Origin of the sequence: Idiomarina sp. UBA4520, assembly GCF_002388365.1 — a bacterium.
Taxonomy (GTDB): Bacteria; Pseudomonadota; Gammaproteobacteria; order Enterobacterales; family Alteromonadaceae; genus Idiomarina; species Idiomarina zobellii.
This window is the reverse complement of sequence record NZ_DGMK01000004.1, coordinates 115,343-202,946: the sequence shown is the minus strand read 5'-3', so window position 1 is coordinate 202,946 and position 87,604 is coordinate 115,343. Positions and strand designations below refer to the sequence as shown.

Genomic DNA, 87,604 nt, shown 5'->3' with positions numbered 1-87,604 from the left:
GACGCCTCACCCTACTCGATATGGGGACGGCTCGCCTATCTACCCCTTTACAGTTCTTGACATTTAAACCGCAAAAGTGAAAGATGAAATGTCGTGATCTTCATCAATAACAACTAAGTGTAGGGCTTTTGAGTCGTTTTTTACTGCTTTTCGCAGCATTACTCTGTAGTTTTCCTATAGCAGCACAGACAAAGGTCTATGTTGCCGCTTACGACTACCCGCCTTATTTTTCTGATGTTCTGGAAACCGACTTAACCCGCGAGCTAATTAACCGCCTTAACTATCACCAGAGCAATTACGAATTTGTGATTGAAGTGATACCACCTTCTGCGCGTTATGAAGCGCTAAGTAAGGGCGGTTGTTGCGATGTTATGTTTTTCGAGTCACCGAGTTGGGGCTGGCAAGGCCGAGAAATAGAAGTTGACGCAACTTTCCCTTTAGTGAGAGGGAAAGAGCGGCTAGTTACAGCGCAAAAAGAGGGGCGTTCACAAGAATTTTTTAATAACTTTAAGGGTAAAAGCCTTGCCGGGGTAAAAGGTTATCACTATCTTATAGCCGGAGAACTCAAAGCCTCTAATGAGCTAAAAGATGATTATACTGTTTATCTAGCGGACTCAAGAATAACAAATATTCGAATGGTTCTAGGTGGACGGGTTGACTTAACAACGGTCAATGATGAGTTGCTTGCTGCTTTGGAAGGTTCACGTCAAATCAATATTGATAACTTATTACTTTCGGAAAAATCAGACTTCACGTATGAACTGCATTTATTGGTCGGTAACACCGGGAAAATTGAAGCCTCAACCTTACAGAGGCTTTTAAGTGAGTTAGGCAGAAAAGGGGAAATTGACCGGCTTTTTCGACGTTTCAATATGGAACGCTTTCAATTATATCGACCGTCCACAATTCGCTAAAGCTTAATAAACGCTTAAACCCAGTTTATTCGCAACTTCTCGCACCATAAACATACCGCGAGCGCTGTTGCCAAACTCGTTTAAGCGCGGACTCCAGGCTGAAATAACCCCAAAGTCAGGCACAATAGCGACTATACCACCGCCAACACCACTTTTCGCTGGCACGCCAACAGTAAATGCAAACTCACCACTTTGATCGTACATACCGCTGGTGGAAAGTAAGGCATTAATGCGTTGAGAATCACGCTTGGACATAATTTCTTTTTTAGAAAACGGGCAAACGCCGTCATTTGCTAAAAAAGTAAATGATCGCGCCAAATTTTCACACGACATTGACAGCGCACATTGCCAGAAGTAGTGATCGAGCAGCTCGTCGACATCTGAGTCGATATTGCCAAAGCTTTTCATCAGATGGGCTAAAGCGGCATTCCGGTGCCCGTGGTCTTTCTCTGATTCATGTACTTCATGGTCAGCATAGACTTCTTCGTTACCACAAAGACTGCGTACAAAGCTTAGAACCGCATTTTTACTGGCCGAGTAATGGCTAACAAGGACATCGCTGACCAAAATAGCACCGGCATTAATCATTGGGTTACGAGGTATGCCTTTTTCCCACTCAAGCTGAACAATCGAATTAAATGCCTGACCTGATGGTTCCATCTTGACTCGTTCCCATAACTCATCGCCAAGCCTTTCCATAGCCAGAATAAGCCCGAAGATTTTTGAAATGGATTGAATAGAAAACTGTGTCTGAGTGTCACCAAAGGTAAATGTCTCACCATCTAAGGTTGCGACGGTTAAAGCGCACTGCTCAGGGTCAACCGCGGCAAGGGCGGGTATGTAATCCGCCACCTTGCCGGTATTTATAGTCATTGCTTGCTCATGAATGTCTCGCAGCAGGCGGGTTAAGTCGTCAGGCGCATGTATGTGCTGCCCGCCGCTGACTATATCACGCGTCAAGAGGGTGCTCCGGATGCGTTATTGTAGCCAGTCTGTCCCTTATATCCTGAGGTAGCTTCACTGAACACTCCTTCTGATAATCGAAATAAACCAACACAGACTTACCTTTAGCGCACAGTTTGTCTTTTTGCCAAACTTCGGTGGTAATATCAAACGAACTGCCGCCCATTCTGGTGACATAAGTATTTACTGTAACTGGGCTACCAAAGTAAATTGGCAACAAATAATCCACTTCCAATCGCGCTACAATTAAACTTTGAGTTTCTGGCGACATTTCCCCGAAAAACTCGAATATCGGCAGCCGGCCGGTTTCAATCCAGCCGGGTATGACCGTGTTATTCACATGGCCTAGCGCATCGGTTTCATAAAATCGAACTTTAAAGTCTTCCGTTAACATACTGCTTCCTTTTAGTTTAGCATCGGCTTTAGAAAACGTGCCGTATGCGATTGTTTATTCTCACAAATAGCTTCTGGCGTGCCTTCGCAGAGTATTTCACCACCACCTGAGCCACCTTCGGGACCAAGATCAATAATCCAGTCGGCGGTCTTAATAACATCTAAGTTATGCTCAATAACAACAACGGTATTGCCATGGTCGCGTAAGCGATGAATCACGGCTAATAACTGTTTAATATCGTGGAAATGCAGACCGGTCGTTGGCTCATCCAGAATATACAATGTTTTACCAGTGTCTCGCTTGGACAGCTCACGCGACAGTTTGACGCGTTGCGCTTCACCGCCGGAGAGCGTCGTTGCCGACTGGCCTAAGCGTACGTAAGACAAACCAACATCCATGAGTGTTTGTAGTTTACGTGCTATTGCCGGAATTGGGTCGAAGAACTCACGAGCGTCTTCTATGGTCATTTCCAGCACTTCATGAATGTTTTTGCCTTTGTACTGAATTTCCAGCGTTTCACGGTTGTAGCGTTTGCCTTTACAAATATCGCAAGGTACGTAGACATCCGGCAAGAAGTGCATTTCAACTTTAATGACACCATCGCCTTGGCATGCCTCACAACGACCACCGCGGACGTTAAAGCTAAAACGGCCTGGTTTGTAGCCACGAGCCCGCGCTTCAGGAACACCAGCGAAAAGCTCGCGAATAGGCGTGAATATGCCGGTATAAGTTGCCGGGTTAGAGCGTGGTGTCCGACCAATCGGGCTTTGATCGATATCGACAACCTTATCTAAATACTGGAAGCCATCGACACTTTCATAAGGTGATGGAACATCGGCTGTTGCGCCGTTAAGCTCTCTGTGGGCTATTTTAAACAGCGTGTCATTAACCAGAGTCGACTTACCCGAGCCTGATACCCCAGTAACGCAGGTCATGATGCCCAGCGGCAGCTTCATGGTGACATCTTTGAGGTTATTACCACTGGCACCCTTTATAACGAGCTGGCGTTTGTCTGGTTTATGACGTTCAGAAGGCACATCTATAACCTTCCGGCCTGATAGGTAATCGCCTGTTAGTGAATCCTTACTAGAAAGGATATCATCAACAGTACCTTGAGCGATAATCTCACCACCATGAACGCCGGCGCCCGGACCTATATCAATGACATGATCAGATTGACGAATTGCATCTTCATCGTGTTCTACGACAATAACCGTGTTACCTAAGTCCCGCAGGTGCGTCAGGGTGTTTAACAAGCGCTCATTGTCGCGCTGATGCAAACCAATACTGGGCTCATCAAGAACATACATAACACCGACTAAGCCGGCACCAATTTGGCTGGCCAGACGAATACGCTGAGCTTCGCCACCAGATAAGGTTTCCGCACTGCGTGACAAGCTCAGGTAATTAAGGCCTACGTTCACCAAAAAGCGCAGTCGGTCGTTAATTTCTTTAAGGATTTTCTCGGCTATTTGAGCACGCTGACCTTCCAAGTCTAACTGCTGGAAGAAGGTCATAGCGTCACCAATGGACTGCTCGACAACTTCTGGTAAAGTTACATTGTTAATAAATACGTGGCGGGCCTCGGTGCGCAGGCGTGTGCCATGACAACTTTTACAAGGCTGTGTCGCAACGTACTTCGACAACTCTTCGCGAACCGCTTGAGACTCAGTTTCGCGATAGCGGCGCTGCATGTTTGGAATAATACCTTCGAAGGCGTGCTCGCGGACGACTTTATCGCCGCGGTCATTCATATAGGTAAATTTTATCTCTTCTTTACCGCTGCCGAATAGAATGATATTCCGAATATCTTCCGGTAAGTCTTTAAATGGCTCAGACAGCTTAAATCCATAATGCTTAGCCAGTGACTGCAGCATTTGGTAGTAATAAAAGTTACGTTTGTCCCAGCCACGAATAGCACCACCGGTTAAGGAAATCTCGTCGTTAACAATGACCTTTTTCGGGTCAAAAAACTGCTCAACGCCTAAACCGTCACAAGTGGAACAAGCCCCCGCTGGGTTATTGAATGAGAACAGGCGAGGTTCCAGCTCCTGCATACTGTATCCGCAATGCGGACAGGCGAAGTTTGCTGAGAACACTAAGGTGTCTCCGTCGCCTTCCATAGGGGCAACCAGCGCAGTACCACCACTTAACTCTAAAGCGGTTTCAAAAGATTCGGCTAAGCGTTGCTCTAAACCTTCGCGAACTTTAAAACGGTCTACAACCACTTCAATGGTGTGCTTTTTCTGCAGCTCTAACGGCGGCGGATCACTTAAGTCGCAAATTTCACCGTCAATACGTGCGCGAATAAAGCCCTGTAACGCAAGGTTTTCTAAGACCTTTAAATGCTCGCCCTTGCGGTTTTGAATAATGGGCGCTAATAACATGCGCTTCTCGCCTTCTGGCGCATCAAGCACTTTGTCGACCATTTGCGAGACCGTTTGTGCAGCCAGTGCCACGTCATGCGTTGGACAGCGAGGCTCACCTACGCGTGCGTACATTAAGCGCAAATAGTCATAAATTTCAGTAATAGTACCCACAGTTGAACGGGGGTTATGCGACGTCGACTTTTGCTCGATGGAAATAGCAGGAGACAGACCTTCAATGCTGTCTACATCGGGTTTTTCCATTAGCGATAAGAACTGACGAGCGTAAGCTGATAGTGACTCAACGTAACGGCGCTGACCTTCTGCATAGAGTGTATCAAACGCTAACGACGACTTACCGGAGCCCGATAAGCCGGTGATGACAATAAGCTTGTCACGGGGTATCGTCAGATTGAAATTTTTCAGGTTGTGCGTTCGCGCACCGCGTACTTCAATGTTTTCCATAATTCCCGTCTGTTTTTCAGCAAATCTTCAACTTGTAGGAAGTCGACGACAAAACGCTATTATCGCACAGTGTGTGCCTTCTGGTACAATATACGCATGATTCATTCTGATACTAGCGCAAACGCAGTAACATGACGCAACACTCGTTAAATAAGACCGAACGTAAAGCCGCATTCTCACTGGCGTCCGTATTTGGTATACGGATGTTAGGGCTGTTTTTGATCATGCCGGTATTGGCGGTTTACGCACAAGCCTATCCGGATTATTCACCATTGCTGGTTGGTATTGCATTAGGTGCTTATGGTCTGACCCAAGCGCTGCTGCAAATTCCATTAGGTATGGCGTCCGACCGTATCGGCCGAAAGCCCATTATTATTGGCGGTTTAGTGGTGTTCGTGCTGGGTAGTATTGTTGCAGCATTAGCCGATAGCCTGGTAATGGTGAGTGTCGGTCGAGCGCTGCAGGGTGTTGGTGCGATAGCCGCTGCTATTTTGGCATTAGCGGCAGACTTATCGCGTGACGAACAACGACCGAAAGTCATGGCCATTATTGGTATGTGTATTGGTTTGGCGTTTGCCGTCTCGTTGGTTGTCGGACCGCTACTCGGCGGTGTTATTGGTTTGTCAGGGCTTTTCTGGTTTACCGCTGCAACCGGAGTGTTGGGTATTGTTGTGCTGGTTATGAGTGTGCCTAAAGTGGTAACAACCTCAGCGAGACGGGAGTCTCTGCCGGTGGCTTCCGAGCTGAAAAAGCTCTTAAAGCATAAACAGCTTTGGTGTCTGAACACGGGTATTTTTGTTCTGCACGCTATTTTAACAGCTTGGTTTGTGACTATTCCCACACAACTGCAAAGCGCAGGGTTTGAGAGTCAAACACACGCTTGGTTTTATTTACCAACGCTTGCTGCATCGGTTGTATTAATGGTGCCTATGATTATTCGAAGCGCCCGAAATAATAGCTCAGTACAGTGGTTACGAGCATCTATCGCTATACTCATTATTTCGCTGGCGACGGTTTTTTACGCCGGTGAGTCAGCCGTTTGGTTGGTCGCAGCGCTAGTCGTATTTTTTACAGGCTTTAATTTTATTGAAGCCAGCTTACCGTCATTGTTAACCCGCATAGCTCCCGCTGGTAGCAAGGGTAGCGCCAGTGGCATTTATTCAACCAGCCAGTTTTTAGGGGCGTTTGTTGGTGGTGTTGCAGGCGGTTGGGTCTTACAAAACTATCAGACATCGGGCATTGTGGTATTCTGTTTGATCTTGCTACTATGTTGGTTTGTTATCAGCTTCCTGATGAAGAACCCGGAAAGCGTCACCAGCTTGTCGGTAGCAACCCCAAACTTGACGAAAGACAAAGCGATACGTTTAAGTGAGCAGTTACTAACCATTACTGGTGTAAAAGAAGCACGCTGGGTCGAAGACGATCAGGCAACTTATTTAAAAGTCGATAAAAAAGCGTACGATGAAAAAGCAGTGAATGAACTGCTTAGTGCATTAAGAACAGGAGAGTGAAATGGCCAGCCGCGGTGTGAATAAAGTGATTTTGATTGGTAATCTGGGTGCAGATCCCGAAGTGCGTTATACCCAGAACAGCACGGCGATAGCCAATTTATCGATTGCGACCAGTGAAACCTGGAAAGACAAGCAAACCGGGGAGCCACGCGAGCAAACTGAATGGCACCGTTGTGTGGCGTATCGCCGTTTGGCAGAAATTGCTGGTGAGTACCTTAAGAAAGGTTCTAAAGTTTATGTTGAAGGGCGCTTGCAGACACGCAAGTGGACTGGACAGGACAATGTAGAGCGTTACACGACTGAAATCGTTATAAACGAAATGCAGATGCTTGACTCACGCGGAGGTCCTCAAGGTGGCCCTCAGGGCGGACCTGCTCAAGGTCAGGGTTATGGCGGTGGTCAACAAGGTAACTATGGCGGCCAACAGCAACAACAACGTCCGGTACCACAGCCGTCTCAACAGAGTCAGCAGCCGCAACAGAAACCGGCTGAGCCGGCACCGTTCTCACCGGACACCGACTTTGACGATGACATTCCCTTTTAACGGGAAACAAAAATTAATAGGTAGACATCTAATAAAGAAAGGCTCCTTGTGGAGCCCTTTTTGTTAAGGGGTTATCACGCTTTCCTTGTCAGCGCGTTGTTTTCCCTCTAAATTTGTCAGTATGAAACTGACAATACAACTTCTGCTTACCTTAGTTATATCACTCGCATTGACGACTGTCGTCATTGCTGAAGATGATGCCATTTCTATAGAAGAGCTGGAAAAACTGCCGCCATTTCCTCCAAAGTTCGACACGCTGAGTTACCTAGAAAGGGTCAACTGGCTGAACGAGCGAATTAATGAAGATATTAGTGATGCAGAAGAATATCGACTGCAACGAGAACTCGCCTATCAGTACTATTTTAATGGTGAGTCTAAGCTAACCAATGCAATTTGTGGAGTGCACTCACCTCAGAGTTTCGATCTTTACTATCGTCATTTGTGTGTATCTGCGGATGACTTGAATTACGAGCAAAGGGTTGAAGCCTATTTAACTTTACATGAGAACGCGATGGAACAGGGCGCTGTTCAATTTGCGGTCGAAATACTCTCTGAGTTGGGTTGGCTTCAATCAAGTAAGGGGAATATTAGACAAGCATTTCAAACCTTTGAGCGGGCGTTAGAGTTGGGAGAAGACCAACGAGTTACCTGGCCTGTTTTAAACATGGTGATGCAAAATACGGCGACGCTCTACGTTATGTATGGTGATGCAGAATACCGACAAAAAGGACTGAAGTTATATAAAGAGGTTTTAGAGCGTACGAAAGAATTAAGAGATGACAACCAGCTTTCGCCAGAGCAAGCACAATACGCCATTGACTTAATTCACTTTAACCTGGGCGTTGCTAATACATTACATGAGCGAGACTATGAAACGGCTCTCGATTGGTTTGGAAAAGTAAACCTGCAGCAAGCGGAACAAGCTAAGTCGACTCTTGTTTTTTCAGCGTTGGCGGCCGTTGAATTAGGAAAGTTGGAGCTTGCAGAAAATTACCTCGATCAGTCGTCTCAATTAGCAGACCCGAATCCAGTGGTTGGGCGTTACCTTGCTTGCTATCAGCAGCTGGTCAGCCTCCAGTTGAATAATCAAGACGATATACCCGCTTGTCTGAACTTGCACCCCGATACTCAGTTAGAGGTAAAACTCGACGTTTATAAGCGCATGTCTGAACTGGAACAGGCAGACTTGCGCGCCAAGGGACAAGAGTACTTCTATGAATTGTACAAAAGCACACTGCAAAATCAGTTAAAGCAAAGCAATAGCGCTATGGCGTCGAGTGCAGAGCTCAGTCGCTTGCAGCTCGAGTCGAAACTACAAAAGGAGCTATTGGAAAAAGAAGAGCTCTTAAAAGATGCAGAGCGCGAACGACGTGAGACCCAGTCGAATCTTATGTATGCCATTATCGCTATTTTTATACTAGTGGTGGTTTTCGGTTTATTGCAGATACGGCAGAAGCTGCGCCAGGCCAAACGGTTTAAAGCGCTCAGCCAGAGGGACTCTCTTACTGGACTACATAATCGGCTTTATTTCGAAGGTCGTATACAGCGCGAGCTAGACGCTGTTAACTTAGCGAATCGCGAAGAAGACAATAAGCTTCTGGCCGTGTATCTGTTCGATATTGATTACTTCAAAAAGCTGAATGACTCTTATGGTCATGACATTGGCGATGAGGTGTTAAAAGAATTTGCCCGCCGCGTCACGTACGCACTAAGAGAGCAGGATATGCTTGTACGCTGGGGTGGAGAAGAGTTCCTTGTGGTTGCAAAAGTCAATGACGAGGATGACTTTCACAATATTGCTCAGCGCATTCACAAGGCAGTTACGCAAAAGCCGTTTATTCTGCCAAATGGTTTAGAGTTACCTGTTACTTGTACGGTCGGTGGGGTCATTTGTCCGTACTTGACCGATATTGACCAGGTACCGCATTGGCGAACTCTAGTGCAATTGGCAGATACAGCTATGTACTATGGCAAATCACAAGGTCGTAATCGGTGGGTTTGCATAAATGAAATACCCACGAAAGAGGTGGAAGAAAAGGTGCTTAACGAAGGCTTCAAAAGCCTTGATAAGCACCAGGGTGTGAAACTGAAAACATCAAACGACCAGTAACTCGTTAATCGTTTAAACCAAACTGCTCGACCACTTTGTCAAAATACGCCAGGTTCTGCTTGGCGTATTCACGCTTCTCAACATAACGGCCTGGGAAAAAGTTCTTTTTAAAGCCGTAAGCGACAATATCCTTTAAGCGTTTCAACGAAATATCAAAGTTATCCAGCGCCAGTTGATACTCGTTAGTCACTGTTGTGCGTGAGACCAGCCGATTGTCTGTACAAATAATGGTGGCTAAGCGATTATCCAGCATGTGCTTGAAGTTGTGGTTTTTAATATCGCCAATCGCTGGGTTTGTCTGCAGGTTACTGGTCAGGCAAACCTCAACTGCAATGCGTCGGTCAGCAATATAAGAAGCCAGACTCTCGCCATAGGCTTTTGGGTCTTCAATGGATGGGTCTTCCGTCATTTCTGGCGAGAACAACGAATACCCGTGACCTAATCGGTCAGCATGACACTTGGTTAAGGCTTCAAAAATACTCTCGGCGCCGTAAGCTTCACCCGCGTGCACAGTTTTCAGTAGAAAGTTTTCGTGAGCGTATTCGTACACTTCTTTAAATTCGCCCGCCGGATAGCCAATTTCCTGACCGGCAATGTCCAGTCCGACTATCGGCATACCTTCTTCGTCACGCATACGAACGCTGGCGCGCACTAAATCCATAGCCGCCGTCTTAATGACCTGCATTGGTTCGAAGTCGCGCATTAACTGGAAGATTTGTGTGTAATAGGGTGAAAACCCTTTTTTGCCGAACATGCGCATCGCACAGTTAATAATGCCGTAATCGAACGGAGGTTTATCACCATTTTTGACGTCCGGGCGGTTGTTGTATTCCTTCTTTGCCCGCGATAAACCGTCATTAACCACATGCATAATAGTGTCGAAGGTAACGCCCTTACTGGGATCCATCAGCAACTGCGGCGCAAACCGAACCTCTATGTAATTAACGCCTTCTTCTTGGTTATCAACCGCTAACTCGTAAGAGGCTAGCTCCAAATTTTCAAGGTCGCGTAGTACGGCACAGGTGTACTGAAAGCCATTGAGGTATTCGCCCAAATTGTTGTAGTGCGACTTAAAGACTTTTTCGAACAGACCTTCTTCGGTGTAGCTAGGGAGTTCAATGTCGGCACGTTTGGCCATATCTATCAGGCTATTGGCGCGTAAGCTACCGTCTAAATGCAAGTGTAAGTCGGCCTTTGGAATCGCTTTAATAAATTCGGGGGAATAGTGCATTGCGAGAACTCCTGAATTGCGTTGCTTTGTCCCATTTTGGCATAAAATCGTGGTAATCTCTGCATCAATTGCTACTGCTTTAAAAATAACAAGAACAGAAATGGCTTCACTTTATTTCACCTATTCCGCTATGAATGCGGGCAAAAGCACATCCTTACTGCAGGTTGCGCATAATTACGAAGAGCGTGAGCAGCATGTGTTGCTAATGACGCCGGCAGTCGATGATCGCGCGGGGCATGGCAAAATCGCATCGCGCTTAGGTATCGACCGCAAAGCACTGTCTTTTACGCACAAGTGCGATTTAACCGAACTTGTTCGTCAGGAGCATAAGCGTAAAGCTATCGATTGCGTCTTGATTGACGAAGCCCAGTTTTTAACCGAGCAACAAGTTTGGCAATTGACGACTCTGACTGATACCGACGACATCCCAGTTATGTGTTATGGCATCCGTACCGATGCCTTTGGCAGCGCATTTCCGGGCAGTGCTGTGTTGTTGGCCGTTGCCGACAAGCTTGTGGAGATGAAAACCATTTGCCATTGTGGGCGCAAAGCCACGATGTCGTTGCGCGTCGACGAACAGGGAAATGCAGTGCGCATGGGGCAGCAAATAGCCATAGGCGGTAACGACCGCTATGTGTCTTGTTGCCGAAAACATTGGAAAGAGGCTATGCAGCTGCGCTAACAAGCGACTGAATAATACGCTACAATAGGACATCATTTTTCAGTGGCGTATGACTATGCAAACTTTCACAATTCCAACCCCCGATGACTGGCACTTGCACCTACGTGACGAGGCGATGTTAGCAACGACCGTACCGGCTTCTGCGGCGGTATTTAACCGCGCGGTTATTATGCCGAACTTGGTTCCGCCGGTTACTACCGTCGAAGCGGCTATGGCGTACCGGCAGCGCATTTTAGAGCAGCTACCTGAAACCTACCGCTTTCAGCCGATGATGGCGCTATACCTTACCGCCGACACTACACCTGAACTGGTTGCCGAAGCAGCTGCCAACGAGCATATCATTGGCTTTAAACTGTATCCGTCCGGGGCAACAACAAACTCCGCGGCCGGGGTTAAGTCGGTTGACGCGCTGGCGCCAGTGTTAGAAGCCATGCAGCAACACGAGGTGCCGCTGTTGGTGCACGGAGAGGTAACAGACGCTGACGTGGATATTTTCGATCGCGAGAAAGTCTTTATTGACCGCCATTTACGTCCTATTACGGAAAAGTTCCCGACCTTGCGCTTAGTACTCGAGCACATAACAACGGCAGACGCTGTTGCCTTTGTTGAAGAGTCTTCTGAGTATGTGGCTGCGACAATGACACCACAGCACTTGCTGATGAACCGCAACGACTTATTGGTTGGAGGTGTGCGCCCTCACAATTATTGCCTGCCCATTTTAAAACGTCGCTCTCATCAAATGGAGCTGCAAAGAGCCGCCCTGTCGGGTAACCCGAAGTTCTTTTTAGGAACCGACTCTGCGCCACATACTCAAGACAAAAAAGAAACAGCATGTGGCTGCGCTGGCTGTTATTCGGCCCCGGCGGCTATTGAACTCTACGCTGAGTTTTTCGATGCACATGGTGCGCTGGATAAACTGGCCGATTTCGCCAGTGCTTTTGGTGCAGACTTTTATCGTATGCCAAGAAATACCAGCGAATTGACTCTTGTGAAAGAGCCTTGGCAGGTGCCAGCAACGGTAGATACTGCAAACGGACCTATGGTGCCGTATTGGTCGGGTGAATCACTTAACTGGAAGGTTCAGCGCTAAGAGTGAAAGAGCCCATAGAAATATGGGTTATGATATTAGTTATATTTGAGTGTTTAAAGTGCATTTTATAATGTGCTTTGCAAAGATTCTGATAAGATGCTTGCAAAATAATAAAAAGGTGTTGCCGGGTGTTTGGATTTAAGCAACAGAAAAAAAATGTTCATCACATTTGCTTCCAAATTACGCAAAAAAGTGTGCGCTTATTAGTCGCAAAGAGTTACGCTGGAAAGTGTGAACTCATTGTGAACGATCAAGAAGACGCGCAGCCCGGCAACCTCATTGAAAAAGCCGCTCATATTCTAAAAAAATACAAACGGCTGTCATTGAAAGATGCCTCCGTGACACTGGTATTGGGAACTGACTGTTATGAATCTGTGCTAGTTGACCGCCCCATGGTCGACCAGGAAGAAATTGCAGAGAGCCTGAAATATAGTTTAGATGATCTCGTGTCTTTATCAGCAGACGATATTATCGCGGACTACTACGAGTTTCCGGAACAACCAACGGGACAGGATAAAGTCGTGGCGGTGGCGGCGAGTAAGCAGTTGCTCAAACCATGGGTCGACTTTTTGGAAGACAACGACTTGTCATTGGCGGCTATTACTGTATCTGAGCTGACATTACCGAGCCTGATTAAGCCGACCTCTTATCCTGAAATGGTTATTTACCAAACTCAGGAAAAGCAGTATTTGGCTCAAATTTACACCTCGAAAGGACTGCTGTTTACCCGTATTTTGCGCGGCGTTGCCGCAATAGATAGGTACACCGAAGAAGAAATAGAAGCAGGCGCGCTGGAGCCATTAGCGACGGAGTTACAGCGGTCAGTCGACTACTTTGAAAGTCATTTACGACAAGCGCCAATAAAACATATCCATATTGCTATTGAGCACGTAAAACAAGATGTCGTAGCAAAGAGTTTGGCGCAAATGCTGGCCGTAGAGTGCAGTGTTTATCATTACCCGCAGTGGTCACAAGAATTAATAGAGGGTGACTTTACTGACTTGCCCGGTTTAGCTGTGTTTGAGGAGTTACCGCAATGAAGCAAAGCGTTAACTTATATCGTGGTGACTTAGTCCCCGTTAATCAACGCCTAACTTTGGGTAAGTTAGCTCTAGGTCTAGTGGTTATTGCTGCAGTAACTCTTGTCTTAGCAACTATTGCGGGATGGCAACAAAGCCAGGCTCAAGCAAAGAATGAAGAGCTGACAGAGCAATTAAACGCCGCGAATAACCAATTAACGTCGTTGCGTGACCGTTTAAGTAACCGTAAACAAAGCCCCGATTTGGTTGCTAAGAAAACGGAATTACAAACCTATATTCAAGATGCAAGAACGTTTCGACAAAGTATTAGTGACTTTGAAACGTCGGCTTCGTCTGCGGTAGCTTCTTTATTGAAAGAGTTGGCCGACATCACACCACAGGGGATTTGGCTGGAAAACTTCGGGCTTAATGGCGAAAAGATTTACTTGCAAGGTTACGCAACGGATACAGAAAAGCTAGTGTTGTGGATGGATAAATTTGAACAGTCTGAGCTATTGGCCAGTAAACGTTTTGCGGTTGTTGAACTGTCACGTAGTGAAGAAGGCTATCAGTCTTTTCAGTTACGCACAGAAAGGCTTGAGGAAACTTCAGAAGAATGAGTCGTTGGCAGCAGTTTGAAGATAATTTCGGAGCGCTTCCGGCGCGACAACGGGTGATGATAGCTATTGCGGCGGTCCTGATTATTGTGCTGCCAATGCTAAGCTATGTGGTTATGCCTGACTTAGAGAATGCGTCGACACTAAACTCTGATAATCAGCGTTTAACTCGACAAATTGAGCAGGTCAATGCTGCTGTAGAAGAGCTGAAAGCGGAGTTCGATAAAGATATCAACGAACCGCTGCGCCAGGAAATAAAACAGCTCCGTGTGTCCGCTAATGACGCACAACAGTCCATTGAGCGTAGCGAAGCATTGCAAGAAGTTGCACAGAGAAAGGCGTTTTTAAATACAGTTTTAAATACGTCAAAATCTCTGAAAATGCAGAGTTTAACAGCCAAAGAGCCACGTAAAATATTTGAAACGGGCAGTATTGCTTTATATGAACATGCTGTTGAAGCGACTTTCGCAGGTACGTACTTTGAAACTCTGGCGTTTGTCAGAGAGCTGCAAAATAAGCACCCCAATGTTATTTGGGCGCACTTTGATTATCAGGTGCAAAGCTATCCGCAGGGACAAGTGACTCTGGAGTGGCATTTGCTCAGTACTGATAAGGAGTTTATCAGTGGTTAGGTGGTTATGCGTTATTTTAACATTGACTGTGGGCGCCGTTGCTAGTGCGTTTGCTCAGCAGAACGATCCAACACGACCTCCCGTGGATGCGGTAACGCCTGTGTCATCGGCTGAAGCTGCGGATATTCAGTTGTCGCAGATAATTTACTCGGACTTGAAGAAGCTGGCGTTAATAAATGATAAACGCGTAAAAGAAGGCGATAGAGTGGGTGGTTTTACGGTGTCAGAAATTTTGCCGAATAAAGTTTATTTAGACCGAAGTGGTGAGCGTATTACTTTAAGTGTTTTTCAGCCGCTAACGGAATTGAAGTCGGGAGCTGAACAATGAGAATACTATTACTGGTGCTTAGTGTTGCCTTCACTGGGTGCGCGTATCAACCAGGTTATACTCCGAATAAAGAAAAAGAAGCAATGACCCCCGACAGTCAAGCTGATGCAGGGGCGCCGGCGCGTCAGGAAGGCATGCCAGCGGCGGTCAGTGAGTACTTACGTCAAGACGTTAGTGCGCAGGAGCAGCAGGGTATTGAGCTTCTTGAAGAAGACCGTTTCGTTCTGCAGGCGGAGGACATTGATGCGAAACAATTCTTCTATGGCTTGGCCGCTGATACGCCGTATAACATGCTGGTGCATCCGGACGTTTCAGGCTCTATTTCACTGAGTCTTAAAGACGTGACACTCAATGAAACCTTGAGTGCGGTTCAGGACATTTATGGTTTTGAGATTCGCCGTCAGGGCAGAACCATTCAGATTTACCCGGCGGGTGTTCGCACTAAAACATTCTCGCTCGATTACTTGTCGTTAAAACGCTTTGGCATGTCGCAAACGGAAATATCCGGCGGTGGCGTGAGCGAAGAGCGCGATAATAACCGCTTTGGGGGAAACAACCGCAATAACTCAAGTGCCGTAAACTCTAATGGAACGCCACTATTCGGTGACGAGAACGGTAATTACAATCGTACAAGTCAGCAGCTTCAAGGCAACGGCTCCAGCATCAACACTCAGTCTGAAACAGACTTGTGGGGCGATCTAAAAGAAGTGATTGAGGGCATTATTGGTGGCGGCAATGTCGTTTTGTCACCGCAGGCGGGTATTGTCAGTGTTACGGCTTCACCAGATAAGTTACGAGCGGTGGGTGATTTTATTGACACTCTTGAAAGTCGTTTGCAACGTCAGGTGATACTGGAAGCCCGGATCATAGAGGTGACCCTAAATGACGGTTACCAACAGGGCATTAATTGGAGTGACTTGGCATCGGGTAATGCCGGTTTTGATGTCGAGTTTAACGGCGTTACGCCAAGTAATGCGACCTCCGCAGCTATCGGTGGTTTGTTTGGTCTTAGCTATAATGATGAAGCGAATGGCTTTAACGGCATGATAGAAATGCTGCAAACCCAAGGCACCGTGCAGGTTCTGTCTAACCCTCGTGTTAGTGCCTCAAATAACCAAAAAGCCGTTATCAAAATTGGCGAAGATGAATACTACGTAACGAACGTCGACTCTACGACAAATCTTGCCGGTGGCAGTGGCGCCGCTGTATCCAACTCCAATGTCGACTTAACGCCGTTCTTCTCCGGTATATCGTTAGATGTTACCCCGCAAATTAGCGACGACGGTGAGGTCATCCTTCACGTACACCCGTCAGTTGTTGAAACAGAAGAGCAACAAAAAGTCATTACCTTAACCGATGGTGAGCTCGTATTGCCGCTGGCGCGCAGCAATATCCGAGAATCAGACACTATTGTTAAAGCGCGCAATGGTGAAATTGTTGTACTGGGCGGCCTAATGCAAACCGTGAATTCGGAAGAAGTGGGTAAAGTGCCACTTCTGGGTGATATTCCACTTCTAGGTGAGCTTTTTACGAACCGTCGTAATCGTCAGGAGAAAAAGGAGTTGGTGATCCTGTTGAAGCCAACCGTGGTTGGAGTTGATACCTGGCGCGATGAGCTTAAACGCTCTCGTGAGCTGTTGAATGAATGGTTCCCGGATATTGAGCAATAGCGAGTATGTACCTGTACCACTACGGCTTACGCGAACTGCCTTTTACCATAACGCCGAACACGCAGTTCTACTACGACCTTAAAAGCCATCATGAGGCTTTTGAGGTGGTGTTGACTGCGCTGAAAACGGGTGAGGGTTTTATCAAAATCACCGGCGAAGTGGGTACCGGAAAGACCTTATTATGTCGGCGCTTGCTCAATGAAATGCCCGACTTTTTCAAAGCGGCCTATGTACCAGACTCCTACCTGGACCCGGCCGAACTCAGACTGGCGATTGCACAAGAGCTTGATGTTGACACCGAGAAACTCGGCAATCAGCAACAACTTGCCAGAGCCCTTCAGCAACGACTTTTAGACATCAGCAAAAGTGATCAGTCGGTCGTTATTATTATCGATGAAGCGCAAGCGTTGCCTGAAGAGAGTCTTGAAGCGTTGCGGCTGCTCTCTAATTTAGAAACAGAACGCCGCAAGTTAGTGCATATCGTGTTGCTTGGTCAACCAGAGCTTGACGAGCGGCTGTCACAAAAAGCGTTTCGGCAGCTACGCCAACGCATCAGTTTTTCTCACAAATTAACGGCAATGAACGCAGAAGAAACGGCGGATTATATAGCGCATCGAATGCAGGTTGCCGGCTACAAAGGTACGCCTATTTTTAATTGGAAATTAATTAAACACATTCATCGGTGCAGTCGCGGCGTACCACGGTTAGTGAATATGTTGTGCCATAAAATGATGTTGCTTGCTTACGGTGAAGGGCGTCATAAATTGACAAGTCGCGACCTTAGGTTCGCGGTGAAAGATACCGAAGATACTCGGCTGGAGTCAGGGCGTTGGCTGCCGTTAACCATTGGTATCGCCGCAATGTGTTTGTTAATAGCGGCTATGGGCTATTGGCAAATAGCGGAGGGCGGACTATGAGCTTGATTAATAAAGTCCTGAAAGACCTCGACAAGCGCGGTCAGGAGCCCTTTGACCGAGAAGCCGGCGGTAGCGCTGTCGAGCGCTCAGAGCCTCGCATGAAACTTCCTTGGGTAGTACTGGCTCTGGCGGTGGTTGGTATCTCTGCAGGTATTGTACTTTGGCCGGCAAACGACAGCCAAACGATGACGGTGTATGAAGCGGAACAATCACCGCAGCCTGAGAAAGTTCAACAGAAGCCGGCGCAGACAGAAAGTTCGCGGGCTGAAGTCAGGTCTAATGATGGCGAGCTTAATAGTAATCTTGATGAGCCTGAAATCGCTAGTACCGATAAGCGAGCGACAGTCAGGCAATTAGAAGCACGCACAGACAATAAGCTCAGCGAGTCTCAGGAACCAGAGCTTAAGCAAACTGAACAATTAGCCGAAGCGCAATCAGAAAAGCCGCCGGAACAGGTACCGGAAAGAACACAGGAAAGAGCAGAAGAAAAGAGTACAGAGAATGACTCGGTCTTTGTAAAAAAATCAGTTGAGCTGACGCCTGAACAAATTGCACAACAGAACATTGAAAAAGCGGAGAAGGCTCAGCAACAGGGGCGCTTAACTCAGGCCGAAGAATACTGGCGACAGGCGTTAGCCGTCACCCCTGATAATAAACGAGTGCGTAAGCAGTTGGCTGCCTTGCAATATGGTCGCAACAAAGTAACGGATGCGTTGGCGACATTAGAGGTGGGCTTTCAGAGAGACCGGACGGACACCGACTTTCGGATGTTGAGTGCGCGTATTCTAGAGCGAGAAGCAAGACCCGGTGCGGCATTAAATGTGTTGTTAAAAAACTGGCCCAGCGCCCAGGATAAGCCTGGATACTCACACAAAGTGGCGCTGCTGGCGCAAGACACTGGTCACTATGAAGTGGCGGAAACCGCCTATACACGACTGGCTCAGGCGCAACCTAATGAGGGACGCTGGTTTGTGGGTAAGGCGATCGCTCAGGAAAATCAAGGAAGTGCGGCAGCCTTAACCAGCTATCAACAGGCGCTAGAGCGAGTCACGCACGAGCCAACCCGGCAATTTATCGAACAAAAAATCGCTACTTTGTCAGTACAAGCAAATTCAGCAGGTAAGCCATGAAACGTCCTCGCCTCAAAATGCGGTTGGGTGATTTGTTGGTTCATGAGCAAATCATCAGCGAAAAAGAGCTGGATACAGCGCTAGAGAAACAACGCGAAACCGGGCGTAAGCTTGGTGCGACGCTTATTGACCTTGGCTATATTACTGAGCATCAACTGCTGGAGTTTTTATCACAGCAACTCAAGTTACCGCTGTTAAGCATCTCCGAGCGGCGAATACCGCCTGAAGTTTTTAAACTGTTGCCGGAAGTCCAGGCCCGGCGTCATCGCGCATTAGTCATTGAAGCGGATGACAACGAAGCGTTAGTCGGCATGAGTGACCCTGCCGATTTGTCTTCTATTGATGCAATAAACCAACTACTGGCGCCGCGACAGGTCGAGTTAGCGGTGGTTCCAGAGGGCGAGTTGTTAAGTGCGTTTGATAATCTCTACCGCCGCACGAAAGAAATAGAAACCTTCGCCAGCCAGCTGCAGAACGAGTACGAAGAAACCTCAGAGTTTGAACTCGGTCAACTGAGTCTGGACGAAGAGGGCGATGAAGCCACCGTTGCCAAGTTGCTGCAGTCGGTTTTTGAAGACGCGGTTCAGGTTCGTGCATCGGATATTCATATAGAACCCGATGAAAACAAACTGCGTATCCGCCAGCGTATTGACGGCGTGCTGCAGGAAAACGTACTGGATGAAACGAATATAGCCAATGCGTTGGTGTTACGCTTGAAGCTAATGGCGGGGCTGGATATTTCTGAACGTCGCTTGCCTCAGGACGGTCGCTTCAACATGAAAATTCGCAAGCACAATATTGATGTGCGTGTGTCGACCATGCCGACTCAATATGGCGAGTCATGCGTCATGCGTTTGTTGGATCAGTCCGCGGGATTGTTGTCGTTGGCGCAAACGGGTATGCCCGACAATATTCTGAAGCGGGTCCGCTCCCTTATCAAGCGACCACACGGCATGCTGTTGGTAACCGGTCCAACGGGCTCCGGTAAGACCACAACGCTTTATGGCGCGCTGAGTGAATTGAATACCGAAGCCAAGAAAGTCATTACCGTGGAAGACCCGGTCGAATATCGCTTACCACGCATTTCTCAGGTTCAGGTCAATAATAAAATAGGCCTCGATTTTGCCCGAGTGCTACGAACCACTTTGCGTCAGGATCCCGACATCATCATGGTGGGTGAGATGCGTGACCATGAAACCGTAGAAATAGGGCTGAGAGGCTCTATTACCGGTCACTTGGTGTTGTCGACACTGCACACCAATGACGCGATAACCAGTGCAATGCGCTTAATTGATATGGGCGCCCCTTCTTATTTGGTAGCGGCGGCACTGCGCGGAATACTAGCGCAACGTTTGGTTCGCAGGGTGTGCGAAAAGTGCACCCAAAACTATCAGCCGGATGAAGCCGAGCAGCAGTGGCTGGAGCATTTACTAGAAGGCAGCAGCGAGTTTGAGTTTAAACATGGCATTGGCTGTCAGAACTGTAACCACACCGGATATCACGGACGTATCGGTGTGTTTGAACTTCTGGAAATGAACGGCGAAATGATGGATGCCCTTCGAGACAACGACACCCGAGCTTTTGCACATGCCGCAAAAAGACACCCGGGGTATCAGTCGATGGCGTCTGTTGCCCTGGAATATGCGCGTCAGGGCGTGACCACTGTCGAAGAAGTTTTATTCCTGGCGGAAAGTGTTGAGGACAATATCTGATGCAATTTCGTTACCGCGCCCGTGACAAGCAAGGTCAGTTACAGACTGGCGCCGTGGAAGCTGGTGATGAACGCAGTGCGGCTGATGCTTTATTGAAGCGTGGCTTAACACCAGTTGCACTAGAGAGAGGAGCGGCGACGAGTGCAGCGCTTCCGGGCTGGGATGCGCTAAAAGCGAAGGTTGCTGATGGTTTACAGCCCAAAGTTTCTCTAGACGAGTTGATTATATTCTGCCGACAAATGTATTCGCTGACGCAGGCGGGTATTCCCATGCTTCGCGCTATCGAAGGGCTGGGCGATACAACGCAGAACAAGCGTTTGCGAAAAGCGTTAAAAGATATTCACGAGCAGCTCGAGCGTGGCCGGAATTTGTCAGCGGCCATGGCTAAGCATAAAGGCATTTTTCCCCGACTGATTATTGCCATTGTTCATGTGGGTGAAAATACCGGGCAACTGGAAGAATCGTTTCAGCAGTTAGCGGTTTATTTGGAAAATGAGCAAGATACCCGTAAGCGTATAAAAGCAGCGACACGATACCCGAGCTTCGTCATGATAGCCTTAGTCGTTGCGATGTTTGTACTGAATATATTTGTGATTCCCACGTTCGCTTCCATGTTTGAGCGTTTTAACGTGGAGCTGCCATGGGCGACAAGAGCATTGTTGGGTTCATCACAGTTTTTTGTTGCTTACTGGCCGCTGTTATTGGCGCTTATGATGGGCGCTTTCTTTGGTATTAGATACTACAAAGAGACTCCACCGGGGCGACTGATGTGGGACACCTTGAAGCTGAAAGTTCCCGTTATTGGCTCTATATTACGTCGCGCAATGTTGGGGCGTTTTGCGCGAAGCTTTTCTGTAATGCTGGGAGCCGGCGTTCCGCTAACACAGGCGTTGTCGCTGGTGGCGGAAGCCGTGGATAATGCCTGGATGGAAAACCGAGTCATTGAAATGCGTCGTGGTATTGAGCGAGGTGAGAACTTATCTCGTGTAGCAAAGCAGTCAAACTTGTTCACACCGTTGATTCTTCAGATGATTTCGGTCGGTGAAGAAACCGGGCGTGTGGATACCTTGCTACTGGAAGTAGCCGAGTATTATGAGCGCGAAACAGACTATGATCTGAAGACCTTAACAGCGCGTATTGAGCCGCTGATGATTGCTGTTGTGGCGGTTATGGTGCTCATACTGGCATTAGGTATTTTCACGCCAATGTGGGACATGATGAGTGCCTACCAGGGGCGTTAGTAATGACGGAAAACGACATTCAAGAACGCAAAGGCATTCGGCGATTGCAAAATGTGCTCGTCGTAGCGGTATTTTTGCTGTTGTCAGCAGTAGCCGTAAGAATGTTGCTTATTGATGAGCCGCAGCACTGGCGGGAAACAGAGAAAGACGTTGCATTGTCGACGTTTTCAGAAGCGGTGAGCTTAGTTCGGGTAGAGTGGTTGAGGCAGGGAAAACCCGGCGTTGTTGCGTTATTTGAGCGTGCTGATTCACCGGCAGGTTTTATTAAGGTGAATGAAAAAGGATGGCCGTCGGCTGATAATGACTGTTTGGTTTTGTGGCGTAAGTTAGGTGGCGAAATACCGACTAGCGCGCTGAGTGCACGAAAAGACGAAAATCGCTGTTACTTTGCCATTAATGAGAAACCATGGTTTTGGTTTGATACAGATCAAGGTCGGATACAGCGGGAAAAACGCCGGTAGGCATTGTTGATAACTTGTTATAAAATGGATTTGTAGAGGCTAATTATGAGTGGGAACATGGGCAACAGACAAAAGAAACAACAGGGCTTCACCATTATTGAACTGATAATCGTGGTGGTGATTCTCGGCCTATTGGCTGCAGCGGCTATTCCGCGATTCACTGACGTTTCTTCTGACGCCGAAGATGCGGCGCTTGAAGGCGTTGCCGGTGGTTTTGCTAGCGCTGTTGGTATTGTTCGTGGCGAGTGGGAGCTGAGCGGACGTCCTAAAGGGGCGGCGTCTACCGGCGCTGGCGCTGAAGTGTCTATGGACCAGGTATTGCTTTATGTCGATGGCAACACCGGCTATCCAGTGAGTGGCGATAATAACGCTGCTCATGATGAAAATATTCAGGCAGCTGACTGTGCAAGCATCATGCAATCGATATTGCAGGGCGCACCGACAGTGTCAGAAGACTTTGCTAACCTGGAAGAAACACGTTACTTCACCTATGTAACGCAAGACTCCACAACGGGCAATGATATGTGTGTTTACTACTTGGCGAACACCATAAAAAATGAAACGAATGCGCCATCTGGTGATGATTATCTGACACTGGGCAACGCTTTCGTTTATAATCCACGTAATGGCGGCGTGAGTATTCACAGCAATAACCAATAATTTTTTAAATCACAACTGAGAGTTTCAATTATGCGTAATCAAAAAGGTTTTACTCTGATCGAACTGATCATTGTCATTGTAGTTTTGGGGATTTTGGCAGTAACCGCCGCACCTCAGTTTATTAATTTTTCGAGTGACGCTCGTGCTTCTACGGTTAAAGGGTTGAAAGGTGCACTTCAAGGCGCTTCGCAAACTATTTATGCCCGTGCAGCTATTGATAATGAATTAGGTAGTACAGGAAGTGTTAACGGTGTAGATACGGTCTATGGATATCCGGCAGCGAGTGGTAACGGTATTGTAGAAGCGGCACAACTCGAAGCTTATGATATGACTGGCTCAGCTACTGATGGTGCGGATTGGGCATATATTGTTGGCAGCACTAACAGCGTTCCTAGAGTTTTTATAGCTCCTGCAGACTTTGTAGCTGGCCTGGACAGCACTCTGACCAATGGTGGAGATTTAGTGGCTGAGGGATGCTACGTATCATATTTGGAAGCTGCTGAGGAAGATGGCAAGCCAGAATATGAGAGCGCAACTTCAGGTTGTTAATTTGCTAAGTACTTAACTCTCAGGGGCAAGCAACTTTTTGCCCCTGGGTCTACAGCTTCCTTTACAAATTTTTTCTTGTATCTGCTTAGTGCGAAATATTAATTACAAAGGCCAACTATGAAGTCCCAAGGCTTCACCCTCATTGAACTCATTATCATACTGGTTATTATCGGTATCCTAGCCGTATCTGCCAGCCCCATTTTTATTAGTGATTCCGGTGCGAAAAGCCAAACCACACGTCTACAGGCGATGAGTATTTTGCGGGCCGTTCAACAGCAGGCGATGCAAGATACAGCAAATACATATGAAGTTATGGTAGCTGAGAGTATCTTTGGGGTGCCTCCTTACAATGAAGATAACAATCGGCAAATAAGCGGTGTCGAAGATATTCGTTTTTTACTGTTTCACACGGATAATGAAGGCGTAACTAGAAATATTTTAGTTGAACAAGGTGTGTTTTCAGCGTCCATAGAGATAGATGCTTTAGGTCGACCGGTGGTGTTTGCTGTTAAAGAAGAGGAAAGGTCTAGGGTTGGTGATTGTGATCGTGGTTGTATATTAACTATTACTCACAGCTCAGGCGTTAGCCGCACCATCAGCATTAATAAAGAGGGCTTTATTGATGCGCAATAAGCAAGAGCAAGGCTTCACCCTCATTGAGCTTATTGCCGGTATAGTGGTTATTGCTATTGTGACCTTGGTTGTTACAACGGGGCTCGGTCAATTGTTTCGGCAAAGTGTTGACCCCTGGCAACAGGTGAGAGCGACTGAAGTTGGTCAAAGTTTGATGAATGAAATAATGGCGCGCCGTTTCGACGAAAACTCCAATGTTGGAAACCAGTATGTCCGTTGCTCTGAAGGCTCGGGTAGTTGCACAACACCAGCGCCATGTCCCAGTGATGGAAGCACACCTAACGCGGAGGAAGGTCAACGAAAACAGTTCGATGATGTCGACGACTACAATGGTTTGAAGCTTAACGGAGCCCAGCTCAGTGGCTCATCACCTAACCGTTATAACGGTTTTGAGGCCCTGGTTTGTGTTGCTGAAAAAGAAGCGAATAAATTGAAAAGAATTACCGTCACCGTAACGACACCGCAAGACGAAAGTATTGAATTCAGCTCCGTTAAGGGGAACTGGTGATGAATCCGCAACGAGGCTTCACTTTAATAGAGCTCGTCATCGTCATTGTTTTGCTGGCGATAGTTGCTGGTTTTAGCTTTCAATTTGTGGGTATTGGCGCACAAATGTTCAGTACGGGTTCGGAACGTTTACAAACTATCGAGAAAAGCCGCTTTGCTATAGAGAGACTGACCCGGGAAATTAGAGGTGCCGTTCCCAATAGTGTGCGTGTAAGTAGCAGTGGGCAGTGTGTCGAGCTCGTTCCTACTTTAGCAGCCGGAACCTATTATAGCGCACCTATTAAGCCGACTAATCAGGATAGTAAAATGAGTTTTGTAACATTTGGCGATTGGGAGCTTGATGGCGAGAAGCAAGAAAGAGTTTTCATTTATGCAACCTTATCTCAATTTATCTATTCTACTCCTGGACGCTATGCTGATCTCCAGGCAAAAGAAGCAGTAACAAACATTGAATATGAGCTAACGTTTAATACGGATTTTCAATTTAAAAAAGAGTCACCTTTAAAGCGAGCTTATATTGCCAGTGAACCGGTAAGGTTTTGCTTAGTAGGTGGTGAATTAATTCGCGAAGAACTCAAGTGGAATGGGGACACAATAAATTCCGCTTTGATAGCGACAGGGGTGAGCTCTGACAACCCCTTTGACGTAGCCGCTAATAATCAGCAAAGTAATAATATAGTTACCATACAGCTTCAGTTCGGTGAAAACGCTGAAGAGCAAGTTTTCTACTATCGCGAGGTGCACATTCCCAATGCGCCATAACAACCCTTTCAACCCTATAAATAGACAACGAGGCAACACCCTGGTTATAGCGGTGTTTGTGATTGTTGTGCTCGGAGGTCTGGTTGCAGCACTGGCCAGTTTGCTGAGAACCTCTTCTGAGAGCGTAGTCATCGAAGTGCTCGGTGCGCGCAGTTATTTAGCTGCGCAGTCCGGTTTGGAACAAGCGATGATGACGGTTTATCCTTTAGATACTGCTCCAGATACTAGCTGCGATGTTGATGGCACAGAATATAGCTTTGCAGGGAATCAGGGCCTGGAACAGTGTAGCGCCACTATTAGTTGTGACAATGAGAATTATACTGACCAATCTAATACTATATACACCCATCTTGTTGTCACCGCAGATGGTATTTGCACAGCAGGTTCACAACAAGCGTCACGTCAATTGCAAATTGAGACGAGGATTGAGAATTAAATTATGTTGAAGCGGATGCTCCTCTCTATTGCCTGTGTCTTGGCGTTATTCTCTACCGACGTGAATGCTAAGACCTATCAGTTACCAGGTGATGACCTACCAAACTGTGATAAAAACGGTAATAACTATACCTGCTCTGGCAACCTTTCTTTTGATGAGGACGATAAGCTTGTTATATCTGGCGGAGCTCAGGTTGTTATAAATGTCACCGGAAATGTATCAGCAGATAAAGGCGTCGAAATTAATAAGGGGGGGAACCCATTAAATTTAATATTTGACCTGACAGGAAACTTCAAAGCGTCTAAGAGTATCACTTTTAACGGCAATATTGACAGTGATGGACATATTACTTTTAAAAAAAGTAGCAAGATAACAGGCAACTTAACGGCAGTTGGGAAGGTCACCATAGAGAAAGATTCAGAACTCACTGGAAATATAGTGGCTGGTGACAAAGTAAGCATCAATAAAAACGTGACAATAGACGGAAACATTAATGCTGAAGCGAAAGTTAAGATTGATAAAGACAGTGTTGTCACAGGGTATGTGAACGCACCAGATGTTTCCGGTGATGGAAATGTTCAAGGAGACATCTGCGATATTAACGACAATATAGGCCCCTGCTCAGGTTCTCCTGGAACTCCCGAAATACAACCTATAGGTTACTGGTATTTTGATGAGCTGAATTGGAATGGTAATGCTGGCGAAGTCGTCGACCAATCAGGTAATAACTATAATGGTCAGGCGCTGCGTAATGCGTCAACCTCTGGGTTCTCACCCGCTATCGATGCTGACCTTGGCACCTGCCGGTATGGCAGGTTTAGTGGTGACAATGTTGTTCAAGTGCCAAACGCGACAGAAATAAGTCAAGCCGACTCCATATCTATAGCTTTTTGGTTTAAAGGTGATGCGAGTTTACAGAACCAAAGCGAGAGTTATCAGACACTGCTAATGGTTGGCAACGGACCGACGGAATCCTCTGCTGGGCGCTTTGAAGTTTATCGACAAGACACGTCAGATGGCGGTGGTATCTACTTCGAAATTCGCCGAAGTAATGGCACTATTGTGAATGTCGAAGCCGGCAACCAGTCAGAGGGCGGTTCGCAATTACTGGATGATACATGGCATCACTTCGCTGCGACGTACAGTAGAGATAACAGACAACTTCAACTTTTTATCGATGGGAACCGGATAGATCAACGCTCATTTAATGAGGAACTTGACTTAAATAGCGTTAGTAACAATTTGTTTATAGGTGGACAATCAACCGCGTCTAATAGTTTTTATGGTGAGTTAGATGAGGTGTTTATCAGTGATGAGGTCATGTCGACCGACGATGTCTTGAACTTAATGTTGACGACGCGTCCTTGTGCCGACAATAGACCACAATGTTCCGCTGTTTGGCCACAAGGCTTTAGCCCATTCAATGCTACGCCGTCACCTTTCGACTTACCTGACCGGGCCAGAAGCTCGCAGCTACCGAATGCGTTACAGCCAACAGATTATTTACGGGTTGGCGATTTTGGTGATGTTGGCGCTAATTACTCGACGAACGGACAAACCTCCAGAGTTTATATTGATGGTGATTTAACCATTCAGTCCGGACGTCGAATTAATATGGCGGGTGAGGCGAATGAGCTCATTTTGATAGTTACTGGGGACTTATATTTAGAACGAAATGTTGAGATTAACGGGTTCATATACGTAAGCGGAAATCTGTTTTTTGAGCGAAGCTTTTGGTGGTGGAATAGAAGTCGTATCGAGGGTGGTCTGAGTCTTGATGGGCAAGCATCCGCTTATGGTTTCTTTGGTTTTTTTGCGCCTAGCATTGAGTATCGTTCACCAGCCGAGCCACTCGACGGCGGCAGCTTTTGTAATGCGGGAGATGTTGACCCACCGGTAACGGCGCCTCATCACTATCGTTTATCGTACGCGAGTCCAGTACTGACCTGCGAAGCGGCAGACGTAACCGTTGAAGCGTGCGCTGACGCGTCTTGCTCAAGTTACTCTTCAGTTTCCAGCTCCGTGTTTTTGTCAGACAGCGCAGGGAATTGGAGTCAAAACCCAGTCGCTGCGTCCCCAGTTTCAACTACGCAGTTAAGCCAAACCGAAGCGGACACTTACACGCTTGCCATAGACGACATACAAACCACACCGGGAGCGCTGAATCCGACTCAGTGCTATGCGAATGGAAACTTCAATTCCGACTGTTCCATTACCTTTAATGATACCGGCCTCAAATTTGATTCTATCGGTACGCAAACATCAGGTGATAGCTTTCTCACTAACTTATCGGTTGTACGGACGAACGACAACACGCGAGCGTGTGAGGTGATTGCAGAACAAATTAGCCAGGTAGACATGGGAATGCATTGCGTTAACCCAGGCAGTTGCAGTGATTTTAGTGAGTTTCCCTATGCGCGAATGTCTATTGATCAGGCGCTTATTAATGAGCTTCAGGAGGATGGTTCAGGTAGCTTTACCGGTTGGGCTCCAGTAACCTCCAATTTTCAGGCAGGCCAGCAAGCGTTAGAAGTTCAGTACGGTGACACGGGTAAAGTGAGCTTACGGGCAAAAGCGCAGCTACCGAACGGCAAAGTGATTGAAGGCGTGTCCAATGAGTTTGTTTACAAGCCGGCAAGCATCGGCATGGAAACGGTGAGTACGTATAGCGGGGATATTCTAGCGAAAGCCGGAGAGCCATTCTTCGTGGCATTGCAGGCATTAAATTCTGGTGAGCAGGTTACGCCAAACTTTGGGCGTGAAACACCGCAGGAGTCACTGGATCTGGCGGTGGTGGTTGACGCTGTCGCTCCTGCTGAAGTGAATGGCGAACTCGATAACAGCGCTAGTTTCAGTGCTCAGAGTGTTGGAAACGTACGTTTTGAAAATGATTCCATTTCATACTCTGAAGTGGGCAGTGCGAAAGTCACCGCGAAGGTAGCGGACGCCAACTATTTAGGCGCTGGTTCTGTTACAACCGAGCATATTCTCGGGCGATTTATTCCCTACGAGTTTGAGCCTTTAACGGCTGAATTCGATGGAGCCTGCACTGATTTTTACTACATGGGGCAGGCTCAACCTATCGTTCTGTCAGCGCAAGCGGTTAATGCCTCCGGAGAGCTGACTCTAAATTACACCGGATCATTAGCAAAAGCGACGCCGCTATTTTACGCCTATGATTCGTCTGGGAATCAACTTGTTGATCACACAGTCAGTTATGACGGGGTTTGGGAGTGGGGTGACGGTGTAGGCCAGTTTACAGGGAACGCTTCAGTATCGGTTTCTCGTTTAAGTTCGGGGCAACCCGATGGCCCGTTCAGAGACTATATTCTGGGATGGCAGTTAGATGACCAGGAAGACGGGAACTTTTACTCAACGCTTCAAAATAGTGATTTGTCGGCTTCTTACGGTGCTGCGGAGTTAGACTCAGCAAACCTTTACTATGGTCGTTTGAATCTTCAGGACACATACGCCGCAATGGATGATGTCATGCCAATTGCTGGCGCAGTGGAATATTGGGAGAGCGGGGAATTTTATGCAAACGACGCCGATAACTGTACGACTGTTGATAGAAGCGCTGTAAGCTTGCTCGATGAATCAATGGCAAGTCTGGAGCCAGCACCGACTAACGTAAAACTCACTAACGGTTTGTTAAGCTCGCCGAATAAAGAGATTAACCAGTTATTCAGATGGGTGTCGTCAGGTGCAGAAGATCCTTATTCGTTTATTTTCGAACTCGATGTACCTGATTATCTTAAATATGATTGGCCATACAATGATGGCGAGGTTGAAGACGGTAGTGATTATACTGACAACCCCACAGCCGAAGGTACCTTTGGTATTTACCGAGGACGAGATCGCCAGATTTACTGGCGTGAGTTAGGATGGTAGTATTCTTTTAACGAATAATCGACAATTCGGTGACAATGCCTCTTGCTCTTTTGTTAACAAGCAAATAGCATAAAGCAGAGTTTAAACAAAAAATGCGCGACGTTGACGAACGTTCATTATTATTACAATAACGATAGCGCGATGACGGCTTTGGCTTTTACGCCGCTTTGTTATTTTTTCAAGCTTGGAATGGAAACATGATGCGATTGGCTCGACTGGCCTTAATTATGGCCTCTACATTGACTCTCGCCTCGACGGCTCTTGCTCAGCAAGAGATGACTGTCGAAGAAATTACAAATCAAATTTCGACGCTAGAGAGCGACTTTGAAAACTTTTCCGGTACCGTGAATCAACTTCAGCAAGAAGAGCGGGAGCTAAGGGATAAGTTGCAGAATCTGCGCGAGCGTAATAACGAACTTGAGCAGAAAAGAGAGTCTACCCTGGCGGAAATGAATGACCGCTACCAACGCTTAGTAGAAGACCCCACAATTGATATTGCTGGCGCTCAGGAAGCTTATAAGCAAGCGGTTATGGCTCATCAGCAAAATAAAGAAGACATAAAACAACAAGTCAGCTTGGTGAACCAAAAATCGAAAGAAGTAGAAGAAGCACGGGTTAGCAAACATAGCCTAATTAACGAAATTGAAACGTTAAAAGAGCAAAGAAACATTGCCCGAATCGATCGATTAGAAGACGAGTTCAATCGCACTGGCGATCTTGAAGTGAGTCAGTCGATTAGCTGTGACAGAAATGAGACTCTGGGGCAGTGTGAAAATCGCGGTAAGCTAATGGCAAAGCAAAAAGCGTCCAAGCAATACCTTGATGAAATTCTTGCAAGTTTAAGTGAGTCTTCTCTAGCGCGCGAGAATTTAGAGAAAGCCAGCCCGAATGTCCAAATTTTAGGTTCAAAAACTATTAGTAACGGCTTTAGCGGTGCTGGTAATTACGGTGTTAAGTTAGCGGTAGAGCTTCGTGGTCAGTTACCTCAAAGCCAGGCATGTACACTACTTGGCGTAGACATGCGTTATTGTGCAACGGAGCAACGGCCGGGGGAGTTGCAGGCGGGTGATGAAGAAACGGTTGATAGCTCCGTCATGCACCCGTTAACAATACGCTCAAACGTATATGATGACGAAGTTATCATTGATGGTGTTAGTTATGGTTCGACACCTATCGAAGTTATGTTACCTGGTGGCGAGCACGAAGTTGAAGTCTTGAAGTACGGCTATTCAGCTTATGCGGAAAAAATTCGCCTTAAAGACGCTATGTCTATTCGAGCGGAACTGGAAAAGTCTGAGTACTCATTTACTCGTGGTGAAAAAATTCAGGATATTTTATATCGTGACGTTCGAGGCCCAGAGCTTGTTGTAGTGCCTGCCGGTAAGTTCAAGATGGGTGATTTAATTGGCAATGGCTTACCTAATGAACGCCCAGCGGAAACTCGTGAAATTCCCAATGCATTAGGTATTTCAGATACAGAAATTACCGTTAAGCACTTTAGAGACTTCGTTGAAGACACCGCCTACGTAACCGATGCTGAGAAACGCGGAACTTGTGCAACGCTTAAAAACGGGCGTCCTGAGTTTAATGAAAAACTAAGCTGGAAGAATCCGGGCTACAAACAGTCTGATAACTCACCCGTTGTATGCGTAAGTTACAACGATGCGAAAGCTTATGCTGACTGGCTGACAACGAAAAGCGGTTTTAAATACAGCGTACCAACCGAAGCTGAGTGGGAATATGCCGCTCGTGCTGGAACTGAAACGGACTTTTGGTGGGGTAACGATGTTGGTTTTGGTAAGGCAAACTGCCGCAACTGTGGCTCTGACTGGTCTAATCAACGTCCTGCACCAGTAGCCAGTTTCCACCGTAATCCTTGGGGATTATTTGATACCGTTGGTAATGTCTGGGAGTGGGCGCAAACTGACAACGGTGTCGTTGTGAAAGGCGGTGCGTGGAACTTTACGCCAAGTCTTGCCCGAGTTTCGACAAAAATGGAACTTCCGGCAGATTTCAACTCTAACTACATTGGATTTCGTGTTGTAAGAGCGCAGTAAGTACTTACTGCGCTCTTTGCTGTCACTCTGTTAGCTTTATAAGTAGGGATATACCGCTTCATGTTTAAAAAAATTCGCGGCCTTTTTTCAAACGATTTATCAATTGACCTTGGTACCGCCAACACTCTTATTTACGTTAAAGACGAAGGTATTGTCTTAAATGAGCCTTCGGTTGTTGCTATTCGACAGGAGCGCTCAGGCGGCCCCAAATCGATTGCTGCAGTTGGTTCGGCCGCTAAGCAAATGCTGGGGCGTACACCGGGAAATATTCGTGCTATTCGCCCCATGAAAGACGGCGTTATTGCTGACTTTTATGTGTGTGAAAAAATGCTCCAGTTTTTCATCAAACAAGTGCATGACAGCCATTATTTCCGCCCAAGTCCTCGGGTTTTAGTGTGTGTTCCTTGCGGGTCAACTCAGGTAGAGCGCCGAGCGATTCGTGAGTCGGCTTTAGGCGCCGGAGCTCGTGAAGTCTACTTAATAGATGAGCCTATGGCCGCAGCAATTGGCGCCGGCTTACCTGTGTCAGAAGCTACTGGCTCTATGGTTGTAGACATTGGTGGTGGTACAACAGAAGTTGCGATTATTTCATTGAATGGTGTTGTTTATTCCTCGTCAGTCCGTATTGGTGGCGACAAATTCGATGAAGCTATTATTAGCTATGTGCGCCGTAACTTTGGTGCGCTTATTGGTGACGCGACAGCGGAGCGTATTAAGCATGAAATTGGTTCTGCGTACCCGGGCGAAGAATTGAAAGAAATTGAAGTTCGCGGCCGTAACTTAGCGGAAGGTGTTCCACGTTCATTTACACTGAATAGCAACGAAATTCTAGAAGCTCTGCAAGAGCCTTTGATGGGTATCGTGAGTGCAGTCATGGTTGCGCTAGAACAGTCACCACCAGAGCTGGCATCGGATATCTCAGAGCGCGGCATGGTCCTAACCGGTGGTGGTGCGCTATTGAAAGACTTAGATCGCCTGCTTGTCGAGGAAACAGGTATTCCGGTAATTATTGCTGATGACCCGCTTACGTGTGTAGCTCGCGGTGGGGGTAAAGCATTAGAAATGATAGACATGCACGGTGGTGATTTATTCAGTTATGAGTAAGTCATGAAAACGCTGTTTGTCCGCGGCCCGTCTTTACTCTCCAGGCTAGTGCTCGCACTAGCCTGTTCGTTTCTGCTCATATTTATTGATCATCGGCTGCAAGCTATGCAGCCCGTTCGAGTGTTTTTGAATTCATTAGTTGCTCCGGTTCAGTATTTAGCAATACTGCCTGAACAGCTATTAGATAATTTTTCAGAGTCAGTCAAAACTACTGATCAATTAAGCGCAGAGAACAAAGCGTTAAGGCAACGAATATTAAAGCTTCAGGGTCAACAGCAGCAACTGCAGTTTCTACAAAATGAAAATCGCCGGCTTAGAGAGTTATTAGGCTCAGATGCGCGGGAGTCTGCTCGCCGCATGGTCGCTGAGGTCATTGCAGTGGCGTCCGAACCATTTTCTCAGCAGTTGGTCATTAATAAAGGCACCTTAAGCGGTGTCTATGAGGGCCAGCCAGTGCTCGACAGCAGTGGTATTATTGGGCAAGTGCAGGATGTTGGTGGAAATACTGCTAGGGTGTTACTTATCTCCGACCAAAGCCATGCCATTTCTTTACGCTCGGAAAGAAACGACATTCGCGTGCTCGCTCAGGGTACCGGCGACATAGGTCGGTTAGAACTCATGTTTATACCTCATAGTACAGAGCTGCGAGAAGGCGACTTACTCATGTCTTCAGGGTTGGGCGGAGTATTTCCAGAAGGTTATCCTGTCGCGCGTATTGCCAATATCGTGCGAGACGAGTCACTGCCTTTCGCTACTGTTTTTGCTGATCCGGTGAGCGCTTTGGACAGAGTCAGAAATGTCTTACTGTTATGGCCAAGTGAAAGCGAGCTGCAACCGATTTACGAGGACGATGAATGAAGGTTGTGAAGCCAGGAATAGTGACTTTACTTGTCACCTATGTCATTGCGCTAACATTAATGGTCATGCCCATGCCGGCGACTTTTGACGTGTTCCGTCCGGACTGGGTGACCTTGGTCATGCTTTACTGGATTATTGCTTTGCCACACCGCGTCAGCATAGGAACCGCGCTTATTCTTGGTGTATTAAGCGATGTATTACTTGGCTCTATTGTTGGTGTTCACGCACTTGGCATGGTCGTTGTTGCCTATCTTGCGGCCAGAAACTTTCAACGCCTTAGAAATTTTGCATTGATTCAGCAAGCTGTTGTTATTGCCGTTCTTATACTGTTAAAGCGGTTTATCGTTTTTGAAGCCAATGTATTCCTACATGACGCTGAGTTTACTTTCTCCTATTTTTGGCCGGTACTTACCTCGGCGGTTTTTTGGCTCTGGGTATTTCCGTTATTACGAAAAGTACGCCGTCAGTTTGGAGTGTCATAATGCGCATTGTCCTGGCGTCTTCGTCCCCCCGCCGACGTGAACTCTTACACTATCTGCATCGACCATTCGACTGCGATGTGCCCGATATAGAAGAAAGTCGCGCTAATGGTGAAGACCCCGAAGACTACGTATTACGGCTAGCAAACGACAAAGCCTTAGCCGTTGCTAAACGACAGTCTGATGAATGTTTGGTCATTGGCTCAGACACACTGATTCGATGCGACCAAGACGTCATGGAAAAGCCGTTGGATTTTGAGCATTTCCGAAAAATGATGCGTCAATTGTCTGGACGTACCCACGATGTGCTGACATCGGTTGCCGTTTGCCACTGGAGTGGGCAGTGTTTAGTGGCGAGTGAGTCAGCACTTATTACTACGAAAGTTGAGTTCGCCGCATTGGCAGACGACGATATAGAGAGTTATTGGGCAACTGGCGAGCCACAAGATAAAGCCGGTGGTTATGGTATTCAGGGCTACGGCGGCAAATACGTAAAGCGCATTGAAGGTAGCTACTTTGCGGTGGTTGGCTTACCCTTATATGAAACAGAGCAATTACTTCGCATGTTCGAAGTAACAGGTGGTTGAGATGAGCGTTGAAGTTCTTATGAACGTCACCCCGACAGAAACGCGGGTGGTTCTTGTTGAAAACGGTATTTTGCAGGAAGTTCATATTGAGCGGCAGGCGAAACGTGGTCTGGTGGGGAATATCTACATGGGCAAGGTGTCTCGTGTTTTGCCGGGCATGCAGGCGGCGTTCATCGATATTGGTTTAGATAAAGCCGCCTTCTTACACGCATCCGACATTGTCGTGCAAGTTGATGGTGACGACATACCTCAGCCGGATCGCCCGGAAAGAAGCATTACCGAGCTGGTTCATCAAGGGCAGCAAATTATGGTGCAGGTTGTCAAAGACCCCTTAGGCACTAAAGGGGCGCGGCTAACGACGGACATTACATTACCGTCCCGTTACCTGGTGTTTATGCCGAAAAGTGACCATGTGGGTGTTTCACAGCGTATTGAAGAAGGTGAAGAACGAGATCGCCTCAAGGAAATTGCGGAATCGGTCAGCACTGACGACGGTAAGTTTATCGTTCGTACTGCGGCGGAAGGCGCGTCCGAACAGTCATTAAAAAGCGACGCAGACTTCCTTTTCCGGCTTTGGGAAAAAATTAAAACGCGCAAGAAAAGTCAGCGTAAAGTTGGCATGCTGTACGAAGACCTGAACCTGTCCTGCCGTGTGTTACGAGACTTTGTCGGTGAAGAAATAGAGCGCATTAGGGTCGACTCAAAAGTCACTTTTGACACTCTCAAAACCTTTACGAAAGACTTTATTCCAGAATTAACCAGTGTACTTGAATACTACACTGGGGACCGGCCTATTTTCGATTTGTTCGATATTGAAAATGAAATGCAGCGCGCGCTCGATCGCCGTGTTGATTTAAAATCCGGCGGATCGTTGATTATTGATCAAACCGAGGCGATGACCACTATTGATATCAATACCGGTGCTTTTGTTGGTCACAGAAACCTCGAAGAAACCATATTCAACACCAACATAGAAGCAACGCAGGCAATTGCCCGGCAGCTACGACTGCGTAATTTGGGCGGTATTATCATTATCGATTTCATCGATATGCGCGACGAAGAGCATAAACGTCGGGTTTTACATAGCCTTGAGCTTGCCTTGTCTAAAGACCGGGCAAAAACCACTATTAACGGTTTTACCACGCTGGGGCTTGTTGAGATGACTCGTAAGCGCACCCGCGAGAGTCTCGAACATGTGCTGTGCTCGGAATGCCCGGTTTGCCAGGGGCGCGGCACCATGAAAACAGTAGAAACCGTCTGCTATGAAATTATGCGAGAGATTGTCCGGGTACATAAAGCCTATGAGGCCGATAAGTTCGTTGTGTACGCGTCAGCTAAAGTCAGCGATGCCTTAGTCAACGAAGAATCTCATGCATTGGCTGAACTTGAACTGTTTGTTTCACGTCAAATTACAGTACAGACCGAACCTCTGTATAATCAAGAGCAATTTGACGTGGTAATGATGTAGGTTAATGCGAGCACTGTCCTGGGTATTAAAAAAACTATGGCTACTACTGGCTATTGCGCTGGTATTGGTTGCTGTTGCTCTGAGCTTGCTCCGTTACAGTCTGCCCTACCTTCCCGATTTAACTCAACCTCTTGAGAACGAGCTGGAAGCGCGTTTCCAGCAACCCGTTAGTATCAGCGACTTGTCCATGGCCTGGACGCAGCAAGGTCCATCTGTTGTGCTCGAGAATTTATCGTTGTCAGCAGACGACAACGCCAAAGTGAAGTTCAAAGTTGCCGAAGTGCATGTGGTTTTGAATTTTTGGCAGAGCATTGTTCAACAGCAATTTGTGGCCGATGAGTTTATTCTGGACAACGCCAATGTTGCTATTGATCTTCGCCAGTTAAACGATGTTTCGGGTGATGACACCTTCGATATCGATAACCTTAGTGAGCTTTTCCTACATCAGCTTGAAAAATTCTCGATTCATCAGGGGCAGGTGTTTTTAACGAACTTACGAGGGGTTACTCGACGTATTGATCTTGAGCGTTTGTCTTGGGTCAACGAAGGGGCCCGGCACCGCGCGGTTGGCAGTCTTAGAATGGATGACTTTGCGACGAACGCACTGGATGTCATTGTCGACCTTAAGGGGGATACGTGGTCGGACTTAACCGGTCAGTTTTATGTTAATGCACAAAACATCGATATCAGCCCTTGGTTAGAAGAGCGGTTGGGTGATATCGATGTACAGCAATCCGATGTCAATTTTACGGGCTGGTTGGATATTCAAAACGGGGAGCTGTTCGAAGGACTTCTGCAGCTTCGTCAGAACCGTATTACATGGAAGTATAAAGGCGTTGAGCAAGCGCACTGGTTAGATATTCCCGGTGGAAAAGTGATTTTAAGGCCGCAAGAGAATGGCTGGTTAATGAATAGCCTGCCAATGACTCTGAACTCTTCGGCTGGCAGTGTTCGGGTTCCCAGAATCGCTTGGCAGAATGAGAATAATATTCACGATATTAGTGTATCGAATGTCGATGTAGATAATGCTACGTCGCTGTTAACACTGCTTCCGTTTACTTCGGAAGAAACAAGTCAATGGATTAAAAGAACAGGTATCAGCGGCCAGGTTGATGGTCAATATCGGCTACACCCTATTGTAGGAAGCCAATGGCGTGTCGATGGTAAAGGGTTATCTATTGAAGGTAGTAATAACACCCCCAGCGTGAGCGGCCTGCGCATGAGTGTCAGTCAAATAAGCAGCAAAGCTCAATGGCGTTTGTATGGCACGGATGTTTCTTTGGCGAGTAGGCATCTGTCCCCTGAACAGGCGTGGGCCATCAATGAGCTGGACTTGTCCGGGTCATGGGTGGCGGATGATAATGGATGGTCTATTTCGTTAACGAAAACACTGGCACAAATAAATGATTTAAAACTCGCTGGAAATGCTCAGTTATCGTCAAGTAGCGCTTCAGGCAAACCACATATCAACTCATTTTTTTACTCGACAGCACCGTTTTCAGTCGAAACTGCCCGTGAGCTATTGCCTCAGGCAATGGGTAAAGGTGTACAAAGTTACTTGTCCGAAGCCTTGCAAAAAGGGCAATTAGAAGGACTTGAAGCTGTGTGGCGTGGCGATATTGATAGCTTCGCCAGTGACGGTTTTGAATCAGTGTTTAATGCCCGGGTGGGCTTTGAATCATTAAATTTTAAGTTCCAGTCCGACTGGTTAGCGCTTGAGAATACTCCTATTCATTTAGACTTTTATCAGAACAGCTTATTCATGCACGCCAAGACGGGAAGTATTGGTTCAGCTCGTGTCGATAATGTTTCTGCACAGATCCCGAACCTCACCGATGGTAGCGTTGGTTTACAGATACAGGCGCAAGCGTCGGGAGAAGCCCAGCAAGTTTATGAGGTTTTCCAAAACTCTCCGTTGGACTCAGTAACTGAAACCTTTAATCAGCTGAATCCGGAGGGTAAGGTCACGGGTCGTATGGAGCTCGACATTCCGTTCGATGAGTCGCGTGAGGTTGGTGTCTTTGTGGAAGCACCGCTTTCCGGTGTTCAGGTAACAATTGATGCAATAAAGCAAGAATTTAACGTTAAACAGGGCGTTTTAACGATTAACAACGCCAACGTCAGCACCTCTGACTTAGTCATGAATTGGTATGGTATGCCGGTGACGGCGTCTGTTAATGGAGATGAGAGCCGCCAAGGTTATGAGCTGGCCATTCAAACGGCACTAGACTGGCAAACGGAGCCACTGTTTAAGCAATTTCCTTATGACCAGTGGGAAGAGTTTTTCTATGGAGCCGTCAATGGTGAAAGCCGCGTGGTTTTGCGTTTCGCTGGTGATAACTTCAATGTGGAGGCTGATGGTCAATACGACTTAACCGGCTTAGAAACCTATTTACCGGCACCTTTACAAAAGAGCTTTGGCGAAGGTTGGCAGTTCCGTTTCTCTTTAAACGGACAGAATGACGACTATGCGATAACGGGTAACATTGATGATCGAGCAAATTTTGAAGGGGAGTGGCAACTCGATAACGCAGGCTGGCAGAAGGCCACGTTAACGGTTGGCAATGACAATGAAACGGACGATATAGGTCGTGGCTTTGCTGTGTTAGCTCAGTTGGATGAGGCGGATATCGGTCGTTGGTATTCTCTTATTTATGCATTGGCGGGTGGAGAGTCGTCCTCCGAGCCCGCCAGCTCTGCAAGCAACCCTTGGTTACCCGACTCGATACACGTGTCGACCCCTAACCTGAAATGGGCAGAGCAAAGCTTTGGTGCCGCCGATGTACGCAGTTGGCCAGAGCAGAATAAATGGCAGGTGCAGGTGAACTCTGACAAAGCGGTGCTGAACGTCGGTATTCCTAAAGAGTTTATGAACGAGGGTATTGATGTCAGAGCAGATTACCTGGTGCTATCGACTGATATTGAACTGCCAGAATCCGAGGGCGACGACGAGTCTAAGTGGAACTGGCTTGGAAAAGTGCCACCGGTAACGGTCAACTGTCGCAGCTGTAGAATTAACGAACACAACCTGGGGGAAGTCGATTTAGCCATCTCTCCAATAGAGGCTACGCCGCAGGTTAAAGGCTTTACCATTGACCGCCTAAACGTGACCCGAAATGGAGATAGCATTCAGGCAAACGGAGTTTGGCGTTATGAAAATGAGCAGGCATATAGCGAGTTAAATGGCCGCTTGAATACCAGTGACTTAGGTGAGCTATTGCGCCAATTTGGCATAGAAACCGCAATACGCGACAGCTCTGCGAATATTGAATTTGATTTAAGCTGGGATGACCACCTGCATCAACCAAGCTGGCCGTCGCTAGATGGCGAAATTTCCTGGTCGTTAGGTAAAGGGTATCTTGCCGAAGTAAGCGACGGTGGTGCGAGGATATTCTCGATACTGAGTTTGGATAGTATTCTGCGTAAGCTCACTTTGGACTTCCGTGACATATTTTCGCAGGGTATGTTTTTTACTGAGTTATCGGGGAGTGCCGCTATCGAAGACGGCGTTGCTCAAACCGATGATGCTCGGTTACTTGGCTCCGCTGGTGATATGGATATTCGTGGCTGGACAGACATGGCAAGTGGTGAGTTGAATTATAACCTGACGTACGCGCCCAAAGTGACCTCGAGTTTGCCGGTTATTCTGGCCTGGATGGTCAATCCTCCCAGCGGATTGGCGGCGTTGCTTATCGATAAAGTACTGCATGACGCCAAAGTCATTTCGAAATTACGCTATGAAGTGACCGGAACCATAGATAATCCGGTTGTTCGGGAAATAGAGCGTGACAGTCGCCCCGTTGATTTGCCAGAATTGGAGGAAGACTCAACTGATTCAGAGGTGAATGATGAAGAAGGTGCAACTGACCGCAGTGCAAATGAGCAGCCGCTCTAAACCTGAAGACAACCTCGACATTGTCAAAAAGCTTCTCAACAATCTCCCGTCTTCCAATCAGCCTCATTTAGTGGTCCTTCCTGAAGCTTTTGTTTGCTTCGGCGCTGGTGACAGAGCGCAACTGGATATGGCTGAAAAATACAAAGATGGCGCTGTGCAAAGGGAGCTCTCTTCGCTCGCGAAGCAGCACGGCGTGTATTTGATTGGCGGTACCATTCCTATTGACACGGGTGAACGCTTTTCAGCCGCATCGTTAATGTATTCGCCAACCGGAGAGCTTATAGCCCGTTACGACAAAATACATTTGTTTGACGTAGATGTGGCGGACAACACCAAACAATACCGTGAATCAAAATGGACGAAGCCGGGGACGGAAGTGGTCGCAGTAGACACGGACTGTGGTGTTGTCGGTATGTCAGTGTGTTATGATCTTCGCTTTCCGGAATTGTTCAGAGCGCTGCGTCAGGCAGGCGCCAATATTATTGCTTTGCCGTCCGGTTTTACTCGGGTGACGGGCGAAGCGCACTGGCACGCATTGGTTAGAGCGAGGGCGATTGAACAACAAGCCTACGTGGTAGCGCCAAATCAGGTTGGTGTGCATGATAACGGACGCGAGACATACGGGCATTCCATTATTGTCAGCCCCTGGGGTGAAATTTTAGCGGAACAGGCAAAAGGTGAAGGCATTATTTCGGTCGAAGTCGACTTAGATAGAACCGAAGAAATACGTCAACAAATGCCGGTCGCCAAACAAAATCAATTTGAGGTAGTAAATATACATGACACTAAATGATTATTCGTTGTCTGAGAGCGATATTAGTAAAGCGTTGGCAACGTTATACAGCGGTACAATTGATTTTGCAGACATTTATCTGCAACACAGTGTCAATGAATCCTGGGTGCTGGAAGACGGCATCATTAAAAATGGCGCATTCCATATTGAAACCGGTATGGGCGTTCGAGCGGTGCAGGGCGAGAAAACTGGCTTTGCTTACGCTGATGAAATTACACTGGAAGCGCTTAAGCGCACCAGTGAAGCTGCCCGCGGTATTGCCCGTCAGGGACAGAGTAAGTCGGTAGCGGCGTTACAGTCTGTGCAGGCCGCATCACGATATGAAGGCATTAATCCTTTAAATACGCTGTCGGAAGATGAAAAAATTGAGCTGTTAAAACAGACTGATGCTCATGCGCGTGCGCAGGACAGCCGAGTGTCGCAAGTGGTTGTCAGTTTAAGTGGCAGTTATGACGATGTACTGGTTGCTGCGACAGATGGCACCTTTGCTACCGATAAGCGCCCGCTTATTCGTTTGAACTGCTCTGTTATTGCGGAGCAAAACGGTCGTCGTGAGCGCGGTAGCGCCGGTGGTGGAGCGCGCGTTGGTTACGAATTTTTTATTGAAGACACAAACGGCAGTACCCGTTGGAAGCACTTCGCCGAAGAGGCGGTTCGCCAGGCGCTGGTGAATTTAGAAGCGCGCCCGGCACCTGCAGGTAACATGCCTGTCGTTTTAGGGGCAGGTTGGCCTGGAGTGTTACTGCATGAGGCGGTTGGTCATGGACTGGAAGGAGACTTTAACCGTAAAGGGTCGTCAGCTTACTCTGGTCGTGTGGGTGAAAAAGTGGCGTCAGAGCTGTGTACTATTGTTGATGACGGCACTATGAATGACCGTCGTGGCTCTATGACCATAGACGACGAGGGAACACCGAGTGGTTACAATGTTCTGATTGAGAATGGCCGCCTACGTGGTTATATGCAGGATAAAATGAACGCGCGTCTAATGAAGCAAAGCGTCACCGGTAATGGTCGCCGGGAAAGCTTTGCTCATTTACCCATGCCTCGTATGACGAATACTTATATGTTGCCGGGCGAAAGTACGCCGGATGAGATTATCAGCAGTGTCAAAAAGGGCATTTATGCGCCTCAGTTTGCCGGCGGACAAGTCGACATAACCTCAGGGCAGTTTGTGTTTTCAGCGTCAGAGGCTTACTTAATTGAAAACGGTAAAATTACCGCGCCAATAAAAGGGGCTACTTTAATTGGAAACGGACCTGATGCTATGTCACAGGTTTCTATGGTTGGCAATGACCTGGAGCTGGACGCAGGCGTTGGTGTTTGTGGTAAGGACGGTCAAAGTGTTCCTGTTGGTGTTGGACAACCAACCTTGAAACTAGACTCAATGACCGTTGGTGGCACGGAATAATTAAAGGATAACGCTGCGCAGATAAACAAAAAGCTCGCGAGCCGCCTTAGGTGGTTTTTCCTGGGCTTTTTGCTGCTCAGCTAAGCGCATAAGTTGTCGAATTTTTTGACGATCGGCCTGAGGGTAGTTCTCGATAAAGCTTTGCAAGGCCTCGTCTCCACCGTTGAGGAGCGAGTCCCGGGCGTCTTCGACAGCGTGAAACTTAGTGGTTTCCTGCTGGTGCGCATTACGAAGGTCTGACAGCGCTTGTTCAATGGGCTCAATGTCCCGGGAGCGCATCAGTTTACCAATGAATTGAAGCTGGCGTCGGTAGCCTTCGTGTTTATTACGAATTTTACGAGCCAGTAATACGGCGTCACGAAGCTCATCGTCTAATGGCATGCTCTTTAACTGAGCATCACTGAGCTCGACTAAGTCGGTACCGACCTTTTGTCGCTCTGCCATTTCGCGCTTTTTTTGTGACTTACTGACGAAATCGTCATTGTCATGAGCGTCGACATCAGAGGATGGTTTTTGTGATTTTCGTTTCGACATAATTACAACTCGATTAGCGCTAAAGCCGCTAGTTTAGCAGTGAGGAGAGTTTTTTGATAGTACAACTGGATGACCTTAATAAAGAGATGGGGCAGGTTGAGGCTGCGGTAAAAGAAGCCTTGTCACTGGCGAAGCAAAAAGGAGCCAGTGATGCGGAATGTTCTATTAGCCAAACTTCAGGTATTTCTGTGGGGACTCGTTTGGGTGAGGTCGAGACTGTCGAGTTTAATCAGGACGGCGCGTTAGGTATCACAGTATACCGAGGAAATCAGAAGGGCTCAGCTTCAACTACGGACCTGTCAAAGCACGCTATTGAAGCGGCGGTCGAGAAAGCCTGTGACATTGCTCGTTTCACGTCGCCAGACCCATATAATGGCTTGGCCCCGGCAGAGCTCATGGCAACCGAAATTGCGGACTTAGATTTGTGTCATCCGGGTGACCAAAGCGCCGAATATGCGATTGAGCAAGCGCTTGCGTGCGAGAATCACGCGCTGAATCTCGATGACCGTATTGTGAATTCCGACGGTGCGCACTACGGTAGTCATACCGGCTTTCGCGTTTATGGAAACACACACGACTTTATCGGTGGCTTTCTGCAGTCTCGCCACAACCTGGGCTGTGCGTTAATTGCCCGTGAAGGCGATAAAATGCAGCGGGACATGAGCTACACGGTAGCGAGAAAAACCTCGGACTTGTGGACGCCAGAGAAGGTGGCAGAAGACGCCGCCAATGAAACGTTGTCTCGTCTGGGAGCCAGACAGGTACCAACCGCCAAAGTCCCGGTCATTTTCCGCGCCGATATCGCTGGCAGCTTGTTTGGGCATTTAGTGTCAGCTATTAGTGGTGGCAATTTGTATCGTAAGTCGAGCTTTTTACTCGACCACCTCGGCAAACAGGTGTTGCCAGAGTGGCTGACTATTCAAGAGCGCCCACATATTGTGGGAGGCCTGGCAAGCTCACCCTTTGATGCGGAAGGTCTAAAAACCAAGGACAGAACCATTGTTGATAAGGGAATACTCGAAACCTACCTGTTGACGAGTTACGCGGCTCGTAAAATGGATATGCAACCAACCGGCCATGCAGGCGGCATACATAACTGGCGTGTAAGTCAGCAAGACAACTCGTTGCAGCAGTTGTGTCAGCAAATGGGAACCGGGCTTCTTGTAACAGAGGTTATGGGACAGGGTGTTAATCTGGTCAATGGTGACTACTCACGCGGTGCCGCTGGTTTTTGGGTAGAAAATGGTGAAATTCAATACCCTGTAGAGGAGGTGACTATCGCCGGAAACTTAAAAGATATGCTGGCGAATATAGTTGCTATTGGTAACGATACGGATGAGCGCCATGCGTTGCACACCGGCTCTGTACTTTTAGAGCAAATGAGTGTGGCAGGCCACTAAGCCTGCCTTAGGGCACCCAAGGCGGTTAAGAAAGTAACAGAGTTGCAGAGCCAAGGAAGGCGAAAATCCCCACCACATCGGTCACTGTGGTTAGAATCACACCACCAGCAAGTGCCGGGTCAATATTAAAGCGCTTCAGTATCAGCGGCACAGTCGCACCGGCCAATGCTGCGGCCAGTAAGTTCATCATCATGGCAAAGGCGATAATACCGCCGACCAGTAAATCCTGCTTCCAGAGCGCGACAACAGCCGCAATAAGTACCGACCAAATAACGCCGTTCAGAAAGCCTATTGCGAGCTCTTTACCGATTAACCAGCGAGAGTTACTAGAGCCGATATGGCCGAGCGCCATGCCCCGAATCACCAGTGTCAGAGTCTGACTACCGGCAATTCCGCCCATACTTGGCACTATGGTATTGAGAATAGCCAGCACCGCCATTTGTGCTAAAATATCTTCGAATAATGAACTCACCATGGCGGCGAGCAAGGCGGTGACCAAGTTGACTGCTAGCCAAACCGTGCGGCGGCGGGTACTTTTCAGTACGGGCGCGAAGGTATCTTCGTCGTCTTCCAAACCTGCCATACTCAGCATAGAGTGCTGAGCATCTTCGCGAATAATATCCACCACATCGTCGATAGTGATACGACCAACGAGCTGCTGATCACTGTCCACAACCGGTGCGGAGACCCAGTCATGACGCTCGAAGAGCTTAGCAACTTCGGTTTCGTCCATATCGACGGGTATGGTCGTTATATCTGACGACATAATTTCATCGATACGGCGGCTGGGATCAACGGTCAGTAATTGCGTTAGCGATATTTCACCGGTGACTTTTTCATTACGGTCGACAACATAGAGCTTGTCTGTTGCTTCCGGTAACTCCCCTTTAAGGCGCAGATAACGCAATACAACGTCGATGGTGACGTCTGAGCGCACCGTAATGGTATCGGTATTCATGATACCACCAGCGCTGTCTTCGGCGTAGGAAAGAGCGGTTTCAGCCCGCTCCCGATCGCCTTCGTCCATCGACTTTAAGACTTCCTGATACACTGGCTCGGGCAAACCACGTAACACGTAAGCTAGGTCATCGGTATCCATGCCTTCAGTCGCGGCGGCCAGATTTTCCGGCGCCATCTGACGAATAATGTCTTTCTGAACCTCTTCGTTCAGTTCTTCAAGAATTTCGCCGTGCTCGTCAATGTCGACAAGCTTCCAGATTTTCGAACGGCTTTTCGGTGGCGACGACTCCAGAAGTAAGGCAACGTCGCAGGCAGGCATGTTGTGAAGCATGCGTCGAGCGGCCACGAACATACCATCGGCTAACGCTGAGTTAACCTCCTGAATTCTTTGCATGGCATATTCTTTATCGGACAGCTCGGCTATCATGTGTTACTCGTTTTCCTCAAAGCGATCTTCGAACAATTCACTTACTGCTACTAATGCGTCTTCTGCGTCATCGCCTTCAGCACAAACCTCAACCGACTTGCCCTGTTGACTGGCAAGTAGCATTAAACACATAACACTTGCTGCGTTAACACACTGCTCGCCTTGCTGAACGGTAATTTCAGATTTGAATGACTGCGTGAGCTGCGCAAGTTTAGTGGCTGCCCGAGCATGAAGTCCTAGTTTATTGCGTATAACAAGTGTCTTGCAAGCTTTAGTCATGCTGCTTTAACTCCCGATGACGGACTTGAACTTTCACCGATTTTTGTTCAAAACGCTCTGCTAACTGCTGAGAAATATAAACGGAGCGATGCTGCCCGCCAGTACAGCCTGTAGCAATCGTTAAGTAGCTGCGGTTGCTGCGCTGAAAGTGTGGCAGCCAGGTTCCCAAAAAGTTTTCGAGCTGATAAATAAACTTAGTCACTAACGGCTGTTGTCGGAAATAATGCTGCACATCCGGGTCTAACCCCGTGAGCAATTTGAGCTCGGGTTGCCAGTGCGGATTAGGCAATATGCGAGCGTCAAACACAAAGTCGGCGTCTTTAGGCAGCCCGTACTTAAAACCAAAGGACTGAAAGACGATAATCAGTTTTTTATCTGCTCTGCCTAATACACGCTCTCGCACCTCTTCGCTAAGTTGATGCAATGACAAGTCGCTGCTGTCGAGGCGCCAGGTAGCGCGCTCCATAATGGGCTCTAACAATTTAAGCTCGGCTTGTAATGCATCAACCAGAGGTAACTCTTTTTGCGACAGCGGGTGCAACCGGCGTGTTTCACCAAATCGCTTAAGCAGGGTGTTGTCGTCGGCATCAATAAATAGCACTTCGGGTTCAACCCCTTTGGGTAGAAAATTCAGTGAATCGAGCAGCTCTTCTGAATGCTCTGGCAAGTTGCGAACGTCAATGCTTATGGCAATTTTAGAATACTGTTCCATGACCGCATGGACCAGTGTTGGTAGTAGGCTAATGGGTAAGTTGTCGACACAGTAAAAGCCAAGATCCTCGAGTACTCGAAGGGCGATAGTTTTACCCGATCCCGAGCGACCACTGACAATAATCAGTTGCATGGCTTATCTTCACCTTCCCCAATAAATAGTTGATAAAGTGCGTTGTCTGTATCAGCGTTGCGAAGTGCTCTGGTGCAATCTTTGTCGTTCATGCGACGTGCAACTGCGGCCAGTGTCTGTAAATGGTTTTCATGCTCTGACTCAGGCACTAACAGCGCAAAAACAATATCAACCGGCTGGTTATCAATAGCGTCAAATTCAATCGGCTCATCCAACGTCAATAATACGGCAACCGGATGGCTGGCTTTAGCGAGTCGTCCATGGGGTATCGCAATACCTAAACCAATGCCGGTACTTCCCAAGCGCTCGCGATTTATAAGGCTTTCAAAAATGTCATGACGGGTAATGCCTGACAGTTTCGGCGCAACAATTTGGCTAATGGTCTCTAATAACCGCTTTTTACTTGCACCCTCGACTGCACACTTGGTGCAGTCGGGGCTTAACAACTCACTTATTTGCATGGACTAATGCTTTTTCATTTTTTCTTTGTGTTTAATAACCTGACGGTCGAGTTTGTTGATTAAGCCGTCAATCGCTGCGTACATATCATCGTGAACAGAGTCAGCAAAAATTTCGCCGCCGTTCAAATGCACGGTAGCTTCTGCTTTTTGATTCGTTTTTTCAACATTAAGGATGACGTGAACGTTGGTTATATGGTCAAAATGGCGCTCTAACTTAGCAAATTTTGTATCCACATACTCACGCAGAGACTCAGTGATATCGATATGATGACCAGTAAGATTAATTTGCATAACGTCTTCCTTCTGCAGTTTACAAGTTATAAAAGACTCTTGCGTTGACTCGATGAGGGAATATTCAATGATTCCCGGTACTTCGCAATTGTCCTCCTCGCTACTTTGATGCCTTGCTCGGCTATCAGTTCAGCGATTTTGCTGTCGCTTAATGGTTTGCTACGATTTTCTGCAGCGACCAACTTCTTAATTAAAGCACGTATTGCGGTACTTGAACACTCACCTCCACCTTCTGTACTGACATGGCTAGAGAAAAAGTATTTCAGTTCAAAAATGCCTCTTGGGCAATGTAAAAACTTCTGCGTTGTCACTCGTGAAATAGTACTTTCATGCATTTCTACCGCTTCGGCGACATCGTTGAGTACCATAGGCTTCATTGCCTCTTCGCCGTACTCAAAAAAGCCTTGCTGGCGCTGGACAATGCAGTTGGCAACTTTCAGCAGTGTTTCATTACGGCTTTCGAGGCTTTTAATAAACCAACGAGCTTCTTGCGTATGGTTTTTAATATACTGACTGTCTGCCGAGGACTTCGCCGCTTTACTCAGTGCCGCGTATTCTTCATTGACCTTTAATTTAGGTACGCTATCGGGGTTTAATTCGACCACCCAGCGGCCATTCTTTTTCATGACTGCAACGTCAGGAATAACGTACTCGACTTCTTGCTGAGCAACTTGTTCGCCCGGGTGTGGGTGCATTTGCTGAATTAGGCGCATGACTTCTCGTAAGTCGTTTTCTGATAGCTTCAGCTTGCGCTGAATATTGCGAAAGTCGCGGTTGCCTAACAAGTCCATATGATCGCAAACAAGGGTTAGGGCGTCATATTTGAAGGGCGTGCGGTCATCCAGTTGTCTTAACTGAATGGCGAGACACTCACTAACTGTGCGCGCACCAACTCCGACAGGGTCGAAATGTTGAATGCGCTTGAGTACCATGCAAACTTCTTCCTCGCCAACCTCGGGTAGGCGCACAGACTCTATAATGTCGTCGATATCTGCGGTTAAATAACCGTTGTCGTCAATAGCCTCAATAATGGCTTCGCCAATGGCGGTGTCTTCCTCAGAAAAGTGTGAGAGCTGCATTTGCCAAATGAGATGATCCTGCAGAGATTCGCTGGTTGAGCCTTGGTAAACCTCGTAGTCGCCGTCGTACGACTTACTGCTCGATGCTGCGCCATTGACTGGCGTAGATGACGAATAAGTATCGTCCCAGGTACTGTCGACAGGCAGATCTTCCGGCATTTCCTGAGTTTTAATAACGTCGGATGTTTCTCGTTGGCTGTCGTCTTTATGTAAGGAGTTTACATGATCCGCGCTGTCGCTGTCCTGGGACTGCTCACTCTCGACTTCTAACAATGGGTTATTGTCCAGAGCGTCTTGAATCTCTGCCTGTAAGTCGAGCGAAGAGAGCTGCAGCAAGCGTATAGCTTGTTGTAACTGAGGCGTCATGGTCAGTTGCTGACCAATTTTTAGCTGCAGACTTTGTCTCATGGTTATCGTCCCGGTATCACATTAAAGGGTGAACTGCTCACCGAGGTAAACGTCTTTAACCTGTTGATTCGATAATATACTTTCTGCATCTCCGCTGGCAATAAGTTCTCCGTGGCTAACAATATACGCGTGTTCACAAACGGACAGCGTTTCTCTGACATTATGATCGGTAATAAGTACACCAATACCACGCTGCTTCAAATGTTCAACAATTTTCTTAATATCGATAACCGAAATAGGGTCAACGCCTGCGAAAGGCTCATCTAACAGAATAAACGTGGGCTCAGCAGCTAATGCGCGGGCGATTTCAACGCGGCGCCTCTCGCCGCCAGATAAACTCATGCCCAGGCTATTAGCGATATGCCCAATATTAAACTCTTCCAGCAGCGAGTCGAGCTGCTCTTCGCGCTCGTTTGCAGAGAGCTCTTTGCGAGTTTCTAAAATAGCCATCAAGTTATCACGCACGGTCAATTTTCTGAAAATAGACGCCTCTTGCGGTAAGTAGCCAATTCCGCGGCGAGCACGCTCGTGCATCGGCAGGGCGGTTAAGTCGTCTTTATCCAGTAAAATCTGGCCTTTGTCGCTGTTGATCAAGCCGACAATCATATAGAAGGTTGTTGTCTTCCCTGCGCCATTTGGGCCTAACAGCCCAATAATTTGGCCCTGACTGACTTCCAGACTAACGTCTTTTACAACCTGACGACGCTTAAAGCTTTTGGCGAGATGTTTAACTCGTAAGGTTGCCATATTAAGGGTTCTCGTTATCGTTTTTGTCGTCTTTTGTTTTCGGCGTAAATATCGTAATCACGCGTCCGTTATCGGTATCAGAACTGCTTGCCGAGATGGTTTGCTCAGCCAAGTCATAAACAATAGTATCGCCACTTGAACTACTGGTACCTTGCGAAATTTTTGCATCGCCACTGAGTTCAAGCCGCTGCTCAGTCTGGAAGTAGGTTATCTTATTGGCTTGAGCACTAATTTCATTTCCGTTTTCCAGCGTTTGTGTATAGGTTGCCGGAGAGCCTTCCGCAATAAAGGTGTCTGCTTGTTCACCGTTTTCACTGGCAGAGGCTTCAAGTCGGTCAGCGTTAATAAGCAAGGTACCTTGCCGAATGATAACGTTATCAGTCAGTACTAGCTTATTATTCTTGATGTCGAACTGCTCGTGGCTCGACTCGACTTCCATCGGCTTTTTAAAGTCAGCTTTTCCTTGCGCCATAACAGCCAAAGGAAGCACTAATAGCGCCAGGAAGCTAAGACTTTGGCTGGAAAACCGTTTTAACATGTCGTTTTAACTCCATTATTTCTGCGCTCATGTCGGCGCTTAAACCATCACCACGAACGACCACTTGTGGCCCTCGCATTATTACTGGGTATTCAGTACTCATGGACTCATTGGCTAAGTCTATAACCAGGTATTCTGTCATGATGCGTTGTATTGGTGAACTTTCCTGCAAAGCCTGTATCTCGACACTGCGCTCCAGAATCAGCGTTTTGTCATCGTAAAAGGTACCTTGCTCCGCACTGACTTGCCAGGTTTCAGTACCGTCTTGTGAAAAAACGGAATACTTTGGCTGTTTCAGTTCGGTCAAACCAATTTGGTTGTAGTGTGCCATTTCTTCAGAGCGAATTTGGTGCGCCAAAGCACCATCACTCTCAAATATCTTGGTCTCAAGGCCGTAGGCCGTAAAGTCCGGCTGCATCAACTTTGTCGCAGTAGCAGCGCCTTCTTCGCCGTCATCACTAAAAGGACGCAGCACAAGTAAGAGTCCTAAGCCAAACAAAAGGACAATAATACCGACGATACGCCAATTCACACACTGGCTCCTTTGGCGTCATGCAAAAGCCCCTGGCTCAACATAATTAAATCGCATACTTCACGTACGGCACCAAAACCGCCAGCGCACCGGGTAATATATTGTGCCTGTTGCTGAACAGACGGGTGTGCGTCTTTCACCGCTACGCCAATGCCTGCCTGTTGTATTAGTGCAAGATCCGGCGTGTCGTCACCCACATAAGCGGTTTGTTCCGCACTTAAGTTGTGTTGAGACAGAAGCTCGTTGAACGCCTGGGTTTTATCCGTTTGTCCCTGATAAATGTTAGACACATCCAAGTGCTGCATGCGCCGCTGAACGATGTCCGATTGACGGCCAGTTATAACGGCTGTTTCTATACCGGTATTTTTTAGTGCTTTCATACCAAAGCCGTCACGAGTGTGAAAAGCTTTTAGTTCCTCACCGTCGTTACCGAGGTAAATACGACCATCGGAAAAAACACCGTCGATATCGAGCACTAACAGTCGAACTTGAGAAAAACGCTCGAACAATGGCTTTTCGATGTCGCCATACCAAGTATTAATGCATTCCATGTTACAGAACTCCTGCTTGCAGTAAGTCATGCATATTCATTGCGCCACAAGGGCGGCCTTCCTGGTCAGTAATGATAAGGCCGTTTATCTTGCGGTCTTGCATAAGTTTTAAGGCTTCTGCGGCCAGCATATCAGCATTTGCTGTTGTGCAAGAACGAGTCATAACATCGGCAATAGAAGTGGTGTGTACATCGACTTGGTTATCGAGAATGCGGCGTAAATCGCCATCGGTGAAAATACCGGCCAGTCGACCTTGTGTGTCGGTAATTGCCGTCATACCTAGACCTTTACGCGACATTTCCAGCAATGCATCACGAATAATGGCACTTTCTGACACTAACGGAATACGTTCGCCGGTGTGCATAATGTCTTGCAAACGAAGCAGCAAACGCTTACCTAAGGAACCGCCTGGGTGTGACAGTGCAAAATCGTCCGCCGTAAAGCCACGGGCGTTTAGCAGGGCCACGGCTAACGCATCACCCATCACCAGGGTTGCTGTCGTCGAGGCTGTTGGCGCCAAACCTAACGGACAAGCTTCCTGTGCTACTGCAATGCAAACGTGTGTATCGGCCAGTCGGGCAAGTGTCGACTCGGGTTTGCCTGTCATGGCTATCAGCGGCACACCAAGGCGCTTTATAACTGGCAAAATATTGAGAACTTCTGATGTTTCACCACTGTTTGAAATAGCAATGACAACGTCTTGAGCAGCGACCATGCCCAGATCGCCGTGACTGGCTTCACCCGGGTGAACGAAGAACGATGGTGTTCCGGTTGAAGCGAGCGTCGCCGCAATTTTCCCGCCAATGTGTCCTGATTTACCCATGCCGGTAACGATAACCCGGCCTTTGCAGTTAAATAATGTCTGGCAGGCAGCATCGAAGTTGTCATCTAGGTACTCATACAGCCCTTCGATGGCCTGCTTCTCAATATCCAGGACTTGTTGGCCTAATTGGCGGAAGTTCTGGGTCACTTGCTTCATAGCTTTTTCCCAATCTTAACTATACTGGGGCTATAATACGTTATTCACTTAGGTTATGCCTACCGCATAGGAAGAAATCTTGCGATTTTGCCGGAATTTAATTACTATACCAACCAGACGGTTTATAAAGAGAGTTCTTTATGCACGACAATATGCAGCATAAAAATAAGGTGGGACGGCCAAGCAATAAAGAGCTGATTCTGGATGCTGCGGACAGCTTGGTGGCAAGCGAAGGCGCCTCACACCTGACCTTTGATGCGCTCAGCCAACAGACCGGAATTAGCAAAGGCGGCCTGCTTTATCACTTTTCCAATAAGGATGCATTGCTGCAAGCCATGTTGCAGCGGCGTGTTGAGCGTTTTGAGCGGTTGAAGCAAGAGCATTTAGAACGTTTGGAAAATGACCCAAATAAAGAACCTAAGAGTATATTACTGGCGGCTTTAGATACTGATGCTGAGTGTGCTCGATTGGGTAGCGGGATGTTGGCAGCCGCGGCGAGCAATCCAGATTTGCTCGAGCCTTTAAAACGGCATGTCAATGACACCATAAAGCAAATGGAGCGGCACCTGGGTGAACAAGTAGGGCGAATGCTGTTTTACTCGGTGCATGGAGCGCGTTTGTTCGAGCAACTGAACTTGTGCGAGCAATGCGTGACCGAACGAGAGCAATTTGCGGAATATTTACTGAATCAAATCGATAAATTAACGGAAACAAACTCCGGTAGCTGATAAACTTTGCAACAATTATTGCGGTGCAGGATGTAACCGGAAACCGTTATACTCTTCAGCTTTTATGAAGCTTGGCGGTTGAGAGAAACAGGACAGCGTGTGACACAGTTAGTTGAGTTAAAAGACGTTCATTTTGCGCATGGTGACAGACCTTTATACAACGGTTTGTCATTGACTGTGCCAAAAGGAAAAGTGATTGCGGTGATGGGTCCCAGTGGTATCGGGAAGACGACATTGCTGAAACTTATTGGTGGGCAACTAAAACCAAGCAAAGGCAGCATTAAAGTTGCAGGGGAAGAGGTTCCGAAACTCAGTAGAGATAAGCTCTATGAGTTAAGGAAGCGTATGAGCATGCTGTTTCAAAGCGGTGCGTTGTTTACCGATATGTCTGTTTTTGATAATGTGGCGTTCCCGTTGCGTGAGCACACCGAGCTTTCCGAAGACATTATTCGCAGTGTTGTACTGATGAAGCTGGAAGCGGTGGGGCTTCGTGGCGCGAGAGACTTAATGCCCTCTGAATTATCCGGTGGAATGGCTCGGCGCGCAGCTCTGGCAAGAGCTATTGCACTTGACCCCGACATAATTATGTATGACGAGCCCTTTGCCGGGCAGGATCCCATCTCAATGGGCGTTATCGTTAAACTGATTAAATCACTGAATCAATCGCTGGGCTTAACCTCTATAGTGGTTTCTCACGATGTAAAAGAGGTGCTTTCTATTGCTGACTATGCGTACGTTATAGCAGACAAAAAAGTGGTTGGTGAAGGCACGCCCGACGAGCTTAGAAATAACGACACCGATATTATTAAGCAGTTCTTACAGGGGAATGCGGACGGTCCTGTGGCGTTTCATTATTCTAATGACGACTTCACGACGGACTTACTCGGAGGCGAAAAATGAGTCAGTTTTTCGAAAATGTCGGCCGTCGTGTGCTCGATAGCGTGGCAGGTATAGGTTTTGCGTTAGCCATGTTTGTCAGTGCCATTATTGGCAAGCCCCAGCCACGTAAATCATGGCCATTGTTTATTAAGCAAATGTACGTTGTTGGCGTTTTATCAATGGTCATCATTATTGTCAGTGGCTTGTTCATTGGCATGGTCTTAGGGTTGCAAGGTTACACGATATTGGTGGACTACGGGGCTGAGCAGAGCTTAGGGCCAATGGTCGCATTGTCACTTTTACGTGAACTAGGGCCCGTTGTCACAGGCTTATTGTTTGCGGGCAGAGCCGGTTCAGCGCTCACGGCAGAAATTGGGTTAATGAAAGCAACCGAGCAGTTATCAAGCCTGGAAATGATGGCTGTTGACCCGTTAAGACGGGTTATTGCACCGCGCTTTTGGGCTGGTTTAATCAGTATGCCGCTGTTGGCTCTGATGTTTTCAGCAGTGGGTATTTATGGCGGTTACTTAGTAGGCTCTGGCTGGCTAGGCGTTGATGAAGGGGCGTTTTGGTCCGTCATGCAATCGGCTGTCGACTGGCAGGATGACCTATTAAACGGTGTCATAAAATCTATTGTTTTTGCATTTGTAGTCACCTGGATAGCCCTCTATAAAGGGTACCGGGCAGTGCCGACATCTGCGGGTATCAGTGCGGCAACAACGTCAACCGTTGTCACTGCGTCGTTAGCCGTTTTAGGTCTAGACTTTATTCTTACAGCTATCATGTTTGGTGGGTAACCATGGAATCAAGAAAAACACAGTTATGGGTAGGTATTTTTGTTGTACTGGGCGTGTTGGCGCTGTCCTTTATCGCTTTACGAGCGGCCAGCGGCACCATGACAACATCAGGTGAAACCTACACGCTTTACGCAAAATTCGACAATATTGGTAGCTTGAAAGTACGTTCACCAGTGAAAGTAGGTGGTGTCGTTGTTGGTCGTGTTACCGATATTTCGTTGGCTGGTGACTACTATGAACCGTTGGTAGAAATGTCTATCAGTAAAGAGTATGACGAGTTTTCCGAGACCAGTTCAGTTTCTGTTCTGACATCGGGCCTGCTAGGCGAGCAATACTTAGGCTTGCAACCGGGCTTTATTGACGACAGTGTCAGCATGCTTGAAGACGGCGATTCAATCACGGACACGAAGTCGGCGTTGGTTTTAGAGAATCTAATTGGTCAATTCTTATTTAGTCAGGGCAATGATTAGTTTAAAGGAGTCAATCATGTCATTTAAAAAGTGGCTGCTAGCGCTTGTCGCGATGGTCGTTGTGAGCTCAGCAGCAAATGCGGAACTTATTCGTAATGACGACCCGTACGAGTTGTTAAAAGAAGTAGCCGAAGTCACTTTTGAGCGTATTGAGAACGAGCGAGGCAAAATTGACGAAGACCCAAACCACTTAAAAGTTATCGTTAAAGACGAGCTTATGCCTTATGTGGATAGCTTGTATGCATCTAAAAAGGTGCTTGGTCGTTACTTAAGAGATACAACAAAAGAACAGCGTGAAGCTTTTTACCGTGCTTTTTATGATTATCTAGTGGCGACATATGCACGCGCATTTACACAGTACGACGAGAGTAAACATACCGTTTCTTTTGAGCCGGCAGCTGAGCTTCCGGACGACGCGCGGACGGCGGTTGTAAAAACACGAGTTAAGGAAACTGGACGCCCTGAGATACGCCTGGACTTTCGTATTCGTTATGACCGGGATGAAGACCTTTGGAAGGCTTATGACTTAGTGGTTGAAGGCATTAGTTTATTAAATAGCAAGCAAAGTGAAATTTCTGCTGTGATTCGTTCAAACGGCATTGATAAAACGATTGAGCTTATTGAACAAAAAGCTCAAGAGCCTATCAAAGCTGACGAAGAAATTGATAATCCAGCTGAGGGAATATAATGAGCACGGCACAGGCATCGGTGAGTCGAACAGAAGACAGTGTTATTGCCTTTAAAGGCTCGCTGACGCGTAACAGTGTCCCGACCTTGTGGAAGACCCGCGGACAGTGGCTTGGCGATGAGTTAGTGTCTGTCGACGTCAGCCAGGTTGAGGTTATTGATACTGCCGGTGTTGCGTTTCTACTGGAAGTAATGAAAGCAACGCAAGGTACTAATGCGCCACTAAAATGCATCGGTGCCTCTGAACAATTAAAGCAGATTGCCTCAGTCAGTGGCGTTGAGTCGCTGCTTTCGTTAAGCTAGTCGCCTTTGAAAGGAACATAAGCGGTTTATTAGATATGAATGAAGAACAGTTAAAAACATTGCTCAATGACGCATTAAACCTGAGTGAACTCTACGTAAAAGTTGACGGTGCTAATGTTGATATTATCGCGGTCAGTGATGACTTTGAAAGTATGAGCAAAGTGAAGCGTCAGCAAGCTATCTACGCACCGCTGAATCCTCATATTTCAAGCGGTGAAATCCATGCGGTATCAATAAAAGCGTACACGCCGGATGACTGGGCGCGTGATAAAAAACTGATGATGCCTTAAGGCCTGATTGTTGATGGATAAGTTTAAAATTAGAGGTGGGCAGGCGTTGTCCGGCACAGTAACTATTTCTGGTGCTAAAAACGCTGCACTACCTATTCTTATGGCAACGGTTTTGCCATCCGATAAAGTGACGTTATCGAACGTGCCGAATCTGCACGACGTCGATACTACTTTGGAACTGTTAGATTGCCTTGGCGTAACACACCGCCGTGTCGGCGAGACTGCAGTATGTATCGACCCAACTACCTTGAACCACTTTAAGGCGCCTTATGAGCTCGTAAAAACAATGCGTGCGTCCATTTTGGTGTTAGGTCCTCTGCTGGCTAAAACAGGTAAAGCTGAAGTGTCATTACCTGGTGGGTGCGCAATAGGTGCGCGGCCTGTTAACTTGCACATTGAGGGCCTGAGAAAAATGGGCGCTCACATTGATGTCGAAAATGGCTATATAAAAGCATCGGTCAATGGACGCCTTAAAGGTGCCGAGATTCTTCTTGATACCGTCAGCGTTACAGGTACTGAAAACCTAATGATGGCAGCGGTGTTAGCTGATGGGCAAACGGTCATTGAGAATGCAGCCCGTGAGCCGGAAATTGTAGATTTAGCGAACTTTCTGAATGCACTGGGCGCAGATGTCAAAGGCGCAGGCAACGACACTATTTATATTAATGGCGTTGAATCTTTGTCTGGCGGTGAATACAGCGTAATGCCAGATCGTATAGAAACCGGGACTTTTCTCGTTGCGGCATTGGCCACAGGGGGATCAGTTCGCTGTGAGAATACGGACCCTTCCGCTTTAGATGCCGTTATTAAAAAGCTTGAAGAAGCCGGAGCAGACATTAAAAAAGGTGATAACTGGCTGTCTTTGAAAAGCACTAAACGACCTAAAGCGGTTAACATTATTACAGCACCTCACCCAGGGTTCCCGACAGATATGCAAGCGCAATTTTGCACGCTCAATGCCATTGCTGAAGGAACTGCCAATATTCGTGAAACGATATTTGAGAACCGTTTCATGCATATCCCTGAGCTGAGACGCATGGGGGCCAATGTCGACTCAGAAGGTAACACCGCTATTTGTCATGGCGTTGATAAGTTAACTGGCGCCGAAGTTATGTGTACCGACTTGCGTGCATCTGCCTCACTGGTTATTGCAGGGCTTGTTGCGACAGGCGAGACCACGGTTGAACGGATTTACCATATCGACCGTGGTTATGAGTCTATTGAGAAAAAACTACAAGCGCTTGGTGCGGACATTGTCCGCGTTAGCGAGAAGTAAATTATCGAGGGAGTTCAGAAACGGTGACGGTTGTTGCCATTTTTTGTTCTCCTCGGTAAAACTCGACTTCAAGTTCTTCGCCTGGCGGGGTGCTCGCCACTTTATCCAGTCCTTCTGGAGCAGAGCGAACCGGCTGGCCACCAATAGAGACAATAAAGTCATTACGTCTTAGCCCGGCTAAAGCGGCAGGACTGCCTCTTTCTACACCGGTGACATAAATACCGGACAAAGACTGCTGCTCACTAAAGTTAGGGTTCACAGTTATACCAATGTAGCCCCGTACCACTTCGCCTTCACGGATTAACGTATCCATTACCGATTGTGCGGTTGCATACGGCACTGCAAAATAAATGCCTTCACCTCCGTCATCCATTGACGAGTTGTATCGCGCGTTATTAATACCAATAAGTTCACCAGCAGTATTTACTAAAGCACCACCCGAGGCACCTTGATTGATAACTGCGTCCATCTGAATAAGGTCGGAATAGGAGTTGCTCACGCCCACGCGTCCGCCGGTTGCGCTAATGATGCCCTGAGTAATGGTCTGGCCAATATTGTAGGGGTTACCAATGGCTAAAACGATATCACCCACTTGCACACGGCGGCTTGACTGCACCGGAATGACCGGCAAGTTATTGGCATCTATTTTAAGCACTGCAAGATCGGTATATCTGTCACTACCAATGAGTTGCGCTGCGTATCGACGGCCGTCCTGTAGTGCGACTTCGATCTTATCGACGCTATCGACAACGTGATGAGCGGTAAGAATGTAGCCGTTAGAGTCCATGATAACGCCCGAGCCCAATCGCCAAACGCGCGATGACTGAGGCTGGTAGTAAGAGCCTTGAATTTCACCCATGCTGTAAATGTTGACGACAGCTGGCGCGGCCTTTTTGACGGCCTGGCTAAAAGAAATAACGTCGTTTTGTGACTGGCGGAAAGAGTTGCTTTGTCCCCAAAGGGGTTGAGTCAGTAAAACAATGGCGGCAACGACAAGACCTAAACCAACCGATTGAAACAAAAACCGTACTATTGGAGACACGCGTTACTCGCTTTTTATATTTATTATTAGGTGGCATCAGCATAGCACTGATGCCACTGAAATGTCACAACCTCAGTTTGCGTTACGCAGTACAATAAAGAGTGAACTGTCGCCACGCTTAACGTTGAGGGCTATGACCCCTTGCTTGTCTTCTATTGCTGCTCTTAGGTCTGCCACACTAGTGACTCGTTTGCGGTTAACACCTTGAATAATATCGCCTTCCTCAAGACCTATGCGGGCAGCGGGTGAACGCTCCTCGAGCTCGGTTATTTCAATGCCCTGCTGACCACTAGCCACCGCAAGGGTTGCTCCCTCAAGGGCGGGGTGTATGGCGGCAGCAGTAACAGCGGTATCTTGCGAGCCTAAGGTGACATCAACGGTCATCTCTTCGCTGTCGCGGATAATACCAAGCTCTATGTCCTGACCAGAACCAATGGATCCGACTAAAGCGCCTAACTCAGAGAATGAGCGAATGGCCTGACCGTTGACTTCAATAATAACGTCACCGGATTCAATACCAGCCTCTGCTGCGGCGCTACCCGGAATTACTTGAGACACAAAAGCGCCCCGGTTAACAGGAATATTCAGCGCCTGCGCAACATCGTGAGTGAGGTCGTTACCGCGTACGCCAAGCACCCCTCGACGCACTTCACCGAATTCAATAAGTTGTTGAACCAGGTTATTCATCATGTCTGAAGGAATAGCAAAGCCAATACCTATATTGCCTCCATTCGGTCCTAAAATAGCGGTGTTAATTCCTATCAGCTTGCCGTCTAATGTCACCAGGGCGCCGCCAGAGTTACCGCTGTTAATAGCAGCGTCGGTTTGAATGAAGTTTTCTAACTCTTCAATGCCTAAACCACCGCGACCTAACGCACTGACAATGCCTGAAGTGACGGTTTGGCCTAATCCAAATGGATTACCGATAGCGACAACAAAGTCTCCAACACGAAGTTCTGATGACTTGCCCAGTTCAATTTCGCTGAGACCTTCAGCGTTTTCGATTTTTAATAACGCAACGTCTGAACGCTCATCGGTACCTATCACCTTAGCATCCAATTCGCGGCCGTCTTTTAAAGTCACCAAAATCTCTGTTGCGTCATCAATAACGTGATTGTTAGTGACAACGTAGCCGTTCTCGGCATCAATAATGACGCCTGAGCCTAGTCCTTGAAAAGGGTGCTCGCGAACTTGTTCACGTGGTGCGTTGGGACCGAAGAAAAAGCGCAAGGCATCGGGCAGGCGCTGTCTTACTTCGCGTTTACCTTTTACTGAAATATTAACAACGGCAGGTGTGACTTCTTCAAGCATGGGAGCAAGCGTTGGCTGCTCGTCGTTTTTACCGAAAAATGGAATACCTGCACTTACGGGAGAGCTCAAGGTTGCCGATGTAACAATAACAAAAGCACTGAATAAGGCTAAGACTCGTTTCATGATTAGAGTAACTCCTTAAATAATCACCAACAAACGGTTCGTGTTTATGACCGCTTGTCAGTGATATGAGTTCACTCTAAAAATGTTTCAAGATATGTTGGACGTATCTTTTTTGTCGGACTCACGGCGATCATCAGAGAAAAGACTGCTTGAACCTTCCGTATAGTCACGCGGAATTTGTTCAGCCTCACGGCCATCTCGACCTGAGCGGTGATCTTGATTTAATGAGTTAGCAACCCGTAATTGCTTAATGGTATCTTCCGAGAAGAAGGGAAGGTCACCTTGAGAACCTGGCTGTTGGAGAAGTTCCGCGCTCTGATTCAGGTAGCTTTGCAACTTCTGCTGAGTGTCAGACAGTTGCTCCATCATTGCGTTAGCGGTAGCAAAATGTTCCGCAACTTCACGCTGGTACTCGCTCAACTGCTGCTGACTTTTCTCTACTTGCTCTTCAAGGTTGCCGGACTGGCCGTTTGTTTGAGTATAACGTGCAACAAAAAAGCCGATAATGGCTCCTGCTATCACTAATAAAACCCCAATAATCCAGCTCATAATTGACTCCTCAGCAAATGGCGACAGCTTTTCTTGATTGCTGCAAAACGCCTTCATGATAACATATTATTTATTAGGATAATCGCAACTGAGGTGAAGTGGTAGTGCCGCAACAGCAAATGTCGCCAATTGATCGTTATCGTTATGACATTGAGCACAATGGTTTTTCAGAGGATGCGGCACAGCTTAACGCTGTCGAGCATTTACAAAGACTTTACGAAGAACTCATTGCCTGGAATAACTATCAGCAGCTTCCAGCACTTAAACGCTGGTTATCAAAAGCTCCTGTTAAACCTAAGGGACTGTATTTCTGGGGCGGTGTCGGGCGTGGCAAAACCTATTTGGTGGATACTTTTTTTGAAAGTTTACCAATTGATGCGAAGTGGCGTATTCATTTTCATCGATTTATGCACCGCGTTCACAATGAGTTAAAGCAATTAGACCAGAAAAGCGATCCCCTAAAAATTATTGCCGATAAAATTGCAGACGAAACTCAAATTGTTTGTTTTGATGAGTTCTTTGTACAGGACATTACTGACGCAATGCTGCTCGGAACGTTATTTGAATATTTGTTCGAGCGAGGAGTAATTTTAGTCGCAACGTCAAATATTGTCCCAGATGATCTCTATAAAAACGGCCTGCAAAGGGCCCGCTTTATTCCGGCAATAAAACTGATAAAGGCCAACTGTGAGGTAGTGAATGTCGATAGCGGTATTGACTATCGCCTGCGTACACTGACACAAGCCGAGATTTTCCACTCGCCGTTAGACCCTCAAGCCGATGAAAACTTGTGGCAGTACTTTAAAGATTTAGCACCAGAGTGTCGTGACCAGTATGAATCTGACAGCATTGACATTGAAGGTCGGAAAATTGCCGTGAGGGCCGAATGTGATGACGTTGTTTTCTTTGACTTCAGAGATATCTGTAAAACGGCCCGCAGCCAAAATGACTATATGGAAATAGCGCAGCTTTATCATGCCGTTTTAGTCAGCAATGTCGAGCAAATGGGGGCAGGTAAAGACGATATTGCTCGACGCTTTATCGCGTTAGTGGATGAATTTTATGAACGCAAAGTGAAGCTTATTTTGTCTGCGGAAGTACCCATCGAGTCCCTTTATACCGAAGGGCAGCTGAGTTTTGAGTTCCGCCGCTGCGTGAGTCGCTTGCAGGAAATGCAAAGCCGTGAATATTTAGCGATGGAACACAAAGCATAAATTTCAAAAAATGCGTGATCTTTGACCGCATTTTTCCTATAATCCGCGCAGCCCACGTTACAGTCCATTACGTTAACTTCGGTTGAGTAATGGTTGCAGCAAGTAAACTAATGATTTTATTCATTATTTTATTGTTGTGATTCGCGGGGAAGCCCGGAATTACTGTCCGTGAACTTTTAAAATGTAGGTTTTATACAATGAAAACATTTGTAGCCAAGCCAGAAACGGTAAAACGCGACTGGTACGTAGTAGACGCTGAAGGCAAAACTTTAGGTCGTTTAGCTACTGAAATCGCTCGTCGCCTGCGCGGCAAGCACAAGCCTGAGTACACTCCTCACGTAGACACTGGCGATTACATCGTTGTTGTTAACGCTGAGAAAGTTGCTGTAACTGGTAACAAAGCTCAGGACAAGATGTACTACTCGCACACTGGATTTCCGGGTGGTATCAAATCAATCAGCTTTGAAAAACTGATTGCTAAGAAACCAGAAATGGTCATTCAGAAAGCGGTTAAAGGTATGTTACCCCGTGGTCCATTGGGTCGTGCCATGTTCCGTAAACTGAAAGTGTACGCAGGTGCTGAGCATAATCATAATGCTCAACAGCCGAAACAACTGGATATATAATACGGAGCAAGAACACTATGGCAGATAATCAATACTACGGTACTGGTCGTCGCAAAAATTCCACGGCTCGCGTATTCTTGCGTCCGGGTAGCGGCAACATCAAAATTAATCAACGTGAACTGAACGAATACTTCGGTCGTGAAACGGCACAAATGGTTGTTCGTCAACCATTAGAAGCTGTAGAGATGACTGAGAAGTTTGACCTTTACATCACTGTAAGCGGTGGTGGTACTACCGGTCAGGCTGGTGCTATTCGTCACGGTATCACGCGTGCATTAATGCAATACGACGAAGCGCTGCGTCCTGCGTTGCGTAAAGAAGGTTACGTTACTCGTGACGCACGTCAGGTTGAACGTAAGAAAATCGGCTTGCATAAAGCACGTAAACGCCCACAATTCTCGAAGCGTTAATTCGCTTTTTGTGTGGTGTCAAAAACCCGGCTTCGGCTGGGTTTTTTTATGCCTATTCCAATAGAGTTATACCTCAGTTCTCGACGCATTACTCTTGTAAAAAGTGTGTCTTTTCTTTATTATCTCAAAGCATTTTCTGTGATCCGCTAAAGCGGACAAAAGCAGCAGCTAATTCCGACTTCGCGGCAATGAACCGTGAAGCGTCCAAAACTGGAGAATAGATGGATGAGCAATGCGCCTGTAGATAAAGGTCGCCGTCGTTTTTTGACTGTCGCAACCTCAGTGGTTGGCGGCGCTGGTGCGGTGGGTGTCGCCGTTCCTTTCATAGCGTCGTGGAACCCGAGTGCGAAAGCGAAAAACGCGGGCGCACCTGTAGAAGTGAATATTCGTAAAGCTGAGCCGGGTCAGCTAATTCGTGTGAAGTGGCGTGGTAAACCTGTATGGGTTGTTCGCCGCACACCTGAAATGCTCGATGGGCTGTCCAAAATTGAAGACAACCTTCGCGACCCAAATTCAGAAGAGCCACAACAGCCTCCTTACGCACAGAATAAATACCGTTCAATAAAAGAAGAGTTCTTTGTTGCGGTCGGTATTTGTACTCACCTTGGCTGTTCTCCATCTTATCTGCCGAGCGGAATGGGCGAACACGTAGAAGGCGTGGAATCCGGCTTTTTCTGCCCATGCCACGGCTCTAAGTTTGATATCGCTGGACGTGTATTCGAGAGCGTTCCTGCACCATTAAACTTGGTTGTACCGCCGCATTACTTTGTCGACGAGAACACCATCTTGGTGGGTGAAGATAAGGGGCAAGCATAATGTTTAAGCGATTCGTAGAGTGGATGGATGCTCGCATCCCGATGACAAAAACTTGGAACATCCACCTGGCGCAGTACCCAGCTCCAAAAAACTTCAATATGTGGTATGTATTTGGTTTTTTGGCGACGATAGTTCTTATTAACCAAATACTGACTGGTGTTTGGCTGACCATGAATTACGTGCCAAGTGCTGAAGGTGCTTTTGCGTCAGTTGAATACATTATGCGTGACGTCGAATACGGTTGGTTATTGCGTTACATGCATTCAACCGGTGCTTCCGCATTCTTTGTCGTGGTCTATCTGCACATGTTCCGCGGCATGATGTACGGTTCTTACCAGAAGCCACGTGAGCTTATCTGGCTGTTCGGTATGTTTATCTTCTTGGTGCTAATGGCGGAAGCCTTCATGGGCTACTTGCTGCCTTGGGGACAAATGTCCTACTGGGGCGCACAGGTAATCATTTCATTGTTTGGTGCTATTCCGGTTATTGGTGATGACCTGACATTATGGATTCGTGGTGACTACGTTATTTCCGGCGCAACCCTGAACCGATTCTTTGCACTGCACGTTATAGCCTTGCCTTTAGTGTTGGTTATTTTGGTGTTTTTACACATTGTTGCGCTGCACGAGGTTGGTTCGAACAACCCCGACGGTGTTGATACCAAAAAGCCAAAAGGCACAGTGCCAGATGAAGAAAAGCCGAAGTTCAAATTTCACGAGCGCTTTACAAGTAAGAAAGACATTGTCGACTCAATACCGTTCTTTCCTTATTACATTATTAAAGATATGTTCGGTTTCGGTGTGTTTCTGTTTGTTTTCTGCTACGTCATTTTCTTTAATCCGGAAATGGGCGGATTTTTCCTGGAGCCACCAAACTTTGAGCCAGCGAACCCTCTGAAGACACCAGAGTATATTGCGCCTGTTTGGTATTTCACTCCGTTCTACGCAATTTTGCGTGCGGTACCCGACAAGTTATTCGGCGTTATTTTAATGTTCGCAGCGATTGTTTTCCTGGCGCTGTTGCCATGGATAGATCGTGGTAAAGTTCGCTCAATTCGCTTCCGTAGCGTATTGCACAAACTGAACTTAACCGTATTTGCGATTAGCTTCATTGTGCTTGGCTATTTAGGTACTCAGCCAGCGACGCCTGTAGCGACTATTTTTGCGCAAATATTTACGTTCCTATACTTCGCTTTCTTCGGGTTACTGTGGTTTTACAGTAAACGTGAGAAGACGAAACCGGTTCCAGAAAGGGTGACGTCGAAATGAAAAAATTGTTAATCGCTCTTATGACTTTGGTCCCGTCGCTGGTTTTCGCGGCGGGTCCAACCGTACCTTTGGACGAAGCTGAGGTTGACCTGCACGATAAAGCATCACTGCAACGTGGCGCACAGTTATACATGAACTACTGCTTGGGTTGTCACCAATTGCAGTATCATCGTTATAACCGAACCTTTGAAGATCTTGGCATTCCACAGGAGCTGGGTGAAGAAAACCTGCAGTTTACTGGTCAAAAAGCGGGTGATCGTATTACCAATAATATGAGCACCGAAGCAGCATCTAACTGGTTCGGCACTGCAGCACCGGATTTAACCAACGTGGCTCGTGTACGTGGAGCGGATTGGATATATACGTATCTGCGTTCGTTCTATACAGACGACAGCCGTCCGTTTGGTGTGAATAATGCCGTGTTCCCGAATGTGGGCATGCCGCACGTATTGCAAGAGCTTCAAGGTGTACCGGAGAAAACATACGAAGAACGTATGATCGACGGGAAGATGAAGGACGTTTATGTAGGAATTAAAACCGATGGTAGCGGTCGCTTATCAGAGAGCGAATATGATCAGGCGGCGCTTGATTTGACCTCGTTCCTGGTTTACATGGGCGAGCCAATGCTATTAGAGCAACGTCGTATTGGATGGTTTGTATTCGGATTCCTACTTATATTTACGCTTTTAGCCTGGTTCTTGAAAAAAGAGTTTTGGAAAGATCTTAAGTAATTAGGTCTGTTTGTCCGCAAAAGCGGAGTTTAAAAGGGTGGCTTGCCACCCTTTTGCCGTTGATATTATCTGGAGAAAGGAATGGCTGTAACAGCAAATAAACGCTCAGTAATGACGTTATATTCAGGAAAAGATGATTTAAAAAGTCATCAGGTGCGTTTGGTTTTAGCTGAAAAAGGTGTCGGTGTTGAAATCACATTCGTGACGGAAGACTACACCCCGGAAGATCTATTGCAGCTTAACCCTTATCCTGAAGCGGCACCAACGCTTGTTGACCGTGACTTAGTGCTATATAACGCACAAATCATCATGGAGTATTTGGATGAGCGTTTCCCACATCCGCCGCTTATGCCTGTTTATCCTGTCGCACGAGGCACTAGCCGCTTAATGATGTACCGTATCGAGAGAGATTGGTACTCGTTGGCAGATAAAATTGCCAAAGGCGACGCACAAGCGAAACAGGAATTGAAAGAAGGCATTCTCTCTTTGGCGCCTGTTTTTGCCGACGCGCCTTATTTCATGAGTGAAGAGTTTAGCTTGGTTGATTGCTACCTGGCACCGCTACTTTGGCGTTTACCAGCTTATGGTATTGAGTTAGACGGTCAGGGCGCAAAAGAGATTAAGCAATATATGGTTCGTTTATTCGAACGGAAGACTTTCCAGGACTCGTTAACCGAAGCTGAAAGAGAACTTGCACGCGGCTAATTAATGCCTAATCGCTTCAAAGGTGGAGGAAGTAATGATGACACCTAAACGTCCCTATTTACTGCGAGCACTCTATGAGTGGATCGTTGACAACGAGCTCACTCCTCATTTGGTGGTTGATGCAACCATAGTAGGTACCGTCGTCCCTCAGAACTTTGTCAGCGATGGCCAGATTGTTCTCAACATATCACCATCGGCTGTACAAGGGCTGCAGTTAGCCGACGCTGAAGTCAGGTTTAATGCTCGCTTTGGTGGCAAACCAATGCAGGTTGTTGTTCCTATGACAGCTGCATTGGCTATTTATGCTCGTGAAAATGGTGCTGGAGCCATGTTCGAAGCGGAACCAGAGCTTGATAAGATGCCTGACCTTGATGATGAAGCCGAAGAGTCAAACAGTGCTTCAAAAGAGGGCGGTGAGAGCACTTCAGATAAGCCGAAAAAACGCGGCCATCTTAAAGTCGTCAAATAGTGTAAGCTAAGGCATTAACCTTTAATCGTTAATGCCTTGATGACTCTCTCGACACCGTCAACATTTCTGGCAATGTCGATAGCCGCATTTGCTTGTTGTTGAGTGACATTTCCTAACAAGAAAACTTCACCATTTTCTGTAACTACTTTAATGCTAGTAGCTGGCACAGCATCATTGCTGGCGAATTTAAGTTTTATCTTGCTGGTTATCCAGCTGTCCCCAGCTAAAACCCCTGGGCTAGCCTTAGAGCCAATACGGATCTGATTAAATATATTATTAATGCCATTGGTATCGCGAATAGTGTCTTCTGCGAGGCGCTTTAGCGCTTCTGTTGGAGCTTGTCCTATAAGAAGCACATTGTTGTTGTAGCTAACTGCAATGACGCGAGCTTCGTTAAGCTTTTTCTGATTGCCTAATTTGGCGTTAGCTTTCATTTCAATGGTTTGATCATCGATTTGCGTGCCGATAGTGCGAGGGTCGCTGGCGGAGCTAACGCCCACGGCAGCAGCTCCCACTGCTACGGCCGCACAGCCCTGAAGAAACGCTAAACAAAGCGCTGTTACAATGAGAATATGACGACTTTGGTTCATCATTTTAATGCTCCTCAGGAAAAATAGTCGATTCAATTTGCTCGCACAGGCTGTGCAGTATAAATAATTGTGTTTCCAGCACTCGGGCTGCATTTAAACTGGGCACTCGCAATTCAACGTCATTTGGCCCCAGCAAGCCCGACACTAGCTCATTTCCTTCACTGGTCAGTGCGATAATAATCATTTCCCGGCTAATTGCGCTTTCCATTACACCCGTCAGTTGATCGGAGTCTCTATCCGCAATAACGAGCAAGATATCGCCGGACTGGCCGAGTGCCGCAAGCTGTTTTTTGGGGCTCGATGTCAGACTTATTACCGGAAAAGGCGGACGCTCTAATTTCATGCCTTCCGTCATTAGGTGGACAAAATGACCAGCCAGTGAGCTACTTGTGTCCGTTCCGGAAATAAAAACACGCTGACCGTTCAGAAGATGTCCAACGAGTAGCTCAACGGTTGCCAGCATGTCTTCAGAGAGGCTTTCGACAGCCGATATTTGGGTTTGAATGCTCTGTGTAAAAAGCGCTTTAATAGACTCGTCAGTCATCATTATTAAAAGGCGTCCTTAATCCATTCTATGTTAAGCGAACCTCCGCTAATGCCAATAACATCAAATCTTATTGCTGCGGTATGTTCATCTATATTATGAGTCATTAAATAATGGCGCGCAGTATAGCGAATTCTACGACATTGTTGGGGCGTTATTTGTTCCAGTATTGACGCAAACTTTTCATTTGCACGATACTTTACTTCTACAAATATCCAAACGTCTTTATCTCTGGCTATTAGGTCGACCTCTCCACCGTCAATACGATAATTCCGCTCGACAATGCTAATCTGATGCTTGGCCAGAAACTCGGACGCTATGGACTCCGCTTTATTACCGGTTGTTTTTTCCTGCATTGGGCTGCTCCTCTAGCACGGTGATACTCCCGTTTTTAAATGCAGCCCATTGTAACTGTCTATTCACGACTTGGTTTTCTACACTCAGAACGCCACTTAAACCTTTCCAGTGTGTTCCTGGCATACGTTGCATTATGGGTAAACGTTGTAACAAGTCGACGCTATCGTAACCCATAGCGGCTAAACGAGCTTGTGAGAGCTCCCACCCTGAACGAGCGTCAAGCCATTGGTTTAGCAAAACATTTTGGCCGCCGTTCTGGACTAACCAAGGTGTTTCAGAAAATATAAGACCGTTGAGATCGTTGTCGCCAAGTTGATTCGTAAGCTCGTGTGCAGACGAGGTTCCATAAACAGGAATACGTTCAGCAAAAGGTGAAATGCTGACATCAATAAAGGGTTTTAACAGACGAACTTGTTGGAGGTTTCCGGGCAAATAAATACCACTTATATCACGTCGGCTACGCTCTTGCTCATCAACGATGATTTTGCCTGCAGCAATTTTTACTGCCCGAATTCGCTCTTTACTGCCCACGAGTCCCAGCGATGCTTCCACCGCCGACTTCATGTCGTCCCTTTGGCTGAATAAGCTCACCGAAGGCTCGTTAATACCTGACCAGCTTTCTTTATAGCGCTCAACCATGCGTTGCGAACCAGGGGTATTCGCTGCCAAAACCAGCGGACGCTTCGTTCGGCTCGATGCAGAGCTCATAAACTCAGACGCTTGCTCTGCTTCTGTTTCAGGGTTTAGCGCAAAGAAAATGGAGTGGCTATTTGCCGTCGCCTCTGAGGTATCTGCATCAATTTGGTTAAGAAAGACCTGAGGAGTATTTAAACTTGTCTGTCGAACCCATTCGGTAACAGAGCCTTTTAACAGAGGACCAATAACTCCCGCTGGCTTTAACTCTTCTAGCTTGGACTGCTGTTCTTCGAAGCTTAGCTGGTGAGTATCGATAAAAACCAGCTCATAGCTCTTGGTTTCACTAACTTTGGCAATAATGCCGTCACGCACCGCTAGACCCTGCGCTTCGTATTGACCGGATAATGGCAGTAAAACAGCAATGATTGTATTTGTACTTTTGTCGACTTCATTGCTTTGGCTATCGGAGCTAACCCAGGAGTTGACGCGTTCACGCGCAGGGTGATTCGGAAAACTGTTTTGCCAATTGTCTAACAACGCTGAAAAAGCGCTTGGTGACGTCATTGCCTGATGATGGTTATCGATTAGGCGCCACCAACCGGCTAAAACGAGATCTCTAGGGCGTTCCGCTGGCAACTGCGATTGTGTCACCTGACTGGCTGTTTGCCATAATGCATTAGGCGATGGTTCGTCGGAGTAGCGTTGAGCTTCTACTTGCCACGCCAGTGCCTGCCAATACTGATGCCGTTCTCCAGCAGCAAAGGCAAGTAATTCCAGAGTTAGGCGTTTATATTCTTTTTGAGTGAACTGCTCAGGTAGCCCTTCTAGCGTTTTGTAAACTTGAGGCCACTGTTGATTGTGTGCATACCAACGGCCTTTGGCCAGTCGGAAATAACGGTTAGCGTCATTAGTCAGCTGGTTTTTGTCCAGGCGCGCAAGTATCGCTGCCGATTTCTGCCATTCTTTCTCGTCCTGAAGAGTCAGCGCCGCCTGCACTAATGCTGAGTTCTTGGCGATATCATTGGGGGCCTGCCATGCTTCTTCCAGCCAGTCAGCAGAGCTTTTTGCGTCTTCTAAATCGAGCGTCTGCTGCTGAACATCCGGTCGCTCTTGTGGCGTTTGGGTGCGTTTTGGCACTGACGTACATTGTGTCAGAGCAAAGCAGGCAATAATGGCGATAAAAACAAAACGATACGCTTTAAACACAGTAAGATTCCGCATTGACGACTATTCGGTGATACTATAAACCGCATTGAACATGGACACAAACGAAGGCGCTTTTATGTCGGAACCAGGCACCCTTTATATAGTACCTACGCCAATTGGAAACCTCTCGGATATTACCGAACGAGCACTCACGGTGTTTAAGGAAGTGGACGCAATTGCAGCGGAAGACACACGTCATACTCGTAAATTACTGGAACATTATGGCGTACAGGTTCCTGTCTTTGCATTTCACGATCACAATGAAAAAGCAAAAGCTGAACAACTGATTGAGCGGGTGATAAATGGTGAGTCGATAGCTTTGGTTTCTGATGCGGGCACGCCGTTAATTAGTGATCCGGGCTATGCGCTGGTAAGTTTGTGTCGGAAACAAAATGTGAAAGTCACTTCGTTGCCAGGAGCTTGTGCGCTGACAGTGGCGCTTTCAGGGGCTGGTTTGCCGACCGACAGTTTTCAATTCGAGGGTTTTTTACCGTCTAAGCCGGCACAACGTCGAGCAAAGCTGGAGAGCTTGGTGAACACACCGCGTACTTTAGTGTTTTATGAAAGCCCACACCGAATACTGCACACTCTGGAAGCGATGGCGGATATTTTCGAGGACGAGCGGCAAGTGGTGTTAGCGCGCGAGCTTACCAAACAATTCGAGACTTATTTAACAGGCTCGGCTGGGGAGCTCATAACACGCTTAAACGAGGATCCAAACCAGCAGCGCGGAGAAATGGTTCTGTTGGTTGAGCCGTTTCAGGCACCTAAGGACACCTCTGGTCCAGGTGAAGATGCGAAACGCACGTTGCAAATACTGCTTGAAGAACTGCCTTTGAAAAAAGCCGCGGCGTTAAGTGCGAAGCTTCATGGTGAGCGAAAAAATGAATTGTACCAGTGGGCGTTAAGTCAGAAAAACAACGATTGAGTTAGTGCGCCACACAGCGTAGAATCCGTCGCCGGAGAGTTGGCCAGACAATCGCTGCCTGTTTACAGGGGGAGGAAAGTCCGGGCTCCATAGGGCAGGGTGCCAGATAACGTCTGGGCGGCGTAAGCCGACGACTAGTGCAACAGAGAGCAAACCGCCGATGGCTGCTTGCAGCACAGGTAAGGGTGAAAGGGTGCGGTAAGAGCGCACCGCGCGGCTGGTAACAGTTCGCGGCACGGTAAACTCCACCCGGAGCAAGGTCAAATAGGGGTTCATTGGCGCGGCCCGCGTTGAACCCGGGTAGACTGCTTGAGGATCAGGGCAACCTGATCACTAGATGAATGATTGTCCACGACAGAACCCGGCTTATCGGCCGACTCTCCCCTTATTTTAAAATTGCCACTGTTTTAAGAAACGTGTGAGCTCTTCAATACCCAGGCCGGGACTAATGTAGTAGCCCTGTGCAAAGTCGCATTTCTGGTGTTGGAGAAACTCCCATTGCTCTTTGTTTTCAACGCCTTCGGCAATCACATCAATATCTAATGCGCGGGCCACTCGCAGCAATGCCTCAGTCAAGGCAACTTGTATTCTATCGCCAGGTGCGTGGTTCAGAAAGCTCCGATCAATTTTCAGGTAATCAACCGGGTAACGCTGAAGGTAATTGATACTGGAGTAGCCAGTCCCAAAGTCATCAATCGCAATTTTAACGCCGTTTGAACGCAAGTAATGCAGAATGTGAATCTGTCGCTGTTTATTGCTCATTAGCAGTGACTCAGTAATTTCAAAGGTCACTTTGTCCGCCGGTAACTGGTGCTGACTAATACATTCAAGCCATTGTTTGGCGGCATTTAAATCATTAAGCTCCCGTTCGGAGCGGTTAATGGACAAGCCTATATGAATGTCGTTGCTCTGCAGTAAATTCCAATCAGCGCAGGCTTGCTCTAAAACAAACTGACCAAGTTCGTGTATTAAACCGGTACTTTCGGCAACCGGGATAAATTCCGCAGGGGATATGACATTACCGTTGTCGTCTGTCCATCGCAGCAGAGCTTCACACTTTTCAACTTTGCCGTTACCAAAATTAACGATAGGCTGATACACCAAACGAAACTCACGGTTTTTCAACCCTGCTCGCATACGGTTATGTATTGAGCTCTGGTGCTCCGAACGCCTGCGAAGCTCTTCATTGAAGAAGTAGTGCGTGCGTCGCCCAGCTTCTTTCGCTGCATACATCGCCAAATCGGCATTTTTAAGTAACTGCTCGGTAGTCAGGCCATCGTCTGGGTAAAGTGCAACGCCGATACTGCATGAGGTTTGCACTTGGCTATGACTTAACGCAAAGGGTTTATTCAACGCGTTATTTAGTTTCAGAGCTAATTGGTCAATAACGTCTTTTGATTTCAGCCGGTTAATGACAACAACAAACTCGTCGCCGCCTAAACGAGCGATAAAGTCCTCCGCTCTAAGCTCTTTTCTTAAACGTGAGCCCGCCACCTTTAATAACTCATCACCAGAGTCATGCCCGAGGCTGTCATTCACCTCTTTGAAGTGATCTAAGTCGATAAATAGAATTGCGAAATGATTGTATTTAGCCGCTTTGCCCGTTAAACGGTTGAGGTGTCTAATAAAGGAGCGTCGATTATGCAACTGTGTGAGTGAGTCAAAGCTGGCTTGTTCATCAATAATGGTAAGGGCTTTGCGCAGTCGCATTTGCGTATAAAAAAGGTAATACATAAAGGCATTCATTAAGGCTGCCAATATGAGACCAAAAACGACAATGCTCCAGTAGACGAAACCTTTGGGGACCCAATTTCCATCAACCGGCGCTGTTGCCAGTAGCCACTGCCCAGCGGAAAGTGAGACGTCGCTAGAGACATGATCTTTCTTCCAAACAGACGGATCGCCGAATTGAAATTCCCGGTCGCCGACCGTATTGAGTTTAGCTAATGCTGTTGCGTAAACTCCTTGTTCAGAGCTTAAGCCACTGTTAGCCATAAGCTCATCAATTTGAATAACAACTGCAATGACACCCCATAAGTCGTTTTCTAAAACAACGGGCGCTCGCGCAATTAAAGCTAAACCGCCTTGTACTAACTCGACGGGGCCATCTATAACAACGTCGCCGTTTGTAATGGCCTTTTGTACGCCCTCAAGCTGGGCTTGCGATTCTCTGTAATGAAAACCAAGAGCTTGTTCGTTCCCCTTCAATGGGTGCACAAATTGAATAACCAGGTCAGGTGCTAAGGCAACATGGCGGATGGGGACATCTTGGGTGATTAACTCGGTCATCAACGCGTTAAACCGAGCATTAGAAATATTGGGAGACAGTTTAATTTCAGCTCGCAAAGCGCGCACAGTGACTAAGGAGGAATTCAGTTGTCCCTCTAACGCAGCACGCAATTTGCCAAGGCGCTCGGTTGCTGTGCGCTTTCGGGCTTCTACGGTTTGAGCGTGTTGGTTTTCGGCAAACCAAATAACACCGGTACAGGCAACAGCAAAGCTAAAAATAATGAAAAGCCAAAAACGCTTCATGCGCGAATTTACCTCAAATGTGACTCTCCTGAGTATTACACAAATTAATCCCAGGCTCTAACACTGCTATTTCATACGTTTCTTCAATAGCTTAGTTGTTATCGGCCAGAAACCCTGACAAATAGAACGGTTTTTTTCTTGACAGTGGGAAACAGTGGAACCTAGACTGTAACATTGTGGGGATTTGTGGATAATAGTGGATCTTAATGATCAGGTGGGATCATGTTCCGAGGAGCAACAACACTCAGTCTTGACAGCAAAGGGCGCTTAGCAATCCCAGCTAAGTATCGCCAAGCCTTGTCTTTAGACTGTGAAGGGAAAATGGTATGCACGATTGATATTAAACAACCGTGCCTGTTGTTGTACCCGCTTCCCGAGTGGCAAATCATTGAGCAGAAACTCACCCGTTTATCGAGTATGAACCCCGCAGAACGCCGCTTGCAGCGGTTGTTACTCGGTCATGCAGACGACTGCGAAATGGATAAAAACGGTCGTTTACTGATATCAGCACCTTTAAGACAACATGCAGGGCTCGAGAAGAAGCTTATGTTGGTTGGTCAGCTGAACAAATTTGAACTGTGGGATGAAGACGCTTGGCATGACCAAGTGGCTCAGGATATGGACGTTGAGCGCGAGGGCGACTTCACCCTAAACGAAAGACTGGAAGACTTCTCTCTATAATGATAACAACGTCACCGCAACACGTTTCGGTGCTACTGGAAGAGTCCATCAACGCTTTAGTGACTGATACAGCAGGCACCTATATTGACGCCACATTTGGACGTGGTGGTCATACGCGTGCGTTGTTAGAAAAGCTAGGCAATGACGCTCAGGTTATTGCGTTAGACCAAGACCCACAAGCTATTGAAGCCGCTAAAACACTGCAAGACGACCCACGTTTTGACATTATCCACACTCCTTTCTCAAACCTGCAACAGGTACTTGAACAGCGGCAATTAACCGGAAAAGTTACCGGTATTTTATTCGACCTTGGCGTGTCGTCCCCACAACTCGATGATGCCGAGAGAGGTTTTAGCTTCATGCGCGACGGACCACTCGATATGAGAATGGATACCACGCGCGGTGAAACAGCCGCCGAATGGCTGAACCGAGCTGAAAAAGATGAGATAAGCTGGGTACTTAAAGAATACGGCGAAGAGCGTTTTGCGCGAAAAATTGCCAGCGCCATTGTCATGGATCGCGAGAAAGAGCCGTTCGTGCGCACGAAACAACTGGCGGATATGATTGCCCGTGTCAGCCCGGTAAAAGAAAAGCATAAGCACCCGGCAACGCGGACATTTCAGGCTATTCGAATTCATGTCAACAAAGAGCTGGAACAAATAGAGCAGGCGCTTGAAGCCTCTCTAGCGGCCCTAAAGCAAGACGGACGTCTAGTCGTTATTAGTTTCCATAGCCTGGAAGACCGATTGGTTAAACGTTTTATTCGCAAACACAGCGAAGGCAAGCATGTACCAGCCGGGTTACCTGTTACTGATGCCGAGATAAATAAAGACAAGTCATTAGAAAAAGTGGGTAAAGCCATAAAACCAGGCAAACACGAAGTCTCACTAAACCCTCGGGCACGCAGTTCAGTGCTGCGTATAGCAAGGAGGGTCTACCATGACTAAACAACGCTATCCCAGCTTAACCAAAATGGTGCTGCAAGATTTAGTGCAGCATAAGTGGGTTGTGCTACTGGGCGTGGTGGTCGTTTTTAACGCACTAAGCATTGTTTATGTGGCTCACTTGAACCGTCAGCTGACAGCTGAACGTGATGATCTGTTGTCTTACCGCGACACGCTTGACCGCGAGTGGCGACATTTAGTGATTGAGCAGAATGCACTGACAGAGCACAGCCGGGTTGAACGTATTGCTCAACAGCAGCTTGGAATGCGTGACGTAACATCCGAAACGGAGGTTATGGTCTCATGGTAATGGCTAAGCGTAAAAAGCGGACTGAGCCGGCTGGTACTCGCTGGCGCTTTTACATTGCAGTGACCGTGCTGTTCGGTGTTTTCTCCGTTCTGGTTGCGCGTGCAGCTTATATACAAGTTGTTAGCCCTGAACGCTTCTCCTTGCAAGGCGACATGCGTAGTTTACGCTCTGATAGCTTGCCAGTGCAGCGAGGCAGTATTGTCGACCGTCACGGCCGCGAGCTTGCTGTTAGCGTCCCGGTAGAAACTGTCTGGGCTGACCCTAAACGTATTGATGAACATAATGCGTTGGCAGATAACCGGCGCTGGCAGGCATTGGCAGAAACCTTTCGAATGAACCGCGAAGCCTTGGTTGATAAAGTCGATGATCCAAGCAAACGCTTTGTTTATTTGCAGCGAAAAGTCACACCGTCGGAAGCGGATTACGTCAAGCAGCTAAAAATTCCGGGCGTTTATTTAAAAACAGAGTCTCGCCGTTATTACCCAACCGGTGAAATTGCTGCCCATTTAGTGGGTCTGACAAATATTGATGGTGAGGGTCAGGAAGGACTCGAGTTACTGTATGACGAACACTTGACCGGACAACCGGGCAAGCGAGTTTACCGCAAGGACGCGCAAGGGCGGGTTGTTGAGGAAATTAGCCAGACAGAGGCGCAACAACCAAAACAATTAACCTTGAGTATCGATCAGCGGATTCAGGCGACTGCCTATACAGAGCTTAAAAAAGCCGTGCGCTACAACCAGGCAACGTCTGGCTCCGCTATTGTACTCGATGTTGATACTGGTGAAATCCTGGCAATGGTCAACAGCCCGTCCTTTAACCCTAACAATCGTGCCGATTTGCAGTCATTCAGAATGCGAAATCGGGCGATTACCGACAGCTACGAGCCAGGCTCGACGGTCAAGCCTTTGGTGGTGCTGAGTGCGCTGGAAAACGGCCGTCATAAAGCCGGTGACATTATTGATACAAGTCCGGGCTGGATGCGCTTGGGCGGACGCCGCGTGAGTGACCCGCGTAACCGCGGAGAGCTTACCCTGACAGAGGTCCTTAAACACTCGTCGAATGTTGGTGTGACGAAAATGGCGCTGGACTTAGGTGTCGACTCGTTACTACAAACCTACGCGGATGCTGGCTTTGGTAGTGATACCGGAGTTGCCTTACTGGGTGAGGGGATGGGGCTGTTGAGCGATCGGCGTCGTTGGTCTGAGTTTGAAATAGCCACATTGTCCTATGGTTATGGCTTGTCTGTTACGACCCTACAGCTAGCTAAAGCTTACAGTATTATAGCCTCCGGTGGTGTGAAGCGACCGCTGACCATATTCCGTCAAGAATCACCGCTACCAGGCGAGCAAGTCTTTAATCCTGATAATACGCTTGCCGTCATGCACATGATGGAAGAAGTTGTTCGTGACGGCACTGCAAAACAGGCTCAGGTACCGGGATACCGAATTGCCGGGAAAACCGGTACCACTCGGAAAACGAAAGCAACGGGTGGTTATGGTGATGAATATGTCGCGTTGTTTGCCGGCATTGCGCCAGTGAGCAACCCAGAAGTAGTGGTTGTTGTGACAATAAACGAGCCGGGAACGGATGACTATTACGGTGGCACCGCAGCTGCCCCTGTATTCTCAAATATCGTCGCGCAAACCATGCGCTTGTTGAACGTGCCGCCGGACAACCCGGATGACACAGAAATTCGCGCAGCGGGCTTTGGAGGTCAGCAATGAAAATGCTTTCTGAACTTCTAAATATGTTGCCTGCATCATTAAATATTCCAGATGTGACCGTCTCGGGCGTAAAACTGGATAGCCGTCAGGTCGCTAACGGTGATTTATTCATTGCAATACCCGGGTACGAAACCGATGGTCGTGCTTATATCGACGCGGCTATCGACCAGGGCGCTGTTGCGGTGATTGCTGAGTCTCCGGGCTTAGCGGTAGAGCAGCGGCGAGGTGCCGTTGTTATCGGCTTTAGTGGGGTTCGTGAGCATCTGTCTGAAATTGCCGGAAACTTCTTCGAGCACCCGTCAAAAGGTATGACCGTTATCGGCGTTACCGGTACTAACGGCAAAACATCAGTCACTCATATTATTGCGCAACTTGCTCAACGCTTGGGTAAGGAGTCTGCCGTTATTGGCACAACAGGAAGCGGCTTAATTGGGCGGCTGTTACCAGAGCGTCATACCACACCAGATGCGGTTACTATTCAACAACGGCTGGCTACGTTGAAAGCGGAAGGTGCTGAGTTGGTGGCTATGGAAGTGTCATCGCATGCGTTAGTGCAGCGCCGGGTAGACGCCCTTCAATTTGCGGCTGTCGCTATTACCAATATTAGTCGTGACCACCTGGATTACCACGGTACGATGGACAATTATGTTGCTGCAAAGCAACGCCTATTTACGGACTTTGGTGTTCAACACCGAATTGTAAATGCCGATGATGCGGTATTGGCGAACTGGTACAAAGAGCATGGTGCCGAGCTTTGGGTGACATTAAACGACGCATCGTTAGAGCCAAGTTTAAAAGCGTCAGGGCTGCAATTCCATGAAGAGGGTTCGGCATTCGAGTTGAGCTGGCAAGGTCAGTCTTACGCAATAGAAACGCCGCTATTAGGGCGTTTCAATATCTACAACGTGTTAACTGCGATAGCGACGTTGCTTTCTCTTGGGTACAAGCTAAGTGGCTTAGCCAATGCCTGCAAACAGTTAATGCCAGTGCCGGGGCGTATGGAGGCCTTCCACAATCAGCATTCGCCCTTAGTGGTTGTCGATTATGCTCACACGCCGGACGCTTTGGACCAAGTGCTAAGAGCGCTACGACTGCATTGCAAAGGTAAACTATGGTGTGTGTTTGGGTGTGGCGGAGACAGAGACCGGGGCAAACGCCCGCAAATGGGGAAAGTCGCGGCAGACTCAGCCGATGTTGTCGTTGTTACCGACGACAACCCGCGTACTGAACCCAGTGAACAGATTATTGATGACATTCTTGCCGGCATTGCTGAAAAGGACAAAGTAAAAGTATGGCCGGGGCGCCGGGAAGCGGTGATCCGGGCCATGCAAGAAGCTCAGCAGGATGATGTCGTACTTTTGGCTGGCAAGGGGCATGAAGATTATCAAGTAATAGGCACACAACGTGTTGATTACAACGAACGAGCGGTTGTCAGCGACTGGCTGCAAGGAGACTGCGCATGATTTCTGTAACCTTAGCCTGGATAGCAGAGAAAGTCGGTGGACGTCTTGTCGGTGAAGACAAAACCATCAGTAAGGTATCAACGGATACGCGTGACGACTTAACCGGGGCGCTATTTATTGCGTTAAAAGGACCTAATTTCGATGCGCATCGATTTACCGAGAAAGCCCGAAAAGGCGGTGCTGAAGCCTTGCTTGTTGAGAAGCCGCAACAAACCGAATTAAGCCAAATTGTCGTTGAAAATACGCGCTATGCACTGGGGCTGCTCGGTGCGGCAGTGAAAGCAGAAGTGGCTCCGAAAACCGTTGCTATTACCGGTAGTAACGGAAAAACCACCGTTAAAGAAATGCTGTCTTCCATTCTGTCGCTTAAGGACAGTACTCTGGCGACGGCCGGTAATTTCAATAATGACATTGGCGTGCCGCTGACATTGTTACGCCTAGAAAGACAACATAAATACGCGGTTATTGAGTTAGGTGCGAATCACCCTGGGGAGATTGGCTACACCACTAACTTAACTAAGCCTGACGTAGCAATACTGAATAATGTCAGCGCTGCGCATGTTGAAGGTTTTGGCAGTGTGCACGGTGTTGCGCGCGCTAAAACTGAGATTTTCCGTGGTCTGGGGAGCCAGGGAGTGGCGATTACCCCACTTGAGTCTAATTACAGTTCGAGCTGGGAGTCAGTGTGTGCTAATTACCACTGGCAGACGTTTGGTTTGTCCGAGCAAGCCGATGTGTATGCCACAGGCATTCAACTCAACGATGAAGGCCACCCAACCTTTACTTTGCATATTGACGGCCAAGCCGAGGCTGTGACTTTACAGTTAAGTGGCCGCCACAATGTACTTAATGCGCTGTCAGCTTCGGCTGCGGCTTATCAGCTAGGCGTCTCTCTGGCTGACATTATTAGTGGCTTAGAGCGGGTAACACCTGCTAAAGGTCGCCTAACCACCATCAAGGTTAGTGAGCACTTACGCATTATTGACGACACCTATAATGCGAGTGTTGCCTCAACGAAAGCCGCGCTGGATTTACTGGGCAGCTATAGCGGTTACCGAATTTTTGTTTTGGGCGACATGGGAGAGCTTGGGGCTGATGCCCGCGCTTATCATGAAGAAATAGGCGAGCATGCTATAGGTACGGGCATTGATAATTTATACAGCCTGGGTGTACTCAGCCAAAGCGCCAGTGAAGTGTTTAATGGTCACGGAGGCAAGCATTTCAGTCAACTGGATGCCCTAGTGCAGGCGATTTTACAAAGACTTACAGAACAACAGAGTAAGCAGCCGGTCACAGTGCTGATTAAAGGCTCACGGTCTGCGCACATGGAGCGCGTCGTAGCAGCGTTGCAAAGCGCTGTAGCGAGCCACAGCAGTATAGGGGATAAACACGCATGTTAGTTTGGTTGGCTGAGTACCTAATGCAATTTGAAAGCGCGTTTAACGTGTTTTCTTACCTAACGTTGAGGGCAATATTAAGCATCTTAACGGCATTGGTACTATCGCTCTGGTTAGGTCCAACATTAATTCGTCGTCTACAGCTTCTGCAAATTGGGCAGACCGTAAGAGACGACGGCCCGCAAAGTCATTTAAGTAAGAGCGGAACCCCAACCATGGGGGGAGTCTTAATTTTGGCGGCAGTGCTTGGCTCTTCATTACTCTGGGCTGACTTAGAAAACCGTTATGTCTGGGTCGTGCTGTTGGTCATAACAGGTTTTGGCATTATTGGCTTTATCGACGACTACCGTAAAGTGGTGCGTAAAGATCCAAAAGGCCTCATTGCCAAGTGGAAGTACTTCTGGCAATCCGTTATTGCCAGTGCAGCGGCGGTATACCTGTATTGGAGCAGCACCATGGGGGCTGAAACTGCGCTACTGGTACCGTTCTTTAAAGATGTCATGCCGCAGCTGGGCATGCTTTACATTCTTATGGCCTACTTTGTCATGGTGGGAACCAGTAATGCGGTGAACTTAACCGATGGCCTGGACGGTTTGGCCATTATGCCGACCGTTATGGTGGCAGCGGCGCTAGGTATTTTTGCTTACGCCTCCGGTAATGTGAACTTCGCCGATTACTTACAAATTCCTTATTTACCACTAACCGCAGAATTACTGGTTGTTTGTGCCGCTATTGTGGGAGCCGGTCTTGGCTTCCTTTGGTTTAACACCTATCCGGCACTGGTATTTATGGGCGATGTTGGCTCGCTGGCGCTTGGAGCTGCACTTGGCATCATTGCCATTCTGGTTCGTCAGGAGCTGGTGCTGTTCATTATGGGTGGTGTGTTCGTCATGGAAACCGTGTCGGTCATGCTTCAGGTTGGCTCATACAAGCTTAGAGGCAAACGAGTCTTCCGTATGGCACCTATTCACCACCATTACGAGCTAAAAGGGTGGCCAGAGCCACGAGTTATCGTGCGCTTTTGGATATTGTCTTTAATTTTCGTGCTAATTGGTTTAGCGACACTGAAACTTCGGTAATAACAATGACAACGATAAACTGGCAGAAAATAAAACACATCATGGTGCTTGGTCTGGGTAAGACCGGGGTATCGGTTGTGCGTTTTCTGGCTAACAAGCCGTCGTTAATTGCTGATGTGAGAGTATTTGATTCGCGAGAAAACCCACCGGGTCTTGAAGACGCGAAAGTGATAATGCCACGCGCTGAGTTCAACACTCGCCGCTGGGAAATAGAGGATACGTTAGCCGCCGACTTGATTATCACAAGCCCCGGTATCGATTTACGTGAAGAGCCGCTGACGCTAGCTCGCGATGCGGGTATACCCGTCGTTGGGGATATTGAAATTTTTGCTCAAAATGTCGATTTTCCACTGGTGGCTGTGACCGGTTCAAACGGTAAGTCGACAGTAACCCGACTGGTCGAGTTTATTGGTCAGCAGGTCGGAAAGAATGTGGTTGCTGCGGGAAATATTGGTTTACCTGTGTTAGACCTGCTGCAGCTGGATAACAAGCCTGACGCTGTCGTGCTTGAGTTATCGAGTTTTCAGCTGGAGCTAACAGAAAAGTTAAAACTGAAAGCCGCAGTATTGCTGAATATTAGCGCTGATCACCTCGACCGTTATAATGCGCTTGAGGATTATATTGCTGCTAAGCAGCGTATATTTAATAACGCAGATACCTGGGTGTTGAACCGTCAGCAACAGGATACCTGGCCTCACCCTATCACCGGTAAAGTAGTGAGCGTTGGCAAAGACGCTCATCCCAATGATTTCGGCTTGCTAGGCGGCAATGTTGATAAATCAAGCGGTCCCGTTGCCATTACTTATGCCGGGGAAGTGGTTCTGCGGGCAGATCAGCTGCAGTTACAGGGTGTTCATAACTTATTGAACGCCCAAGCTGCACTGGGACTGGCTGTGTCGCTCGGCATTTCAATAGAAGATGCAGTAGAAGCAGCTAAAAACTTCACCGGTTTAGAGCACCGTTGCCAGTTAGTGAGTCAGGAATCGGGCGTGTTATGGGTAAATGACTCAAAAGCCACCAATATTGGTGCAACCGCTGCGGCGGTAGAGGGGCTGCGACCGGCAATTACCGGTAGATTACTCCTCATTGCAGGTGGCGACGGCAAAGGTGCGGACTTTAAAGAGTTAGCAGAGACTTTAGATAAAGTCGACATACTGCTGACAATAGGTAAAGACGGTCCGAAAATTGGCAAGCTGTTTAATGGCTCAAGACAGGTTAACAGCCTGGAGCAGGCCGTAGCACTTGCTAAGTCACTGGTGCAGCCCGGAGACATGGTATTGTTATCGCCAGCGTGTGCAAGTTTTGATCAGTTCGATAACTTCGAGCATCGTGGTGACGTATTCTGTCAAGCGGTGGAGGCAGCCAATGGCAACAGTGCGTGAAGAACAATTAGCGCTTGAAATGCCAGCCGCCAAAGCACCGCGCTGGCAGCAACTGGTTGAGTGGTTTAAACCGTCAACCAGTCAGGCTCTTTACGACCGCGTGCTGCTGACGGTGTCACTCGCATTGTTAGCCTTTGGATTTATTATGGTGTCTTCAGCGTCATTACCAACGGCTGACCGGTTGACTGGAAACCCATTTCACTTTGCAATTCGGCATGGCATTTATATTGTTATCAGCTTATTGGTAATGCTGGCGTCCTTGCGGATTCCTACCACGTTATGGAATGAACATAGCGGTAAGCTCTTGTTGGTTGGATTGGCCATGTTGCTGGTTGTTCTAGTTGTTGGGCATGAAGTGAACGGCTCGCAGCGTTGGATAAAAGTCGGCCCCATTACCGTGCAAGTAGCGGAAATGGCTAAGTTGTTTTTCTACGTGTACATGGCCAGTTATCTGGCGCGTCGTGAAGACGAAGTCCGGGAAGCTATTAAAGGTTTCATCAAACCTTTGGCCTTGTTGTTTATCGCAGCGGTATTGCTGCTGATGCAGCCCGACTTTGGAACCGTCGTTGTGTTGTCAGCGACGACTGTTGCCATGCTTTTTCTGGCAGGAGCTAAACTTTGGCAGTTTTTCGCGGTATTCATTACTTGTGTGCTGGCAATGATACTGCTGATTATTGTTGAGCCTTATCGAATGCAGCGCTTTTTGACCTTCCTTGAGCCCGAGAAAGACCCATTTGGCGCAGGGTACCAGCTAATGCAGTCACTTATCGCCTTTGGGCAGGGACAATTTAGCGGTGCGGGTTTAGGGAATAGCATCCAAAAATTGCAGTATCTGCCGGAGGCTCACACCGACTTTATTATGGCTGTTGTTGCCGAAGAGCTTGGCTTTGTAGGCGTGATGGGCGTAATAGCAGTTGTATTAATGTTGGTTTGGCGCGCTTTAATTATCGGGCGCCGCTGCCTAATGGTCGACCAGCGCTACGGCGGGTATTTGGCCTATGGCATTGGCGTTTGGTTCAGTATCCAGGCCTTTGTGAATATCGGTGTGGCATCTGGTGCGTTGCCGACAAAAGGCTTAACGCTGCCATTAGTAAGTTACGGTGGTACTAGCTTGGTTGTGTCAGCACTGGCTATCGGATTATTGCTGCGTATTGATCATGAGCGCCGAATGAGCGGTCGCAAAGTTGCTCCGCGCGGAGGTGCTGAATGAACCGTGCACTGATTGCGGCGGCTGGTACTGGCGGCCATATTTTCCCAGCACTGGCCGTGGCTGAAACCTTACGAAATGACGGCTGGCAGGTTGACTGGCTGGGAACTCGGGAAGGGCGTCTTGAGTCCAGAGTTATTCCGGCCGCAGGCTTTAGTTTGCATAGCATCAGCATGACCGGAGTTCGCGGACACGGGTTATTGCGCAAATTGAAGATGCCGCTGGTGCTAGCGAAAGCTGTCCTGCAATGTCGTCGGCTGTTAAAGCAGTTACAGCCGAACGTTGTTGTGACCTTTGGCGGTTATGTCTGCGCCCCGATGGGCATTGCCGCAAAAATGATGGGCATTCCACTGTTAGTGCATGAACAGAATGCAGTACCGGGTATGACAACCCGCTTACTGGCGCCTCGGGCAACCAATGTATTTTTAGGTTTGCCGGTGGCGACGCCTCAATGGCGCCGATACTCGGTGGTTGGCAACCCGCTGCGTCAGGCTTTTACTGAGGTTGTAAAAACGCATCAGGAAGATAAGAGCATTGCAGGGCCTATAACGATATTAGTTGTCGGCGGAAGCCTGGGCGCAAAAGTGTTGAATGAGCAAGTGCCACAAGCGGTTCAGCAGTTAGCGGATGTAGAGCTCAATGTGGTTCACCAATGTGGTCAGGGTAACGAAGCCAGCACTAAAGCAGCGTATGCCGGGGCTGAAGCCATAAGCTCGCTTGCCGTACATGAATTTATTGACGATATGGCATCGGAATTTGCCAAGGCGGATCTAGTGATTTGTCGTGCTGGCGCTTTAACTGTGTCGGAGCTAGCAGCCGTTGGTGTCGCTTCTATTTTGGTGCCACTGCCGCATGCAGTGGATGATCATCAAACAGCGAATGCAAAGGTTTTGGAAAGTTGTGGTGCGGCACTATTAATGCCGCAAAAAGAGTTAGAAAATGGGGCTTTAGCCATCCACTTAAAACGTTTATTGCATGACAGGCAACAACTGTGGACAATGGCGCGTTTCGCCCGCGAGCGTGGGATGCCAGAGGCGACCCAACGCTTAGCGAATGAATGTAAAAGATTTGAGAAGAGCGATGACTAGCATGACCGCAACAAAAGCACAGCCCTTTACCATAGTGAATGTACCTGAAATGCGTCGGGTGCAGCGCATTCACTTTGTCGGTATCGGTGGCGCCGGCATGGCCGGAATAGCAGAAGTGTTGCTGAATCAAGGCTATCAAATATCGGGCTCTGATATTGCTGAAAATGCCAATACGGAACGCCTAAGAGAGCTAGGCGCGACTATTGTGTTAGGTCACATGGCGAACAATATCGAAGGTGCCAGCGTGGTTGTGGTTTCAAGCGCTATAAAGCAGGACAATGCTGAATTATTAGCGGCACATGAGTTGCGGGTCCCCGTTGTGCGTAGGGCGGAAATGCTGGCCGAATTAATGCGCTTTCGACATGGAATTGCGGTGGCAGGAACCCATGGTAAAACCACCACCACTTCATTGGTGGCGAGTATTTTTGCCGAAGCCGAGAGAGATCCAACTTTCGTTATTGGTGGCTTGCTGAATAGCGCAGGTTCCAATGCTCGTCTGGGCAGCAGCAAGTATTTAATTGCAGAAGCGGATGAGAGCGATGCCTCCTTCCTTCATTTGCAGCCTATGGTCGCAATAGTGACGAATATTGAAGCGGACCACATGGACACCTATGAAGGTGACTTTAATAAGTTGCTGGATACTTATGTGGAGTTTCTGCACAACCTACCGTTTTACGGATTAGCAGTTATGTGTGCTGATGATGACGTTGTGTCAGAGCTTATTCCACGGGTTGGGCGTCAGGCAATAACCTACGGCTTTAGTGAATCGGCTGATGTGCGTGCCGTTGACTATGAACAAACAGCAAGTCAAAGCTGCTTTACCATCTTACGTAAAGACCGGGAGCCGTTCCGTGTCTGCCTGAATATGCCAGGGAAACATAACGCACTGAATGCACTGGCGGCTGTGGCCGTTGCAACGGATGAAGGTATAGACGACGAGTCTATTAAACGAGCCCTGACAAAATTTGAAGGTATTGGCCGTCGCTTCCAGCATTATGGAAACTTCCCCGTACCTTCTGACTCGGCGCAAGAGGGTGAAGTCATGTTGGTGGACGACTATGGACACCACCCGTCGGAGGTCGCTGCGACGATAAAAGCCGCACGCGAAGGTTGGCCTGAAAAGCGTCTGGTCATGGTGTTTCAGCCGCACCGTTATTCGCGCACCCGGGACTTGTATGAAGACTTCGTCAATGTGTTGTCGCAGGTCGATGTATTGATAATGCTGGAAGTATATAGCGCAGGTGAAGCAGTCGTTTCCGGTGCAGACAGTCGTTCACTGTGCCGATCAATTCGTCAGCGCGGGCAAATTGATCCGGTTTTTGTGGGTTCGCCGGAAGAAGTACCACAAGTGTTGAAATCGGTACTGGCGGGGAACGACTTATTACTGACCCAGGGAGCCGGTAATGTCGGCGCTCTGGCGAAACAAATAGCTTCAGAGGTATTGAATAATGACGCCTGAGGCCTTCGGAAAAGTCGCGGTTATGCTTGGCGGTTATTCTGCCGAGCGTGAAGTGTCGCTTAAGTCCGGAATGGCGGTGTTAAAGGCGTTAGTGGCTAAAGGTATTGATGCACATGCATTTGACCCGGCAGCCCATGACTTACATGAGTTAATGGAAGAGCGTTACGAGCGAGTGTTTATTGCTTTGCATGGTCGCGGAGGTGAAGACGGCAGTATGCAGGGCGCACTGGAAGTGCTGGAAATGCCCTACACCGGCAGTGGTGTTTTAGGCTGTGCCTTAGCAATGGATAAGGTGCGTTGCAAACAGATTTGGCACGCACTACAGCTCCCGACAGCACCATGGCGGGTGGTTCGGGCGTCGGAACTCGACCAGGTAGACAGCGAAATCTTATTAGAAGAGCTCGGTGGACGGGTTATTGTTAAACCAGCAAGGGAAGGCTCATCAATAGGTATGAGTATTGCTGATACTGCTGAGCGTTTAACCTCGGCGTTAAAACATGCCGTTCAATTTGATGAACAAGTTTTAGTCGAAAAGTGGATAAAAGGTAAAGAATACACCATTGCTTTGTTGGATAATAACGCGTTGCCGGTTATTCGTCTGGAAACACCGCATGAGTTTTATGATTTTGAAGCAAAGTACCAGGCAAACGACACCCTGTATCATTGTCCGTCCGGTTTAGACAATGACGATGAAGCCTACCTAAAAAACTTGGCTGAAGACGCTTTTAAAGCGGTTGATGGTAAAGGGTGGGGACGCATTGATGTCATGCGATCGAGCGATGGGCATTGGTATTTTTTAGAAGCGAATACAGTACCGGGCATGACAGAAAAAAGCCTGGTGCCAATGGCAGCGAAAGCATCAGGTATTGATTTTGGTGAGCTGGTGCAGCGCATATTGGCGCAGACGCTGGAGCAGTAGATATGGCCGCTGAGCAGCGCCTTAAGTTGGTTAACTTTTGGTCTGGCGTCATCGTGTTTTGCTTGACTTTGATAGGTTTAGGCGTCGGTATTTATCAGTTAAATGAAGTACTGACAGATGAACAGCAAGTGCCTATAGCCAGTTTGAGTGTGCAGGGCGAGCTTATTTATACCGACAAAAGTGAGATAAGACAGGCACTTTTGTCAAAGCCGTTAGGCAGTTTTTTTACGGCCGACGTCGACAGTTTAAGGCAGCGAGTGGAAGCGCTGCCGTGGGTACAAAAAGTATCCATACGGAAAGTATGGCCCGACCGTTTATCGGTATTTGTTTCGGAGCATCAGCCGCAA

At 47.6% G+C, this 87,604-nt stretch carries 87 protein-coding genes and 1 other RNA gene (1 of these 88 only partly in view); 64 read left to right on the top strand and 24 right to left on the bottom strand.

Going from position 1 to position 87,604, the window contains the following annotated elements:
• Positions 1 to 305: 305 nt before the first annotated feature.
• Positions 306 to 914 carry an amino acid ABC transporter substrate-binding protein gene (locus B3850_RS02330; RefSeq protein WP_273268717.1) on the top strand — a complete coding sequence of 203 codons (609 nt, stop codon included), beginning with the start codon at positions 306 to 308 and terminating at the stop codon, positions 912 to 914.
• Between the two features lie 3 nt (positions 915 to 917).
• Here the strand turns inward: B3850_RS02330 and glsA are convergent, their stop codons facing one another.
• The 3 genes from glsA to uvrA are packed head-to-tail and all read right to left on the bottom strand — an operon-like array spanning position 918 to position 5,102.
• Positions 918 to 1,874: a glutaminase A gene (gene glsA / locus B3850_RS02325; protein ID WP_053953111.1), complete on the bottom strand. Its 957-nt coding sequence runs from the start codon at positions 1,872 to 1,874 to the stop codon at positions 918 to 920.
• Complete coding sequence (locus B3850_RS02320) at positions 1,864 to 2,271, bottom strand: acyl-CoA thioesterase (protein WP_286875415.1); 408 nt, start codon at positions 2,269 to 2,271, stop codon at positions 1,864 to 1,866. Before B3850_RS02320 ends, glsA begins: the two co-directional genes overlap by 11 nt.
• A gap of 11 nt (positions 2,272 to 2,282) precedes the next feature.
• The gene (uvrA, locus tag B3850_RS02315) at positions 2,283 to 5,102 is read right to left on the bottom strand and encodes an excinuclease ABC subunit UvrA (protein WP_286911319.1); all 2,820 of its coding nucleotides are present in this window, start codon (positions 5,100 to 5,102) and stop codon (positions 2,283 to 2,285) included.
• A gap of 131 nt (positions 5,103 to 5,233) precedes the next feature.
• Between uvrA and B3850_RS02310 the strand changes: the two genes are divergently transcribed.
• The 3 genes from B3850_RS02310 to B3850_RS02300 all read left to right on the top strand — a co-directional run bounded on the left by B3850_RS02310 (position 5,234) and on the right by B3850_RS02300 (position 9,267).
• A complete protein-coding gene (locus B3850_RS02310) occupies positions 5,234 to 6,613 on the top strand; it encodes an MFS transporter (RefSeq protein ID WP_286875411.1) in 1,380 nt (459 codons plus the stop codon).
• A 1-nt stretch (position 6,614) separates the two neighbouring features.
• Positions 6,615 to 7,157 (top strand): single-stranded DNA-binding protein, encoded by a 543-nt coding sequence (ssb, locus tag B3850_RS02305; protein WP_286875409.1) that lies wholly within the window; start codon positions 6,615 to 6,617, stop codon positions 7,155 to 7,157.
• A 121-nt stretch (positions 7,158 to 7,278) separates the two neighbouring features.
• Positions 7,279 to 9,267, top strand: coding sequence for a GGDEF domain-containing protein (locus B3850_RS02300; RefSeq protein WP_286911318.1), 1,989 nt, complete (start codon positions 7,279 to 7,281; stop codon positions 9,265 to 9,267).
• Positions 9,268 to 9,271: 4 nt separating this feature from the next.
• Here the strand turns inward: B3850_RS02300 and B3850_RS02295 are convergent, their stop codons facing one another.
• On the bottom strand, positions 9,272 to 10,498 hold the full coding sequence (locus tag B3850_RS02295) for an adenosine deaminase family protein (protein ID WP_286911317.1): 1,227 nt from the start codon (positions 10,496 to 10,498) through the stop codon (positions 9,272 to 9,274).
• A 100-nt stretch (positions 10,499 to 10,598) separates the two neighbouring features.
• Between B3850_RS02295 and B3850_RS02290 the strand changes: the two genes are divergently transcribed.
• The 28 genes from B3850_RS02290 to tldD all read left to right on the top strand — a co-directional run bounded on the left by B3850_RS02290 (position 10,599) and on the right by tldD (position 42,084).
• Positions 10,599 to 11,180: a thymidine kinase gene (locus B3850_RS02290; protein WP_058576752.1), complete on the top strand. Its 582-nt coding sequence runs from the start codon at positions 10,599 to 10,601 to the stop codon at positions 11,178 to 11,180.
• Between the two features lie 55 nt (positions 11,181 to 11,235).
• Positions 11,236 to 12,270: a dihydroorotase gene (pyrC, locus tag B3850_RS02285; RefSeq protein WP_286875401.1), complete on the top strand. Its 1,035-nt coding sequence runs from the start codon at positions 11,236 to 11,238 to the stop codon at positions 12,268 to 12,270.
• 242 nt (positions 12,271 to 12,512) lie between these two features.
• Positions 12,513 to 13,310, top strand: a complete 798-nt coding sequence (locus B3850_RS02280) for a Type II secretory pathway component (protein ID WP_286875400.1) — start codon at positions 12,513 to 12,515, stop codon at positions 13,308 to 13,310.
• Positions 13,307 to 13,909, top strand: coding sequence for a PilN domain-containing protein (locus tag B3850_RS02275; protein ID WP_286875398.1), 603 nt, complete (start codon positions 13,307 to 13,309; stop codon positions 13,907 to 13,909). Before B3850_RS02280 ends, B3850_RS02275 begins: the two co-directional genes overlap by 4 nt.
• Positions 13,906 to 14,538: a Type II secretory pathway component gene (locus B3850_RS02270; protein WP_286875396.1), complete on the top strand. Its 633-nt coding sequence runs from the start codon at positions 13,906 to 13,908 to the stop codon at positions 14,536 to 14,538. The genes B3850_RS02275 and B3850_RS02270 overlap by 4 nt, the downstream gene beginning before the upstream one ends.
• Complete coding sequence (locus B3850_RS02265) at positions 14,531 to 14,866, top strand: hypothetical protein (protein ID WP_286875394.1); 336 nt, start codon at positions 14,531 to 14,533, stop codon at positions 14,864 to 14,866. Before B3850_RS02270 ends, B3850_RS02265 begins: the two co-directional genes overlap by 8 nt.
• Positions 14,863 to 16,536 carry a pilus (MSHA type) biogenesis protein MshL gene (mshL, locus tag B3850_RS02260; RefSeq protein WP_286875393.1) on the top strand — a complete coding sequence of 558 codons (1,674 nt, stop codon included), beginning with the start codon at positions 14,863 to 14,865 and terminating at the stop codon, positions 16,534 to 16,536. The genes B3850_RS02265 and mshL overlap by 4 nt, the downstream gene beginning before the upstream one ends.
• Before the next feature lie 5 nt (positions 16,537 to 16,541).
• Positions 16,542 to 17,453, top strand: coding sequence for an ExeA family protein (locus tag B3850_RS02255; RefSeq protein WP_286911316.1), 912 nt, complete (start codon positions 16,542 to 16,544; stop codon positions 17,451 to 17,453).
• Positions 17,450 to 18,583: a tetratricopeptide repeat protein gene (locus tag B3850_RS02250; protein WP_286875389.1), complete on the top strand. Its 1,134-nt coding sequence runs from the start codon at positions 17,450 to 17,452 to the stop codon at positions 18,581 to 18,583. The genes B3850_RS02255 and B3850_RS02250 overlap by 4 nt, the downstream gene beginning before the upstream one ends.
• On the top strand, positions 18,580 to 20,295 hold the full coding sequence (locus tag B3850_RS02245; protein WP_286875387.1) for a GspE/PulE family protein: 1,716 nt from the start codon (positions 18,580 to 18,582) through the stop codon (positions 20,293 to 20,295). The genes B3850_RS02250 and B3850_RS02245 overlap by 4 nt, the downstream gene beginning before the upstream one ends.
• On the top strand, positions 20,295 to 21,536 hold the full coding sequence (locus B3850_RS02240; RefSeq protein WP_286875386.1) for a type II secretion system F family protein: 1,242 nt from the start codon (positions 20,295 to 20,297) through the stop codon (positions 21,534 to 21,536). The genes B3850_RS02245 and B3850_RS02240 overlap by 1 nt, the downstream gene beginning before the upstream one ends.
• 2 nt (positions 21,537 to 21,538) lie before the next feature.
• Positions 21,539 to 21,997, top strand: a complete 459-nt coding sequence (locus tag B3850_RS02235) for a Type II secretory pathway component (protein WP_286875385.1) — start codon at positions 21,539 to 21,541, stop codon at positions 21,995 to 21,997.
• Between the two features lie 45 nt (positions 21,998 to 22,042).
• Positions 22,043 to 22,657, top strand: a complete 615-nt coding sequence (locus tag B3850_RS02230) for a prepilin-type N-terminal cleavage/methylation domain-containing protein (RefSeq protein WP_286911315.1) — start codon at positions 22,043 to 22,045, stop codon at positions 22,655 to 22,657.
• A gap of 30 nt (positions 22,658 to 22,687) precedes the next feature.
• Positions 22,688 to 23,206 carry a prepilin-type N-terminal cleavage/methylation domain-containing protein gene (locus B3850_RS02225; protein WP_286875383.1) on the top strand — a complete coding sequence of 173 codons (519 nt, stop codon included), beginning with the start codon at positions 22,688 to 22,690 and terminating at the stop codon, positions 23,204 to 23,206.
• Between the two features lie 117 nt (positions 23,207 to 23,323).
• A complete protein-coding gene (locus B3850_RS02220; protein WP_286875381.1) occupies positions 23,324 to 23,839 on the top strand; it encodes a prepilin-type N-terminal cleavage/methylation domain-containing protein in 516 nt (171 codons plus the stop codon).
• Positions 23,829 to 24,347, top strand: a complete 519-nt coding sequence (locus tag B3850_RS02215; protein WP_286911314.1) for a type IV pilus modification PilV family protein — start codon at positions 23,829 to 23,831, stop codon at positions 24,345 to 24,347. The genes B3850_RS02220 and B3850_RS02215 overlap by 11 nt, the downstream gene beginning before the upstream one ends.
• Positions 24,347 to 25,108: a PilW family protein gene (locus B3850_RS02210; protein ID WP_286875423.1), complete on the top strand. Its 762-nt coding sequence runs from the start codon at positions 24,347 to 24,349 to the stop codon at positions 25,106 to 25,108. The genes B3850_RS02215 and B3850_RS02210 overlap by 1 nt, the downstream gene beginning before the upstream one ends.
• Positions 25,098 to 25,544: a Type II secretory pathway component gene (locus tag B3850_RS02205; protein ID WP_286875378.1), complete on the top strand. Its 447-nt coding sequence runs from the start codon at positions 25,098 to 25,100 to the stop codon at positions 25,542 to 25,544. The genes B3850_RS02210 and B3850_RS02205 overlap by 11 nt, the downstream gene beginning before the upstream one ends.
• A 3-nt stretch (positions 25,545 to 25,547) precedes the next feature.
• Positions 25,548 to 29,435: a DUF6701 domain-containing protein gene (locus tag B3850_RS02200; RefSeq protein ID WP_286911312.1), complete on the top strand. Its 3,888-nt coding sequence runs from the start codon at positions 25,548 to 25,550 to the stop codon at positions 29,433 to 29,435.
• Between the two features lie 197 nt (positions 29,436 to 29,632).
• Positions 29,633 to 31,492: a formylglycine-generating enzyme family protein gene (locus tag B3850_RS02195; protein ID WP_286911311.1), complete on the top strand. Its 1,860-nt coding sequence runs from the start codon at positions 29,633 to 29,635 to the stop codon at positions 31,490 to 31,492.
• A gap of 60 nt (positions 31,493 to 31,552) precedes the next feature.
• Positions 31,553 to 32,596 carry a rod shape-determining protein gene (locus tag B3850_RS02190; protein WP_273269261.1) on the top strand — a complete coding sequence of 348 codons (1,044 nt, stop codon included), beginning with the start codon at positions 31,553 to 31,555 and terminating at the stop codon, positions 32,594 to 32,596.
• Between the two features lie 3 nt (positions 32,597 to 32,599).
• Positions 32,600 to 33,454: a rod shape-determining protein MreC gene (gene mreC, locus B3850_RS02185; RefSeq protein ID WP_286911310.1), complete on the top strand. Its 855-nt coding sequence runs from the start codon at positions 32,600 to 32,602 to the stop codon at positions 33,452 to 33,454.
• Complete coding sequence (gene mreD, locus B3850_RS02180; protein ID WP_286874537.1) at positions 33,451 to 33,936, top strand: rod shape-determining protein MreD; 486 nt, start codon at positions 33,451 to 33,453, stop codon at positions 33,934 to 33,936. The genes mreC and mreD overlap by 4 nt, the downstream gene beginning before the upstream one ends.
• Entirely contained in the window at positions 33,936 to 34,520 is a 585-nt protein-coding gene (locus B3850_RS02175; protein WP_286874535.1) for a Maf family protein, read from the top strand. The genes mreD and B3850_RS02175 overlap by 1 nt, the downstream gene beginning before the upstream one ends.
• Before the next feature lies 1 nt (position 34,521).
• Positions 34,522 to 35,988, top strand: coding sequence for a ribonuclease G (gene rng, locus B3850_RS02170; protein ID WP_058576773.1), 1,467 nt, complete (start codon positions 34,522 to 34,524; stop codon positions 35,986 to 35,988).
• A 4-nt stretch (positions 35,989 to 35,992) separates the two neighbouring features.
• Entirely contained in the window at positions 35,993 to 39,883 is a 3,891-nt protein-coding gene (locus tag B3850_RS02165; RefSeq protein ID WP_286874532.1) for a YhdP family protein, read from the top strand.
• Complete coding sequence (locus B3850_RS02160) at positions 39,834 to 40,676, top strand: carbon-nitrogen hydrolase family protein (RefSeq protein WP_286874530.1); 843 nt, start codon at positions 39,834 to 39,836, stop codon at positions 40,674 to 40,676. Before B3850_RS02165 ends, B3850_RS02160 begins: the two co-directional genes overlap by 50 nt.
• The gene (gene tldD / locus B3850_RS02155) at positions 40,663 to 42,084 is read left to right on the top strand and encodes a metalloprotease TldD (protein ID WP_286874529.1); all 1,422 of its coding nucleotides are present in this window, start codon (positions 40,663 to 40,665) and stop codon (positions 42,082 to 42,084) included. Before B3850_RS02160 ends, tldD begins: the two co-directional genes overlap by 14 nt.
• Here the strand turns inward: tldD and yjgA are convergent, their stop codons facing one another.
• Positions 42,085 to 42,618 (bottom strand): ribosome biogenesis factor YjgA, encoded by a 534-nt coding sequence (gene yjgA / locus B3850_RS02150; protein WP_058576776.1) that lies wholly within the window; start codon positions 42,616 to 42,618, stop codon positions 42,085 to 42,087.
• Between the two features lie 86 nt (positions 42,619 to 42,704).
• Between yjgA and pmbA the strand changes: the two genes are divergently transcribed.
• Entirely contained in the window at positions 42,705 to 44,018 is a 1,314-nt protein-coding gene (gene pmbA / locus B3850_RS02145; protein ID WP_286911322.1) for a metalloprotease PmbA, read from the top strand.
• A 25-nt stretch (positions 44,019 to 44,043) separates the two neighbouring features.
• Here the strand turns inward: pmbA and mgtE are convergent, their stop codons facing one another.
• The 11 genes from mgtE to B3850_RS02090 are packed head-to-tail and all read right to left on the bottom strand — an operon-like array spanning position 44,044 to position 52,114.
• Positions 44,044 to 45,405: a magnesium transporter gene (gene mgtE / locus B3850_RS02140; RefSeq protein WP_053953077.1), complete on the bottom strand. Its 1,362-nt coding sequence runs from the start codon at positions 45,403 to 45,405 to the stop codon at positions 44,044 to 44,046.
• 3 nt (positions 45,406 to 45,408) lie between these two features.
• Positions 45,409 to 45,684, bottom strand: a complete 276-nt coding sequence (locus tag B3850_RS02135; RefSeq protein ID WP_058576777.1) for an HPr family phosphocarrier protein — start codon at positions 45,682 to 45,684, stop codon at positions 45,409 to 45,411.
• Positions 45,677 to 46,528, bottom strand: coding sequence for an RNase adapter RapZ (rapZ, locus tag B3850_RS02130; protein WP_058576778.1), 852 nt, complete (start codon positions 46,526 to 46,528; stop codon positions 45,677 to 45,679). The genes B3850_RS02135 and rapZ overlap by 8 nt, the downstream gene beginning before the upstream one ends.
• The gene (ptsN, locus tag B3850_RS02125; protein ID WP_286875898.1) at positions 46,519 to 46,989 is read right to left on the bottom strand and encodes a PTS IIA-like nitrogen regulatory protein PtsN; all 471 of its coding nucleotides are present in this window, start codon (positions 46,987 to 46,989) and stop codon (positions 46,519 to 46,521) included. Before ptsN ends, rapZ begins: the two co-directional genes overlap by 10 nt.
• Positions 46,990 to 46,992: 3 nt before the next feature.
• Positions 46,993 to 47,280, bottom strand: coding sequence for a ribosome hibernation promoting factor (hpf, locus tag B3850_RS02120; RefSeq protein ID WP_286875896.1), 288 nt, complete (start codon positions 47,278 to 47,280; stop codon positions 46,993 to 46,995).
• Positions 47,281 to 47,306: 26 nt separating this feature from the next.
• On the bottom strand, positions 47,307 to 48,767 hold the full coding sequence (locus B3850_RS02115; protein ID WP_286875894.1) for an RNA polymerase factor sigma-54: 1,461 nt from the start codon (positions 48,765 to 48,767) through the stop codon (positions 47,307 to 47,309).
• A 21-nt stretch (positions 48,768 to 48,788) separates the two neighbouring features.
• The gene (gene lptB / locus B3850_RS02110) at positions 48,789 to 49,514 is read right to left on the bottom strand and encodes an LPS export ABC transporter ATP-binding protein (RefSeq protein WP_053953071.1); all 726 of its coding nucleotides are present in this window, start codon (positions 49,512 to 49,514) and stop codon (positions 48,789 to 48,791) included.
• A gap of 1 nt (position 49,515) precedes the next feature.
• Positions 49,516 to 50,052: a lipopolysaccharide transport periplasmic protein LptA gene (gene lptA, locus B3850_RS02105; protein ID WP_286875892.1), complete on the bottom strand. Its 537-nt coding sequence runs from the start codon at positions 50,050 to 50,052 to the stop codon at positions 49,516 to 49,518.
• Complete coding sequence (gene lptC, locus B3850_RS02100; RefSeq protein ID WP_053953069.1) at positions 50,021 to 50,584, bottom strand: LPS export ABC transporter periplasmic protein LptC; 564 nt, start codon at positions 50,582 to 50,584, stop codon at positions 50,021 to 50,023. The genes lptA and lptC overlap by 32 nt, the downstream gene beginning before the upstream one ends.
• Entirely contained in the window at positions 50,581 to 51,135 is a 555-nt protein-coding gene (kdsC, locus tag B3850_RS02095) for a 3-deoxy-manno-octulosonate-8-phosphatase KdsC (RefSeq protein ID WP_286875888.1), read from the bottom strand. Before kdsC ends, lptC begins: the two co-directional genes overlap by 4 nt.
• Before the next feature lies 1 nt (position 51,136).
• Positions 51,137 to 52,114, bottom strand: a complete 978-nt coding sequence (locus B3850_RS02090) for a KpsF/GutQ family sugar-phosphate isomerase (RefSeq protein ID WP_286875886.1) — start codon at positions 52,112 to 52,114, stop codon at positions 51,137 to 51,139.
• A 140-nt stretch (positions 52,115 to 52,254) separates the two neighbouring features.
• On the opposite strand from B3850_RS02090, the gene B3850_RS02085 reads away from it, so the two are divergent.
• From B3850_RS02085 to murA, 8 genes are all read left to right on the top strand, one after another.
• Entirely contained in the window at positions 52,255 to 52,842 is a 588-nt protein-coding gene (locus tag B3850_RS02085; protein WP_286875884.1) for a TetR/AcrR family transcriptional regulator, read from the top strand.
• A gap of 99 nt (positions 52,843 to 52,941) precedes the next feature.
• A complete protein-coding gene (mlaF, locus tag B3850_RS02080) occupies positions 52,942 to 53,742 on the top strand; it encodes a phospholipid ABC transporter ATP-binding protein MlaF (RefSeq protein ID WP_286875883.1) in 801 nt (266 codons plus the stop codon).
• Positions 53,739 to 54,518, top strand: a complete 780-nt coding sequence (mlaE, locus tag B3850_RS02075; RefSeq protein WP_053953065.1) for a lipid asymmetry maintenance ABC transporter permease subunit MlaE — start codon at positions 53,739 to 53,741, stop codon at positions 54,516 to 54,518. Before mlaF ends, mlaE begins: the two co-directional genes overlap by 4 nt.
• 2 nt (positions 54,519 to 54,520) lie before the next feature.
• On the top strand, positions 54,521 to 54,988 hold the full coding sequence (gene mlaD, locus B3850_RS02070) for an outer membrane lipid asymmetry maintenance protein MlaD (protein ID WP_053953064.1): 468 nt from the start codon (positions 54,521 to 54,523) through the stop codon (positions 54,986 to 54,988).
• A 16-nt stretch (positions 54,989 to 55,004) separates the two neighbouring features.
• Positions 55,005 to 55,676: an MlaC/ttg2D family ABC transporter substrate-binding protein gene (locus B3850_RS02065; protein WP_053953063.1), complete on the top strand. Its 672-nt coding sequence runs from the start codon at positions 55,005 to 55,007 to the stop codon at positions 55,674 to 55,676.
• Complete coding sequence (locus tag B3850_RS02060) at positions 55,676 to 55,978, top strand: STAS domain-containing protein (RefSeq protein WP_053953062.1); 303 nt, start codon at positions 55,676 to 55,678, stop codon at positions 55,976 to 55,978. The genes B3850_RS02065 and B3850_RS02060 overlap by 1 nt, the downstream gene beginning before the upstream one ends.
• Positions 55,979 to 56,013: 35 nt before the next feature.
• Entirely contained in the window at positions 56,014 to 56,268 is a 255-nt protein-coding gene (locus B3850_RS02055) for a BolA family protein (protein ID WP_053953061.1), read from the top strand.
• Positions 56,269 to 56,281: 13 nt separating this feature from the next.
• Positions 56,282 to 57,544, top strand: a complete 1,263-nt coding sequence (gene murA / locus B3850_RS02050) for a UDP-N-acetylglucosamine 1-carboxyvinyltransferase (RefSeq protein WP_286911309.1) — start codon at positions 56,282 to 56,284, stop codon at positions 57,542 to 57,544.
• 1 nt (position 57,545) lies between these two features.
• Here the strand turns inward: murA and B3850_RS02045 are convergent, their stop codons facing one another.
• The 3 genes from B3850_RS02045 to B3850_RS02035 all read right to left on the bottom strand — a co-directional run bounded on the left by B3850_RS02045 (position 57,546) and on the right by B3850_RS02035 (position 60,569).
• Positions 57,546 to 58,586 (bottom strand): trypsin-like peptidase domain-containing protein, encoded by a 1,041-nt coding sequence (locus tag B3850_RS02045; protein ID WP_053953059.1) that lies wholly within the window; start codon positions 58,584 to 58,586, stop codon positions 57,546 to 57,548.
• A gap of 72 nt (positions 58,587 to 58,658) precedes the next feature.
• Positions 58,659 to 60,020, bottom strand: coding sequence for a DegQ family serine endoprotease (locus B3850_RS02040; protein WP_053953058.1), 1,362 nt, complete (start codon positions 60,018 to 60,020; stop codon positions 58,659 to 58,661).
• Between the two features lie 87 nt (positions 60,021 to 60,107).
• Complete coding sequence (locus tag B3850_RS02035; RefSeq protein WP_053953057.1) at positions 60,108 to 60,569, bottom strand: YhcB family protein; 462 nt, start codon at positions 60,567 to 60,569, stop codon at positions 60,108 to 60,110.
• A 119-nt stretch (positions 60,570 to 60,688) separates the two neighbouring features.
• Here B3850_RS02035 and zapE point away from each other — a divergent pair, with 119 nt between their 5' ends.
• The 8 genes from zapE (at position 60,689) to B3850_RS01995 (ending at position 66,808) form a co-directional block, all read left to right on the top strand.
• Positions 60,689 to 61,783, top strand: coding sequence for a cell division protein ZapE (gene zapE, locus B3850_RS02030; RefSeq protein ID WP_053953247.1), 1,095 nt, complete (start codon positions 60,689 to 60,691; stop codon positions 61,781 to 61,783).
• A gap of 197 nt (positions 61,784 to 61,980) precedes the next feature.
• Entirely contained in the window at positions 61,981 to 62,409 is a 429-nt protein-coding gene (gene rplM / locus B3850_RS02025) for a 50S ribosomal protein L13 (RefSeq protein WP_053953056.1), read from the top strand.
• Between the two features lie 17 nt (positions 62,410 to 62,426).
• A complete protein-coding gene (rpsI, locus tag B3850_RS02020; RefSeq protein WP_053953055.1) occupies positions 62,427 to 62,819 on the top strand; it encodes a 30S ribosomal protein S9 in 393 nt (130 codons plus the stop codon).
• 225 nt (positions 62,820 to 63,044) lie between these two features.
• Positions 63,045 to 63,635 carry a ubiquinol-cytochrome c reductase iron-sulfur subunit gene (gene petA / locus B3850_RS02015; protein WP_053953054.1) on the top strand — a complete coding sequence of 197 codons (591 nt, stop codon included), beginning with the start codon at positions 63,045 to 63,047 and terminating at the stop codon, positions 63,633 to 63,635.
• Positions 63,635 to 64,903, top strand: a complete 1,269-nt coding sequence (locus B3850_RS02010) for a cytochrome b (protein ID WP_053953053.1) — start codon at positions 63,635 to 63,637, stop codon at positions 64,901 to 64,903. The genes petA and B3850_RS02010 overlap by 1 nt, the downstream gene beginning before the upstream one ends.
• Positions 64,900 to 65,634 (top strand): cytochrome c1, encoded by a 735-nt coding sequence (locus B3850_RS02005; RefSeq protein WP_053953052.1) that lies wholly within the window; start codon positions 64,900 to 64,902, stop codon positions 65,632 to 65,634. The genes B3850_RS02010 and B3850_RS02005 overlap by 4 nt, the downstream gene beginning before the upstream one ends.
• A gap of 81 nt (positions 65,635 to 65,715) precedes the next feature.
• On the top strand, positions 65,716 to 66,339 hold the full coding sequence (gene sspA, locus B3850_RS02000) for a stringent starvation protein SspA (RefSeq protein WP_053953051.1): 624 nt from the start codon (positions 65,716 to 65,718) through the stop codon (positions 66,337 to 66,339).
• Between the two features lie 37 nt (positions 66,340 to 66,376).
• Entirely contained in the window at positions 66,377 to 66,808 is a 432-nt protein-coding gene (locus tag B3850_RS01995; RefSeq protein WP_053953246.1) for a ClpXP protease specificity-enhancing factor, read from the top strand.
• A gap of 14 nt (positions 66,809 to 66,822) precedes the next feature.
• On the opposite strand, the gene dolP is transcribed toward B3850_RS01995, so the two are convergent.
• The 4 genes from dolP to B3850_RS01975 are packed head-to-tail and all read right to left on the bottom strand — an operon-like array spanning position 66,823 to position 70,141.
• Positions 66,823 to 67,401, bottom strand: coding sequence for a division/outer membrane stress-associated lipid-binding lipoprotein (dolP, locus tag B3850_RS01990; RefSeq protein WP_235443954.1), 579 nt, complete (start codon positions 67,399 to 67,401; stop codon positions 66,823 to 66,825).
• Between the two features lies 1 nt (position 67,402).
• Complete coding sequence (locus B3850_RS01985) at positions 67,403 to 67,945, bottom strand: SIS domain-containing protein (RefSeq protein WP_235443953.1); 543 nt, start codon at positions 67,943 to 67,945, stop codon at positions 67,403 to 67,405.
• Positions 67,946 to 67,947: 2 nt separating this feature from the next.
• Entirely contained in the window at positions 67,948 to 68,298 is a 351-nt protein-coding gene (locus B3850_RS01980) for a YraN family protein (protein WP_053953050.1), read from the bottom strand.
• The gene (locus tag B3850_RS01975) at positions 68,276 to 70,141 is read right to left on the bottom strand and encodes a penicillin-binding protein activator (RefSeq protein ID WP_053953049.1); all 1,866 of its coding nucleotides are present in this window, start codon (positions 70,139 to 70,141) and stop codon (positions 68,276 to 68,278) included. Before B3850_RS01975 ends, B3850_RS01980 begins: the two co-directional genes overlap by 23 nt.
• A 76-nt stretch (positions 70,142 to 70,217) precedes the next feature.
• Between B3850_RS01975 and rsmI the strand changes: the two genes are divergently transcribed.
• On the top strand, positions 70,218 to 71,069 hold the full coding sequence (gene rsmI / locus B3850_RS01970) for a 16S rRNA (cytidine(1402)-2'-O)-methyltransferase (protein ID WP_053953243.1): 852 nt from the start codon (positions 70,218 to 70,220) through the stop codon (positions 71,067 to 71,069).
• A 35-nt stretch (positions 71,070 to 71,104) separates the two neighbouring features.
• An RNA gene (rnpB, locus tag B3850_RS01965) (RNase P RNA component class A) lies at positions 71,105 to 71,454 on the top strand.
• A gap of 5 nt (positions 71,455 to 71,459) precedes the next feature.
• Here the strand turns inward: rnpB and B3850_RS01960 are convergent.
• Positions 71,460 to 73,601, bottom strand: coding sequence for a putative bifunctional diguanylate cyclase/phosphodiesterase (locus B3850_RS01960; RefSeq protein ID WP_286911305.1), 2,142 nt, complete (start codon positions 73,599 to 73,601; stop codon positions 71,460 to 71,462).
• A 222-nt stretch (positions 73,602 to 73,823) separates the two neighbouring features.
• On the opposite strand from B3850_RS01960, the gene mraZ reads away from it, so the two are divergent.
• The 13 genes in view from mraZ to B3850_RS01895 are tightly spaced (at most 5 nt apart) and all read left to right on the top strand, a layout consistent with a single transcriptional unit that may run on beyond the window.
• Positions 73,824 to 74,282, top strand: a complete 459-nt coding sequence (gene mraZ / locus B3850_RS01955) for a division/cell wall cluster transcriptional repressor MraZ (protein WP_053953047.1) — start codon at positions 73,824 to 73,826, stop codon at positions 74,280 to 74,282.
• A complete protein-coding gene (gene rsmH, locus B3850_RS01950; protein WP_286874192.1) occupies positions 74,282 to 75,229 on the top strand; it encodes a 16S rRNA (cytosine(1402)-N(4))-methyltransferase RsmH in 948 nt (315 codons plus the stop codon). Before mraZ ends, rsmH begins: the two co-directional genes overlap by 1 nt.
• Positions 75,222 to 75,536: a cell division protein FtsL gene (gene ftsL / locus B3850_RS01945; protein WP_053953045.1), complete on the top strand. Its 315-nt coding sequence runs from the start codon at positions 75,222 to 75,224 to the stop codon at positions 75,534 to 75,536. Before rsmH ends, ftsL begins: the two co-directional genes overlap by 8 nt.
• Positions 75,530 to 77,263, top strand: coding sequence for a peptidoglycan D,D-transpeptidase FtsI family protein (locus B3850_RS01940; RefSeq protein WP_053953044.1), 1,734 nt, complete (start codon positions 75,530 to 75,532; stop codon positions 77,261 to 77,263). Before ftsL ends, B3850_RS01940 begins: the two co-directional genes overlap by 7 nt.
• Entirely contained in the window at positions 77,260 to 78,726 is a 1,467-nt protein-coding gene (murE, locus tag B3850_RS01935; protein WP_286911304.1) for a UDP-N-acetylmuramoyl-L-alanyl-D-glutamate--2,6-diaminopimelate ligase, read from the top strand. The genes B3850_RS01940 and murE overlap by 4 nt, the downstream gene beginning before the upstream one ends.
• On the top strand, positions 78,723 to 80,126 hold the full coding sequence (locus tag B3850_RS01930; RefSeq protein WP_286874201.1) for a UDP-N-acetylmuramoyl-tripeptide--D-alanyl-D-alanine ligase: 1,404 nt from the start codon (positions 78,723 to 78,725) through the stop codon (positions 80,124 to 80,126). The genes murE and B3850_RS01930 overlap by 4 nt, the downstream gene beginning before the upstream one ends.
• Positions 80,120 to 81,202 (top strand): phospho-N-acetylmuramoyl-pentapeptide-transferase, encoded by a 1,083-nt coding sequence (mraY, locus tag B3850_RS01925; protein WP_053953041.1) that lies wholly within the window; start codon positions 80,120 to 80,122, stop codon positions 81,200 to 81,202. The genes B3850_RS01930 and mraY overlap by 7 nt, the downstream gene beginning before the upstream one ends.
• 5 nt (positions 81,203 to 81,207) lie before the next feature.
• On the top strand, positions 81,208 to 82,584 hold the full coding sequence (gene murD, locus B3850_RS01920) for a UDP-N-acetylmuramoyl-L-alanine--D-glutamate ligase (RefSeq protein WP_286874204.1): 1,377 nt from the start codon (positions 81,208 to 81,210) through the stop codon (positions 82,582 to 82,584).
• Positions 82,568 to 83,794, top strand: a complete 1,227-nt coding sequence (ftsW, locus tag B3850_RS01915; protein ID WP_273267251.1) for a cell division protein FtsW — start codon at positions 82,568 to 82,570, stop codon at positions 83,792 to 83,794. Before murD ends, ftsW begins: the two co-directional genes overlap by 17 nt.
• Positions 83,791 to 84,879: an undecaprenyldiphospho-muramoylpentapeptide beta-N-acetylglucosaminyltransferase gene (gene murG, locus B3850_RS01910; protein ID WP_286911302.1), complete on the top strand. Its 1,089-nt coding sequence runs from the start codon at positions 83,791 to 83,793 to the stop codon at positions 84,877 to 84,879. Before ftsW ends, murG begins: the two co-directional genes overlap by 4 nt.
• Positions 84,872 to 86,338: a UDP-N-acetylmuramate--L-alanine ligase gene (gene murC / locus B3850_RS01905; protein ID WP_286874207.1), complete on the top strand. Its 1,467-nt coding sequence runs from the start codon at positions 84,872 to 84,874 to the stop codon at positions 86,336 to 86,338. Before murG ends, murC begins: the two co-directional genes overlap by 8 nt.
• Complete coding sequence (locus B3850_RS01900; RefSeq protein WP_286874209.1) at positions 86,328 to 87,257, top strand: D-alanine--D-alanine ligase; 930 nt, start codon at positions 86,328 to 86,330, stop codon at positions 87,255 to 87,257. The genes murC and B3850_RS01900 overlap by 11 nt, the downstream gene beginning before the upstream one ends.
• A gap of 2 nt (positions 87,258 to 87,259) precedes the next feature.
• Positions 87,260 to 87,604, top strand: partial view of a cell division protein FtsQ/DivIB gene (locus B3850_RS01895; protein WP_053953035.1) — the 5' end (the start) only. It continues 402 nt past the right edge of the window; 345 of the gene's 747 nt are visible here — the first part of the coding sequence; it begins with the start codon at positions 87,260 to 87,262; the stop codon falls past the right edge of the window.

Coding starts and splice junctions, on each gene's coding strand:
- B3850_RS02320 (WP_286875415.1), bottom strand. CDS start 2,271: ATGTTAACGGAAGACTTTAAAGTTCGATTTTATGAAACCGATGCGCTA.
- uvrA (WP_286911319.1), bottom strand. CDS start 5,102: ATGGAAAACATTGAAGTACGCGGTGCGCGAACGCACAACCTGAAAAAT.
- B3850_RS02310 (WP_286875411.1), top strand. CDS start 5,234: ATGACGCAACACTCGTTAAATAAGACCGAACGTAAAGCCGCATTCTCA.
- ssb (WP_286875409.1), top strand. CDS start 6,615: ATGGCCAGCCGCGGTGTGAATAAAGTGATTTTGATTGGTAATCTGGGT.
- B3850_RS02300 (WP_286911318.1), top strand. CDS start 7,279: ATGAAACTGACAATACAACTTCTGCTTACCTTAGTTATATCACTCGCA.
- B3850_RS02295 (WP_286911317.1), bottom strand. CDS start 10,498: ATGCACTATTCCCCCGAATTTATTAAAGCGATTCCAAAGGCCGACTTA.
- B3850_RS02290 (WP_058576752.1), top strand. CDS start 10,599: ATGGCTTCACTTTATTTCACCTATTCCGCTATGAATGCGGGCAAAAGC.
- pyrC (WP_286875401.1), top strand. CDS start 11,236: ATGCAAACTTTCACAATTCCAACCCCCGATGACTGGCACTTGCACCTA.
- B3850_RS02275 (WP_286875398.1), top strand. CDS start 13,307: ATGAAGCAAAGCGTTAACTTATATCGTGGTGACTTAGTCCCCGTTAAT.
- B3850_RS02270 (WP_286875396.1), top strand. CDS start 13,906: ATGAGTCGTTGGCAGCAGTTTGAAGATAATTTCGGAGCGCTTCCGGCG.
- mshL (WP_286875393.1), top strand. CDS start 14,863: ATGAGAATACTATTACTGGTGCTTAGTGTTGCCTTCACTGGGTGCGCG.
- B3850_RS02255 (WP_286911316.1), top strand. CDS start 16,542: ATGTACCTGTACCACTACGGCTTACGCGAACTGCCTTTTACCATAACG.
- B3850_RS02250 (WP_286875389.1), top strand. CDS start 17,450: ATGAGCTTGATTAATAAAGTCCTGAAAGACCTCGACAAGCGCGGTCAG.
- B3850_RS02245 (WP_286875387.1), top strand. CDS start 18,580: ATGAAACGTCCTCGCCTCAAAATGCGGTTGGGTGATTTGTTGGTTCAT.
- B3850_RS02240 (WP_286875386.1), top strand. CDS start 20,295: ATGCAATTTCGTTACCGCGCCCGTGACAAGCAAGGTCAGTTACAGACT.
- B3850_RS02235 (WP_286875385.1), top strand. CDS start 21,539: ATGACGGAAAACGACATTCAAGAACGCAAAGGCATTCGGCGATTGCAA.
- B3850_RS02230 (WP_286911315.1), top strand. CDS start 22,043: ATGAGTGGGAACATGGGCAACAGACAAAAGAAACAACAGGGCTTCACC.
- B3850_RS02225 (WP_286875383.1), top strand. CDS start 22,688: ATGCGTAATCAAAAAGGTTTTACTCTGATCGAACTGATCATTGTCATT.
- B3850_RS02220 (WP_286875381.1), top strand. CDS start 23,324: ATGAAGTCCCAAGGCTTCACCCTCATTGAACTCATTATCATACTGGTT.
- B3850_RS02215 (WP_286911314.1), top strand. CDS start 23,829: ATGCGCAATAAGCAAGAGCAAGGCTTCACCCTCATTGAGCTTATTGCC.
- B3850_RS02210 (WP_286875423.1), top strand. CDS start 24,347: ATGAATCCGCAACGAGGCTTCACTTTAATAGAGCTCGTCATCGTCATT.
- B3850_RS02205 (WP_286875378.1), top strand. CDS start 25,098: ATGCGCCATAACAACCCTTTCAACCCTATAAATAGACAACGAGGCAAC.
- B3850_RS02200 (WP_286911312.1), top strand. CDS start 25,548: ATGTTGAAGCGGATGCTCCTCTCTATTGCCTGTGTCTTGGCGTTATTC.
- B3850_RS02195 (WP_286911311.1), top strand. CDS start 29,633: ATGATGCGATTGGCTCGACTGGCCTTAATTATGGCCTCTACATTGACT.
- B3850_RS02190 (WP_273269261.1), top strand. CDS start 31,553: ATGTTTAAAAAAATTCGCGGCCTTTTTTCAAACGATTTATCAATTGAC.
- mreC (WP_286911310.1), top strand. CDS start 32,600: ATGAAAACGCTGTTTGTCCGCGGCCCGTCTTTACTCTCCAGGCTAGTG.
- mreD (WP_286874537.1), top strand. CDS start 33,451: ATGAAGGTTGTGAAGCCAGGAATAGTGACTTTACTTGTCACCTATGTC.
- B3850_RS02175 (WP_286874535.1), top strand. CDS start 33,936: ATGCGCATTGTCCTGGCGTCTTCGTCCCCCCGCCGACGTGAACTCTTA.
- rng (WP_058576773.1), top strand. CDS start 34,522: ATGAGCGTTGAAGTTCTTATGAACGTCACCCCGACAGAAACGCGGGTG.
- B3850_RS02165 (WP_286874532.1), top strand. CDS start 35,993: ATGCGAGCACTGTCCTGGGTATTAAAAAAACTATGGCTACTACTGGCT.
- B3850_RS02160 (WP_286874530.1), top strand. CDS start 39,834: ATGATGAAGAAGGTGCAACTGACCGCAGTGCAAATGAGCAGCCGCTCT.
- tldD (WP_286874529.1), top strand. CDS start 40,663: ATGACACTAAATGATTATTCGTTGTCTGAGAGCGATATTAGTAAAGCG.
- yjgA (WP_058576776.1), bottom strand. CDS start 42,618: ATGTCGAAACGAAAATCACAAAAACCATCCTCTGATGTCGACGCTCAT.
- pmbA (WP_286911322.1), top strand. CDS start 42,705: ATGGGGCAGGTTGAGGCTGCGGTAAAAGAAGCCTTGTCACTGGCGAAG.
- mgtE (WP_053953077.1), bottom strand. CDS start 45,405: ATGATAGCCGAGCTGTCCGATAAAGAATATGCCATGCAAAGAATTCAG.
- B3850_RS02135 (WP_058576777.1), bottom strand. CDS start 45,684: ATGACTAAAGCTTGCAAGACACTTGTTATACGCAATAAACTAGGACTT.
- rapZ (WP_058576778.1), bottom strand. CDS start 46,528: ATGCAACTGATTATTGTCAGTGGTCGCTCGGGATCGGGTAAAACTATC.
- ptsN (WP_286875898.1), bottom strand. CDS start 46,989: ATGCAAATAAGTGAGTTGTTAAGCCCCGACTGCACCAAGTGTGCAGTC.
- hpf (WP_286875896.1), bottom strand. CDS start 47,280: ATGCAAATTAATCTTACTGGTCATCATATCGATATCACTGAGTCTCTG.
- B3850_RS02115 (WP_286875894.1), bottom strand. CDS start 48,767: ATGAGACAAAGTCTGCAGCTAAAAATTGGTCAGCAACTGACCATGACG.
- lptB (WP_053953071.1), bottom strand. CDS start 49,514: ATGGCAACCTTACGAGTTAAACATCTCGCCAAAAGCTTTAAGCGTCGT.
- lptA (WP_286875892.1), bottom strand. CDS start 50,052: ATGTTAAAACGGTTTTCCAGCCAAAGTCTTAGCTTCCTGGCGCTATTA.
- kdsC (WP_286875888.1), bottom strand. CDS start 51,135: ATGGAATGCATTAATACTTGGTATGGCGACATCGAAAAGCCATTGTTC.
- B3850_RS02090 (WP_286875886.1), bottom strand. CDS start 52,114: ATGAAGCAAGTGACCCAGAACTTCCGCCAATTAGGCCAACAAGTCCTG.
- B3850_RS02085 (WP_286875884.1), top strand. CDS start 52,255: ATGCACGACAATATGCAGCATAAAAATAAGGTGGGACGGCCAAGCAAT.
- mlaE (WP_053953065.1), top strand. CDS start 53,739: ATGAGTCAGTTTTTCGAAAATGTCGGCCGTCGTGTGCTCGATAGCGTG.
- mlaD (WP_053953064.1), top strand. CDS start 54,521: ATGGAATCAAGAAAAACACAGTTATGGGTAGGTATTTTTGTTGTACTG.
- B3850_RS02065 (WP_053953063.1), top strand. CDS start 55,005: ATGTCATTTAAAAAGTGGCTGCTAGCGCTTGTCGCGATGGTCGTTGTG.
- B3850_RS02060 (WP_053953062.1), top strand. CDS start 55,676: ATGAGCACGGCACAGGCATCGGTGAGTCGAACAGAAGACAGTGTTATT.
- B3850_RS02055 (WP_053953061.1), top strand. CDS start 56,014: ATGAATGAAGAACAGTTAAAAACATTGCTCAATGACGCATTAAACCTG.
- murA (WP_286911309.1), top strand. CDS start 56,282: ATGGATAAGTTTAAAATTAGAGGTGGGCAGGCGTTGTCCGGCACAGTA.
- B3850_RS02040 (WP_053953058.1), bottom strand. CDS start 60,020: ATGAAACGAGTCTTAGCCTTATTCAGTGCTTTTGTTATTGTTACATCG.
- B3850_RS02035 (WP_053953057.1), bottom strand. CDS start 60,569: ATGAGCTGGATTATTGGGGTTTTATTAGTGATAGCAGGAGCCATTATC.
- zapE (WP_053953247.1), top strand. CDS start 60,689: ATGTCGCCAATTGATCGTTATCGTTATGACATTGAGCACAATGGTTTT.
- rplM (WP_053953056.1), top strand. CDS start 61,981: ATGAAAACATTTGTAGCCAAGCCAGAAACGGTAAAACGCGACTGGTAC.
- rpsI (WP_053953055.1), top strand. CDS start 62,427: ATGGCAGATAATCAATACTACGGTACTGGTCGTCGCAAAAATTCCACG.
- petA (WP_053953054.1), top strand. CDS start 63,045: ATGAGCAATGCGCCTGTAGATAAAGGTCGCCGTCGTTTTTTGACTGTC.
- B3850_RS02010 (WP_053953053.1), top strand. CDS start 63,635: ATGTTTAAGCGATTCGTAGAGTGGATGGATGCTCGCATCCCGATGACA.
- B3850_RS02005 (WP_053953052.1), top strand. CDS start 64,900: ATGAAAAAATTGTTAATCGCTCTTATGACTTTGGTCCCGTCGCTGGTT.
- sspA (WP_053953051.1), top strand. CDS start 65,716: ATGGCTGTAACAGCAAATAAACGCTCAGTAATGACGTTATATTCAGGA.
- B3850_RS01995 (WP_053953246.1), top strand. CDS start 66,377: ATGACACCTAAACGTCCCTATTTACTGCGAGCACTCTATGAGTGGATC.
- dolP (WP_235443954.1), bottom strand. CDS start 67,401: ATGATGAACCAAAGTCGTCATATTCTCATTGTAACAGCGCTTTGTTTA.
- B3850_RS01985 (WP_235443953.1), bottom strand. CDS start 67,945: ATGATGACTGACGAGTCTATTAAAGCGCTTTTTACACAGAGCATTCAA.
- B3850_RS01980 (WP_053953050.1), bottom strand. CDS start 68,298: ATGCAGGAAAAAACAACCGGTAATAAAGCGGAGTCCATAGCGTCCGAG.
- rsmI (WP_053953243.1), top strand. CDS start 70,218: ATGTCGGAACCAGGCACCCTTTATATAGTACCTACGCCAATTGGAAAC.
- B3850_RS01960 (WP_286911305.1), bottom strand. CDS start 73,601: ATGAAGCGTTTTTGGCTTTTCATTATTTTTAGCTTTGCTGTTGCCTGT.
- mraZ (WP_053953047.1), top strand. CDS start 73,824: ATGTTCCGAGGAGCAACAACACTCAGTCTTGACAGCAAAGGGCGCTTA.
- rsmH (WP_286874192.1), top strand. CDS start 74,282: ATGATAACAACGTCACCGCAACACGTTTCGGTGCTACTGGAAGAGTCC.
- ftsL (WP_053953045.1), top strand. CDS start 75,222: ATGACTAAACAACGCTATCCCAGCTTAACCAAAATGGTGCTGCAAGAT.
- B3850_RS01940 (WP_053953044.1), top strand. CDS start 75,530: ATGGTAATGGCTAAGCGTAAAAAGCGGACTGAGCCGGCTGGTACTCGC.
- murE (WP_286911304.1), top strand. CDS start 77,260: ATGAAAATGCTTTCTGAACTTCTAAATATGTTGCCTGCATCATTAAAT.
- B3850_RS01930 (WP_286874201.1), top strand. CDS start 78,723: ATGATTTCTGTAACCTTAGCCTGGATAGCAGAGAAAGTCGGTGGACGT.
- mraY (WP_053953041.1), top strand. CDS start 80,120: ATGTTAGTTTGGTTGGCTGAGTACCTAATGCAATTTGAAAGCGCGTTT.
- murD (WP_286874204.1), top strand. CDS start 81,208: ATGACAACGATAAACTGGCAGAAAATAAAACACATCATGGTGCTTGGT.
- ftsW (WP_273267251.1), top strand. CDS start 82,568: ATGGCAACAGTGCGTGAAGAACAATTAGCGCTTGAAATGCCAGCCGCC.
- murG (WP_286911302.1), top strand. CDS start 83,791: ATGAACCGTGCACTGATTGCGGCGGCTGGTACTGGCGGCCATATTTTC.
- murC (WP_286874207.1), top strand. CDS start 84,872: ATGACTAGCATGACCGCAACAAAAGCACAGCCCTTTACCATAGTGAAT.
- B3850_RS01900 (WP_286874209.1), top strand. CDS start 86,328: ATGACGCCTGAGGCCTTCGGAAAAGTCGCGGTTATGCTTGGCGGTTAT.